Annotated in this window: 107 protein-coding genes, 1 tRNA gene, 2 pseudogenes and 1 riboswitch (2 of these 111 cut by a window edge); of the genes and pseudogenes, 53 read left to right on the top strand and 57 right to left on the bottom strand. The window is 65.8% G+C overall.

The annotated features are described in order from the left end of the window. Nucleotides 1-311 carry the 3' end of a Bug family tripartite tricarboxylate transporter substrate binding protein gene (locus tag QTH91_RS08380; RefSeq protein WP_301334476.1) on the top strand. It extends 682 nt beyond the left edge of the window, so the window shows 311 of its 993 coding nt (coding positions 683-993); its start codon lies off the left edge, out of view; its stop codon occupies nucleotides 309-311. Nucleotides 312-373: 62 nt separating this feature from the next. Here QTH91_RS08380 and QTH91_RS08375 read toward each other — a convergent pair whose 3' ends face one another. After that, nucleotides 374-1,270 (bottom strand): LysR family transcriptional regulator ArgP, encoded by an 897-nt coding sequence (locus QTH91_RS08375; RefSeq protein WP_286659524.1) that lies wholly within the window; start codon nucleotides 1,268-1,270, stop codon nucleotides 374-376. A gap of 76 nt (nucleotides 1,271-1,346) precedes the next feature. Here QTH91_RS08375 and QTH91_RS08370 point away from each other — a divergent pair, with 76 nt between their 5' ends. From QTH91_RS08370 to QTH91_RS08345, 6 genes are all read left to right on the top strand, one after another. After that, nucleotides 1,347-1,994, top strand: coding sequence for a LysE/ArgO family amino acid transporter (locus tag QTH91_RS08370; RefSeq protein WP_286659523.1), 648 nt, complete (start codon nucleotides 1,347-1,349; stop codon nucleotides 1,992-1,994). 87 nt (nucleotides 1,995-2,081) lie between these two features. Then, nucleotides 2,082-3,179 (top strand): TRAP transporter substrate-binding protein, encoded by a 1,098-nt coding sequence (locus QTH91_RS08365; protein WP_286659522.1) that lies wholly within the window; start codon nucleotides 2,082-2,084, stop codon nucleotides 3,177-3,179. 6 nt (nucleotides 3,180-3,185) lie between these two features. Continuing rightward, on the top strand, nucleotides 3,186-3,761 hold the full coding sequence (locus tag QTH91_RS08360) for a TRAP transporter small permease subunit (RefSeq protein WP_286659521.1): 576 nt from the start codon (nucleotides 3,186-3,188) through the stop codon (nucleotides 3,759-3,761). Then, on the top strand, nucleotides 3,761-5,083 hold the full coding sequence (locus QTH91_RS08355) for a TRAP transporter large permease (RefSeq protein WP_286659664.1): 1,323 nt from the start codon (nucleotides 3,761-3,763) through the stop codon (nucleotides 5,081-5,083). Before QTH91_RS08360 ends, QTH91_RS08355 begins: the two co-directional genes overlap by 1 nt. Nucleotides 5,084-5,279: 196 nt before the next feature. Further along, complete coding sequence (locus QTH91_RS08350; RefSeq protein ID WP_286659520.1) at nucleotides 5,280-7,517, top strand: NADP-dependent isocitrate dehydrogenase; 2,238 nt, start codon at nucleotides 5,280-5,282, stop codon at nucleotides 7,515-7,517. Between the two features lie 196 nt (nucleotides 7,518-7,713). Beyond that, nucleotides 7,714-10,272 (top strand): DUF6351 family protein, encoded by a 2,559-nt coding sequence (locus tag QTH91_RS08345; protein ID WP_286659519.1) that lies wholly within the window; start codon nucleotides 7,714-7,716, stop codon nucleotides 10,270-10,272. Between the two features lie 8 nt (nucleotides 10,273-10,280). Here the strand turns inward: QTH91_RS08345 and QTH91_RS08340 are convergent, their stop codons facing one another. The 3 genes from QTH91_RS08340 to QTH91_RS08330 form a co-directional block, all read right to left on the bottom strand. After that, entirely contained in the window at nucleotides 10,281-10,757 is a 477-nt protein-coding gene (locus QTH91_RS08340; protein WP_286659518.1) for a MarR family winged helix-turn-helix transcriptional regulator, read from the bottom strand. A gap of 74 nt (nucleotides 10,758-10,831) precedes the next feature. Next, nucleotides 10,832-11,800, bottom strand: a complete 969-nt coding sequence (locus QTH91_RS08335; protein ID WP_286659517.1) for a PDR/VanB family oxidoreductase — start codon at nucleotides 11,798-11,800, stop codon at nucleotides 10,832-10,834. Continuing rightward, nucleotides 11,797-12,861, bottom strand: a complete 1,065-nt coding sequence (locus tag QTH91_RS08330) for an aromatic ring-hydroxylating dioxygenase subunit alpha (RefSeq protein WP_286659516.1) — start codon at nucleotides 12,859-12,861, stop codon at nucleotides 11,797-11,799. The genes QTH91_RS08335 and QTH91_RS08330 overlap by 4 nt, the downstream gene beginning before the upstream one ends. A gap of 210 nt (nucleotides 12,862-13,071) precedes the next feature. Between QTH91_RS08330 and QTH91_RS08325 the strand changes: the two genes are divergently transcribed. Beyond that, the gene (locus QTH91_RS08325; protein WP_286659515.1) at nucleotides 13,072-13,998 is read left to right on the top strand and encodes a hypothetical protein; all 927 of its coding nucleotides are present in this window, start codon (nucleotides 13,072-13,074) and stop codon (nucleotides 13,996-13,998) included. Between the two features lie 16 nt (nucleotides 13,999-14,014). On the opposite strand, the gene QTH91_RS08320 is transcribed toward QTH91_RS08325, so the two are convergent. The 6 genes from QTH91_RS08320 to QTH91_RS08295 are packed head-to-tail and all read right to left on the bottom strand — an operon-like array spanning nucleotide 14,015 to nucleotide 19,887. Further along, on the bottom strand, nucleotides 14,015-14,794 hold the full coding sequence (locus QTH91_RS08320) for an SDR family oxidoreductase (protein WP_286659663.1): 780 nt from the start codon (nucleotides 14,792-14,794) through the stop codon (nucleotides 14,015-14,017). Continuing rightward, complete coding sequence (locus QTH91_RS08315; protein ID WP_286659514.1) at nucleotides 14,794-15,801, bottom strand: ABC transporter substrate-binding protein; 1,008 nt, start codon at nucleotides 15,799-15,801, stop codon at nucleotides 14,794-14,796. Before QTH91_RS08315 ends, QTH91_RS08320 begins: the two co-directional genes overlap by 1 nt. Nucleotides 15,802-15,814: 13 nt before the next feature. Further along, nucleotides 15,815-16,591 (bottom strand): ABC transporter permease, encoded by a 777-nt coding sequence (locus tag QTH91_RS08310; RefSeq protein ID WP_286659513.1) that lies wholly within the window; start codon nucleotides 16,589-16,591, stop codon nucleotides 15,815-15,817. Next, on the bottom strand, nucleotides 16,588-17,334 hold the full coding sequence (locus tag QTH91_RS08305; RefSeq protein WP_286659512.1) for an ABC transporter ATP-binding protein: 747 nt from the start codon (nucleotides 17,332-17,334) through the stop codon (nucleotides 16,588-16,590). The genes QTH91_RS08310 and QTH91_RS08305 overlap by 4 nt, the downstream gene beginning before the upstream one ends. Before the next feature lie 13 nt (nucleotides 17,335-17,347). Then, the gene (locus QTH91_RS08300) at nucleotides 17,348-18,814 is read right to left on the bottom strand and encodes an acyl-CoA reductase (RefSeq protein WP_286659511.1); all 1,467 of its coding nucleotides are present in this window, start codon (nucleotides 18,812-18,814) and stop codon (nucleotides 17,348-17,350) included. After that, nucleotides 18,811-19,887, bottom strand: a complete 1,077-nt coding sequence (locus QTH91_RS08295; protein ID WP_286659510.1) for a LuxE/PaaK family acyltransferase — start codon at nucleotides 19,885-19,887, stop codon at nucleotides 18,811-18,813. The genes QTH91_RS08300 and QTH91_RS08295 overlap by 4 nt, the downstream gene beginning before the upstream one ends. Nucleotides 19,888-19,956: 69 nt before the next feature. Next, nucleotides 19,957-20,051: riboswitch (TPP riboswitch) on the bottom strand. Between the two features lie 141 nt (nucleotides 20,052-20,192). On the opposite strand from QTH91_RS08295, the gene QTH91_RS08290 reads away from it, so the two are divergent. Together QTH91_RS08290 and QTH91_RS08285 are read left to right on the top strand one after the other, a co-directional pair. Beyond that, the gene (locus QTH91_RS08290) at nucleotides 20,193-20,411 is read left to right on the top strand and encodes a hypothetical protein (RefSeq protein ID WP_286659509.1); all 219 of its coding nucleotides are present in this window, start codon (nucleotides 20,193-20,195) and stop codon (nucleotides 20,409-20,411) included. A gap of 12 nt (nucleotides 20,412-20,423) precedes the next feature. Then, nucleotides 20,424-21,086, top strand: a complete 663-nt coding sequence (locus QTH91_RS08285) for a dihydrofolate reductase family protein (RefSeq protein ID WP_286659508.1) — start codon at nucleotides 20,424-20,426, stop codon at nucleotides 21,084-21,086. 16 nt (nucleotides 21,087-21,102) lie between these two features. Here QTH91_RS08285 and QTH91_RS08280 read toward each other — a convergent pair whose 3' ends face one another. Next, nucleotides 21,103-21,627, bottom strand: a complete 525-nt coding sequence (locus QTH91_RS08280; protein WP_286659507.1) for a PA2169 family four-helix-bundle protein — start codon at nucleotides 21,625-21,627, stop codon at nucleotides 21,103-21,105. A 275-nt stretch (nucleotides 21,628-21,902) separates the two neighbouring features. Between QTH91_RS08280 and QTH91_RS08275 the strand changes: the two genes are divergently transcribed. The 7 genes from QTH91_RS08275 (at nucleotide 21,903) to paoC (ending at nucleotide 28,689) form a co-directional block, all read left to right on the top strand. Then, nucleotides 21,903-22,112, top strand: a complete 210-nt coding sequence (locus tag QTH91_RS08275; RefSeq protein WP_286659506.1) for a hypothetical protein — start codon at nucleotides 21,903-21,905, stop codon at nucleotides 22,110-22,112. 117 nt (nucleotides 22,113-22,229) lie between these two features. Then, complete coding sequence (locus QTH91_RS08270; protein ID WP_286659662.1) at nucleotides 22,230-23,525, top strand: PQQ-dependent sugar dehydrogenase; 1,296 nt, start codon at nucleotides 22,230-22,232, stop codon at nucleotides 23,523-23,525. A 7-nt stretch (nucleotides 23,526-23,532) separates the two neighbouring features. Then, nucleotides 23,533-24,597 carry a DNA topoisomerase IB gene (locus QTH91_RS08265; protein ID WP_286659505.1) on the top strand — a complete coding sequence of 355 codons (1,065 nt, stop codon included), beginning with the start codon at nucleotides 23,533-23,535 and terminating at the stop codon, nucleotides 24,595-24,597. Between the two features lie 27 nt (nucleotides 24,598-24,624). Then, nucleotides 24,625-24,864: a hypothetical protein gene (locus QTH91_RS08260; protein ID WP_286659504.1), complete on the top strand. Its 240-nt coding sequence runs from the start codon at nucleotides 24,625-24,627 to the stop codon at nucleotides 24,862-24,864. Continuing rightward, entirely contained in the window at nucleotides 24,861-25,526 is a 666-nt protein-coding gene (gene paoA / locus QTH91_RS08255) for an aldehyde dehydrogenase iron-sulfur subunit PaoA (RefSeq protein WP_286659503.1), read from the top strand. The genes QTH91_RS08260 and paoA overlap by 4 nt, the downstream gene beginning before the upstream one ends. Next, entirely contained in the window at nucleotides 25,523-26,479 is a 957-nt protein-coding gene (locus QTH91_RS08250) for an FAD binding domain-containing protein (protein ID WP_286659502.1), read from the top strand. Before paoA ends, QTH91_RS08250 begins: the two co-directional genes overlap by 4 nt. After that, a complete protein-coding gene (gene paoC / locus QTH91_RS08245) occupies nucleotides 26,476-28,689 on the top strand; it encodes an aldehyde oxidoreductase molybdenum-binding subunit PaoC (RefSeq protein WP_286659501.1) in 2,214 nt (737 codons plus the stop codon). The genes QTH91_RS08250 and paoC overlap by 4 nt, the downstream gene beginning before the upstream one ends. 5 nt (nucleotides 28,690-28,694) lie before the next feature. Here paoC and QTH91_RS08240 read toward each other — a convergent pair whose 3' ends face one another. The 10 genes from QTH91_RS08240 to QTH91_RS08195 all read right to left on the bottom strand — a co-directional run bounded on the left by QTH91_RS08240 (nucleotide 28,695) and on the right by QTH91_RS08195 (nucleotide 39,087). Continuing rightward, entirely contained in the window at nucleotides 28,695-30,047 is a 1,353-nt protein-coding gene (locus QTH91_RS08240) for an MFS transporter (RefSeq protein ID WP_286659500.1), read from the bottom strand. Continuing rightward, nucleotides 30,044-30,511: a MarR family winged helix-turn-helix transcriptional regulator gene (locus tag QTH91_RS08235; protein ID WP_390368153.1), complete on the bottom strand. Its 468-nt coding sequence runs from the start codon at nucleotides 30,509-30,511 to the stop codon at nucleotides 30,044-30,046. The genes QTH91_RS08240 and QTH91_RS08235 overlap by 4 nt, the downstream gene beginning before the upstream one ends. A 70-nt stretch (nucleotides 30,512-30,581) precedes the next feature. Further along, nucleotides 30,582-31,772: a Gfo/Idh/MocA family protein gene (locus QTH91_RS08230; RefSeq protein WP_286659499.1), complete on the bottom strand. Its 1,191-nt coding sequence runs from the start codon at nucleotides 31,770-31,772 to the stop codon at nucleotides 30,582-30,584. Next, a complete protein-coding gene (locus QTH91_RS08225; protein ID WP_286659498.1) occupies nucleotides 31,769-32,797 on the bottom strand; it encodes a sugar phosphate isomerase/epimerase family protein in 1,029 nt (342 codons plus the stop codon). Before QTH91_RS08225 ends, QTH91_RS08230 begins: the two co-directional genes overlap by 4 nt. A gap of 178 nt (nucleotides 32,798-32,975) precedes the next feature. Further along, on the bottom strand, nucleotides 32,976-33,941 hold the full coding sequence (locus QTH91_RS08220; RefSeq protein WP_390368149.1) for a substrate-binding domain-containing protein: 966 nt from the start codon (nucleotides 33,939-33,941) through the stop codon (nucleotides 32,976-32,978). Between the two features lie 106 nt (nucleotides 33,942-34,047). Beyond that, the gene (locus tag QTH91_RS08215) at nucleotides 34,048-35,079 is read right to left on the bottom strand and encodes an ABC transporter permease (RefSeq protein WP_286659497.1); all 1,032 of its coding nucleotides are present in this window, start codon (nucleotides 35,077-35,079) and stop codon (nucleotides 34,048-34,050) included. Continuing rightward, nucleotides 35,060-36,592, bottom strand: coding sequence for a sugar ABC transporter ATP-binding protein (locus QTH91_RS08210; protein WP_286659496.1), 1,533 nt, complete (start codon nucleotides 36,590-36,592; stop codon nucleotides 35,060-35,062). Before QTH91_RS08210 ends, QTH91_RS08215 begins: the two co-directional genes overlap by 20 nt. Next, entirely contained in the window at nucleotides 36,589-37,785 is a 1,197-nt protein-coding gene (locus QTH91_RS08205; RefSeq protein WP_286659495.1) for an ROK family protein, read from the bottom strand. The genes QTH91_RS08210 and QTH91_RS08205 overlap by 4 nt, the downstream gene beginning before the upstream one ends. 117 nt (nucleotides 37,786-37,902) lie before the next feature. Further along, entirely contained in the window at nucleotides 37,903-38,475 is a 573-nt protein-coding gene (locus QTH91_RS08200) for an META domain-containing protein (protein WP_286659494.1), read from the bottom strand. A gap of 72 nt (nucleotides 38,476-38,547) precedes the next feature. After that, nucleotides 38,548-39,087 carry a DUF4334 domain-containing protein gene (locus QTH91_RS08195; RefSeq protein ID WP_286659493.1) on the bottom strand — a complete coding sequence of 180 codons (540 nt, stop codon included), beginning with the start codon at nucleotides 39,085-39,087 and terminating at the stop codon, nucleotides 38,548-38,550. A gap of 230 nt (nucleotides 39,088-39,317) precedes the next feature. On the opposite strand from QTH91_RS08195, the gene QTH91_RS08190 reads away from it, so the two are divergent. Next, nucleotides 39,318-39,557 carry a hypothetical protein gene (locus QTH91_RS08190; RefSeq protein ID WP_286659492.1) on the top strand — a complete coding sequence of 80 codons (240 nt, stop codon included), beginning with the start codon at nucleotides 39,318-39,320 and terminating at the stop codon, nucleotides 39,555-39,557. 10 nt (nucleotides 39,558-39,567) lie between these two features. Here the strand turns inward: QTH91_RS08190 and QTH91_RS08185 are convergent, their stop codons facing one another. Next, nucleotides 39,568-39,990, bottom strand: a complete 423-nt coding sequence (locus tag QTH91_RS08185) for a universal stress protein (protein WP_286659491.1) — start codon at nucleotides 39,988-39,990, stop codon at nucleotides 39,568-39,570. A 166-nt stretch (nucleotides 39,991-40,156) separates the two neighbouring features. Here QTH91_RS08185 and QTH91_RS08180 point away from each other — a divergent pair, with 166 nt between their 5' ends. Continuing rightward, on the top strand, nucleotides 40,157-42,610 hold the full coding sequence (locus QTH91_RS08180) for a bifunctional acetate--CoA ligase family protein/GNAT family N-acetyltransferase (RefSeq protein WP_286659490.1): 2,454 nt from the start codon (nucleotides 40,157-40,159) through the stop codon (nucleotides 42,608-42,610). A gap of 4 nt (nucleotides 42,611-42,614) precedes the next feature. Here the strand turns inward: QTH91_RS08180 and QTH91_RS08175 are convergent, their stop codons facing one another. Beyond that, nucleotides 42,615-44,489, bottom strand: a complete 1,875-nt coding sequence (locus tag QTH91_RS08175) for a glycoside hydrolase family 15 protein (protein ID WP_286659489.1) — start codon at nucleotides 44,487-44,489, stop codon at nucleotides 42,615-42,617. Between the two features lie 231 nt (nucleotides 44,490-44,720). Here QTH91_RS08175 and QTH91_RS08170 point away from each other — a divergent pair, with 231 nt between their 5' ends. Next, entirely contained in the window at nucleotides 44,721-45,641 is a 921-nt protein-coding gene (locus QTH91_RS08170) for a mechanosensitive ion channel family protein (RefSeq protein WP_286659488.1), read from the top strand. A gap of 54 nt (nucleotides 45,642-45,695) precedes the next feature. Here the strand turns inward: QTH91_RS08170 and QTH91_RS08165 are convergent, their stop codons facing one another. After that, on the bottom strand, nucleotides 45,696-46,616 hold the full coding sequence (locus tag QTH91_RS08165) for a LysR family transcriptional regulator (protein WP_286659487.1): 921 nt from the start codon (nucleotides 46,614-46,616) through the stop codon (nucleotides 45,696-45,698). Between the two features lie 128 nt (nucleotides 46,617-46,744). On the opposite strand from QTH91_RS08165, the gene QTH91_RS08160 reads away from it, so the two are divergent. After that, nucleotides 46,745-46,870 (top strand): hypothetical protein, encoded by a 126-nt coding sequence (locus QTH91_RS08160; RefSeq protein WP_286659486.1) that lies wholly within the window; start codon nucleotides 46,745-46,747, stop codon nucleotides 46,868-46,870. A 7-nt stretch (nucleotides 46,871-46,877) separates the two neighbouring features. On the opposite strand, the gene QTH91_RS08155 is transcribed toward QTH91_RS08160, so the two are convergent. The 4 genes from QTH91_RS08155 to QTH91_RS08140 all read right to left on the bottom strand — a co-directional run bounded on the left by QTH91_RS08155 (nucleotide 46,878) and on the right by QTH91_RS08140 (nucleotide 50,962). Continuing rightward, nucleotides 46,878-47,684 (bottom strand): hypothetical protein, encoded by an 807-nt coding sequence (locus QTH91_RS08155; protein ID WP_286659485.1) that lies wholly within the window; start codon nucleotides 47,682-47,684, stop codon nucleotides 46,878-46,880. Nucleotides 47,685-47,884: 200 nt separating this feature from the next. Next, a complete protein-coding gene (locus QTH91_RS08150; protein WP_286659484.1) occupies nucleotides 47,885-48,871 on the bottom strand; it encodes a Bug family tripartite tricarboxylate transporter substrate binding protein in 987 nt (328 codons plus the stop codon). A 92-nt stretch (nucleotides 48,872-48,963) separates the two neighbouring features. Next, complete coding sequence (locus QTH91_RS08145) at nucleotides 48,964-49,965, bottom strand: Bug family tripartite tricarboxylate transporter substrate binding protein (RefSeq protein ID WP_286659483.1); 1,002 nt, start codon at nucleotides 49,963-49,965, stop codon at nucleotides 48,964-48,966. Nucleotides 49,966-49,981: 16 nt separating this feature from the next. Further along, complete coding sequence (locus QTH91_RS08140) at nucleotides 49,982-50,962, bottom strand: Bug family tripartite tricarboxylate transporter substrate binding protein (protein ID WP_286659482.1); 981 nt, start codon at nucleotides 50,960-50,962, stop codon at nucleotides 49,982-49,984. Between the two features lie 234 nt (nucleotides 50,963-51,196). Here QTH91_RS08140 and QTH91_RS08135 point away from each other — a divergent pair, with 234 nt between their 5' ends. Together QTH91_RS08135 and QTH91_RS08130 are read left to right on the top strand one after the other, a co-directional pair. Next, nucleotides 51,197-52,399, top strand: a complete 1,203-nt coding sequence (locus QTH91_RS08135) for a LysR family transcriptional regulator (RefSeq protein WP_286659481.1) — start codon at nucleotides 51,197-51,199, stop codon at nucleotides 52,397-52,399. 188 nt (nucleotides 52,400-52,587) lie between these two features. Next, nucleotides 52,588-53,154, top strand: coding sequence for a BPSL1445 family SYLF domain-containing lipoprotein (locus tag QTH91_RS08130; protein WP_286659480.1), 567 nt, complete (start codon nucleotides 52,588-52,590; stop codon nucleotides 53,152-53,154). A gap of 106 nt (nucleotides 53,155-53,260) precedes the next feature. Here QTH91_RS08130 and QTH91_RS08125 read toward each other — a convergent pair whose 3' ends face one another. Then, nucleotides 53,261-53,656, bottom strand: a complete 396-nt coding sequence (locus QTH91_RS08125) for a cytochrome C (RefSeq protein ID WP_286659479.1) — start codon at nucleotides 53,654-53,656, stop codon at nucleotides 53,261-53,263. 263 nt (nucleotides 53,657-53,919) lie between these two features. Then, entirely contained in the window at nucleotides 53,920-55,047 is a 1,128-nt protein-coding gene (locus QTH91_RS08120; protein WP_286659478.1) for an FAD-dependent oxidoreductase, read from the bottom strand. Nucleotides 55,048-55,170: 123 nt separating this feature from the next. On the opposite strand from QTH91_RS08120, the gene QTH91_RS08115 reads away from it, so the two are divergent. From QTH91_RS08115 to QTH91_RS08105, 3 genes are all read left to right on the top strand, one after another. Beyond that, the gene (locus QTH91_RS08115; protein ID WP_286659477.1) at nucleotides 55,171-55,833 is read left to right on the top strand and encodes a TetR/AcrR family transcriptional regulator; all 663 of its coding nucleotides are present in this window, start codon (nucleotides 55,171-55,173) and stop codon (nucleotides 55,831-55,833) included. Nucleotides 55,834-56,393: 560 nt separating this feature from the next. After that, nucleotides 56,394-58,349, top strand: a complete 1,956-nt coding sequence (locus QTH91_RS08110) for an esterase/lipase family protein (protein ID WP_286659476.1) — start codon at nucleotides 56,394-56,396, stop codon at nucleotides 58,347-58,349. A 102-nt stretch (nucleotides 58,350-58,451) separates the two neighbouring features. Next, nucleotides 58,452-60,374: a CocE/NonD family hydrolase gene (locus QTH91_RS08105; protein ID WP_286659475.1), complete on the top strand. Its 1,923-nt coding sequence runs from the start codon at nucleotides 58,452-58,454 to the stop codon at nucleotides 60,372-60,374. 37 nt (nucleotides 60,375-60,411) lie between these two features. Here the strand turns inward: QTH91_RS08105 and QTH91_RS08100 are convergent, their stop codons facing one another. The 3 genes from QTH91_RS08100 to QTH91_RS08090 are packed head-to-tail and all read right to left on the bottom strand — an operon-like array spanning nucleotide 60,412 to nucleotide 63,569. Beyond that, nucleotides 60,412-61,569 carry a zinc-binding dehydrogenase gene (locus tag QTH91_RS08100; protein WP_286659474.1) on the bottom strand — a complete coding sequence of 386 codons (1,158 nt, stop codon included), beginning with the start codon at nucleotides 61,567-61,569 and terminating at the stop codon, nucleotides 60,412-60,414. Further along, nucleotides 61,566-62,192: a hypothetical protein gene (locus QTH91_RS08095; RefSeq protein WP_286659473.1), complete on the bottom strand. Its 627-nt coding sequence runs from the start codon at nucleotides 62,190-62,192 to the stop codon at nucleotides 61,566-61,568. Before QTH91_RS08095 ends, QTH91_RS08100 begins: the two co-directional genes overlap by 4 nt. A gap of 39 nt (nucleotides 62,193-62,231) precedes the next feature. Next, nucleotides 62,232-63,569 (bottom strand): MFS transporter, encoded by a 1,338-nt coding sequence (locus QTH91_RS08090; protein WP_286659472.1) that lies wholly within the window; start codon nucleotides 63,567-63,569, stop codon nucleotides 62,232-62,234. A 141-nt stretch (nucleotides 63,570-63,710) separates the two neighbouring features. Between QTH91_RS08090 and QTH91_RS08085 the strand changes: the two genes are divergently transcribed. Continuing rightward, nucleotides 63,711-64,721 carry an AraC family transcriptional regulator gene (locus QTH91_RS08085; protein ID WP_286659471.1) on the top strand — a complete coding sequence of 337 codons (1,011 nt, stop codon included), beginning with the start codon at nucleotides 63,711-63,713 and terminating at the stop codon, nucleotides 64,719-64,721. A 71-nt stretch (nucleotides 64,722-64,792) separates the two neighbouring features. On the opposite strand, the gene QTH91_RS08080 is transcribed toward QTH91_RS08085, so the two are convergent. From QTH91_RS08080 to QTH91_RS08030, 11 genes are all read right to left on the bottom strand, one after another. After that, entirely contained in the window at nucleotides 64,793-65,632 is an 840-nt protein-coding gene (locus tag QTH91_RS08080) for a fumarylacetoacetate hydrolase family protein (RefSeq protein ID WP_286659470.1), read from the bottom strand. 21 nt (nucleotides 65,633-65,653) lie between these two features. Further along, nucleotides 65,654-66,355, bottom strand: coding sequence for a glutathione S-transferase family protein (locus QTH91_RS08075; RefSeq protein WP_286659469.1), 702 nt, complete (start codon nucleotides 66,353-66,355; stop codon nucleotides 65,654-65,656). Continuing rightward, nucleotides 66,352-67,323, bottom strand: coding sequence for a tripartite tricarboxylate transporter substrate binding protein (locus QTH91_RS08070; RefSeq protein WP_286659468.1), 972 nt, complete (start codon nucleotides 67,321-67,323; stop codon nucleotides 66,352-66,354). Before QTH91_RS08070 ends, QTH91_RS08075 begins: the two co-directional genes overlap by 4 nt. A 22-nt stretch (nucleotides 67,324-67,345) precedes the next feature. Continuing rightward, nucleotides 67,346-67,678, bottom strand: a complete 333-nt coding sequence (locus tag QTH91_RS08065; protein WP_286659467.1) for a YciI family protein — start codon at nucleotides 67,676-67,678, stop codon at nucleotides 67,346-67,348. Nucleotides 67,679-67,697: 19 nt separating this feature from the next. Then, nucleotides 67,698-68,126 (bottom strand): nuclear transport factor 2 family protein, encoded by a 429-nt coding sequence (locus QTH91_RS08060; protein WP_286659466.1) that lies wholly within the window; start codon nucleotides 68,124-68,126, stop codon nucleotides 67,698-67,700. Then, entirely contained in the window at nucleotides 68,123-68,677 is a 555-nt protein-coding gene (locus QTH91_RS08055) for an NADPH-dependent FMN reductase (RefSeq protein WP_286659465.1), read from the bottom strand. The genes QTH91_RS08060 and QTH91_RS08055 overlap by 4 nt, the downstream gene beginning before the upstream one ends. 12 nt (nucleotides 68,678-68,689) lie before the next feature. Further along, nucleotides 68,690-69,439, bottom strand: a complete 750-nt coding sequence (locus QTH91_RS08050) for an ABC transporter ATP-binding protein (protein ID WP_286659464.1) — start codon at nucleotides 69,437-69,439, stop codon at nucleotides 68,690-68,692. Then, nucleotides 69,432-71,249 carry a branched-chain amino acid ABC transporter ATP-binding protein/permease gene (locus tag QTH91_RS08045; RefSeq protein WP_286659463.1) on the bottom strand — a complete coding sequence of 606 codons (1,818 nt, stop codon included), beginning with the start codon at nucleotides 71,247-71,249 and terminating at the stop codon, nucleotides 69,432-69,434. The genes QTH91_RS08050 and QTH91_RS08045 overlap by 8 nt, the downstream gene beginning before the upstream one ends. Before the next feature lie 2 nt (nucleotides 71,250-71,251). Further along, entirely contained in the window at nucleotides 71,252-72,109 is an 858-nt protein-coding gene (locus QTH91_RS08040; RefSeq protein WP_286659462.1) for a branched-chain amino acid ABC transporter permease, read from the bottom strand. 28 nt (nucleotides 72,110-72,137) lie between these two features. After that, on the bottom strand, nucleotides 72,138-73,340 hold the full coding sequence (locus tag QTH91_RS08035; RefSeq protein ID WP_286659461.1) for an amino acid ABC transporter substrate-binding protein: 1,203 nt from the start codon (nucleotides 73,338-73,340) through the stop codon (nucleotides 72,138-72,140). Nucleotides 73,341-73,406: 66 nt separating this feature from the next. After that, a complete protein-coding gene (locus tag QTH91_RS08030; RefSeq protein WP_286659460.1) occupies nucleotides 73,407-73,988 on the bottom strand; it encodes a VOC family protein in 582 nt (193 codons plus the stop codon). Nucleotides 73,989-74,068: 80 nt separating this feature from the next. Here QTH91_RS08030 and QTH91_RS08025 point away from each other — a divergent pair, with 80 nt between their 5' ends. From QTH91_RS08025 to QTH91_RS07935, 19 genes are all read left to right on the top strand, one after another. Next, a complete protein-coding gene (locus tag QTH91_RS08025) occupies nucleotides 74,069-74,884 on the top strand; it encodes a GntR family transcriptional regulator (RefSeq protein ID WP_286659459.1) in 816 nt (271 codons plus the stop codon). Nucleotides 74,885-75,190: 306 nt separating this feature from the next. After that, nucleotides 75,191-76,012 carry a glutathione S-transferase family protein gene (locus tag QTH91_RS08020; protein ID WP_286659458.1) on the top strand — a complete coding sequence of 274 codons (822 nt, stop codon included), beginning with the start codon at nucleotides 75,191-75,193 and terminating at the stop codon, nucleotides 76,010-76,012. Next, the gene (locus QTH91_RS08015; RefSeq protein ID WP_286659457.1) at nucleotides 76,009-77,253 is read left to right on the top strand and encodes an acyl-CoA dehydrogenase family protein; all 1,245 of its coding nucleotides are present in this window, start codon (nucleotides 76,009-76,011) and stop codon (nucleotides 77,251-77,253) included. The genes QTH91_RS08020 and QTH91_RS08015 overlap by 4 nt, the downstream gene beginning before the upstream one ends. Nucleotides 77,254-77,276: 23 nt before the next feature. After that, the gene (locus QTH91_RS08010) at nucleotides 77,277-78,191 is read left to right on the top strand and encodes a VOC family protein (RefSeq protein ID WP_286659456.1); all 915 of its coding nucleotides are present in this window, start codon (nucleotides 77,277-77,279) and stop codon (nucleotides 78,189-78,191) included. Then, a complete protein-coding gene (locus QTH91_RS08005; RefSeq protein WP_286659455.1) occupies nucleotides 78,188-78,790 on the top strand; it encodes a flavin reductase family protein in 603 nt (200 codons plus the stop codon). The genes QTH91_RS08010 and QTH91_RS08005 overlap by 4 nt, the downstream gene beginning before the upstream one ends. 41 nt (nucleotides 78,791-78,831) lie before the next feature. Continuing rightward, complete coding sequence (locus QTH91_RS08000; protein ID WP_286659454.1) at nucleotides 78,832-80,094, top strand: MFS transporter; 1,263 nt, start codon at nucleotides 78,832-78,834, stop codon at nucleotides 80,092-80,094. Nucleotides 80,095-80,127: 33 nt separating this feature from the next. Continuing rightward, on the top strand, nucleotides 80,128-80,997 hold the full coding sequence (locus tag QTH91_RS07995) for a fumarylacetoacetate hydrolase family protein (RefSeq protein ID WP_286659453.1): 870 nt from the start codon (nucleotides 80,128-80,130) through the stop codon (nucleotides 80,995-80,997). Nucleotides 80,998-81,034: 37 nt separating this feature from the next. Continuing rightward, nucleotides 81,035-81,607 (top strand): MarR family winged helix-turn-helix transcriptional regulator, encoded by a 573-nt coding sequence (locus QTH91_RS07990; protein WP_286659452.1) that lies wholly within the window; start codon nucleotides 81,035-81,037, stop codon nucleotides 81,605-81,607. 7 nt (nucleotides 81,608-81,614) lie between these two features. Beyond that, nucleotides 81,615-82,319 carry a class II aldolase/adducin family protein gene (locus tag QTH91_RS07985; protein WP_286659451.1) on the top strand — a complete coding sequence of 235 codons (705 nt, stop codon included), beginning with the start codon at nucleotides 81,615-81,617 and terminating at the stop codon, nucleotides 82,317-82,319. 234 nt (nucleotides 82,320-82,553) lie between these two features. Beyond that, nucleotides 82,554-83,750, top strand: a complete 1,197-nt coding sequence (locus QTH91_RS07980) for an ABC transporter substrate-binding protein (RefSeq protein WP_286659450.1) — start codon at nucleotides 82,554-82,556, stop codon at nucleotides 83,748-83,750. A 33-nt stretch (nucleotides 83,751-83,783) separates the two neighbouring features. After that, on the top strand, nucleotides 83,784-85,280 hold the full coding sequence (locus QTH91_RS07975; protein WP_286659449.1) for an aldehyde dehydrogenase family protein: 1,497 nt from the start codon (nucleotides 83,784-83,786) through the stop codon (nucleotides 85,278-85,280). Then, nucleotides 85,277-86,422 (top strand): iron-containing alcohol dehydrogenase, encoded by a 1,146-nt coding sequence (locus QTH91_RS07970; RefSeq protein ID WP_286659448.1) that lies wholly within the window; start codon nucleotides 85,277-85,279, stop codon nucleotides 86,420-86,422. The genes QTH91_RS07975 and QTH91_RS07970 overlap by 4 nt, the downstream gene beginning before the upstream one ends. After that, the gene (locus QTH91_RS07965) at nucleotides 86,419-87,339 is read left to right on the top strand and encodes a branched-chain amino acid ABC transporter permease (protein ID WP_286659447.1); all 921 of its coding nucleotides are present in this window, start codon (nucleotides 86,419-86,421) and stop codon (nucleotides 87,337-87,339) included. Before QTH91_RS07970 ends, QTH91_RS07965 begins: the two co-directional genes overlap by 4 nt. Beyond that, nucleotides 87,332-88,384 (top strand): branched-chain amino acid ABC transporter permease, encoded by a 1,053-nt coding sequence (locus QTH91_RS07960; RefSeq protein ID WP_286659446.1) that lies wholly within the window; start codon nucleotides 87,332-87,334, stop codon nucleotides 88,382-88,384. Before QTH91_RS07965 ends, QTH91_RS07960 begins: the two co-directional genes overlap by 8 nt. After that, complete coding sequence (locus QTH91_RS07955) at nucleotides 88,381-89,145, top strand: ABC transporter ATP-binding protein (protein ID WP_286659445.1); 765 nt, start codon at nucleotides 88,381-88,383, stop codon at nucleotides 89,143-89,145. The genes QTH91_RS07960 and QTH91_RS07955 overlap by 4 nt, the downstream gene beginning before the upstream one ends. Continuing rightward, entirely contained in the window at nucleotides 89,142-89,849 is a 708-nt protein-coding gene (locus tag QTH91_RS07950) for an ABC transporter ATP-binding protein (RefSeq protein ID WP_286659444.1), read from the top strand. Before QTH91_RS07955 ends, QTH91_RS07950 begins: the two co-directional genes overlap by 4 nt. 93 nt (nucleotides 89,850-89,942) lie before the next feature. Beyond that, a complete protein-coding gene (locus QTH91_RS07945) occupies nucleotides 89,943-90,275 on the top strand; it encodes a hypothetical protein (RefSeq protein WP_286659443.1) in 333 nt (110 codons plus the stop codon). After that, on the top strand, nucleotides 90,272-91,111 hold the full coding sequence (locus tag QTH91_RS07940; RefSeq protein WP_286659442.1) for a fumarylacetoacetate hydrolase family protein: 840 nt from the start codon (nucleotides 90,272-90,274) through the stop codon (nucleotides 91,109-91,111). The genes QTH91_RS07945 and QTH91_RS07940 overlap by 4 nt, the downstream gene beginning before the upstream one ends. Before the next feature lie 36 nt (nucleotides 91,112-91,147). Continuing rightward, on the top strand, nucleotides 91,148-91,735 hold the full coding sequence (locus tag QTH91_RS07935) for a VOC family protein (protein WP_286659441.1): 588 nt from the start codon (nucleotides 91,148-91,150) through the stop codon (nucleotides 91,733-91,735). Between the two features lie 73 nt (nucleotides 91,736-91,808). On the opposite strand, the gene QTH91_RS07930 is transcribed toward QTH91_RS07935, so the two are convergent. The 8 genes from QTH91_RS07930 to QTH91_RS07895 form a co-directional block, all read right to left on the bottom strand. Then, complete coding sequence (locus QTH91_RS07930; protein ID WP_286659440.1) at nucleotides 91,809-93,056, bottom strand: porin; 1,248 nt, start codon at nucleotides 93,054-93,056, stop codon at nucleotides 91,809-91,811. Nucleotides 93,057-93,198: 142 nt separating this feature from the next. Further along, nucleotides 93,199-94,092 carry an alpha/beta hydrolase gene (locus QTH91_RS07925; protein ID WP_286659439.1) on the bottom strand — a complete coding sequence of 298 codons (894 nt, stop codon included), beginning with the start codon at nucleotides 94,090-94,092 and terminating at the stop codon, nucleotides 93,199-93,201. A 38-nt stretch (nucleotides 94,093-94,130) separates the two neighbouring features. After that, nucleotides 94,131-95,621, bottom strand: coding sequence for an amidohydrolase family protein (locus tag QTH91_RS07920; protein WP_286659438.1), 1,491 nt, complete (start codon nucleotides 95,619-95,621; stop codon nucleotides 94,131-94,133). Then, nucleotides 95,618-96,541: an alpha/beta fold hydrolase gene (locus tag QTH91_RS07915; RefSeq protein WP_286659437.1), complete on the bottom strand. Its 924-nt coding sequence runs from the start codon at nucleotides 96,539-96,541 to the stop codon at nucleotides 95,618-95,620. The genes QTH91_RS07920 and QTH91_RS07915 overlap by 4 nt, the downstream gene beginning before the upstream one ends. A 131-nt stretch (nucleotides 96,542-96,672) precedes the next feature. Continuing rightward, entirely contained in the window at nucleotides 96,673-97,656 is a 984-nt protein-coding gene (locus tag QTH91_RS07910) for a tripartite tricarboxylate transporter substrate binding protein (RefSeq protein WP_286659436.1), read from the bottom strand. Continuing rightward, nucleotides 97,653-98,690: an amidohydrolase family protein gene (locus QTH91_RS07905; RefSeq protein ID WP_286659435.1), complete on the bottom strand. Its 1,038-nt coding sequence runs from the start codon at nucleotides 98,688-98,690 to the stop codon at nucleotides 97,653-97,655. Before QTH91_RS07905 ends, QTH91_RS07910 begins: the two co-directional genes overlap by 4 nt. Further along, the gene (locus QTH91_RS07900; protein ID WP_286659434.1) at nucleotides 98,687-99,676 is read right to left on the bottom strand and encodes a VOC family protein; all 990 of its coding nucleotides are present in this window, start codon (nucleotides 99,674-99,676) and stop codon (nucleotides 98,687-98,689) included. The genes QTH91_RS07905 and QTH91_RS07900 overlap by 4 nt, the downstream gene beginning before the upstream one ends. Further along, entirely contained in the window at nucleotides 99,673-101,316 is a 1,644-nt protein-coding gene (locus QTH91_RS07895) for an FAD-dependent monooxygenase (RefSeq protein ID WP_286659433.1), read from the bottom strand. Before QTH91_RS07895 ends, QTH91_RS07900 begins: the two co-directional genes overlap by 4 nt. A gap of 224 nt (nucleotides 101,317-101,540) precedes the next feature. Here QTH91_RS07895 and QTH91_RS07890 point away from each other — a divergent pair, with 224 nt between their 5' ends. Then, entirely contained in the window at nucleotides 101,541-102,434 is an 894-nt protein-coding gene (locus QTH91_RS07890; protein ID WP_286659432.1) for a LysR family transcriptional regulator, read from the top strand. 178 nt (nucleotides 102,435-102,612) lie between these two features. On the opposite strand, the pseudogene QTH91_RS23145 reads toward QTH91_RS07890, so the two are convergent. Both QTH91_RS23145 and QTH91_RS07885 read right to left on the bottom strand, forming a co-directional pair. Further along, nucleotides 102,613-102,783 (bottom strand): annotated as a pseudogene (locus QTH91_RS23145) (IS3 family transposase); the annotation flags it as partial. Between the two features lie 71 nt (nucleotides 102,784-102,854). Beyond that, nucleotides 102,855-103,937, bottom strand: coding sequence for a LacI family DNA-binding transcriptional regulator (locus tag QTH91_RS07885; protein WP_286659431.1), 1,083 nt, complete (start codon nucleotides 103,935-103,937; stop codon nucleotides 102,855-102,857). Nucleotides 103,938-104,144: 207 nt separating this feature from the next. Between QTH91_RS07885 and QTH91_RS07880 the strand changes: the two genes are divergently transcribed. From QTH91_RS07880 to QTH91_RS07855, 6 genes and pseudogenes are all read left to right on the top strand, one after another. Further along, nucleotides 104,145-105,560, top strand: coding sequence for an ABC transporter substrate-binding protein (locus QTH91_RS07880; protein ID WP_286659430.1), 1,416 nt, complete (start codon nucleotides 104,145-104,147; stop codon nucleotides 105,558-105,560). Between the two features lie 17 nt (nucleotides 105,561-105,577). Further along, the gene (locus QTH91_RS07875; protein WP_286659429.1) at nucleotides 105,578-106,504 is read left to right on the top strand and encodes a carbohydrate ABC transporter permease; all 927 of its coding nucleotides are present in this window, start codon (nucleotides 105,578-105,580) and stop codon (nucleotides 106,502-106,504) included. Then, nucleotides 106,501-107,352, top strand: a complete 852-nt coding sequence (locus QTH91_RS07870) for a carbohydrate ABC transporter permease (protein ID WP_286659428.1) — start codon at nucleotides 106,501-106,503, stop codon at nucleotides 107,350-107,352. The genes QTH91_RS07875 and QTH91_RS07870 overlap by 4 nt, the downstream gene beginning before the upstream one ends. 20 nt (nucleotides 107,353-107,372) lie before the next feature. Then, a complete protein-coding gene (locus tag QTH91_RS07865; protein WP_286659427.1) occupies nucleotides 107,373-108,404 on the top strand; it encodes an ABC transporter ATP-binding protein in 1,032 nt (343 codons plus the stop codon). A gap of 56 nt (nucleotides 108,405-108,460) precedes the next feature. Then, entirely contained in the window at nucleotides 108,461-110,104 is a 1,644-nt protein-coding gene (locus tag QTH91_RS07860) for an arylsulfatase (protein ID WP_286659426.1), read from the top strand. A gap of 48 nt (nucleotides 110,105-110,152) precedes the next feature. After that, a pseudogene (locus QTH91_RS07855) lies at nucleotides 110,153-110,400 on the top strand (IS3 family transposase); the annotation flags it as partial. 44 nt (nucleotides 110,401-110,444) lie between these two features. Here the strand turns inward: QTH91_RS07855 and QTH91_RS07850 are convergent. The 3 genes from QTH91_RS07850 to ybgF form a co-directional block, all read right to left on the bottom strand. After that, nucleotides 110,445-110,520 (bottom strand) — tRNA-Lys (locus tag QTH91_RS07850). A gap of 44 nt (nucleotides 110,521-110,564) precedes the next feature. Beyond that, on the bottom strand, nucleotides 110,565-111,428 hold the full coding sequence (locus tag QTH91_RS07845) for a tRNA threonylcarbamoyladenosine dehydratase (protein ID WP_286659425.1): 864 nt from the start codon (nucleotides 111,426-111,428) through the stop codon (nucleotides 110,565-110,567). 66 nt (nucleotides 111,429-111,494) lie between these two features. Next, nucleotides 111,495-111,501, bottom strand: the 3' portion of a protein-coding gene (ybgF, locus tag QTH91_RS07840; RefSeq protein ID WP_286659424.1) for a tol-pal system protein YbgF. It continues 725 nt past the right edge of the window; the window shows 7 of its 732 coding nt (coding positions 726-732); its start codon lies beyond the right edge, outside the window; it ends in the stop codon at nucleotides 111,495-111,497.

Raw genomic sequence — 111,501 nt, 5'->3', positions numbered from 1 at the left:
TCGGCGTGATGGGCAAGGAGCGCGTCAAATCGCTGCCTGATGTGCCCACCTTCGCGGAACAGGGCCTTCCGGGCGTCGATGTCGCGGGATGGTTCGCCGCCATCGGCCCCAAGGGAATGCCACCGGAAAAGGTCAAGCAGATGCACGACGCCCTGGTCGCGGCATTCAATGATCCGGAGGTCAAGGCCGGCTTTGCCAAACGCGACGATGCCCTGATCCTGAGTTCGCCTGAAGACGCCGCGCAGTTCCTGAAATCGGAACAGGAGCGCTATGCACGCCTGGTGCAGAAGGCCAACGTCACGCTGGAATAGGCGGACGGACCTTGCGATCGCAAGGAACCTGGGTCGCTCCCAAGCCTTAGGGCCGTTGCCGGTCAAGGCTTCAACAACGCCCTGTTGGCCGCGGCCACCAGCCGAACCGTCAGCGCATCGAGGACGACCGACGCGGCCCGCGCCTGCTGCCAATACAGCGGCACATCGAGCACCGCGCCCGGTACCAACTCGACCAGCGACCCATCGGCCAGGTGCGGCGCGATGAGCGCCTGCGGATGCAGCGCCCAGCCCATGCCGGCGACGGTCGCAGCAACGAAGGCATGGGCGGAGGGCAGAAAGTGGCGCGGAAGTTCGACGCTGCGATGGCACAGGCGCCGCGCCCATTGCAGCTGCAATTCGTCCTTGGCGTTGAAGGCCAGGCTCGGCGCGCGGGACAGCGTCCCGGCACCGACGCCGTCGGCAAAGTGATCGATTAGGAAAGCCGGGCTTGCAGCCGCGACATAGCGCATCGATCCAAGTGCAAGGCTGTTGCAGCCCGGCGGCGGCCGCGCCGCACTGGTCACTGCAGCCAGCACGGTGCCGCTGCGAAGCCACTCGCTCGTGTGATCCTGGTCATCGACCGAGATTTCCAAAAGCACTGGATTCTGGGTGGCGAATTCCGCCACGGCGGGCGCCAGCCAGGTGGCGAGGCTGTCGGCATTCACGGCCACCGGCAACGGCACCCGCGCGATGCCCTGCGGCGCCAGCGCCGGGACGGCGCCCTCCAGCTCTTGCTCCAGCAGGCGCACGTGGTCGACGTGCTGGCAAAGTCGCCTGCCTGTCTCGGTAGCGCGGCATGGTTGATCGCGCACGACCAGGGCGCATCCCATGCGCTCTTCCAGCAGGCGGATGCGCTGCGAGATGGCAGAAGGCGTGACGTGCAGGACGCGGGCGGCGCGGTCGAAACTGCCCTCGCGTACCACAGCGGCCAAGGCTGCAAGGGCCGAATAATCGAGCATCGGCTGATTAGAACGCCTTAATACGCTTTAGCAAAGATAGTTTTGCTTCAGACTCGGAAGCTGGCAAGCTGAGCCCATGTCTGGTTCATCGATTCTTTCTCTCGCCCCCGCCGCGTTCGTCCAGGGCCTGTTGCTCAGCTTCGGCCTCATCGTCGCCATCGGCGCGCAGAACGCGTTCGTCCTTCGCCAAGGCCTGCGACGCGAGCACGTGGGCAGCGTGGTCCTGTTCTGCGCCTTGGCCGATGGCGCCCTGATCGCCGCGGGCGTGCTGGGCATGGCCCAGGTGCTGGGGCAGCGGCCGGGGTTGGCCCAGGCTCTGGCGCTCGTCGGCGCACTGTTCCTGGCCGCCTATGCATTCCAGGCGCTGCGCAGGGCGCGCCGGCCGCAGGCGCTACAGGCTGGGGCCGGCGCCGTGAGCGCGGGCAAGGCGGTGGTGCTGGCGCAGGCGGCGGCGTTCACGCTGCTCAACCCCCATGTGTATCTCGACACTGTGCTGCTCGTCGGCAGCATCGGCGCGCAGCAGCCGGCGGGCTTGCAGGCCTGGTTCATCGCAGGAGCGAGCATGGCCAGTCTGACGTGGTTCGCGGCGTTGGGCTTCGGAGCGCGGTGGCTCCAGCCCCTGTTCGCCAATCCGAAGGCATGGCAAGTGCTCGATGGTCTGATCGGCCTGACGATGGCCGTGCTGTCGGTATCGCTGGTGCATCACGCCTTCGCGGGCACCTGACATTGGCACGCCCCTTGCGACTGTGAAGGGATGTCCGCCCGGCCATGTTGGCCTCGGCGCGCCATCCACCTTCCAGGAGTTGTTTGCATGACCACGTCCCGCCGTTCGCTGCTCAAGGGTGTCTCTCTGGCCGGCGTCGCCGGCGCCGCACTTGCCGCGCCCGCCCTCGCCCAGGCCCAGCAGTCCTTCACCTGGAAGATGACGAGCGCATACGGCAAGGGCTCGCCCTTCTACATGGATGGACCCGGCAGCGCGACCGACCTGGCCAAGCGCATCGAGGCGATGTCCGGCGGGCGCCTGAAGATCCAGGTGTTCGGCGCCGGCGAACTGATTCCCGCGCTCGAAGGCTTCGATGCGGTGCGCGCCGGCACGGTCGAGATGAACCATGCCAACAGCTACTTTTGGACCGGCAAGACCTTCGCCGCCCAGTACTTCTGCGCGGTGCCCTTCGGCCTGAACTTCCAGGGCATCAACGGCTGGCTCTACGACGGCGGCGGCCAGGAACTGTGGAACGAGGTCTATGCGCCCTTCGGCATGGTCGCCATGCCTTGCGGCAATACCGGCGTGCAAATGACGGGCTGGTTCAAGAAGGAGATCAAGTCGGTCGACGACCTCAAGGGCCTGAAGATGCGCATCCCCGGGCTGGCCGGCCGCGTCTATGCCGCGCTGGGCGTGGACGTGAAGCTGCTGCCCGGCGGCGAGATCTTCCCCGCTCTGGAGCGCGGCGTGATCGATGCCGCCGAGTTCGTCGGCCCCTTCCTCGACAGAAAGCTGGGCCTGCAGAAGGCGGCCAAGTACTACTACACCACCGGCTGGCACGAAAGCGCGACCGTGTCCGAACTGCTGATCAACAAGGCCGCCTGGGACAAGCTGCCCAAGGACCTGCAGGCCGTGGTCTCGAACGCCGCGGCGGCCTGCAACGTCATCAGCGAAGCCTGGTGCCAGCGCAACAACGCCGAAGCAATGGACGACCTGGTCCGCAACCAGGGCGTGATCGCCAGGCCCTTGCCCGACGACGTGGTCAAGAAGCTGCGCGAAGCCACCGCCACCGTGCTTGCCGAAGCCGTCGCGAAGGACGCGCTGACCAAGAAGGTGCACGACTCGTACATGGCCTACCAGAAGAAGTACGCCGCCTGGGCCCGCTACAGCGAAGGCCCCTATCTCGACAAGATCCTGGACGTCTGACCCGCCATGGCCAGTGCATCTCCCGCCGGCGCATCGGGTGCCGGCAAGGCGGCGGCTGCGCGCCGCGTGGTCGGCGCTATCGACAAAGTGGTCGACCGAATCGGCCGCGCGGCCGCATGGCTGACGCTCGCCATCGCGTTGCTGATGGCGGTGGACGTCCTGCTTCGCTACGGCTTCAGCATCGGCTCGGTGTGGGCGCAGGAGCTTGAATGGCATCTGCTGTCGCCGCTGGTGCTGCTGGGCATGACCTATGCGCTGCAAAAGGGTGACCACGTGCGCGTCGACGTGTTCTACGCGCGCTATTCCCCGAGGACGCAGGCAGCGGTCGACCTCGTCGCCGCGCTGCTGGCGATTGCCTTCGCCTTCTTCGTCGTGCGCTACTCGATCGCGTACGTTGGCCAGTCGTACGCGATCAACGAGGTCTCGGCCGATCCAGGCGGACTGACGCATCGCTGGCTGCTGAAGGCGCTGATCCCGGTGGGCTTCGCGCTGTTCGCGGTGCAGGCCTTTGCGCAGGCCATCGATGCCCTGCTGCGCCTGGGCGGCGCCACGGCGCCCCAACACCCGGCGGGCCAGGCGTGATGTCGCCCGAGTGGTTGGCAATCGGCCTGCTGGTCGGATTCTTCGCGCTGCTGATGATCGGCATTCCGGTGGGCATCACGCTGGCGGCCAGTGGCTTCATCTTCGGCTTCCTGGGATTTGGCGAGTCGCTCTTCCACCTGCTGCCCGCACGCATCTTCGGCGTGGTGGGCAACTACCAGTGGCTGGCCATTCCGCTGTTCGTCTTCATGGGCGTGATGCTGGAGAAATCGCGCCTGGCCGAGGACCTGCTCGACGTCATCGGCCACCTCGCCGGCGGCCTTCGCGGCGGCATGGCGCTGGGCATCATCGGCGTGGGTGTGCTGATGGGCGCCACCACCGGCATCGTGGGCGCCACCGTCATCACGCTGGGCCTGCTCACGCTGCCGACACTGCTGCGCCGGGGCTACGACCCGGCCATTGCCTGCGGCGCGATCTGCGCGTCGGGCACGCTGGGGCAGATCGTCCCACCCAGCCTGGTATTGATCCTGCTGTCCGACATCATGCAGTTGTCGGTGGGTACGTTGTTCGCTGCCGCCGTCATGCCCTCACTGCTGCTGGCGGGGCTTTATGCCGCGTGGATCGTCCTCATGGGCATGCTGCGCCCTGACTCGATGCCGCCGGTGCCGCTGCAGGAGCGCAACGCCGTGTCGCGCCGAGAGCTTTGGCTGCGCGTGCTCAAGGTGGCCCTGCCCCCGGTGGCACTGGTGATGGCGGTGCTCGGCTCGATCATCGGCGGCGTGGCCGCACCGACCGAAGCCGCGTCGATGGGCGCGCTGGGCTCTTTGCTGGTGGTTGCGCTGGCCCGGCGCCTGTCGATCGGCATCCTGCGCGAAGTGATGCGCTCCACCACGCGCATCTCGGCCATGGTGCTGTTCATCCTGATCTGCTCGCAGGTCTTCAGCCTGGCTTTTCGTGGCCTGCAGGGCGAGCGGCTCATCGAGGACTTGTTCGAACTGCTGCCCGGCGGAATCAACGCCGACATCTGGTTCCTGATGGCGCTGATCTTCGTGCTCGGCTTCTTCCTGGAATGGATCGAGATCAGCTACATCGCCGTGCCGCTGTTCCTGCCGATCTTTGCCGCCGCCAACGTCGACCCGGTGTGGCTGGCGATGCTCATCACGATCAACCTGCAGAGCTCGTTTCTCACGCCGCCGTTCGGCTGGGCGTTGTTCTTCCTGCGCGGCGTGGCGCCGCCGCAGATCACGACGCGCCATATCTATCTTGGCGTGATTCCTTTCGTCGCCCTGCAACTGATCGCGATTGGGCTGGTGTTCGCGGTGCCCGCCATCGCGACATGGCTGCCCAAGACGATCGGCTGGTAGCACCGACGAACTTTTGCTTTTGAATCAACAGCTTAGGCGCAATGAGCACCCCGGCGACGAATGCCGCGCGAGGCGCCGCGCGCAGGGTCTTCTGGGGAAGCTGCCTACAACTTGCTAGAGTTCATGTCTTGTCTGCAATTTCGTTTTGCAATGTGCAATGCGAAGTCACGTTGAATACAAACCTGAGCACGCTGCTATGACCGCCGGAAACTCCCAAATCATCTACACCCTTACCGACGAAGCACCCCGCCTGGCCACGGCCTCGCTGCTGCCCATCGTCCAGGCCTTCACGGCACCGGCAGGCATCTCGGTGACCACGAGCGACATCTCGGTCGCCGGCCGGATCCTGGGTCAGTTCCCGGAAGCGTTGACCGAAGAACAGCGCGTGCCCGACAACCTTTCGGAGCTGGGCAAGCTCACGCTCAAGCCCGAAGCCAACATCATCAAGCTGCCCAACATCAGCGCCTCGGTGGCTCAGCTCAAGTCGGCCATCAAGGAACTGCAGGACAAGGGCTACAAGATCCCCGACTTCCCCGAGAACCCGAAGACGGACGAGGAAAAGGAAATCCGCGCTCGCTACAACAAGTGCACCGGCAGCGCCGTGAACCCCGTGCTGCGCGAAGGCAACTCGGACCGCCGCGCGCCCAAGGCGGTGAAGGAGTTCGCCCGCAAGAACCCGCACAGCATGGCCGAGTGGAGCCAGGCATCGCGCTCGCACGTCTCGCACATGCACCACGGCGACTTCTATCACGGCGAGAAGTCGATGACGCTGGACAAGGCGCGCAACGTGAAGATGGAACTGCTGACCAAGAGCGGCAAGGCCATCGTCCTGAAGCCGAAGGTGGCCCTGCTCGATCGCGAAGTCATCGATTCGATGTTCATGAGCCGCAAGGCCCTGCTCGAGTTCTACGAGCGCGAGATCCAGGACGCGCACAAGACCGGCGTGATGTTCTCCCTGCACGTCAAGGCGACCATGATGAAGGTGTCGCACCCCATCGTGTTCGGCCACTGCGTCAAGATCTTCTACCGCGAAGCCTTCGAGAAGCACGCCAAGGTGTTCGAAGAGCTGGGCGTGAACGTCAACAACGGCATGGTCGACCTCTACAACAAGATCGCCGCCCTGCCCCAGAGCACCCAGGACGAGATCAAGCGCGACCTGCATGCCTGCCATGAGCACCGCCCCGAGCTGGCCATGGTCGATTCGGCCAAGGGCATCACCAACTTCCATTCGCCCAACGACGTGATCGTCGATGCGTCGATGCCCGCCATGATCCGCAACGGCGGCAAGATGTATGGCGCCGACGGCCGCCTGAAGGACGTCAAGGCCGTCATGCCCGAAAGCACCTTCGCCCGCATCTACCAGGAGATGATCAACTTCTGCAAGTGGCACGGCGCCTTCGACCCCAAGACGATGGGCACCGTGCCCAACGTCGGCCTGATGGCCCAGCAGGCCGAGGAATACGGCTCGCACGACAAGACCTTCGAGATCCCCGAAGACGGCGTGGCCAACATCACCGACCTGGACACCGGCGAAGTGCTGCTCAGCCAGGACGTGGAGAAGGGCGACATCTGGCGCATGTGCCAGGTCAAGGACGCCGCGATCCGCGACTGGGTCAAGCTGGCCGTCACGCGCGCTCGCAACTCGGGCATGCCGGTGGTCTTCTGGCTCGACGCCTATCGCCCGCACGAGGCGCAGCTCATCACCAAGGTGCGCATGTACCTGCACGAGCACGACACCACCGGCCTGGACATCCAGATCATGAGCCAGGTGCGCGCCATGCGCTACACGCTGGAGCGCGTGATCCGCGGCCTGGACACCATCAGCGCCACCGGCAACATCCTGCGCGACTACCTCACCGACCTGTTCCCCATCATGGAGCTGGGCACCTCGGCCAAGATGCTGTCCATCGTGCCGCTGATGGCCGGCGGCGGCATGTACGAGACGGGCGCCGGCGGCTCGGCGCCCAAGCACGTGCAGCAACTGGTGGAAGAAAACCACCTGCGCTGGGATTCGCTGGGCGAGTTCCTGGCCCTGGCCGTGAGCCTGGAAGACCTGGGCATCAAGAACCACAACGCCAAGGCCAAGATCCTGGCCAAGACGCTGGATGCCGCCACCGGCAAGCTGCTGGACAACAACAAGGGCCCGTCGCCCAAGACCGGCCAGCTCGACAATCGTGGCAGCCACTTCTACCTGGCGATGTACTGGGCGCAGGCGCTGGCCGAGCAGACCGAGGACAAGGAACTGGCCGCACAGTTCAAGAAGCTGGCCGAGACGCTGGCGGCCAACGAGAAGAAGATCGTGGACGAACTGGCCGCCGTTCAGGGCAAGCCGGCGGACATCGGTGGCTACTACCTGCCGGACACGGCCAAGACCGACGCGATCATGCGTCCGAGCGCGACGCTGAATGCGGCGCTGGCGTCGGTGTCGTCTTGATCGACTGACTGCCTGACCGGCCCGCAGCGCGGGCTGGACGAACACGAGGCCCTCTCCTCCCGATTCGGGACGAGAGGGCTTTCTTCTTGTGGCTCGCGCCCCTACACTGCGCGGCTGCTGCCATTGCCATGTGTCGCCCACGCCGTTCCCGCGGTGTCGGCCGAGCAATCCCCGATCGCAACGGAAGGAGACACGCATGCAAAAGACGCCATTCATCGACCGGCGCCTGCCAGTTGCCAGCCTGCTGGCTTTTCTGCTCGCTGCCTGCGGCGGTGGCAGTGGCGGTAGCGAAGCGGCAAGCGGCGCAGCGGCCAGCAGCAAGAGCGTCGACGTCGCCGACGCCGCTGCGGCCAGCAAGGCATCTTCCGAAGAAGCCGAAAAGTCGCGTGGTGGCGGCCCCTTGCCCAAGATCATCAGCGTGTCGAACCGCGCCGATCTGCTCAGCGGGGGCGACGCGCTGATCGAGCTCGACCTCCCCAGCAACCATCGCTCGACCCATGACCTTCAGGTGATGCTGGATGGACAGGACGTCACCAGCACCTTCGTGCGCGGCAGCGACGGCCGATTGCAGGGCCTGCTGACCGGCATGGCCCCGGGCCAACACGAAGTCGTCGCACGCACTGGCAAGTCGGCCGCGTCGCGGCTCACATTGACCATGCACCCGCGAGGCGGCCCGGTGATCAGTGGCGAACAGGCGGTGCCCTTCGTGTGCGCGACCCGCGTGCCGCAGGGCGCCACGGACACCCAGCCGGCCACCATCGCAAGCGGCCTGGGCGACGCGCAGGCGGGCGATACGCAGTGCAACATGTTCACGGGCTACATGTTCTATTACAAGAGCACCACGCCCGGCTGCACCCTGGCCCTGCCCGATCCCATCAATCGGCCTGCCTACACAGACCCGAATCCGCCGGCCAGCGTGCCGCAGCCGGCCAACCCCTGCTTCAAGCCCTACTCGTTCCGGGTTCCGCCGAGCGACCTGGCCACGACCACGACCGACGACGGCCGCACCGTGCCGTACGTCGTTCGTGTGGAGCGCGGCGTGATCAATCGCGGCATCTACGACATCGCGGTGTTGTGGCGCTCCGGACCCGGCGTGCCTGGCGGCGCTCACGCAGTCTGGAACGGCAAGCTCGTCTATCACTTTGGCGCCAGCACCGGCCAGCCGCGCCGCCAGGCCCGCCCCGCCACGGCCTGGACCGACGATCGCGCCCTCTCGCGCGGCCACATGGTGGCCATGAACAGCATGTCGGATTCGCTGCAGAACTCCAACCGCGTCCTGATGAGCGAGACGGTGATGATGATGAAGGAACACATCATCGAGCACTACGGGCAGCTCTATGGACCGCTGCGCTTCACCATCGGCAACGGCTGCTCGGGCGGTTCGATCGCGGCCAACATGGTCTCCACCCTCGGCCCGGGATTGCTCGACGGCATCACCACGTCCTGCACCTATCCGGATTCAGAAACCACGGCGATGGAGGTCGCCGATTGTGTGCTGCTCGTCGAGGCCTATCAGAAGCCACAATGGCTTGCGCTGCAGGGAGGCTTGAGCCCGGCGCAGATCAACCTCAAGAAGGCGGCCATCAACGGCCATCTCGACCAGTCGGCTTGCCATGGGTGGTTCAATTCATTCGGCAGCAATGCCCAGCCCGGCAACTATTACCAACGGGTGGTGCCGCCGGCGCTCAATGCGTCCGGCACCATCGTGACATTGCCAACCCAGGTCAACAACTGCGAGTTGCCTGCCAGTCAGGTCTACGACCCTGTCACGAACCCCGACGGCCCCCGTTGTGACGCATGGTCCTGGGCGCGATCCATCTGGGGGACCGTGCCGGGCACCCAGTACCCACGCGACACCCGCGACAACGTCGGCGTGCAATACGGACTGGGCGCATTGCTGGCCGGCCGCATCAGTGGCGAGGAATTCGTGACGCTCAACGAGATCGTCGGCGGAACCGACCGGGACAACCAGTTGCGACCCGAACGCAGCCAGGCCGATCCGGAGGCGCTGACCACTGCCTACAGGGCCGGCATCGTGCTGGACGGCGAGCCGCTGTCTCGCGTGGCGATCATCGACATGCGCGGCTGGGACGATTCGGTGACCGAACTGCCGCCGGGGCTGGCGCTGCTGGGCGTCCCACCGGCCAATCTCCAAGGTGTTGCGCTGTTCGGCATCCATCACCAATGGCGCAGCTTTGCCGTACGCGACCGGCTCGACCGGGATTCCGGCGGCCACGCCAATCAAGCGATGTGGCGCTTCGGGCGCAATGGGTTCGTGCCATCGGCCGCGATGTCTACCGACGCATTCCTCCAGATGGACCAGTGGCTGACCAACCTGGCAAGCGACGGATCGAACCGCCCTCTGGAACAGAAGGTGCGGCGCAGCCGGCCGGATCAGACCGTCGACTACTGCCTGCCCAGCGACGACGCCACGCAGTCGACGAAGGTCACTGACGAACAGGTGTGCAATGCCGACCGCTACCTGGCGCCGCATGCCTCTCCACGGCAAGTGGCGGGCGGGCCCCGCAGCGAAGATGTGCTCAAGTGCAGGCTTCGCCCGCTGCGGCCTTGGGACTACGCCGGCCTGCTCAGCCCAGACCAGTTGAACAGGCTGCAAGCCGTGTTCCCGGATGGCGTGTGCGACTGGCGGCGCCCGGGTGTGGCCCAGCACGCTTCACGTGCGCCCTTGACCTTTGCGAATGGCCCTGGCGGACAGCCACTGGGCGAAGCGCCACGGTCCGAACGTGCGCATTGAAGCGCTTGCTAGCTGGCTGACCGCAGCGGCGCCCTGCTGCGCTCGTTGTTCACGGTGACGAACTTGCGCAGCAGCGCCAGAAACTGTGCCTGCTCCTGCGCGTCCAGGCCGTCGAGCAGGATGTGCTGCATCTGCGCCATGGTGGGCACCATGCCGGCCAGAAGTTCTTCGCCCGCTGCAGACAGCCGCAGTTCGCGCTGGCCGCGTGCCAGCACCTGCCGGGTGATCCAGCCCTTGGCCTCCAGCCGCGCGGCGATGTCGGCGGCCGTGGAGGTATCGAGGCCTGCCTGCTGCGCCAGGCGCACCTGGTCGATGCCAGGGCTGCTTTCGAGCGTGCGCATCACCGCGTACTGCACCGGCGTCACTTCCCGGCCCATGGTTTCATGGAACACCGACACGGCGATCTGATGCGCCCGCCGGATCAGGTGGCCGGGCTGGTCGTTGATGTCGATCGTGACGGTGTCGGCGGGCAGCGTAGAAGACATGGTGGCGAGGCCAGGAAGGGTGAATGGGTGGCGGGCCGGGCGAGTCTACCGACCCGCCAGACGGCCTGCGCCCCTTAGAGATCGAGCACCAGCATCGGCGTGCGCGAGCGCGAGCAGCACGGCGTGAACTGATCGTTGGCTGCCTGCTCTTCGGGCGTCAGGTACAAGTCCTTGTGGTCCGGCTCGCCGGCCAGCACGCGCGTCAGGCAAGTGCCGCAGACGCCCTGCTCGCAGGACGTGGCCACTTCGATGCCGGCGGCCGCCAGCGCCTGGACCACTGTCTGCTCCTTGGCGACCGGGATCACGCGGCCCGAACTGGCCAGCTTGACCTCGAACGCGCCGTCCGCATCGGACTTGGCGATCTCGGCCGAGAAGAACTCGTAGTGCAGCTGCGACTCGGGCCAGCCGGCGGCACGGGCCGCGCCCAGCACGGCGTCCATGAAGCCCTTGGGGCCGCAGACATACAGATGCACGCCCGGCTGCACCGTGCCCACCACCTGCTCCAGCTGCAGCTTCTGCACCGCGTCGCCATCGTCGAAGTGGAACTGCACCTGCTCCGCGAAGGCCGACGCACGGATGCGCTCGGCAAAGGCAGTGCGTTCGCGCGAGCGGGTGCAGTAGTGCATCTCGAACTGCTCGCCGGCCAAGGCCAGGCGCTCGGCCATGCACAGGATGGGCGTCACGCCGATTCCGCCGGCGAGCAGCACGCTGCGTGTTGCGCCTTTTTCCAGGGGAAAGTGGTTCTTCGGCGCGCTGATGCGCAGTTCGGTGCCTTCGGCCACCGTGTCGTGCATGGCTTGCGAGCCGCCGCGCGACGCCGGGTCGCGCAGCACGCCGATCAGGTAGCGGTGGCTTTCGCGCGGGTCGTTGCACAGCGAATATTGGCGCGTGACGCCGTTGGGCAGATGCACGTCGATGTGCGAGCCTGCCGAGAACGCCGGCAGCGGATGGCCATCGACGCGCACCAGCTCAAAGCTGCAGATGTCCTGCGCCTCGGCCTGCTTGCGCGCCACGCGCACCGTCAGTTCGGCAGCGGCGCTCATGCCGTCTGCCCCGCGGGTTCTGCCGACTCGGTTGGGGCGCGCTCGGCTTCGATCAGCCGGTCGAGCACGCGGCGCGATTGCACGCCACCCGCGTCGATGTTGAGCTTGAGCAACTGGCGCTGCGGATGGGCCGTGATGTTGCGCTGCTGCTGCTCCAGCATCTCCAGGTCTTCGCTGAAGATCTTGTGCTGGCCTTCGCGGATCGAGGCCGTCAGGGCCTTGTCATGCGGCTGGAAGTTGCGCGCCATGCCCCAGAAATACCAGTGCGAGGTCTCGGTCTCCGGCGTGATGAAGTCCACCACGATGCTCGACACCTTGTGCGCGGGGTCGGCGTTGTATCCGCCCTTGCCGGCATGCGCCACGCCCACTTCGATCAGCACGTGGCTGGGCGGGGTGAAGCGGCAGATCTGCCAGCGGTCCACCGGCACGTCGTCGGCCAGGTGGTTGCCGCGCAGCGCCATGCGCCAGAACGGCGGTGCCTGCACGTTGTCCATGAAGCGGCTGGTAACGACCTGCTCGCCCTCGGTCTTGGTGCTCACCGGTGCCTCGTCGATCTCCTTCTGGCCGATGCTCGTGGCGTGCACGTAAGTCTCGTGCGTCAGATCCATCAGGTTGTCGATCATCAGGCGGTAGTCGCACTGGATGTGGAACAGGCCGCCGCCATAGGCCCACTCGGGGCTCTCTGCCCACTCCAGGTGATGCAGCTTGGCGGCATCGGCTTGCGCCGGATCGCCCGGCCAGACCCAGATGAAGCCGTAGCGCTCGATCACCGGAAACGAGCGGATGGCCGGAAAGCCGCGCACGCGCTGTCCGGGCATGGACACCGTCTTGCCGTCGCAACCCATTTCCAGGCCGTGGTAGCCACAGACCAGCTTGCCCTCGATCACCTTGCCCAGCGACAGCGGCGCACCTCGATGCGGGCAGAAGTTCTCCAGCGCGGTGGCCTTGCCCTCTTGCGCGCGGTAGAGAACCATGTTTTCGCCGCAGATCATGCGGCCCAGGGGCTTGTCGTCGATCTCGCTGGCGGTGCACGCCACGTACCAGGTGTTTTTCGGGAACATGCGGTCTCCTTGCGTTGGCTGGGGTCGGTCCACAGAGGCAGATGTAGCACGATCAGTGTGCTGAATGATGACGATCAGTGTACTGATTCAATCCGGAGAAGCCAAGGTTCGAATCTTGGTAGTTACCCTGATCCCCATCGGCAGCCGCCCGGAAATCGCGTCGAAACGAACAAAAGGCAGGGCCTCGAAGTGTCTGGGGGACAATGCTTCATGAGCGCTCGCAAATCCCCCTCCTCTCCCGCCCTGACTTCCAAGGCGCTTTTCCACGGCGTCGACCATCTGGTCGTTCGCGTCAACGCCGCACGCCCGCTGTTCGAGGTCTTCTCCGCCACGCTCGGCCTGCCCGTCACCTGGCCGCTGGAACAGGCCAGCTTTGCCACCTTCGGCTGGATCGGTCTGGGCAACGCCAACCTCGAGATCTGGGCCGACGCCAAGAACGCCGACCTGCCCGAACATTGCCCCCTGCCGCTGATCCACGGCATTGCACTTGCGCCTCAGCGCATGAAGAGCGCGATCGCCGCCCTGGAAGAAAAGGGCGTGCCAATGAAGCCGCCGCGCGTCTATCGCTCGCGCAACGACGAAGGCACGCTGCAGACCAACTTCACCAACGTCGTCCTTCCTGGCGTCTCCGGACCGACCTGCGAGGTCTTCCTGTGCGCCTGGGACCGCGACGCGGCCATCGTGCCCTGGCAGGCCGGCACTTCGACGACACGTCGCCGCGAGACCGAACGAGCGGCACTGGAAGCCGTCAACGGCGGATTGCTGGGCGTGACCGGTCTGCGCCGCATCACCATCGCCACCCCCGACCACCCGACACTGGCCGGCGAGTGGCACAAGATCCGCGGCAGCTACAAGCAACCGACGCAACTGGTGCCCGATGTGGACGTCGACGTAGTGGTCGGCGAGCAGCACGTCGTGTCGTCGATCGACCTGGAAGTACGCGACCTGGCCGCCGCCCGCGACTTCCTGGCCGACAAGGGCCTGCTTGCCGAGCGCACCGACGACACCGTGATGCTCTCGCCCGAGGCGACCGGCGGCCTGGCCATTCGCCTCGTCGCGCCCACGCCCGCCGAAGACAAGCCGGCTGCCAAGCCTGCCGCGAAGCCGGGCGCCAAGAAGTCCGCCAAGAAGTACTGAGGCCGAGCCGGGCGGCTCAGCGCATCACCAGGCCCCCATCGACGAACAGCACCTGCCCCGTCATGAACCGGCTCCAGTCCGAAGCCAGGAAAAGAACGGGGCCCGCCACATCTTCCGGGCGCGCAATGCGGCGCAGCGGCGTGACGGCCGCGATGGACTCGCGAAAGTCCTCGCGCGTCGCCCCGCTGGCCTGCGTCGGATACACCAGGCCCGGCGCCACGCAATTCACTCGCACACCCTGAGGCCCCAATTCCGCCGCCAGGTTGCGGCTGAAGCCCACCAGCGCCGACTTGGCGGTCGTGTAGTCGTGGTACGGCACCACCGGCCGCTCGACCAGGTCGCTCACGATGTTGACGATGCTCGCGCCGCCGCCAGGACGCAGGTGCGGCAACACCGCCCGGCATACGTGAAAGGCACCGCCCACCGCGCCGTCGAACTGCGTCCGATAGTCCGCGAACGACGTCTGCGCAAAGTGCCTGCGCTGCTGCGGATCGAAGGCGTAGGGCCTGAAGGCGTTGTTGACTACCACGTCGATCGCGCCAGCCTCGCGCACGACCGCCGCCACCATGCCTTGGACCTCGGACTCGGCGCCGACGTCGGCCTTCAACGCCCACGCATCGCCGCCCGCCGACTGGCACTGCGCCACCACCTCGGCAGCGGCGGCGTCGTTGCTCAGATGATTGATGGCCACCGTCGCGCCTTCGGCCGCGAACGCCCGCGCGATGGCCGCGCCGATGCCACGGCTTGCACCGGTGACCAGCACCACCTTGCCCGCGAACTTGCCGGACGTGTTCATCACGCGGAAGGCGGCAGCAGGTCGTTCGCGACCACGTCCGACATGCGCAGCGGCTGGCTGATCAGCCCCAGTTCACGATAGGCATCGGCCGCCTTCTGCAGCGTGCCCACATCCAGCGTGCCCAGGCCATGCTTCTCAGTGAGCGGTGACACGGCCGATGCGTTGCGCAGCCGGATGATCTCGAGATTGGTAGCGCGGTCGGTGCCGTCGATGGCGACCTTCATCGCCAGTCCGGCTGCCTCGTCCGGGTTGGCAATCATCCAGGCAGCGCTGTCGCGGTACGCCTTCAGGAAGCGCCGCAGCAGCGGCTTGTTGTCCTGGTAGAACTTGTCGCGCACCACGAACAGATCGCTCGACACGTTCAGATGGTCGCGCACCGCCATCACGTCGACCTCGCCGATGCCCTTGCGACGGCCGACCAGCAAGCCGGTGTCGGTGGCGGCGGTGGCATCCACCTGCCCTTGCATGAGCGGCGCGAAGTTCAGCAGGCCGGTGACGACGATGGTGACGTCCGACTCCTTCAGCCCGGCCTGGTTCAGCAGCACCAGCAGGTTCTGGCGCGTGCCGCTCGAAAGGCTGTACACGCCGATCCTCTTGCCCTTGAGGTCGGACGGTCGCTTGATGCTGGCGCTCTTGAGCGACACCACGTTGAACACGTTCTGCGGATAGATGTCGTAGATCGCACGCAGCTTCTCGCCCTTGTCCAGCGCGGCGAAGAGCGCACCCGGGTCGGTGAAGGCGACGTCGGCCTGGCCGCTCAGCACGTTGCGCAGCGCGTCGCCGCCGCCGGCGCCCGGCACGTAGGCCAGGTCCACGCCGGCCGCCTTGAAGAAGCCCTTGTCGGGCTCCACCAGCAGGTTGGTGATCTCGGTGATCGGCTTGCTCCAGCCGGCAACGGTGATCTTTCCGGCAACCTCGGCGGCCTGCGCACGGCGCAGTACCGCCGGAGCGGCCATGAGCGCGGCAGACGCGAGCAGCGCGCGGCGACGCAAGGTGAAGTGGTCCATGGTGTCGATGTCCTCAGGGTTGGTGAAACTCGTCCGTATAGGGGCGCAGCAGCAGCCGCTCCAGCGCCAGCGTGGCTTGATAGAGCGTCAGGCCCAGCACGGCAATGACGAACAGCACCGCGAACATCAACGCGGTGTCCATCATGGATTGCGTGGCGATGATGAGCGCGCCCAGCCCTCGGCTGCCGCCGATGAACTCGCCCACCACCGCACCGACAAGGGCCAGCACCACGGCCACGCGCAAACCCGCCAGGATGCCCGGCAGGCCCGCAGGCAGCTTGAGCCTGAGCAGCGTCTGCAGCCGTGTTGCGCCCAACATGCGGAACAGCTCCAGCCGTTGCGCGTCGACCTGCCGTACTGCGGTCAGCGTGCTCTCCATCAGCGGAAAGAAGCAGATCAGCGCGGTGATGACCACGGTCGACGTCATGCCGAACCCGAACCACACGATGAACAGCGGCGCCAGCGCGAGCTTGGGAACGACCTGGCTCACCACCAAGTACGGCTTGACCACGCGATCGAGCCAGGGCGACTCGGCCAGCAGCAGTCCGGCCACGAAGCCAAGCGCGCATCCGGCTGCGAGGCCCAGCATCAGCTCGGTCGCCGTGACGACGATGTGCGGCCACAGGTAGCCGGAAACGAGGCCGGACCACAGGCTTCGGGCCACGCTCGAAGGTGCCGGCAATACCAACGCCGACAGGCCCCAATGGCGCGAAGCCCATTCCCAGCCGCCCAGCAGCATGGCGAGAAGACACAAGGCGGCCAGCGAGCCGGAACGTGCCGAGGCCTTCATGCCGCGACCTCGTCCATCGCGCCCAGCACCTGTGCGCAGTAGCGGTTGAATTCGGCGCCGTATCGCAAGGCCTGGGTGCGCTGCGCGCCCAGGTCGACCGACAGGTCCTGCACGATGCGCCCCTCGCGCATCTGCGCCACCCTGTCGCCGAGGTAGACCGCTTCGGCGATGTCGTGCGTGACGAACATGACCGTGGTGCGCCGAGCCCGGCACATGCGCAGCAGGTCGTCCTGCAACTCGCCCCGCGTGATGGCATCGAGCGCCGCGAAAGGCTCGTCGAGCAGCAGCAGCGCCGGCTCGAGCATCAAGGCGCGGGCCAGGGCCACGCGGCTTTGCTGCCCGCCAGACAAGTGCCTTGGATAGCGCTGGGCATGGCCTTGCAGGCCCAGTTGACCCAGCAGCATCTGCGCGCGTTCGATGTCCTGTGCGCCCGCCCGACGCTGCAGGGTCACGGGCAGCAGCACGTTGTCGATCACGCGCTGCCATTCGAGCAGGTTGGGCTGCTGGAACACGAAGCCCAGTTGCGGCCCGGGGGCCTTCACCTCCCTGCCCCGCAGGAGAATCCGCCCCGATTGCGGACGCAGCAGCCCCGCCGCCAGCTTGAGCAAGGTGGTCTTGCCGCATCCGCTGCGGCCCACCAGGCAATGCACTTCGCCCTCGCCCACGCGCCAGCTCACGCCCCGAACCACGGTGTCGAAGCCCGGATAGGTGAAGCTGACGCCATCGATGTCGAGAAAACTCATGGGTTGGGCGACTTCAATCGGCATAAGGCGCGAAGTCGTCGGCCGAGTGTTCTGCCGACGCCTCGATCTCCGTCATGCGCATCAGGTCCAAAAGGCTGAAGCGGCCGTCGTGGTGCCAGCCGGCCTGCGGCGTGGTCATCGAACCGATGGCGCTGATGCGCGTCACGCCCACGGCGCCCAGTTGCTCGGCCAGGCGGAACAGTTCGGCCGGCGCGGCGGCGACACCGGCGGTCTGCAGGAATCGCGCATGCGGTGCCAGTTGCGGCATCACCTCATCGAAGTGCTCCACCGCGATCACCTGCACATGCCGTTGCAAGGCGGTGGGTGCAAGCGGCTGCATGCGCTCGAAGTGGGCCACGCCCCAATCGGCGGCGCCATCGGCGATCAGGCTGACCGAATCGCCCGCCTCGCCCATGGCCTGCCATTCGACGGCCTGCCGCCAGCGAGCCATGGCGGCCGAGTCTTCGAGCAAGAGCGTGCGTCGCGGATAGCGGCAATGCAGGTTGGCCAGTTCGGCAGCAAGGTAGTCGGCAAACTGCCGCGGCGATACCGCGCCGCCGCGCTCCACGTAGAACACATGCGGCGAATAGCAGCCCTGCTGGTCGTAGCGCGCCACGTCCCACGCCGCGAGGCGCGCCTGGCGTGGGCCATGCAGTGCGTCGAGTGCCGACGCGGCCACCAGGCCCACGCCCAGCTTGTGCCCGTGCGGCAGAAAGCGCGTGCTGGCCGGCAGGCGCCGGCGCAGGGCATCGAGCGCCTCGTTGCCGCCATAAGCCATCACGGTGTCGGCCTTGGCGAAGAGCGTCGAAGCGGCCTCGTCGCCTGCGCCCCGCCACCAGACGACGGCCAGGCATTCCGCCCAGGGCGGATGTACCTCGGCGAGCAATTGCGCGAACCAACCCGCAAAGAGCGGCTCCGCGCTCGGCACCTTGCCGACGCTGCCCGCCTTGGCCAGGAGCCCGCAGACGAGGCTCCACAAGGGCAACGCCGGCACATTGCCGGCCCATGAATGCACCAGCAGATCGGGCCCGAAGGCGCGAACCGCGCCGCCCTTGGGTGTGGGCTGGAACTCGTCGAGCACCTTGGGATTGGCGAAGTCCTCGGCGACGAAGCGCTTGAGCTGCGGCGCGCGGAATGTCTTCAGGTAGCCCGTAAGCCCTTTGCGGATCATGTCAGCATCGAAGCCGCTGACGATGGGCAGCAGCCGCTCGGCCTGGATGCGGAAGGGATCGTCGCGATCGAGCAGCCGCGCGACGGCGCGATCGATCACCGCAATGATGTCGGACACAGTCATCGTCTTCAGGTGACGTGCGCTGGCCTGGCGGACGCGCTCGGCCAAGGCCTGCATCTGCGCCGCATCGAGCGTCGGCACGTCGACTTCGAGCCGGTCGCCGCCAGCCTCGAACGCAAGCCGCTCCCAGCGCACATCGGCATCGAGCAAGCCGGGAAGATGCCCCGCCCGCGCATGAAGCAGCGTCATGCCGCGCTCGCCTGCAGGAACTCTTCCACCGCGAGCGAGCAGCCCTTGGCCTGCGTGCCTTGCGCACGGCCCAGCAGGAGAAAGCCACCCTCGACCTCGACGCCCACGTCTTCCGTGAGGATGGTGGTGACCGAATTGAAGTTCGCCAGGTCGCAGTGAGCCAGGATGCCCCGCTCTCCGCGGGCGACCTCGCGCCCGCTCACGGGCTCGACCAGGCGCGATCGGATCCAGTGCGGGCCCGACTTGACGGAGGGCAGCACGGCATTGCCGTCGTCATAGAACTGCGTGCTCAGCTCCGTCATGCCGTACATGTTGATGCAGTGCTCGCGGCCGATGCCGAGCAGGCGGCTCATCTGCGCGTAGAACGCGTCGAGCGGAAGATCGCGCGACTGGCCCTTGTAGCCGCCCGTGTCGAGGATGCGGCTGCCGGCGGGCAATCGGAACGCGCGGCCTTGTGCCTCGAGCGCGTCGAACAGATGCACGAAGCCATAGCTCGCACCCAGCAGCGCGCAGGGCTGGCCTGTTTGCTCGGCCGCATCGAGCATGGCGCACAAGCCCTCCACGTCGATGCCCTGCTGGCCCATGAAATACCGGCTGTCGGGCGTGCCGAACTGCCGCATCGCCAGCGCAAGGTAGTGCGCGAGCGACGAGTTGGGCATCGCGATCTCGGTCGGGAACAGGATGCCCATCGGCAGCCGATCGGCGCCGCGCATGAAGCGCGCGGCGAAGTTGCGCGTCATCGACGCGTCGTACACCGACAGCGTCGGATGAAAGTGGCGACCACGCATTTCCGCACGCGTGGTGCCGCTGGTCATGAAGACGCGTTCGTCAGGCGTTGGCGGCGCGCAACGAAGTTCGAGCGCCTTGAACGCGTCGATCGGCACGGCCGGAATGTCGCGCCACGAACGCACGTTGCGTAACGTTATGCCGCGTCGTTGGCAGAAGGTCCGGAAAGGGGCATTGTTCGAATGCTGGTCGGCAAACAGCTTGAGTGCCAGGGCATCGAACTCATCGTCGCTGCAAACGTCCTTCGCCATGAAGGCGAGGATGTCGTCGACCGGGGCTGTGTACATTGCGCTTTCCTTCGGAGCCAGGCATATGGAATGCTCCGAAGGCCACCCGACACGCGGCATGGCGCCGCGACATCGGGTGATAGCTCTTCTTCCGCCGGTACGAACCGGTTCAAGTTCACGGGTGTAGATCTCAGCACGTCATACGTGCACCCCGGAGCGGGCGTGATGTTACTCTGAAGTTGGACAACACTGTCGAACTTCGTCCTTCGACGAGTCGCAACATCTCGCATCCCGCTCGCTTTCGAGGGTTTGCCAACTAGTACGTTTTAGCTACGATCACTTTCACTATTTGGAGATTGGCGGACATGAATATCTATCCCACGCGATCGCAAGCCGAAGGTGTAGCCCGCGCGTTCAGCAAGAGCGCCTCATGCACAGTCGTTCTGTACAGGACGCCTGACGACAAGTTCGTGACCGCCCGGCCATCCGAAGAAGTCAAGGGCCAGATCGACACCGTTTACCGCGATGGGTATGTGGTGCCCACGCTGCTCGCATCGCCCAACACGACTCGCGGCACGCTCTGACCGCACGACGCCATGTCACGCGTTCGTGTTGAAAGCTTCACCATCTCGCTCGACGGCTATGGCGCCGGGCCGGATCAGGATCTTGAGCATCCCCTGGGCGTCGGAGGAACCGACCTTCATCAATGGCTGCTGCCCACGCGCACCTTTCAGAAGTCGCTTTTCGGCAGGGATGGCGGCACGACCGGCATCGACGACGAATTCGCGGCGCGAGGGTTTCGCAACGTCGGCGCATGGATCCTGGGCCGCAACATGTTCGGCCCGATCCGTGGGCCTTGGCCCGATCTGGACTGGAAGGGCTGGTGGGGCGACAGCCCGCCCTACCACGTGCCCGTGTTCGTGCTGACCCACCATGCGCGGCCATCCATCGAGATGGACGGCGGCACGACTTTCCACTTCGTCACGGGTGGCATTCACGAAGCGCTGGAGCGCGCAAAAAAAGCCGCCGACGGCAGGGATGTGCGCATCGGCGGCGGCGCTGCCACCATCCAGCAATATCTGCGCGAAGGCCTCATCGATGAGCTGCACATTGCCGTTTCACCGGTGGTGCTCGGCGATGGAGAGCGGCTCTTCGAAGGCGTCGACCTTCGCACCCTGGGCTACGAATGCATCGAAACCAGGGCCACGGAAAAGGCGACGCACATGGTGCTGCGTCGCCGTGATGCTCCTCAAGCCTGAAGCCTGAAGGCGCGCATCAGTTGGCCGCGCGCGCGGCGTTGCGCAGGTCGCGAATCTGGTCGTGGTTGCGTTGCGCGCCTTCGGCCTGTTGCTGAATGACTGCGCGAACGTCGGCTGGCAGCTCTTGCTTCAGCGCCTTGCGGTAGCGCGCAACCGCGGCATCTTCACCGCGCTCGCACTCTTCCAGCATCGACAGAGCGCTGTCGGCGCCCACCGCCCCCTTCACGTGCACCCAGCCGCGGTGCATCGCACCCTGCGCCGTGCCACCGTCGGCAGGCTCGCCACCGTAGGCGCTCACCAGGCGTACCAACTCTTCGCCGGCGCTCTTGCAAGCAGCGGCCCGCGATCTGAACAGTTGCTCGACCTGCGGATTGCCTTCGACTTCCTCGGCGCACGTCGCGAAGCCGTATTCGCCGTCGCGGCAGTTTTCAAGCAGGTCGTTCAAGACCTTCACCACCTCGTCGTTGGAAACGACGTCGGTGGCGGCAGCAAAGCCCGCGGTTGTCGAGGCGGCTACGGGTTGTCGTTGGTCCATGTTCATTGAGTGCTCCTATTGAAAGTGGTCCTTGCTGCGCAACAAGTCGTTGCCAGCTGGTGAGTGCAGGTTAGGGCTTGCCGTGTGCGGCCGGCGTCGGCTCGCGCACGTTCATCGCGTAGGCGGCGAGCACCCGCCCTCCTACATGGCTGCGAACATCAACGGCGCCATCAAGACGCCTACACGGCTGGCCTACAGCCGTTGTTGCCGACGGATGACAGCGATGCGTCCACGTTGAATCGCCTAATGGCGCGAAGTCAACTGTCACTGCCGCCATCACCATGAACAGACAAACCTCGCCGCGCGGGTCGGTCGATCCGCTCGACAACGACACACAGCCCGAGCTGCAAAAGCGAGGTGCTCACCAACCTCGCGCGCGTCGGCCCGAACCGAACGCGCCGGTGCACAACTATGAAGAAGGCGCATCGATCGGCCGCTCCGCCGATTCGAAGGCTGGCGGCGCTGCTGGCCAGTTGACGCCCAAGGACTGACACCCAACCCACACCATGAATCCATCGATGCCTGCAATCCAGCACCAGCGCGAGTCGCTCCATTCGCCTGCGCCTCGCCGCGCCACAGGAACGCGCCCAAGGCTTCTGGCCTTGTCGATGGCGGTGTTGCTGACCGGCACCCTCGCGGGTTGCATGGAAAGCGCACGGCTGCCGCTGGAAGCCGGCATCGGCACGACCCCGGACCTGCCGCCGCCCGACAAGAGCATGATTCCCACCGTCAACGTGGCCAAGGCCGTCGGGTGGGATCGCAACAAGCCCAAGACCGCTGGGGGCCTGCAGGTGCAGGCGTTCGCGGAAGGGCTCGATCACCCGCGCTGGCTGCTCGTGCTTCCCAATGGCGATGTGCTCGTTGCCGAATCCAATGCCCCCGCCAAGAAAGAGAGCGGCGGCATTCGCGCATGGGTGATGGGCGTGGTGATGAAGCGCGCCGGTGCCCGAACGCCCAGCGCGGATCGCATCACGCTGCTGCGCGATGCCGATGGCGACGGCCGGGCCGAGCTCAAGACGCCCTTCATCCAGGGGCTGACTTCTCCATTCGGCATGGCCTTGGTGGGCACCGAGCTGTTCGTCGCCAACACCGATGCCGTGATGCGATTTCCGTACTCCGAAGGTCAGACCAGCATCGACGTACCCGGCCAGCGGCTTGCCGAACTGCCCGCAGGCGATATCAACCATCACTGGACCAAGTCGCTCATCGCGAGCGCCGACGGCACCAAGCTTTACGCGACGGTGGGCTCCAACAGCAACGTGGCTGAAAACGGCCTGGAAGCCGAGCAAGGCCGTGCCGCGATCTGGGAGATCGACCTGCCGTCCGGCGAAAAGCGCCTCTTCGCCACTGGCTTGCGCAATCCGAACGGCATGGCTTGGGAGCCGCGCGGCGGCGTGCTGTGGACGGTGGTGAACGAACGCGACGAGATCGGCAGCGACCTGGTGCCCGACTACCTCACCTCTGTGCGCAGAGACGGCTTCTACGGCTGGCCCTACAGCTACTACGGCACCCATGTGGACGAGCGCGTCAAGCCGCCGCGCCCCGACCTCGTGGCCAAGGCGCGCGTGCCCGACTACGCGCTGGGCGCCCACACTGCTTCGCTTGGTCTCGCGTGGTCCGACGGCATGAAGGGATGGCCCATGCAGTTCGGCACGGGCATGTTCATCGGCCAGCACGGCTCCTGGAACCGACGCCCGGCGAGTGGCTACAAGGTGATCTTCGTGCCATTCGAGACCGGTCAGCCCAAAGGCCTGCCGATCGACGTGCTCACCGGCTTCCTGAACGACGACGGGGAAGCCCAGGGGCGGCCGGTTGGCGTCGCGCTGGATGGCAAGGGCGCCCTGCTCGTGGCCGACGACGTCGGCAATGCGGTGTGGCGCGTGAGTGCCGGATCCGCCCAGTGAGTCCACCATGAGCGGAATGCCCCCGCCCCTGCCCCAAGGCAAGACGCTTCGCGAAACCTTGCGCCGGGTGAGCGACGACGAGCCGGGCTTGCGCCGCGCGCGTCGCGGTCGCCGCTTCGTCTATCTCGATCCACGCGGACGCACGATCCGCAGCGAATCGGTGCTTGCGCGCATCCGCGCCCTGGCGATCCCGCCCGCCTATGCGGACGTTTGGGTCTGTGCCAGCGCTGACGGTCACATCCAGGCCACCGGCCGCGATGCTCGCGGACGCAAGCAATACCGCTATCACCCGCTGTGGCAGGCCGAACGCAGCCGACACAAGTTCGATGCGCTGATCGAGTTCGGCCACCTGCTGCCGCGACTGCGCCGCAAGGTCCAGCACATTCTGTGCACGGGCGAAGAACCCACGCGCGAGCGCGTGACTGCCGCGCTGGTGCGGCTGATCGACAGCACGGGCATGCGCATCGGCAACATCGCCTACGCCCGCGACAACGGCAGCTACGGCGTGAGCACCCTGCGTTGCTCGCATGCGCGCATCACCGATTCGTCGATCCATTTCGACTTCGTCGGCAAGAGCGGCGTGCGCCATGTGCTCGAAGTCAAAGACGCCTGCCTGGCGCGCCTGGTGCGCCGGTGCGCGGCGCTGCCGGGCCACGCGCTGTTCCAGTACCTGTGCGAACCGGAGGGCCGGCGGCGGCGCATCAATGCCAACGACATCAACGATTGGCTCTGCACCCAGGCCGGCGGGCCGGACATCACCGCCAAGGTGTTCCGCACCTGGCGGGCGAGCGTGCTCGCGCTCGAGCTGCTGCTGGACAACAAGGGCCCTGCGCGGCGCGACGTCGTGCGCGCCGTGGCGGCGCAAATGGGCAACACGCCCGCCGTCTGCCGCAAGTCGTACATCGCGCCCGCCGTCATGGCTTTGATCGAAGCCCGTGTGGACAAGGCCGAACTGCAGGCCGAGCCCTGGGCGGCCCAACCGCCGCAGTGCCGCGGCTTGCGCCTGGCCGAACGACAACTGTTGGGCTTGCTCGAGTGCAAGGCCGGCAATTCGAAATCCGCCGCGCATTGATGCGGCGCCATCACAAGGAAAAGCGCCATGCCCACGGAACTGCTCCCACCCAACCCGCTGCCGCCCATGCCGGGCTCGGATGATCCCGGTATCGAGCTGCCGGATCCAAGCACGCCGCCTTTGCCGGAACCCGAACCGCCGGACATCGAAGACCCGACTCCGACGCCACCACCCATGCGCGAGCCGCCCGGTACCGCACCGCCGCCGGCTCAAGTGAGCGCGATGTATTCCGTTGCCGGCAAGCCCACCCCAAAGGAGGCCCGATGAACTGTCCATTTCCACCGATGCCGCTTTCGCGCCGCGATCTGCTCATTGCAGGCGGCGCCTCGGCTGCCGCGGCCGCATCCTGGGGCGCAACCGATGCCACCGCCAAGGCCCCTTCGGCCGACACGCCGGTGTCGCCGCCTTCCAGTGCCGTCAAGCTCAACGTGAACGGCCAGGCGCACACCCTGACGCTGGACAACCGCACCACGTTGCTCGATGCGCTGCGCGAGCATCTTCATCTGACCGGCACCAAGAAGGGTTGCGACCATGGCCAATGCGGCGCCTGCACCGTGTTGGTGGACAACCGACGCATCAATGCCTGCCTGACGCTGGCCGTCATGCACGACGGGGCCGAGGTGAAGACCATCGAAGGCTTGGGAACGCCCGATCGCCTGCATCCGATGCAGGCCGCCTTCGTCAAGCACGACGGGTTCCAGTGCGGCTATTGCACGCCCGGCCAGGTCTGTTCGGCCGTCGGCGTGCTCGACGAGATGCGCAAGGGCATCCCAAGCCACGTCACGGCCGATCTGAACACCCAGCCGTTGATGAGTCTGGACGAACTGCGCGAACGCATGAGCGGCAACATCTGCCGCTGCGGCGCCTACTCCAACATCGAAGATGCCATCGCCGAAGTCGGCGGCATCGGGCGCGGGGAACGATCATGAAAGCCTTCACGTACGAACGGGTGAAGACACCCCAGGCGGCCGCCGCCGCGGTGATGCGCCAACCAGACGCCAAGTTCATTGCCGGCGGCACCAACCTGCTGGACCTGATGAAGCTGCAGATTGAAGAGCCCACGCATCTCGTCGACGTCAACGGACTCGGGCTCGATCGCGTGGAGCCGAACGGCGATGGCGGCCTGCGCATCGGCGCTTTGGTGCGCAACACCGATCTGGCCGCCGACCCGACCGTCCGGCGCGACTACGGCGTGCTGTCTCGCGCGCTGCTGGCGGGTGCTTCGGGCCAGTTGCGCAACAAGGCGACCACGGCAGGCAACCTGCTGCAGCGCACGCGTTGCCCTTACTTCTACGACACCAACATGCCGTGCAACAAGCGCAAGCCGGGAAGCGGCTGCGCAGCCATTGGCGGCGTTTCGCGCCAGTTGGCGGTGATCGGCGGCAGCGAAGCGTGCATTGCCACGCATCCGAGCGACATGGCGGTGGCGATGCGGGTGCTCGATGCCACGGTCGAGACCGTCAAGGCCGACGGCTCGCGAAGGCAGATCCCGATTGCCGACTTCTACCGACTGCCGCAACAGACGCCGCACATCGAAACCGCCATCGAGCAAGGTGAGCTCATCACCGCGGTGACGCTGCCGCGCCCCATTGGCGGAAAGCACATCTACCGGAAGGTGCGCGACCGCGCCTCGTACGCATTCGCCCTGGTGTCGGTGGCGGCGGTGGTACAGCCCGACGGCAGCGGCCGGGTGGCACTCGGCGGCGTGGCACCACAGCCTTGGCGCGTCGAGGCGGCCGAGGCCGAACTGGCGCGCGGCAGCAAGCCCGCCGCGCAGGCCCTGTTCGCCGGCGCCAAGCCGACGCACGACAACGCCTTCAAACTGACCCTGGCCGAACGCACGATTGCAGCCGCATGGGCGCAAGCCAAGGAGCGCACATGAAATTCGACCAACCGGCGCAAGCCAATCCGATCGACCGCATGCAGGTTGTCGGTCGCCCCATCGACCGCATCGACGGACCCCGCAAGGTGAGCGGCACGGCGCCCTATGCCTTCGAAAGGCATGACATCGCGGCGGACCCCGCCTACGGCTGGGTGATCGGCGCGGGCATTGCCCGTGGCCGCATCGCTTCGATGGACATCAGCGCGGCGCGCGCCGCCCCGGGCGTGCTGGCCATCGTCACCGCCGACAACGCAGGCGCGCTGGACAAGGGAAAGCGCAACACCGCCAAGCTGCTCGGCGGGCCGCAGATCGACCACTATCACCAGGCCATCGCCGTGGTCGTGGCCCAGACCTTCGAACAGGCGCGTGCGGCCGCGCAACTGGTGCAGGTGCGCTATGCGCCCGGCGGCGGCGACTTCGACCTGGAGCGCCAGCGCGACCAGGCCAAGGTGCCCAAGGACGACGGCATGGGTAGCCCCGGCGCCACGCAGGTGGGCAACTTTGACGCGGCCTTCGAGCAGGCCGCCGTGAAGGTCGACGCCAACTATTCCACGCCCGACCAATCTCACTCGATGATGGAGCCGCATGCCACGCTGGCCATGTGGAAAGGCGACCAGCTGACGGTGTGGACGTCCAACCAGATGATCGACTGGGGCGCCGAAGACCTGGCGAAGACGCTGGGCCTTCGCAAGGAACAGGTGCGCGTGGTGTCACCCTTCATCGGCGGCGGCTTTGGCGGCAAGCTCTTCCTGCGCGCCGATGTGCTGATGGCCGCCCTCGGCGCACGCGCGTCGGGCCGGCCGGTCAAGGTGGCCTTGCAGCGCCCGCTCATCCCCAACAACACCACGCACCGGCCAGCCACCATCCAGCGCGTGCGCATCGGCGCAAAGCGCGACGGCACCATTACGGCGATCGCCCACGACAGCTGGTCGGGCGACCAGCCCGGCGGCGGCCCTGAAACGGCCGTCAACCAGACCCGCCTGCTGTACGCCGGAGAGAACCGGCACACCGCCTTGCACCTGGCCGAACTGCACCTGCCCGAAGGCAACGCGATGCGTGCCCCTGGCGAAGCACCCGGCATGATGGCGCTGGAAATCGCGATGGACGAACTGGCCGAAAAGCTGGGCATCGATCCCATCGAAGTGCGCCGCATCAACGACACGCAGGTGGACCCTGAAAAGCCTTCGCGGCGGTTCTCGCAGCGCCAGTTGGTGGAATGCATGCGCCTGGGCGCCGAACGCTTCGGCTGGCAAGGTCGAAGCCCGGTGCCGGGAATCCGCCGCGAAGGCCGTTGGCTGATCGGCATGGGGATGGCCGCGGCATTCCGCAACAGCCTGACCATGAAGTCGGCGGCGCGCGTGAAGCTGGAGAAGAGCGGCCGCGTCGTGGTCGAGACCGACATGACCGACATCGGCACCGGCAGCTACACGATCCTGGCGCAAACGGCGGCCGAAATGATGGCCGTCGGTGTCGATCAGGTTTCCGTGCGCCTGGGGGATTCGTCCCTGCCCGTTTCCTGCGGATCGGGCGGCCAATGGGGTGCCAACAACTCGACGGCGGGCGTGTACGCGGCCTGCGTGGCGCTGCGCCGCGCGGTGGCCGGCAAGCTCGGCCTGAACGCCGAAGACGCTGTCTTCGCACAAGGCAAGGTCGGCAACCCCGGCGGAACCATGGTCGCGCTGACGCAGGCGACGAGCGACGGCGAACTGGTGGGCGAAGACGCCATCGAATACGGCGATCTGGCCAAGACCTTCCAGCAGTCCACCTTCGGTGCGCACTTTGTCGAAGTCGGCGTGGACATGCACACGGCAGAGATCCGCGTTCGGCGCATGCTCGCCGTGTGCGCCGCAGGCCGCATCCTCAACCCGAAGACGGCGCGCAGCCAGGTCATCGGTGCGATGACGATGGGCGTAGGCGCGGCGCTGATGGAGGAACTTGCCGTCGACAAGCGCTACGGCTTCTTCGTCAATCACGACCTGGCCGGCTACGAAGTGCCGGTGCATGCGGACATCCCGCACCAGGACGTGATCTTTCTGGACGAGACTGACCCGACCTCCTCGCCCATGAAAGCCAAAGGCGTGGGCGAGCTGGGCATCTGCGGCGTCGGAGCCGCGGTAGCCAACGCCGTCTACAACGCCACCGGTGTGCGCGTGCGCGACTATCCCGTCACGCTCGACAAGCTGCTGACCCGGATGCCCGACGCGGCCTGAGCTTTTCAGCCCGCCGTCGCGGCCGTCTTCGGCGAGGATTCGGGCGTGGCCAGCGGCTCCACCACCTCGGCGCGCTGCGGCTGCGCCCCGGCGGCGCCTTCCACCACAGGCTGCAGCGCGTAGCGCAGGCGAAAGCCTTCGCGCCACAAGCGCAGCCCCCGGTGCCGGACCAGATAGCGCAGGCCGATCAGGGCCGAAGCAATGCCGGAGGCGGCGGCCACGCCCATCGCCCAGCGCGGACCGAAGGTGTCGGCCACCCAGCCGACGATGGGCGCGCCGATGGGCGTGCTGCCAAGCAGCGTCGCCAACAGGATCGCGATGACGCGGCCACGCAGCGCCGGCTCGGTCGACAACTGCACCAGGCTGTTGGTGGACGTGGTGAGCGTCTGCGCCGCCACGCCGGTGACGATGAGTGCCAGCCCGAAACCGATCACGTTGGGCATCAGCGCCGCCGCCAGGCTGCCCAGGCCGAACACCATGCTGCCCAATACCAGCAGACCCAGGCGGGGCCGCGCCCGGCGCGCTGCCATCAGGGCGCCGGTGACCGAGCCGATCGCCATCGTCGATGACAGCAGGCCGTACTGGCCTGCCCCACCATGGAATGCACCGACCGACATGGTGGAGATGAAGATCGGGAAGTTCAGGCCGAAGGTGGCCACCAGGAACAGCATGGCCAGCACAGCCCGCAGGTCAGGCCGGTTCCAGACGTAGCGGAAGCCTTCGAGCAGGCTGCCCTTGCCTCGCCCACCCTTGCCGTCGCGCGCAAAAAGTTCGTTCTTGCGAAGGCAGGCCAGTCCGATCAGCACCGCGACGTACGTGGCGGCGTTGATGATGAAGGCCTCGCCCGGCCCGGTGGACGCGATGACCACGCCGGCCACCGCCGGCCCCACCATGCGCGCTGCGTTGAACGACGTGGAATTGAGCGCGACCGCGTTGGACAGGTCTTTCTCCGACACCAGCTCCGCCACGAAGGTCTGACGCGCGGGCGCATCGAAGGCGGACACGATGCCCAGAAGGAGCGCGAACACATACACATGCCACAACTGCGCCAGGCCGCTGACCGTCAGCAAGCCCAGCCCCAGGGCCAGCAAGCCCATCGAAGCCTGCGTGGCGATGAGCAGCTTGCGCCGGTCGAGCCGGTCGGCGGCCAGGCCGGTGAGCGGCAGCAGCACCAGCTGCGGCCCGAATTGCAGCGCCATGACGATGCCGACGGCCGTGGCGTTGTGATCGGTCAGGTGCGTGAGCACCAGCCAGTCCTGCGCGGTGCGCTGCATCCACGTGCCGATGTTCGACACCGCCGCCCCTGCCGCCCACAGGCGGTAGTTGCGCACGCGAAGCGACCTGAACGTGCTGCTCATGCGCGCGGCTCCAGCAGGCGCTGCAACAGCGCGACCGCCGTGGCGAGCTGCTTCTGCTCGGCGGCGGAGTAGCGCGCCTCGATGGCATGCTGCAGCCAGTCCTCGCGCGCGGCTCGCACCTGCCGCAAGACCTTGCGCGTCTGTGGCGTCAGCGACAGCAACGTGCGGCGCCCGTCGGCCGGATCGGGCTCGCCCTTGATCCAGCCGCCTTCGATGAGCGAGGCCACCGTGGCCCCCATCGACTGCGACCGGACGCCCTCGGCCTGAGCCAGCTCGGTCACCGAGGCGCCGTCATGACGCTCCAGGCGCAGCAGCACGGCGCGCTGGGATTCCGACCATTCGGCGGCCGACGCTTCCTGGCGCAGCCGGCGACGCAGTTGCGACGCGAGCATGCGCAGATCGACGGCCAGTGCGTGAGCAGCGGAGTCTTTGGCGAGCGTGGTATCGGTGTGGACGGTGGACAAGATGAAGCGCGGGTTTTGGAAGGACAACTACGAAGTCTAGCTTCCTATCCAATTCCGCGCTGGCGAAGGGCTATTGGCGCAAAGGCCACCACTTCTGCTCGCTGCGCGAAGACGCCACGGCCGCCTCGATGAAGCGCACGCCCCGCGCGCCGTCGCTCACGTCGGCATAGCCGCGCTCTGCGCCGGCCACGCGCTGCGCGGGGTCGGCCTGGATCGCATCGGCCACCGCCACGTAGATGTTGGCGAAGGCTTCGATGAAAGCCTCCGGGTGGCCGCTGGGCAGCCGGGTCGCGCGGCGCGATGCCTCGGCCAGCCAGGGCGAGCCGCGCGTGAGCAACTGGCGAGGCCCTTCGCGCGGCAGGAATTCCAGTTCGTTCGGCGATTCCTGCCGCCAGCTGATCGAGCCTTCGCTGCCGTACACGCGCAGGCGCAGGTCGTTCTCGCAGCCGGTCGCCACCTGCGAGCACATGAGCACGCCCCGCGCCCCACCCGAAAAACGCAGCAGCATGCTGGCGTCGTCATCGAGGCGGCGGCCAGGAATGAAAGTGTGCAGATCGGCGCTGATGGCCTCGATGTCCAGCCCCGTGACGGTCGTCGCCAGGTTCTCGGCGTGCGAGCCGATGTCGCCCATCGCGCCGGCGATGCCGCTGCGTGCCGGGTCGGTGCGCCAGTCGGCCTGCTTGTTGCCCTCGGACTCGGCGCGCGTGGCGAGCCAGCCCTGGTGGTATTCGACGACGACGCGGCGGATCTCGCCCAGTTGGCCCGCGCGCACCATCTCGCGCGCCTGGATCACCATCGGGTAGCCGATGTAGTTGTAGGTCACGGCAAACACGATGCCGCGCTCGCGCGCGATGCGCTCCAGTTCGGCCGCCTGGGCGCTGGTGTGGACCAGCGGCTTGTCGCACACGACGTGGAAGCCGCTTTCTGCAAAGGCCTTGGCCACTTCGTAGTGCACATGGTTGGGCGTGACGATGACGACCAGTTCGACCCGTTCATCCGCCGGCAGGCACAGCTCGTGCGCCAGCAAGGCTTGCCAGCTCCCGTGGGTGCGGTGCGCCGCCAGACCCAGGGCGCGGCCCGATTCCAGCGCCCGATCGGGCTGCGATGACAGCGCGCCGGCCACCAGTTCGAAGCGACCATCCAGCGCCATCGCATGCCGGTGCACCGCGCCGATGAAGGCACCCTGCCCGCCCCCGACCATCGCGGCGCGCAGGCGGCGCGGCCCGGTCGATGGCTGGCCGGCGGAGGTTGCGCCGATCATCCCGCCATCCCTCCCTTGGGCTGCGCCGCGCGGTCGAACACCGCATCGAACGCACCCGCTGCGGCCGGAAAGTCCAGCCGCTTGCAGAAGGCCGCGCTCTCCGTCGCGCCATGCACGCGGTCCATGCGGCTGTCTTCCCATTCGACGCTCAACGGGCCGGCATAGCCGATGTCGTTGAAGGCGACGATGAGCGACTCGAAGTCGATCATGCCGCGGCCCACGCTTCTGAAGTCCCAGTTGCGGCGGGCATCGCCGAACGCGGTGTGGCCGCCGAACACGCCCACGGTGCCATCGCCCTTGCCCCACCACACGTCCTTCATGTGGACGTTGTAGATGCGGCTGGCGAAGCGGCGCACGAAGCCGACGTAGTCCACGCCCTGGTAGCCCAGATGGCTGGGGTCGAAGTTGAAGCCGAAGCGCCTGTGCCCTTGCACCGCATCGATCGCGCGCTGCGCGGAAGCAGCATCGAAGGCAATCTCGGTCGGGTGCACTTCCAGGGCGAAGTTGACGTCTTCCTTCTCGAAGACATCGAGGATCGGTTGCCAGCGCCTTGCAAAGTCCGCGAAGCCACGGTCGATGTATTCCTGCGACGTGGGCGGAAAGGCATACAGCGCGTGCCAGATCGAAGAGCCGGTGAAGCCGGTGACCGTCTTCACGCCGAACAGCGCCGCGGCGCGGGCCGTGTCCTGCATTTCCCGCGCGGCTCGATGGCGCACGCCTTCGGGATCGCCGTCGCCCCAGATCCGGTCCGGCAGGATCGACTGGTGGCGCTCGTCGATCAGGTCGCACACCGCCTGGCCCACGAGGTGGTTACCGATGGCCAGGCATTGAAGGCCGCTCGCTTCGAGCACCGCGCGCTGCTTCTTTACGTAGCCCGGCGAGCGCAGCGCCTCCTGCACGTCGAAGTGGTCGCCCCAGCACGCCAGTTCCAACCCGTCGTACCCCATGCCACGCGCCAGTGGCGCCAGCTCGGCAAGCGGCAGATCCGCCCACTGCCCCGTAAACAAAGTGACTGGTCGAGCCATCATCAACTCCAAGTCGAACTAGAAAACACCCTTGCGATGCACCCGAGACACCGCCCCGGCAAGCGAAGCGAAGCCCCTTCGCGAACACCGCGGAACCGGCTTTGCCGGCCCGCAGGTGTCGCCCCATCGAGGGGGTCAGGCGTACCTGCGATGCAGGGTAGCCTGGGGGTGGCTCGCCTTAGAACGGCGAATCAGGGAAGTAGAAGTCCTTCGCGTTCTGCTTGGTGATGAGCACCGACGGAATGATGGTCTTCTCGGGCAGCTTCTGGCCCTTCAAGCGTGCCTCGGCCGTCAGCTTGATCGCGTCGTAGATGAACTTGGGCGAGTACGACACGTTGGCCTGGATCAGCGGATTGCTGCCGTCCATCAGCGTCTTGACCATCTCCTTCATGCCGGCGCCGCCGAACACGATCTTGATGTCGGTGCGCTTGGCCTGCTCGATGGCCTTGAGCACGCCCACGGCCATGTCGTCGTCGGCGGCCCACACCGCGTCGATTTCCTTGAAGCGGGTCAGGTAGTCCTGCATCACCTTGAAGGCGTCGTCGCGGTTCCAGTTGCCGTGCTTGGCGTCGAGCAGCTTCATGTCCGGATGCTGCTTGAGCACGGCATTGAAGGCATCCATGCGTTCGTTGTCGATGGTGGTGGGAATGCCGCGCAGCGCGACGATGTTGCCCTTGCCATTCAGTGCCTTGACCAGGTACTCGGCCGGGATGCGGCCGAACGCCGTGTTGTCACCCGAGACATACGCATCCTGCGCACTCGGATCGGTCAGGCCGCGGTCGACCACCGTCACGTACACGCCCTTCTGCTTGACCCGCGCCACGGGCTGCGTCAACGCCGCCGATTCGAACGGGAACACCACCAGCGTGTCGATCTTGTTGGCCGTGACCAGATCCTGCAGCTGGTTGGCCTGCTCCGACGCATTGGCGGCCGTCTTGACGGTCACCTTCATGCCCGGATGGGCCTTTTCCAGGTCCTTCTTGGCCTGGTTCGCCCAGAAGACGATGCCGGCCGTGAAGGCATGCGTCGCCGCCGGGATGGCCACGCCCACATTGGGCGCCTTCTGCTGGGCGGCAGCGCCGCCGCTGCCGACGACGGCCATGGCCGCCACGGCCAGGCCGATCAGGTGGTTGCGAAACTTCATCTCTGTCTCCTTATGGTTTGGGATCGATCGAGGGAACAATGAAACCGTGCTGCCGATCGTGGCGGCCCGGGACGGAAACCTTTGAACAAGTGCAGGCGCCAAGCCGCTATCTGCGTTTCTTCCTCTGTGTAAAAGCCACGGCGATGATCACGAAGCCCTGCACCGCCGCATTCAGATAGACGCTGATCACGTTGGTGAGATTGAGGATGTTTCCGATGACGGAAAGCAGGATGGCACCGACCACCGTGCCACCCACGCTGCCGGCGCCGCCGCGCAGGGCCGTGCCGCCCACGATCACCGCGGCGATCGCCTCCAGTTCCCACAGCAGGCCGGTGGTGGGCGAAGCCGATCCGAGGCGCGGCACATAAAGCAACGTGGCCACGCCCACGCACAGCCCGAGCAGCACGTAGGTCAGCACCTTGACGCGGTCGACCTCCACGGCCGCATAGCGGGCCACCTGCTCGTTGGAACCGATGGCCTTCACGTACCGGCCGAAAGCCGTGCGATCGAGCAGCAGCATGCCGGCGATGGCCACCACGGCGAACACCCAGACCGGCACGGGTATGCCGAGGAAGCTGGCGTAATAGACCGGCGCGTAGGTGTCGGCCAGCGTGTTGCCCAGCGTGATGGCGCCGCCATCCGCGAAGTACGTCAGGTAGGCGCGGAAGATCCCCAGCGTGCCAAGCGTGACGATGAACGGCTCGATGCCGCCTCGGGTGATGAGCAAGCCATGCGCAAGGCCGAACAGGCTGCCCAACAGCAGCGCGAACACCATGCCCAGGAGCACGCAGGCCATCGGCGACAGGCCCGAGCCGGCCAGCCAGTTCATCAGCAGGATCATGCAGCCGGCGATCAGCGCGGCCATCGAACCGACCGACAGGTCGATGCCGCCCGAGATGATCACGAAGCACATGCCCACCGCGATGATGCCGATGAAGGCGGTGCGCGTGAGCACGTTCATCGCGTTGTCGATGCTCGCGAAGTCCGGGTTGAGCGCCCAGCCGGCGATGCACACGGCCAGCAGGCCGATGACGGGCCCGAGGGCGTGCAGGCGGTCGCGCCAGGCGGCACGCGGCGCGCCCGCCCGTTGTGCGGCGCCATCGGCGGCGTTGCCGGGATCAGTGGGTGCCTGTGGCATGGGCGATCAGTTCCTCTTCGGTCAGGCCCTCGTTGGGCAACACGGTTTGCAGGTGGCCGGCGCGCATCACCGCGACGCGGTGCGCCAGGCCGATCAGTTCCATCAGTTCGGACGAGACGACGATCACGCCCTTGCCCTCCTCGGCCAGGCGGCGAATGAGCAGGTAGATCTCGCGCTTGGCGCCGATGTCCACGCCGCGCGTCGGCTCGTCCAGGATCACGATGCGCGGCCGTGGCTGCAGCACCTTGGCCAGCGCCAGCTTCTGCTGGTTGCCGCCCGACAGCGACGACGCGCGCACGTCCAGCGCGCCGGTGCGGATGCCGTATTCGGCCACCGCGTCTCGCAGCGCCGCCTGCTCGCGGGCGCGGTCGAGCCAGGGCGAGGCATAGCGGCCCAGGTCCATCAATGTGAGGTTTTCAGCCAGCCCGAAGTCGACATGCAGGCCCTTGCCCTTGCGGTCCTCGCTCAGGTAGACGAGACCTTGCCGCGCGGCCTGGCCGGGGCTGGAAATGCGCACGGGCCGCCCCCCGATCTCGATGACCTGCGCGCTCGCGGCACGCAGGCCGAGCAGTCCTTCGAAGAGCTCCGTGCGACCCGCACCGACCAGGCCGGCAAAGCCGAGGATCTCGCCGGGCCGCAGGTCGAAGCCCACGTCCTGCGCCCATCCCGGCACCGTCAGGCCGCGCACGCGCAAGAGCGGCGCCGCATCGTCCGCGGGCGCGGGGGTGCGCGGCGGATACAGGTCGGACAGCTCGCGCCCCACCATCAACTGCGCCATCTGCAGGCGCGTCAACGCGTCGGTGGCCTCACGCGCCACGAAGCGGCCATCGCGCATCACCACGACTTCGTCGCAGATGTGCTCCACCTCGTCGAGCTTGTGCGAGATGTAGACGATGGTCACGCCCTCGCCTTGCAGCCGGCGCATGAGCGCGAACAGGCGCTGCGTCTCGCCCGGCGTGAGCGTGGCGGTGGGCTCGTCCATGATCAGGATGCGTGCGCGCTTGGACAGGGCCTTGGCGATCTCCACCAACTGCTTCTCGGCAACGATCAGCTGGCGCACCGGCGTGTCGGGATGCCTGGCCAGCCCCACCTCGGCGAGCACCTGCGCGGCGCTTTGCCGCATGGCGTTGTCGTCGAGCAGGAAGCGGCCGCGCTTCTCGTGGCCCAGGTGGATGTTCTGCGCGACGGTCAGATCCTCGGCCAGGTTGAACTCCTGGTGGATCAGCACGATGCCTTCGTTCTCCGCGGCGCGCGGCCCGTCGAACGACACGGCGCGGCCGCCGACGGTGACGACGCCCTCGCTCGGCGCCTCGTAGCCCGACGCGATCTTCATTAGCGTGGACTTGCCCGCTCCGTTCTCGCCCAGCAGCCCGACGATGCGCCCCGGCTGCAATGCGAAGCTCACGCCGTGCAGCACCTGGACCGGGCCGAAGCGCTTGACGATGCCCTCGAAGGCGAGCGCCGGCACGGCGGCAGCGGATGCATGGGCTTGGGCTTGGGCCACGGCATTCATCGCTGCGCCTTTCTCAGGCTCTCCTGCATCGCCAGCGTGGCGGCGCCGATGATGCCGGCGCGTTCGGCCAGTGGCGAGTACTGGATCTCGAGCTGGCGCGTCGACAGTGGCAGCGAGCGTTGGTAGACGCTCTGGCGCACGGCCGCCAGGAAAGACGGACCGAAGCGCTGCACGCTGCCGCCGATGAACACGTGCGACGGGTTGTAGAAGTTCACCACCGTCGCGAGCATCTGCCCGACGAGCGCGCCGGCGCGTTGGACGATGGCGTTGGCCGTCACGTCGCCCGAATGGCTCGCCTGGGCCACATCGGCCAGGCGCAGCGTGCCTTGCGCCTGCAACGCCTTGGCAAGGATTTCGCTCTGCCCGGCCCGCCCCGCCTCTTCGGCCAGACGCGCAATGGCGCGACCGCCGGCCATCGCCTCCACGCAGCCGACGTTGCCGCAGTGGCACCGCGGGCCGTTGGGATCGACGCAGATGTGTCCCACGTCGCCGGCCGAGCCGCTCGCGCCGCGATAGACCTCGCCGTGGCACACGATGCCGCAGCCGATGCCGGTGCCCACCTTGATCACGACGAAGTTGGTCAGTTGCCGCTGCATGCGCCACAGCTCGCCCAGGGCCATCACGTTCACGTCGTTGTCCACCCACACGGGTGCGGTGAAGTCGGCGCGCAGATCGTCCCGGATCGAATACGAATCCCACTGCGGCATCAGCGGCGGATTGACGAGTTGGGCACGCTCGAAATGCACAGGCCCGGGCACGCCGATGCCGATGCCGATCACCTCGCGCGGGGTGCGGCCGCACTTGGCGAGCAGCTCGCGCATCAGCGTTCGCACACGCGACAACACCACCGCCGGGCCGTCGCGCACGTCGGCCGGCTCGCTGTGGTGGGCCAGCATCTCAAGATCGGGCGCGAGCACGCCCACTTCCAGGCCAGTGGCGCCCATGGCCACGCCGATGAGCACGCCCAGTGAATTGGACAGCCGCAGCGTCTCGGCCCGGCGGCCCCCGGTCTCGCTGCGCAGGCTGCCAGTCTCGATCAGGCCTTGCTCGAGCAGCGCCGCGACCGCCGCATTGGCCCGGCTCTTGGAAAAGGCCGCGCCATTGGCCAAGCCCATGCGCGAGATCCCGCTGGACCAGAACACATGGTCCAGCAGCGTGACTTCCTTGCTGCTCAGTTGTCTCCAGGCTTGCATCTTGTTTTGGATGCGCCCGCGGAGGTGGCTCCTCACGACTCGGCGCGAGCCGGATCGTAGGAGGTCAACTTTGATTCATCAAGGCCGATATTCGACCCAATCTGGGTCGAACTTGCTTCAGCGCACCCCGTTCCAGGTCAACAGGCCCTCGTCACCCTCGAGCGACATGTACAGGCGCCCGTTTCGGATCATGTAGCCGCGCACCAGCGGCAGGGCCGCCGCCACGCGCGGGCCCAATGGCGATACGCCGCAGGTGGTTTGACCGATCGAAATCCCCATGAAGCGCAGTGGGCCGGTGTGCCCGTCGCCCACCCTGTCGACCTGCCAGGTGGCCTGGCCGCGGTTGCAGTCGACCTGGAAGACGGCGCGCCCCTCGGGCCCGAACTGGACCGTGTAGCGCGCCGGATCGGCCGGGCGGGCCGGCGGCGCGGCGCCGTCGGTGGATTGGATTTCCATCAATTGCCAGCGGGTGCCCGTGAGGCTGTAGCTGGCGTTGCCGTCGTCGGCGGGCAAGGCCGCACCCGCAGCCCCGCCCGAGCCCGCCCCGCCGCCGCTCAACAGCGGTGCTGGCGGCATGCCGGTCGGCGCGCCGACCGCCCCGCCTTGCGGCGAAGTCCCGGCGCATGCGGACAGCAAGACCACGGCCATCCAGGGAAGGAAACGCGGCAGATCAACGGGCAAGAATCTCATGGAAACGTCTCAACAAAGTCATCAAATGTCAGGACGCGATGATGCCTTCGAACAGACCCGGGCCGAAGATGCTCAGGGGCGATCGCGCGTCAACTGGAAGAAAAATGGCTGCGCCATGTCGCGCGCATCCATCAGTCCGAGCACGCGCGCCTCGTCCACCCGTCTGAACACGTCGATGATCGGCCACTGGTCGTAGACCATGGCGGCGCTGCATTGGCCTCGGTGCACGAGCATCCGCAGCCGGGCGCGGGGCCTGGAGGTGCGCAGCAGGCCGGGAACGCCCGCGAGTGTCTGGAACACGCGCCCGGCCGCAGCCGAACGCGGCAGCGGCACACGCCCCACCAGACCCAGCCCGGCGCCCAGCAGGGCCGGGTTGATCGCCACTGGCTGACCGTTGCGCGCCTCGAAGAGCAAAGGATGCACGACCTCCGTGCTCTCGAAGTGCTTGCCCCACCAGCGGTAGGCCTCCAGCAGGCCATCCATCGGATGGCCAGTGAGCACGCCAGATCCCCGCCACCGGCCGAACATGAAGGCGCAATCGACCGGCTCCAGGCGATCGAACAAAGCCAGGGCTTCGGCGGGCGAAAGGGGCTGCGAAAGGTCGTAGGACATGGACGAAGGTCGCGCGATCGTGTCGGACGTTCGCCCGAGCATGCATCAAACACCAGCGCTTGGTTGTAGTCCATCGCCGGCCTACCCGTACGGCCAGGACGTTCCACCTAATCCGTCTGGGGATTGCAATCAGGGCCCCTGAAGTCGTTTCATCATCATCAGCAAGGAATGGCGGCGAAACCCGCCACTTGAACGACCCCGGCGCAGGGCAAAGCGCCAAGGAGAACATCATGGCCAGCTATGCATCATCCATCGCGTCCGCTACAGACAGCGCAGGTTGGGAGCTGAGATTTCCCGCCTTGTTCGCCGGACGGCGCGGCTACGCGTTTCCATGCGACGCCGAAGGCTGCGTCGACATGGATCACCTGAGCGAAACGGCGCTTCAGAACTACCTCTATGCGCGGGCCATGATGGGCCGCGAGACCGGCTGGCCGAGCGTGCTGCGCAGTTCGGCGCACGCTCACGCTTGAAAACGCGCGTTCAGCGCACGATCAGAACCGGCACCTCGCAGCCGCCCACCACCTTGGCGGCCACCGAGCCCATGACGAGCGTCTGGATCGCGTTGTGGCCATGCGATCCCATCACCACCATGTCGAACGCGCCTTCGCGCGCTGCCACCGAAATCTCGCTGCCGGGGTTGCCGACGCGATGCACGTAGTTGGCCTTCAACCCCTTGCCGTCCAGGATCTGGCGAATCGGATCGAGAACTTGCCTGGCTTCGTCGTCGTAATAGGCATGCACGGTGTCGGAATTGCTGAAGGCCGTGGCCCGCGGCGGCAGTGCGGACACCACGGTGAGCACGGTGAAATCCGGAGCGTCCCCGAAGAGCTTCGGATGGACGGTGATGTAGTCGAGCATGCGACGCGTGAATTCGCTGCCATCCACGGCGAGAAGAATTTTCACGGCTATTCCTTCCTTCAGTGACAGAACGAAGAGCTTAGCCGCAAGCGTCCGTGCCCGGACGGCGGCAATCGACCGCGTCACGACACGACCCCGGGCAACGCATCTTGCGGGCATCTGGCATGACAGGCAGCATGGGCCCATTTCGCGACCCTGGAGTTCAAGCGCCTTGACCGTCCGCCATCTGGAATCCCTCTTCACGCCCGCCTCCGTCGCCGTCTTCGGTGCTTCCGAGCGCCCCGGTAGCGTGGGCGCCACCGTCTGGAAGAACCTGCTGGCGGGCGGTTTCAAAGGTCCGGTGTGGGCGGTCAACCCCAAGCACGCCAGGCTTGGCGAGCGCGAGGTCTACGCCAACGCCGATGCGTTGCCAGCACCTCCGGATCTGGCCCTGCTGTGTTCGCCGCCCAGAACCATCGCCCCGTTGGTGGCAAGGCTGGGCGCCATGGGCACGCGCGCCGCGATCATCATGACGCCGGGCCTCACGGCCGAGCAGCGCCAAGCCGCGCTGAACGCCGCGCGCCCGCATGTGCTGCGCCTGCTCGGGCCGCGCTCGATCGGGCTGCTCAACCCCAACATCGGCCTGAACGCAACGCTGGCGCACGTCGGTGCCAAACCGGGCCAACTGGCCTTCGTCTCCCAGTCCGGCGCGCTGGTCACCGCCTTCCTGGACTGGGCGCGGGGCCGCGGGATCGGCGTGTCGTCGCTGGTGTCGCTGGGCGATCGATGCGACGTCGACTTCGGGGACGTGCTCGACTGGCTGGCCAGCGACTGGAAGACCCGCGCCATCCTGCTGTACATCGAGTCCGTGACGGCGCCGCGCAAGTTCATGTCGGCCGCGCGGGCCGCGGCACGCAACAAGCCGGTGATCGTCGTCAAGGCCGGCCGCGGCGGCGCTGGCCTTGCCGCCGTGCAAAGTCGGTCCGGCGACGGCCCGGTCGGCGACGACCTGGTCTACGACGCCGCCATTCGCCGTGCGGGCATGCTGCGCGTCGACACGCTGCAGGATCTGCTCACCGCAGCCACCACGCTGGCCCGCTTTCGTGCCAACCAAAGCAGTGTCATCACCATCATGACCAATGGCGGAGGCGCCGGTGTCGCGGCTGCGGACGCGGCCGACGCTGCCGGGGTGGCGCTGGCCACCCCCAGTGCCCGCCTGAGGCAGGCCAGCAAAGACCTGGACGCGCCTTGGCTGAGCCACAACCCGGTCGACATCGGCGGCGACGCGCCGGTTCAACGCTACGTCGACACGCTCGGCGCATTGATGGCCGACCCCGATGCGGGCGCCGTGATCCTGCTGCACGCCCCCAGCGACAACGTCAGCGCCGCCGACATCGCGCAAGCCTGCCTGCCGGCCTTGAAGACGCAGGCCATCCCGCGCGTCATGACCTGCTGGATGGGCGACGCCGCCGTCGCCCCGGCGCGCGAGACCTTCGAACGCGCCGGTGCGCCCTGCTACATCACGCCGGAAAGCGCGGTGCGCGCCTTCGCCATGTTGCAGACCTATCGGCGCAACCAGGAGGCGCTGATGGAAGTGCCCAGCGTCGGCGAGAACGCCAGCCCGGACACCGACGCCGCACGCGTCCTGATCGAGCAGGCCAACGAATGGCTCGATCAGGCGCAGGTCGCCACGCTGCTCGGCGCCTATGGCATCGCGCTCGCGCCGCCCGGAGAAAGCACGGACCCGCTGGCCCTGGCGCATCGGGCGGCACGCTCCAGGCAGATCCAAGTCGTGGCCCGCATCGATCCGCTGTTCGGCCCCGTCATCCTCTGCGGCCATGGCGGCAGCGGCGAGGAGGACATGGCCGCCGGCCTGCCACCGCTCAACCGCGTGCTGGCCCGCGAAATGGTGCAGCACACCCGCGTTGCGCGCTGGGGCGAGTTCGGCGACGGCGTGCGCCCGCCGGTGCGACTCGAAGCGCTGTACGACGTGCTGATCGCCATCTCGCAGATGCTGGCCGAGCAACCGCGCTTGGCCGAGCTCGAACTCTCGCCGCTGTGGCTGGATGACCAGGACGCACGCGTCGGTACCGCGCGCGTTCGCGTGTCGCGCACACCCGTGGCAGGTGCGGAGCGATTCGCCATCGTGCCCTACCCCACCCAATGGTCCCGCCAGCTCCAATGGCAGGGCCGCACCATCACCTTGCGCCCGATCCGTCCCGAGGACGAGCCGCAGCACGCCGCCTTCGTCGAACGCGCCAGCATGGAAGACCTGCGCCTTCGCTTCTTCTCGGCACGCAAGAGCCTGCCGCACAGCGAACTGGCACGAATGACGCAGATCGACTACGACCGCGAGATGGCCTTCATCGCGGAAGGCCTGGACGCCGACGGCCATCCCGAGACCCTCGGCGTGGGCCGCACCGTGGCCAACCCTGATCTGGTCGAAGCCGAGTTCGCCGTGCTGGTGCGTTCCGACCTCAAGGGGATGGGCATGGGCCGGCTTCTGCTGAGTGAACTGATCACGCACGCGCGTGCGCGTGGCTACGAGCGGCTCTACGGCATCGTGCTGCGCGAGAACCAGGGCATGCTGGGCCTGGCCAGGTCGCTGGGTTTCGTGGCGGAGCGGCACGAAGACGACGAGCCCGACACGCAGCGCATGGTGCTGCACCTCAAGCCTGCGCCATAAGGCGCTATGGGCTGGAACCGGCCTTCCGGGCGGCGGGCCGCGCCGGACGACGCCCGCGCGCCGCAGTCGCCGCGGCGGGACGTTCGCCTTTGCGGCTCGTCTGCGCCATGCGTTCGCGCGACAGCCCCAGCACACGCACGGTATTGACCAGCGCCATGTGGCTGAACGCCTGCGGAAAGTTGCCCAGCATGTGGCCGGTGTCGGGATCGATCTCTTCCGACAACAAGCCCACGTCGTTGCAAAGCGCGAGCACTTTCTTGAACAGTGCCTGCGCCTCCTTGCGGCGGCCCACCAGGGCCAGTCCATCGACCAGCCAGAAGCTGCAGGGCACGAAGCCGCCCTCGCCCGGCGGCAGGTTGTCGACGCCGGTGCGTGTCTGGTAGCGCCACACGAGCGCGCCACGGCTGAGCTCCCGCCGCACCGCCTCCACGGTGCCTTGCACGCGCGGGTCCTCGGCCGGCAGGAAGCCCAATTGGGGAATGAGCAGCAGGCTGGCATCGAGCGCGGTGCCTCCCAGGCATTGCACGAAGCTGTTGCGCCGGCGATTGAAGCCTTCCTTGCAGACGCGCGCGTGGATCTCGGCACAAAGCTCGCGCCAGCGGTCGACCGGTCCGTCCAGGCCGAACTGCTCGACCGACTTGATGGCGCGGTCGAACGCGACCCACGCCATGATCTTCGAATGCGTGAACTGGCGCCTGGGGCCGCGGATCTCCCAGATGCCTTCGTCGGGCTCCTCCCAGCGGCGCTCCAGGTAGTCGAGCAGGGTCCGCTGGATGCTCCAGGCGTGCGGCTGCGGTGGCACGCCGGCATGGCGCGCCAGATGCAGGGTGTCCATCAGTTCGCCGTAGATGTCGAGTTGGAGCTGGCGTGCCGCCGCGTTGCCGACGCGCACCGGGGCCGCGCCGTTGTAGCCCGGCAGCCAGTCGAGCTCGTACTCGTCGACGCGCCGCTCGCCCGTCACGCTGTAGAGCGTCTGCAAGTCGCCGGGGCGCCCAGCGATCGCGCGCAGCAGCCACTCGCGCCAGGCCTCCGCCTCTTCGGTGTGGCCCGCCAACAGCAATGCGTTGAGCGTGAAGGTCGCATCGCGCAACCAGCAGTAGCGATAGTCCCAGTTGCGCACGCCCCCGGGCTGTTCGGGCAGCGACGTGGTGGCCGCGGCCACGATGCCGCCGGTGGGCAGGTAGGTCAGCGCCTTGAGCGTGAGGAGCGAGCGCACGACGGCCTCCCTGTGCGGGCCACGGTGGCTGCATCGCCTGGACCAGTCGCGCCAGAACTTCTCGGTGCTTGCAAGCAGCGCTTCGGGGTCCTGCGGCTGCGGCAGGGGCAGATGCGAAGCGCAATGCGCCAGGTTGAGCGGAATGCGCTCGCCCCGGGTGACTTCGAACTCGGAGCGCGTGCGCATGTGCCTGCCCGTCAAGGGCAATGGCGTTTGCAGCAGCAGCGAATCGGGCCCGGCCGTCGCCAGCAAGCCGCCTTCGGTGCGTCGTACCCAAGGCACGATCGATCCGTAGTCCAGGCGCATCACCAGTTCCATCTGCATCGGAACACGGCCGCGAACGCCGATGATCATGCGCAGCAAATCCGAGCGCCCGTTGCGGATGGGCATGCAGTCGACAACGCGAACCACGCCGCTGTCGGTTTCGAACTCGGTCTCCAGGATCAGCGTGCCGGGGCGATAGCGGCGCTTGACGCCGAGGATGGGGACAGCCGGAGCCACCAGCCATCGGCCGTGCTCAGGGCCGCCGAGAAGCGCGGCGAAGCACGCTGGGGAATCGAAACGAGGCAGACACAGCCAGTCGATGGAGCCATTGCGGCCCACCAGCGCGGCGGTGTGGCAGTCGCCGATGACGGCATAGTCTTCGATGGGTTGCGAAGGCACTGGCTCAGGATAGCAGCGGTGCGGGCAGGGAATCGCAAAACGCGGCGATGTCCCACATGCGCCGTCGATGGCATCATTGACCTTCTGGCCAACCGCTTCCCCGAGCCATGCGCTTGCGGGACGGGACGGAACCTTTTCAATCTGCGCTGCTTCCAAGCGCACTTCGAGCGCACCCGGGTGCGGGCCTTCCAGGCCCCTCCCGAACTGCGCCGACCTATCCACAGACACAGCATGAACCTGATCAACGACATCGACTGGGACCGCTGGGGCGCCCCTGCCCTCACGGCACTTCGCATCTTCCTCATCCTCGTTCTGGCCTGGCTGGCGATGCGCCTGCTCTACCGCATGGTGCGGCTGGTGCGTGAAAGGGCCGAGCGGCACATGGGTGCCACCGAGGCCAGCCGCGCCGCCACGCTGGCGCGCGTCGTCAAATACATCATCGCGGTGGTGATCGGTGCGGTGGCCTTCATGCTCGTGCTGGGGCAGATCGGCATCTCCCTGGCCCCGATCCTGGGAGCCGCCGGTGTCGTTGGCCTGGCCATCGGCTTTGGGGCGCAAAGCCTGGTCAAGGACTACTTCACCGGCTTCTTCATCCTCCTCGAAGACCAGATCCGCACCGGCGACGTCGTCAAGGTCGCGGGCATTGCCGGCGGCGTCGAAGACATCACGCTGCGCCATGTGCGCCTGCGCGACTACGAAGGCACGGTGCACTACATCCCCAACAACCTCATCACCACCGTGTCGAACATGACGCGCCACTTCAGCAATGCCGTGCTGGAAGTCGGCGTGGGCTACCGCGAGAACGTGGATGAGGTCATGGCCGTCATGCACGAGGTGGCCCGGCAGATGCGCGAGGACACCGCCTGGAAGGACATCATCCTGGACGACCTGGAGATGGCCGGCCTGGAGCGCCTGGACCAGAGCGCCGTCGTCATTCGCGCACGCCTGCGCACCGTGGCTTCGCAGCAATGGGGCGTGCGACGCGAATACCTGCGCCGCATGAAGGCGGCCTTCAATGCCAAGGACATCGAGCTGCCTTTCCCGCACGTGACCGTGTACGCCGGCGTCGACAAGGATGGCGCCGCGCCGGCACTGCCGCTGAACGTGATGCGTCCCCCTCGCAAGGCGGTCGAGGACGAAGCGCAAGCCTGATCGCGCGGCCCGGGTCGCGCCCAGGCTTCCCAGGCGCCACAGCCGCCTCAGGCCTCAGGCGCCCGCGATGCGCGCCAAAGCATCGGGCGCTGCCGCCGAGAACACCACGTTCAGCAGACCGAGCACGGCGGGCGAGCGCACCGGCCCGACCGGCCACACGCATTGCAGAATCGACGTCACGCGGGCGCCGCTCAACGGCCGAAACACCACGCCGGCCATGCCCGACTGGGCCAGCGGAGCCGGCACGATGGCAACGCCCATCCCTTGCGACACCACCGCCACGACCGACAGCCAGTGGCGCAGCTCGTGCCGGACCTTGGGATCGAACCCGGCTTCGGCGCACGCGTCGATGATCCGCGCGTGGTAGTCCGGCGATACCTGCCGGGAGAAGAGCACGAACGGATCGTCGCGCAGGCGTTCGAGCGACAAGCGCTTGGACGACGCGGCCGGATGCCCGGCAGGCAGGCAGGCAACGAACGGCGCCTCGTGCACCGTGACGGCCTGCAGCACGCTCGGCACTCGGCGAGCCAGGACGAAGCCCACGTCGAGCTCGCCTCGCCCCATCGCATCGAGCTGCTCTTGCGAATTGAGCTCGACCAGCGCGACCTCGATGCCCGGATGCGCCTCCTGAAAGAGCGCGAGCCATTGCGGCAGGCCCGCGAACAGCAACGAGCCGACGAAGCCGACACGCAAACGCCCCCGCGCGCCCTGGCCCACATGCCGCGCAGTGAGCACGGCTTCCGCGGCCGCGGCCAGTAGCGCCCGCGCCTGCGGCACCAGCGCCTCGCCGGCCGCCGTGATCTGCACGCCCCGGCTCGAGCGGTCGATCAGCCGGACACCGACCGTGTCCTCCAGCTGCCGGATCGCCACCGACAGCGGCGGCTGCGTCATTGCGAGTTTGGCAGCAGCTCTTCCGAAGTGGCCTTCATCGGCCACGGCCAGAAAACAGCGCAGATGCCTCAGGTCGAACGCCATACGAATATCGAATTGAAAGTACCAATCTTCGAATTGGACTCGAATTCATGGCCCCCAGATACTGAGGCACACCCGGGGTCCACGACGCGTGTCTCAAGGGCCTGCAGTCGCCGGCCAGCCAGAAGGTCATGGAACAGCTCAACCAGCAGTCGGGCCACAAGGACCCGAAGGCCTACAAGGACTACGCGCTGAAGACCTTCGGCATCGAGAAGGAACGCGTGGCGCGCCTGCGCGATCGAGGGCTCCTGCAATAGGCAGCACTCAACTGCCGTCGATCAGCGACTTGTGGATGACGTAGTGCTCATAGCCGTTGACCGACACGAGCCAATCGTCGCCCTGCTTGGACGCCTTGACCGATCCGCCGCCCCCGGCCTTCACGCGGCTGCCTGAAAACGTGAGCGTGCGCCTGGCACCCCCGGGCGGCGTGATGTCGAGCGTCGCCGCGCCGGCTTCGCCGCGCTTGACGCCGTAGTCGCACAGCACCGAGCCGGCGGGTGCGCCGCCCATCGAGCACGGCAACTGCCCGGTGGCGTCATAGTCGGAGGCCGCGTCCTTTTCCGTGGCCTCTTCCGGCTCGACACTCGTCAACGAAACAATGAGCTTGTAGTTGGACGAGACACCCTGACGCCCCGCAGCCCGGTTCAGGTAGACGCGGATCACATAGTTGCCGTCGTCCGGCAGTTCGCCCGTCCATGCTCTTTGGCCCGTCAATTCGCCGACGAAGATGGCTTCTCCGCTGCTGCCCGGCGGAAGCACATTGAAGGAGGTGGACGATGACGTCGTCGCCAGCGACACCGTCATGATCTGCCCCGCCTTGGCCGCGAGCACATAGTCGCGCGTCTCGATGCTGCGCCCTCTGAGCGTGCCGACGACCGAAGTGCCGCTGCTTCCCTTCTTGAACACCAGTTGGCTGGAGGGAATGACGGATTGCGCATGGGCCTGCGACGGCGGCAGCGTCGCCCCGATGCAGCAAGCCAAGACCCAGGCTGCAGCGCATCCCGCGGCGCGCCACAAGCGGATCGATCGGAGGAAATCGGAATGCGGATTGACCGCCGACTGCGAATTCATCGCGCGCTCCTTCGGGTGTATGGCCCTTCGTGCGAAAAGCCTCGATGGCGCCAGGCGTGGATCACGCGCAGGCGCATGTTCGCACTCTAACTGCCGATCGAATGCCATGTGCATCGGCCAGCAAAAAAGCCCGCTGCCGATGAAGCAGCGGGCTGTCAGCGCGGGCCGCGGCGCATTGCGCTGCGGCCGTTGAGGCGCGATCAGTCGGCTTGAATGCCCGCGTCCTTGATCACCTTTGTCCACTTGGCGATCTCGGCGCGGTTGAAGGCGTCGAACTGCGCGGCCGAGCCGGTGTCGACGATGGCGCCACGCGTGGCCAGCTTGTCCTGCACATCCTTGCGGGCCAGCGTCTTCTGAAGTTCGCCGTTCAGGCGCGCCACCACATCCGCCGGCAGGCCCTTCGGACCGATCAGGCCCCACCACACGGTGGCGTCCAGCTTGGGCCAACCGAGCGAGGCGGTGGTCGGCAGGTCGGGCAGCGTGTCGGTGGGCTTGCTGCCGTAGACAGCCAACGCGCGCAGCTTGCCGGCCTGGATGTGTGCGATGACCTCGAGGGGGTTGATCGACATGAAGGAGATGCGCCCGCCGATCAGGTCGGTGATGGCGGGGCTGCCGCCTTTGTAGGGCACGTGGATGGCCTTGACACCCGTCTCCTGCTTCATCAGTTCGCTCGCAAGATGGCCGGAGCTGCCGTTGCCGGCCGAGCCGTAAGACAGTTCATCGGGGTGGGCCTTGCCGTACTCGACCAATTCTTTGAACGTCTTGAACTTGGAGGTGGCCGGCACCACGACGACCAGCGGTGCGTAGCCAATCTTGCCGACCAGCGTGAAGTCGCTGGCGGGGTCGAAGCTCAGGTTCTTGAACAACGCGCCATTGCTGGTCAGCGAGGGCGATGCCGTCAGCAGCGTGTAGCCGTCGGCAGGCGCCTTGGCCACCGCTGCCATGCCGATGTTCGTCGAGGCGCCCGGCTTGTTGTCGACGATGATGGTCTGGCCCAGCGCTGTGCCCAGTTCCTGCGTGACGATGCGGGTCACGATGTCGACGCCACCGCCGGGCGCATAGGGCACGACCACGGTGATCGGCTTGGAGGGATATGCATCGGCTAGCGCGTTCAGCGGAAAAGCGGAGCCGGCGAAAGCAGCGGCGGCGATCAACGTGGCTGCGCGGCGGCGGGTGAAGTTGGACATGGAATCTCCTGTTCTTGAATGGTGATGTGGCACCTTGCCAGCCATGTCGCTCGAACGAGCGACATGGCATTGCTCGAGTCTGATTTTGAAAGTCATTCGACTTTCACGTTCGCCGCCTTCACCACCTGCCGCCAGCGATCGATCTCCTGAGCGATCAGCTGGCCGAAGGCCTGGGGTGACATCGGCGCCGCGAGCGCGCCCTCTGCACTCAGCCGGTTCTGGACTTCGGGCGACTGCAGCGCGCGATTCACCTCGGCATTGAGCTGCGTGACGATGGCGACGGGCGTGCCGGCGGGTGCCACCAGGCCGTACCACTGGTCGGCCTCGAATCCCTTGGTGCCGGGCACGCCGCTCTCGGCGACGGTGGGCACGTCGGGCAACTGCGGCAGGCGCTGCAGGCTCGACACCGCCAGCGCACGCATCTTGCCGGCGCGGATGTGCTGCAGCAGCGCCGGCGCACCGGTAAACAGCACCTGGACCTGGCCTGCGAGCAGGTCGGTGACCGAAGGCGCCGTACCGCGGTATGGCACATGCATGAGCGATGCGCCCGTCTTGAGCTTGAGGTACTCCGTGCTGATGTGCGCCGCGCTGCCGTTGCCGCCGGAGCCATAGGCCAGCTTTTCGGGCTGCGCCTTCGACAGCGCCACCAGTTCTGCCAGATTGCGGGCCGGCACGGAAGGATGCACCACCAGCACGTTGGGCACGCGCGCCACCATCGCCACGGGGGCGAAGCTTTTGACCGGGTCATAGCCCAATCTGGGATAGAGCGACGGATTGACCGCCAGCGTGCCGGTATGGCCCATCAACAGCATGTAGCCGTCGGCCGGCGAACGCGCCACCTTCTCCGAACCGACCGAGCCGCCGGCGCCGGGCACGTTCTCGATGACGGCGGCCTGTCCGTTCCAGCCTTGCGACAAGGCCTGGCCGATCGCGCGTGCCAGAAGGTCGCTCGAACCACCGGGCGTGAAGGGCGCGACGATGTGCACCGGTCGCGAGGGGTAGGACGACTGAGCCCACGCACGCCCGGCTGACCCGACGACCGCGCCGGCCCCGGCTGCGATCAACGCCTGCCGGCGCGTTGGCATCCAGTTCATGTGTGTGACCTTCCGTTCAGTCCAGCGAAACCTTGGCCTGCTTGATCACTTCCGCATAGCGCGCCGATTCAGTCTGCACCAGTTGTTGGAACTGAGTGCGCGAGATCGGATAGGGCTCGTAGCCGAAGGCGTCGAACTTCGCCTTGAAGTCTGGTTCCGAGAGCGCCTTCTCGATGTCGCGGTTGAGCTTTTCGGCCACGGCCGCAGGCAGGCCGGGCGGTGCAGCGACAGTCGTCCAACCGGTGACCTCGAAGCCAGCCGGCCCACCCGACTCTGCCACCGTCGGCACATCGGGGAATGCCGGGTGGCGTTTGGGCGCGGCAACCGCGACATAGCGCAGCCGGCCCGACTGCAACAGCGCGCGTGTGCTGCCCAACGTGCCCAGCGCGAAGGACAGCTCCTGAGTGGCCACGCCGGTGTAAAGCTGCGTCGTCTCCTTGTAGATGACGTGCGTCATCTTGGTACCCGTCACCGACTCGAACAGCGCCGAGCCCAGGTGCACCGGATTGCCCACCGACCAAGAGCCATAGTTGAGTTCGCCCGGGTGCGCCTTGGCGTCCTGCACGATCTGGCCGACGCTTTTGTACTTGCTGTCGGTCGCCACCGTGAAGAAGAAGTTGGTGCGAAACAGGGGCGCAATCTGCGCGAAGTCCTTGGCTGGGTCGTAGGGCAGCTTCTTGAACAAGTGCGGATAGGCCACCAGGTGCACGTTGTCGAGCTGGATCAAGTCGTATCCGTCCTTGGCTCCGCGCTTGAAGGCATCGATCGCAATGAAGCCGTTCCCGCCCGGTCGGTTCTCGACCGTCACAGGCTGTCCCCACGCACGGCTGAGCTTGTCGGCCAGCAGGCGAACCACGCCCTCGGGGCCGCTGGCCACAGGGAACGGCGTGATGATGCGCACCGGCTTGCTCGGGAACTCCTGCGCTTTCGCAGCGGGCGCGGCAATCACGGAAATGGCGGCGGCGGCGATCGCCGCAAAGGTGGTGAATCTAAACATGGCTTGCTCGTTGTCTCCGGGGAATTGGGGGCAGCTCCGATACCTGTCTGCACCACCCACAGTCTGGCGGCACGCACAGGATGCGGCTGTGCGTTCTAATTGCCGTGCGTTCTAATTTATTTATCGATCGGTCGCCATCTGGCTGATATTGGGGACAACTGAAAGCACTCGGAAATGCGCCCAGGTCCGAAAAAACTTATCGAATCGGCGCGCGACGCCCGCGCCGTGCCGAATATGAATCTGCGCCACCTGCAGGCCTTCGCTGCCGTCGCCGCCGCCGGCAGCGTGACGCAGGCGGCGGAGCACCTGTTTCGTGTCGCTTCCGCCGTGACTCGGGCACTGGCCGAACTGGAGGACTCGCTTGGCGTTCGCCTGTTCGAACGCAAGGCGCGCGGCATGATGCTGACCGTCTATGGCAACGCCGTGTTGATCCGTGCACAGCGCGTATCCCTTGAACTCGCCGCTGCCTGCAACGACCTGCCCGTGGGAGCCGGCGGGCGGCGGATGCTGGATGCGCGAACCCTGCAAGCCGCCGTCTTCAGCGCACGGCGCCTCGCACTGTTCGCTGGCTTGGCCGAGCATCACCACATGCCGACGGTGGCACAACGCTTCGGAGTGACGCAGCCGGCCTTGAGCGCCTTGGTGCGCGATCTGGAATCGCGCACGGGCTGCGCGCTGTTCAGCCGCTCCGCGCAAGGCATTCAGCCCACTCGCGCGGGTGCACTCCTGGCCTTTCGCTTTCGAAGGGCGCTCGCCGAACTGCGCGCCGTCAATTCGGATCTCGCTGCCATTCGTGGCGTTGTCCAGGGCAGCGTGGTGGTGGGGGCGCTGCCGCTGTCGCGCACGCGCGTCCTGCCCCTTGCCATCGCGACCCTGTTGCACAAGCATCCGCAGGTGCATGTCAGCACCGTCGAAAGCCCTTACGAGGCACTGGCCGCGGCGCTGCGCAGCGGCGATGTGGACTTCATCATCGGCGCCCTGCGCCCGGCCGAGCAGGTGCGTGACCTGGTCCAGGAGCCCCTGTTCGAAGACAGCATTGCGCTGGTGGCCCGCGCCGGGCATCCGCTGGCCCGGCGTCGGCGTATCACCTTCGCCGACCTTCACCGCGCGCGGTGGGTACTATCTCGGCGCGGGGCGCCGGCACGCGATCTTTTCGAACGCTCCTTCGAACATCGGGGCCAGATTGCACCGGAGCCCGCAGTGGAAACAGGCGACCTGGCGCTGCTGCGCGGCCTGCTGCAGGACACCGACATGCTCACAGCGATCTCGGCGCATCAGCTTCACTACGAGATCGAGGCGGGCACTTTGGTGGTGCTGAGCTTCGCGCTGGAGGCGACGCAGCGGACCATCGGCATCGCGCAGCGCGAAGGCGTGCTGGCGTCACCTTGCACGTCGGCCTTGCTGAACGAGATCCGCGCAGGCGTGGCGGCACTCTGATCGACTGCCAGCGCCCAGGCCCATGCGAGGTTGACGAATACACGCCACTTCTCTTTGATCTGCATCAAGCTCCGGCGGCTCTCGACACGATGCAATGGCCCTGCCCATTCAAAGTGGAGACAGGACATGACCGACAAGCTCCAAGGTCTGAAAACCTGAGTTCCGCAATCATCCACAGGAGAAGTGCCATGAAGAAGCGTACGTTCCTTGCGTCCGGCCTCGCAGCCGCATTCGCCACGGCCTGCACCACCACGTCGTCGTCCAGCGGTGCCGACAGCGCCGCCAAACGAAGCAGCATCGACGCATCCGTCGACAGCGCCTTGTCGAAGCTTTACGCGCAAGTGCCGGGTTCGCGCGACATGACGTCCAAGGCCAAGGGTGTGCTCGTCTTTCCCAGCGTGGTTTCTGCCGGGCTGGGTATCGGCGGCTCGTACGGCCAGGGCGCGATGCGCGTGAGCGGCCGGACCGACGGCTACTACAGCACCACGGCGGCATCGGTTGGTCTGCTGGCCGGCGCAGACTCGAAGGCGGTCTACATCCTGTTCATGACGCAGGACGCCCTGGACAAGTTCCGCGCAAGCCGGGGCTGGACAGCCGGCGCGGACGCATCGGTCACCATGCTTAAGTCCGGCGCGTCGGCGGGGCTCGACACGCAGACGGCGCAACAGACCATCGTCGGCTATGCGCTGAGCAACGCAGGCCTCATGGCCAATCTCAGTCTCGACGGGACCAAGGTCAACCGCCTCGACCTTTGAGCCACCCTGGCCCCTCTGACCTGACCTGAGCTGGCCTGCACGCAGAGCAAGGCGCTGGCTCAGGTGCGCAGCGCGCCAACCGCTTTAGAAGCCAGGCGGCGCCTGCTCAGCGGTCGGCCTCCGCGCCCTTTCGCGACGCACGCGGCGCGGTGACCGGCACGACCGTCACCTCGGTGGGCGGCCAGAAGTCGTAGTAGCGCGTGTTGAGATGCCGCGTGACGTTCTGGATGTCTTCCTCGCTCCAGTTCAACCGCGCGACCGCCTGCCAGCGCCGCACCTGCGCATTCAGGCTCTGCCAGTCCGTCGCCAGTCGCCCGTCGCGCCAATGCACCTGTTCGGTGTGACACTCGATGCAGTGCTGGCTGTAGAGCATGTAGCCACGCGCCTGCGCGCAAGCTGCGCCGCCGGCCAGCATCAGCACCGCAAATGCGCAGACAGCGCCGGCTCGCCCGCTCCGGGCAATGCGCCGGCGGTGGCGGATCTCATGGGTGGGTGATGACATGCGGGACTCCAGGGCGGGCACAGCCGATTCGCATGCATCGTGGACCTGTCCCGCCCCGCCCTTCTTGCGCTGTGTCAAACAGGAGCTTGGCGGCCGCCACCACGGCGACCAAGAAGAGGCCTGTCGAGGCGAGCCACCCGGCGCGCACCGTCGAGCGCAGTGGTTCGCGCGCGACTCGCCGGTACAGCGTCATGGCTGTTGTGGCACCAGAGAGCACCGTCAGAAGGAAGCCGCCCGCGCCCGCGGCAACGCGTTGCACCGACCTACGCGACGCTCGCCTTGCTGAAAAACTCTTGCATCGCCTGGGCGGCGCCGGGACCAAACAGCACCTTCAGCATCTCTTCGGCTTCTGTGCGCGCAGCCTCGTTACGCCCGAACATCTCAATCTCGTAGGCTTGCAGCCCAGACTCCAGACTTGCCGGATTCTGGGCGATGGCCTCGCCCAGCCGAGCCCCGTCGAACAGCGCCAAATTGGCGCCATCCCCCGACGGCGCCATGAGGTGCGCGGCGTCTCCGACGAGCGTCACGCCCGGGGTGGCTGCCCATCGCGTATTCCGGGGCAGCTCATAGATGGGTCGATGGATGGGCGGCTGCTCTGAATCTGTGACGAGCCCCACCAGCTCAGGCGCCCAATCCTCAAAGTCTTTGGCCACCAGCCGCTTCGCCTCCGCACTTGCGAAGTCCAGGGCAGCGAACCAGCCCGCCGACTTGGTGAGTGCGGTGTAGGCGTGCAAGACCGCATCAGGTTCGCGGTGAGCCATGATGGCCTTGCCCTCATCGGGTGCAATCAGCATGCCCTGACCAACCGCCTTTGCGAGCAGCGGATGCTTCTCGTCGCACTCGCGAACGAACGTCTCGACGTACGACATGCCAGAGTACACCGGCTGGGCCGCGGTCAGCAGAGGGCGGACTTTCGACCAGGCCCCGTCCGCTCCGATGAGCAGGTCCACCTCGACCTTCTGCCCATTGGTGAAGTTCAGGGCATGCCTACCCGCTCCAAGCGGTACGGCATTGGCGAGCCTATGACCCCACAGGACGGCGTTGTGAGGAAGCGAATCCAACAGCATTTGGCGCAAGGCGCCTCGTTGGACCTCGGGCCTTCCGCCCGCGTCGTTTGCGGCTTTCTCCACCAGAACCGTGCCGTGCTGGTCGAGCACGCGTGTGCAGTCCGCACCCCAGCAGATGAGTTTCTCGAATTCGCTGGTAAGGCCTGCGGTTCGCAATGCCGCCTGCCCTGTGGCCTCGTGGATGTCGAGCATCCCCCCTTGCGACCGCGCGGTCGCCGAACTCTCCGCCTCGTAGATGGTTGCCTGAATGCCGTGGACGTGGAGCACGCGGGCGAGGAGCAAACCGCCGAGGCCTGCACCGATGATTGCAATGGATTTCGTCATGTCGTGGAACTTTTATAGTTGATTGGAACAATGTTCTATTCGTGTATCATGGAACATTGTTCCAACTATGTCAAGGGCCGAACAATGGACTCATCGGTGGTTCGAAAGCGGCGCGCTGACGCCTTGTCCCGCACGCGCATCGTCGAAGCGGCAATCGTCCTGTTGGACAGCGCGGGCGAACGCGCCCTCACCTTCAGGGCTCTGGCTGCGCATCTCGACACGGGCTTGGGGGCCATTTACTACCACCTGACTGACAAGGCGGACTTGGTCGCGGCCGCTTGCGACACCATCGTTGCGCAGGTCCTGTCAGACCTCGCTTCATCGGCTGAACCGAAGGAGAGAGTTCGGCAACTTGGTCTGGCGCTGTATGACGCCATGGACCAGCACCCCTGGCTCGGCTCGACGCTGCCCCGCGTCCGGGGCCTGTCCGTCGTACGCATCCTCGAGCCGATTGGTCAGAGCCTTGTCCAACTCAAAGTACCGCTGCCGCAACAGTGGTCGACCGCCTCTGCATTGCTGCACTACATACTGGGCGTTGGCGGCCAAACCGCCGCGAGCTCGCAGGTAGCCCAGCTTGGTAACACTGACCGCGAGTCCTACCTCGAAGCCGCGGCGAACGAATGGGCCGCTTTGGACCCCGTGGCGTTCGCCTTCGTTCGAAGCGTTGCTGACCAGTTGTTGCGACACAGCGACCGCCAAGACTTCCTGGCGGGACTTGACCTCATCTTGGCGGGCACACGAATGCTGACGGGCGAATCCAACACGCGTTCCAAGCGGAAGGCGTAGCTACGGATCGGCTGCTCTCGCCAAGGGTTGCGGGATACCTGCCCGGCAAACGCGCAGCGCGTTGATCGGGCACTGCTGCCGGGGAGGTGTCGCACAAGCCTCGAGGCACGGAACCGCGTTGCACGGCGCAGCGGTCGCTAAAGGCCGTGGCGCGATGGCGATGGTGGTGAGAGCACGGCCGTCGAGCAGGCGTGCCTGTCCACATAGGCGCAGCATGGTCGTCCTTTGCATTTGCGATGACGACGCATACGCCCTTATAGAAGGCCTGTGACTCATCCCCGGCCCTCGCATCGTCCTTGGTTCTGGCGCTCATTCAAAGCCTCGGCGACGCCATGGCCGCGCGCGGTCGCCTGCGTCCCTTGGGCCTTGTGGTCGATAGCCACCGCTTCAGGCTATCTGCCCGGCTATCTCCGACGCATCAGGGGGCTGGCCGCTTCTGGCGAGTTGGCCGAAATCACCGCAGGCGGGCGCATCACCGAGCGCGCCCGGGCAGCCGGCAACAATCCGGATTTCTCGACGGCTATCCGCCGCGGCATGCCAGGCGCCAATGAGGTGGCGCCTTGACGAACAGGTACGCGCGACGCGCGGAAGTTTCCAGCCGGATCCTGCTCGTCGCGCTGTTGGTCTGGCAGGCAACTTTCCTGTCTGGCTGCGCCGTCGTGAGCGCCACCACCACCTCGCCCTCGCGCTATCTTGCCGAGCGGCGTGCCGATGTCCTCACCACTGGCCGGCTGAGCAACACAGCGCGCGAGGCGCTTCGCATCGTGGGCATCGAGAATTGTCGCGAGGCCCCTGCGGCTTGCCGCGACCGCCTTGGCGAAGCCACGGGGCTGACGCAGGAACAGCGCCTGTCGGCACTGTCCGAATTGTGGCTGGAAGCCGCGCTGGCAGCGGACAAGGAATTCGGCAGATGGCCGACCGCCAGTGCGCGGGACCCTGTGCTCGACGCGTGGATCGAATGCGCCCGCCACGCATGGGCCTATCTGTTCTTCACAGAGCGCCAACCTGCCCAGCGCGCCTTCGAAGAACAGCAGATGCAGGTGCGCGACTACTACAACTATGCGGTCCAGCGCACAGTCGAGCGTCTGTTCCTGTATCACGCGAAGGAAGCGGCCGCATCGAACGGTGCGCCGCGAATGGTTTCGCAATGGCAATTGAGCATCGATGCGGGCCCACTTGTGCAGAAGGAACAGGGTGCACCGCAGCACCTGTTCGCAGCTTCGGCATTGCGGTTCGACGGCCTGCGCAACACCTACCGGCGTGGCGGCCTCGGAGCCACGCTGGTTGCCGAGTTGGCCCCGCCAGTTGCGCAAACGAAGGACGTGCCCTTCCTGCAAAGCCGCTATCCCGTCGGAACGGCCGTGCTGAGCTTCGAAGGCCGCAGCCTGTCGGAAGTGCTGACGACGCATTCGATAGAGCTGCGCCTGTACGATCCTTACCGCACGGCGCAAGTCAAACTGGCGGGCCAAGAAGTGCCCCTGGCCGCCAACTTCACGGCGGGCTATGGACTCTGGCTTGCGCGTTCGGGCTTCTCTACTCAGGCACTGCGAAGCCTGTTCGGCATGAACGAGGGCATCGTGCGTCCGCGCATCCACCTGATGCAGCCCTACGATCCCGACCGGGGGGTGGTGATCCTGCTGCACGGCTTTGCCAGCAGCCCCGAGGCTTGGGTGAATGTCGCCAACGAAGTGATGGGCGACGAAGTCTTGCGTCAGAACTATCAGATCTGGCAGGTCTACTACCCTACCAATGCGCCGGTCCTACTCAACCTCTACATGATCCGAGAGGCCATCCTGCAGACGCTGAGCCGCTTCGACCCGCGCGGCGACGCCCTCGGCTCTCACGATGTGGTGCTGGTAGGTCATAGCCTGGGTGGCGTGCTCGCGCGCTTGCTTGTGTCCGATTCAGGCGAGGCGGTCTGGCAGGCGCTACCCGACCATCTGGGTGACTACCGCGACAAGAACGAGGCGCTGCGGACCGGCCTGGGAAAGTATGTCGAGTTCAGCGCCTTGCCGCAGGTCGAGCGCGCGGTCTTCATCGCCGCACCCCATCGCGGCACTCCCTTTGCCGTTGGCGCCCTTGCGACCATCATCTCGGACCTGATTGCCTTTCCGAAGGCGCTGCAAGACCAGATCTCAGGCGTTCGCGATGCGCTCGTACAGGCGGAGCCGTTCAAGGAGGGCGAGGCGTTGCCCCCGGTACCCAACAGCATCGATACGCTCTCTGACAAGGATCCTGTCGTGCGCGTTCTGGCGCAGTTGCCGATCGACGCGCGCGTGCGCTATCACTCCATCATCGCGCGTGAGAACACCGAGGGCGCATTGGCCGAATCCATGGATGGCGTCGTTCCCTACGCAAGCTCGCATCTCGATGGCGCCGACTCCGAACTCATCGTCGTGTCGCGGCACAGCGTGCAAGAGAATCCGAAGGCCATTCTGGAAGTACGCCGCATCCTGCATCTGGACCTGCAGGCACGGCCCACCCCATCCCGGCAGCGCAGCTCGGCCCCGCGTTGATTGAAACAGCGATTCACCTATCATCGACATTCCGGCATCAACGCATGCGCCACCGTTTGAGCGCCGCTGTGCAGGAATGAATGCGCCGGGTTTCAACAGTGCGTGTTTCTCTTCCACGCACCTAACATTGGTGGTGATGTACTTGATCATGTGGCTGACTGCAAATCGGGCGGCTTTACATGTACCGACAGCCGCTGTCCACCACTGGATCGTGTCACCCGGACTGCGCCGCGGTGGGCGAACGTCAGTGCTGTCCGTCCAACACCAGCGGAGGATGAAAGTATGAGCAAAGTCGACAAGATCTACGTCCAGTCCGGGCCACTTCCCGAAGGACGCACCGGCGTACTCACTGCATTCAAACCCGGGAGTCGCGTCCTGAAGGTCGGCTTTCAGATCGCGCCTGCGTTCAGGCCCATTCCGGTGGACATCCTGTTCGAAAAGGACGTGCCTCTAAGACTTCGTGACGGCGTGACGATTCACATCGACATCTTTCGGCCAGTCGGTTCGGAGAAGGTGCCAGTCATCGTGGCCTACAGCCCTTACGGCAAGGGGCAAGGCACCTCGCCAAGCGTCATGGGCGTCTTCGGTCTTGTCGGCCTGAACAATAGCGTCGTCTCCGGCCTCGCGAAATTCGAGGCGCCCGATCCTGCCTTCTGGGTGGCCCAGGGCTACGCCATCTGCAACCCCGACATCCGCGGCGTGATCGATTCAGAAGGCGACTCCGTCATCTGGGATCGCCAGGACGGCCGCGACGGCCACGACATCGTCGATTGGCTGGCCGGGCAGAGTTGGTGCAGCGGCAAGGTGGGCATGAGCGGCACGTCCTATCTGGCAGTCTCGCAATGGTTTACCGCAGCCGAGCAACCTGCGCACCTGGCGGCGATCAATCCGTGGGAGGGCGTCAGCGATGTCTATCGCGACCTCGTCATGCGTGGCGGCATGCCGGACGTCGGCTTCGCCCGGCAATTGCAGGAGGGCAGCTTCTTCGGCAACAACCGGAAGGAAGACCTTCTGGCGGAGGTGCAGCAATATCCGCTCATGAACGAGTTGTGGGCGAACAAGATCCCCGACTTCGACCGAATCACGGTACCCGCCTATGTGGTGGCAAGCTACTCGAACACGCTGCACACCGCAGGCACCTTCCGCGCTTGGCGACGTATCGCTTCGAAAGACAAGTGGCTGCGTATCCACAATGGGCAGGAATGGCCGGACTACTACGACGAGGACAACCGGGCCGACCTCCTTCGCTTCTTCGACCGCTATCTCAAAGGCAAGCCCAACGATTGGGAGCAGACGCCACGCGTTCGCTACAGCGTGCTCGACCTCGAAGGCGGCGATCGCATCGCGCTGGGCGCTGACCGATTTCCGCCGGCGGATGTCAACGCGACGAAGCTGTACCTCGACGCTCGCTCGCGCAGCTTGACACTGGACGCGCCAGCGACGGAGGCTTGCGCCGCGTACACGGTGGCGTCCAACCCCGACGCGGTGTCGTTCATCATCCGCTTCGACGAAGAAACGGTGATGGTCGGCTACCCGAAGGCGCATTTGTGGGTCGAAGCTCGGGGTGCCGATGACATGGACCTGTTCGTCTTGATACAGAAGCTGGACAAGTCCGGCACGCCACTTCAGGCATTCACGGTGCCCAACCAGAGTGCGATGGCGCATGACCTGACCGACCACGGCGCCACGATCCTTCGATACAAGGGGTCCGATGGCAGGCTGCGCGTCTCCGCACGCCAACTGGACGAAAAGCTGTCGACCGATGAGCTACCAGCACACAGTTTCGATCGAATCGACAAGCTCGCGCCCGGTCAGATCGTCGATGTCGAAATTGATCTCATGCCGATCGGGCTCGTGTTCTATCCCGGCGAACAACTGCGCTTCATCATCAGCTCTCGCAATCTGCTCGGGACACTGATGCCCGCCATCGATGAATACGTGGGAGCCAACAGCGGCCAGCACGTCATTCATACAGGAGGCGAGCATGCCTCCTACCTTCAGTTGCCGATTCAGCGTCGGAGCTAGTTCATCTCATCGCTGTGGCGGCGGTCCCACCCGCGGCTCACAACATTGCCATGCTCTGCGGATCGATCAGCACCTTGGCGTGCGCATCTGGCACCGCCAGCGCGTCGAAGGCTGCGGCAACACCCTGCAGCCCCACCGTGCCGGTGACCAGCGGCGACGCGTCGATCTTCCCGTCGGCCAGCATGTGCAGCGTGTTGCGGAACTCCAGCGGGTCGTAGCCGACGACGAAGCGCAGGTCGATCTCCTTGTTGATCGCCATCACCGGGCGGAACTGGTCGGGCTTCATGCACACGCCGGCCACGACGATGCGCGATTTGAGCGGCACGTCGGCCATGATCCGGTCGATGATGCCGGGCACACCGACGCACTCGAAGACGATGGGTCGCTTGGGCGCCGTGAGGCCCAGCCTGTTCAGCGCGTCGAAGGTCATGTGCCAGGGCAGCGGCAGCTTGCGCAGGCCCTTCATCGCGCGCAGGCCGCCCGCCGCGTAGTCGGCAATCGATGTGGTGTAACCGCGCCCGTCCAACTTGTCGTAGGGCGAGTCGACCGCAGGGTTGACGACCGTCGTCGCGCCGCATGCGGTGGCCAGCGCGCGCCGTGCCGGCGAGAAGTCGCTGGCGACGATGGTTTCGATGCCCTTGGCCTTGAGCATGCAGATGATCGCCAGGCCCACCGGCCCGCAGCCGATGACGACCGCCGCGTCTTTCTTCGTGATGTCGGAGCGGTTGACTGCGTGGTGCCCGATGGCCATGGGCTCGGTGAGCACCGCCACGTCGGGCGGCAGGCCGTTGGGTACCGGGATCATCAGCGCTTCTTCGATCAGCACGCGCTCGGCGTATGCGCCCGGCGCTGATGCCGAGAGGCCGATGGCATGCATCCCGTTGGGCCGACGCACCAGCGGCAGCGCCACCACCGGCGAGCCGGTGCGGTGCTTGCTCGATGTGCCGGGCCCGCGCTCTGCGATGGTGCCGCAGAACTCGTGGCCGAACACCACCGGCTCATGCTGCCGCGCAAAGCCGTCGTAGCCGGCTTCGGCCAGCACGTCGGCCTGCGCATCGGCATGGTGGCGCGTGTGCAGGTCGGATCCGCAGATGCCGCATCGGCTGACGTTCAGCACCAGCTGGCCTTCGCCCGGCTCGGGCTCGGGCAGGTCGACGACTTGGAGCGCCGTGTCCCGGCAGACGACGGCCTTCATCGGGGCAGCAGGCTGTCGTCGAAGGGCGGCAGCGGCTTGATGTAGGGGTCCAGCAGCTTGCGGCTTTGCGCGGCGGTCAGCACGTCGGCCGGGTCGAGCTTGTAGAGGGCCGCCTGCGCAGTGTCGAATTCCCAAACGTCCTCGCCGAGCAGTCGGCATTGGTCGTCGTAGGGCCACAGCATCATGATCTGCGACTTCTTGAGGTACATGGCTGTGGGATCCACGTCCAGCCCCTCGGCCGCCAGCTCGCTGCCCAGCGTTTGCTGGTAGCCGATGCCGCGGCCCACCACCATGTGGTCGCCCACCGCTACCTGTTCGTCTTCGACGTAGAAGATGCACTGGTTGGTCGCCGTCCAGTGGCCGTAGAGCATGCCTACCTGTTCCTTGCCTTCCAGCGTGAAGGGTGCGCGACCGGCGAGGTTGAAGCGGTAGAAGGGCTTGTCCACGGTGAGCTCGGGCGCGAGGATTTCCTGCCAGCGCCCGGCCGATTCCAGGTAGCGATGCCGCAGGTACGCTTGCAGCAGGTAGCGGTGCCGCGGGTTGGTGGTCTGGGCGAGCACCTTTTCGACGGCCACGTTCTGCCGGGTGATGTCCAGGCGGCTCATGTCGATTTCGGAGGCCATGGGGTTTTCCCTTTTTCTGTTCGTGAGGTGGATGAGTGGTCAAGCAGCGCTTGCCCGCGATGGCGTGTCGCCCATGCGGGACGAGCCCAACCCGGCAGCGCGCCGCATATCGGACTCGACATGGCGCGCCGCAGCGAACCAGGTGGCGCAGGCGATGAAACCGAAGAGGCCAGTCACCGCCAGGCCGATAGCCAGCCCCTGGTAGCCGCCGGCAACGCGGTCGGAGATCGCACCGACGAGCAGCGGACCCCATGCGCCGCCCAGCAGGAAAAGCGACACCATCGCCGCGCCCCATGAGAGGCCCTTGAGACTCGGCGGCACCACGTCCTGGCTGGTGGCGGCAACGGCCGGCAGCGCCATGCCAACGAAGATGCTGTGCAGCGGCATCATGGCGGCGCAGAACATCATGAGCGGCTTGTTGTTCAGGTCCAGGCCGGCCAGGAGCACGAGGAACATGAACACCGCCGCGATGGCGATGCTCACCGCCGCCAGCCGCATGCGCCCGCCGGGCACGCGCTCGTGCCAGCGGTCGGCCAGCACGCCACCGAGGATCGGCCCGGCCAGCCCGAAGATGGTGACCACGCCCATCACCAGGCCAGCCTTGTCTTCCTTGATGTCGTAGGCGCGCATGAGCAGCGACGGGAACCAGGTGCCCACCGAAATCTGTAGCACCGCATACATGCCAAGGCCCAGGTACATCCAGCGCAGCGTCGGCACCGTCAGCAGCAATCGCAGGTTGGCAAAGAGGCCGGTGCGCTCCTGCGCGGCGCCGGCGCTGCGCTCCAGCCGGTAGTCCTGCATGAAGAAGGCGAGCACGCCCAGCACGAGCCCGGGCACCGCGAACACCACGAAGGGCGTGCGCCACCCGCCGTGGTGCGCCGACAGATAGCCGCCGACCACCACGCCCAGGATCACGCCCACGGTGATGAAGACGTTGAAGATTCCCAGCTTGCGCGCGCGCTGCGACGCCGGATACGACGCCGACACCAGCGCCGTGCCGCCGGGCGCGTAGCCCGCCTCGCCGATGCCCACGCCCAGGCGCGCCAGCACCAGCGCCATGAAGCCGCCGGCCAGGCCGGTGACCAGTGTCATGGTGCTCCACGCCAGCGCCATGATGCCGATCATCTTCTTGCGACTCCACGCATCCACCAGGTGCGCAACCGGTAGCGTGCACACGATGATGCCGAGGAAGTATGCGGTGTTGATGGCGCCGACCTGCGAGTCGTTCAGGCCGAGCGCGAGCTTCATCGGCTGCAGCACCACCGCCATCACCTGCCAGTCGGCATAGGCGACCGCGTTGAGCAGCGAGCAGATGATCAGCACATAGGTGGCGCGCGGGCCGCCGATCCTGAAATCCTTGCTTTCCTGGATGTTCATGGCGTTGTTGTCTCGTGTGTTCTTGCAGATGTGGCGTACGGGTTCGCAGGGGCCAGCCGGTTCTGGTGCCGGTGCAAGATGGTCGCGCAGGCGCCAGCGACGGGATTGACGCGGCACGACAAATATTTGACATTTCACGACATGTCGGACAGTGTTCGCGCCGCCAGCCTGCGAGGCTTCGATGAATTGGTGCGGAGCCTCGGCGGCGACCCGCTGGCGCTGCTGCGTAGCCAGCGCCTGCCTGCGGCGGCTCTGGTCGACGAAGAGTTGCTACTGCCCGCGCACAATCTGACGCGCCTGCTGCAGGCCAGTGCCCGCGTGCTTGGCTGCGCCGACTTCGGGCTCCGCCTGGCGCAGGCGCAGGACATCGGCATCCTCGGGCCCGTCGCCGTCGCCATCCAGAATGCGCCGACGCTCGGCGAGGCGATGCGGATCGCTTCGCGCTACCTGTATGTACACAACCAGGGCCTGGCCATCACGCTGGTGCCCGACGGCCGCGCCGTCGCCGGCCTGGCCGAGCTGCGCTACGAGATGCCCGCTATCTATCTGCCGGCGTCGCACCAGTCCTTCGAGCTGATGCTGTGCGGCGGACATCGTTTCTTGGCCGCGCTGGGCGGCGATCACTATCGGCTGGAGGCGGTGCACCTGCCCCATGCGCCGCTGGCGACGCCGGCCGCGTACCGCCGCGCTTTCGGCCTCATGCCGCACTTCAACCAGCCCACCGCATCGCTGGTGGTGCCTCGGCGCTTGTTCGACGCGCCCTTGCGCCAGGCCAACCCGACGCTGCGAAACTTGGCGACCCACTATCTCGAAAGCAACTTCATCGCGCCGCGGCAAAGCCTGCTCGCACGCGTGCGGCTAGCCTTGACGCGCACGCTCGGCACCTCGCAGTGCGGGCTGGAAGGCGTGGCCGCCGTTCTGGCCATGCACCCGCGCACGCTACAGCGACAGCTGAGCGCAGAAGGCGTGCGCTTTTCCGAAGTGCACGACGCGGTGCTGCGCGAAGCCGCGCTGCGCTACTTGGCCGGCACCATGCCGCTGGCGCAGGTCAGCGCGCAGCTGGGCCTGTCGGAACAGTCGGCGTTGACGCGCTCGTGCAAACGGTGGTTTGGCGAGACGCCGCTGGCGGTGCGGCGGCGCACCTCAGGGTAGACAGCAATACGGGAACTTCGGCCAGCGCTGCGGAGCCGCATAAAGCGTTCGAGCATCTGGTCGGTCGGCGTTCAGACCACCTTCTGCCGCTGCGTGCCCAGCGGCCCCGCCGACAGCGTCATCACGTCACCGCGGCGCAGGAACACCGGCGTGGGCTTGATGCCCAGGCCAACGCCCTCAGGTGTGCCTGTGATCACCACGTCTCCAGGCAGGAGCGTCATGAACTGGCTGAGGTACGACACAACCTGCGCGACGGGAAATATCATGTCAGCGGTGTTGCTACGCTGGCGCACTTCACCGTTCACCTTGAGTTCCAGCGGAATGGTCTGCGGATCTGGCAGTTCGTCGCTTGTGACAAGCCAGGGGCCTACGGGGCCGAAGCCGTCGAAGCTCTTGCCCTTGCCCCACTGGCCGCCACGCTTGATCTGCCAATCGCGTTCCGACACGTCGTTGGCCAAGCAATAGCCCGCCACGTGCGAAAGCGCGTCCTTCTCGGAGACATTGCTCGCCAGGGTGCCAATGACAAAACCCAGTTCGATTTCCCAGTCGCCTGCTTCGGAGCCCGGCGGCAGGAGCACGTCGTCATCCGGGCCGGCCAGCGAAGTCAGCGCCTTGGTGAAGACCACGGGTTCCTTCGGAATTTCCAGTCCGGCTTCCTGCGCATGCTTGCGGTAGTTCAGGCCGATGGCGACGAACTGGCGCACGCCGGCCACCGGCACACCCAGCCGCGCGCCGGCAGGCACCGAGGGCATCTTGTTCAGATCGATGGCGGCCAGCGCGTCGAGCTTTGCCGGACTCAACCATTCCGGAGTGAAGTCCGGAACCAAGAGAGAAAGGTCGCGCGCTTGGCCGCTCGCATCCAATGCACCGGGCCTTTCGGCTCCGGCAGGGCCATAACGTAGGAGTTTCATAGGGGTATGGTTGAAGTGGATCTAGATCTTCGGGACGGCAAGTGCGCTCGGCAACGTGCGCCGGCGTGCCAGCTCGGCTGCCGACTCGACTTCGATCTCCAGCATGCGTCGAAAAGCCGGCAGCTCTGAAAGTCGGGCGGCCAGTCCCGCGATTGTTGGGAATGGCTTGAAGTCGAATCCGGTGGAAGCCGCGACGGACACGGCCCAGTTCAGGTACACGTCCAATAGCGACCAGTCGTCGAGCCACCAGCCGGTCTGCGCGATGCGCTCTTCCGCAACGCCGAAGGATTTGACAGCCAGAGCCTGCGACTTTCGCCGTACGCCTTCGGGATCGCCGTCGGTGATTCGCAAAGGGTTCGCCAGCCCGCGCACAATCGGATGCAGCGTGCCGCCGCACAGGGACAAGCCTGCCTGGCGACGCCCGACGTCGAGCGGAGAAGCATCGCGAGGAAAGAGGCCGGCCTGCGGACGCAGTTCGTGGATGTAGGTCTGGATCGCCGCGTTCTCCGTCAGTACGGCACCGTCGATGATCAGCGCCGGGACCTTGCCGAGCGGAGAGATCGCCGAGTACGCAACGCCGGACTGCTCGCTCGTCTTCAGGTCGACCAGCCGCAGCTCGTAGTCCAGCCCCGCGTGCTCAAGCGCGAAAACGCAAACCTGCGAGCAGGCTCCTGGGAAATGGTGAAGCACCAGTTGCGGCGCTCCGGCTTCCGGCGCGCTCATTCGATCCGTCCAATCTTGCGGATCGTTTCCCTGGATTGTTCGATCTCGGTGAGCCAGTAGCGCTGGAACTCTGCTCCATCCAGGAACGCGTTCGTGCCCCCCACCTTGCCGAAACTCTCGACAAACTCCGGATCTCTCGTTGCCGCACGCAACGCAGCTCTCAGCCGCTGCACGACCTCGGGCGGCGTCTGTGCGGGCGCGAACGCGCCAATCCAGCTTGTGTAGTCCACGCGCACACCGATCTCGCTCAAGGACTGCGGCACGGGCGGCTTGGTCCATCGCTCCTCGCCAAAGGAAGCAAGGTATTTCAGCTTGCCCGCTTCCACGTGGGGAAGAACCAGCGACCGACTGAACACCGCGAAATCCACCTGGCCGCCCAGAAGCGCGGCAATCATGGGTGCGCCGCCGGTATAGGGAATGTGGTTGAAGCGCACACCGGCGGCATCGGCCAGCATGACCGCCGGCAGGTGGCTGGGCCCATAGTTGCCGCTGGACGCATAGGTGATCTGTCCTGGCTTCGCCTTGGCCGCGGCGATCAATTCGGCGGCGCTCTGGTAGGGGCTATCGGTGCGCACGACCAGGCCGGTGGCGTCCGACGTCACGCGCGCCACGGGCGTCAGTTGATCAAGCGTGAAGATCGGTGCCTGACGGTTGACGATCGCCTGCTCCGGCAGGCTGGCCAGCGTCGAGAAGGTGAACAGCACGGTGTAGCCATCGGGCTTGCTCTGGGCGACCGCCGCCGACCCGATGGCCCCCCCTGCGCCAGCACGATTGGAGATGACGACCGGCTGACCCAGACTGCGCTGCAGCGATGGCTGCAGCGCGCGCAACGCGGTGTCGGCCACACCGCCTGGCGGGAATGGCACGACCACCGTCACAGGACGGGACGGATAGACGTCCTGCGCCCAAGCCGAGGACACCCATGCAAACAAGAGCGCAGCCGCGGCGAAACGACGAAATTGAAGCATCTGCAAGGCCTCGTGGAGAAGATCAGCGCGCGAATGCGGTGAGGTTGGACATGTCGCTCGGGGGCGCACCGGTTCGCTGCGGCCATACGTTCAGGAAGGGCCGCACAGTGACGGTCTCATAGACGCCCTGCTGCGTGAACGGCTCGTCCGCCAGCCATGCGTCCAATGCGGCACGGTCTTCGAAGTCGACGATCAACAGACTACCGATCATCGCGATGCCATCGTCCGCAAACAGAGGGCCCGCCGCGGCAAGACGATCGGCTATCTTGGCGACGTGCTCGCGATGCACCGCGCGCAGCGCCAAGCGCCGCTCGATGCCACCGGGCTTGTCCATACAGTAAAGGGTGAAAAGCATGTGTGTCTCCGGTTAGGGGTCAGGCGCGAATGGCCATGCAGATGCGCCGCTCCTGTATCAGCCAGGCGCCATTGGCGCGGGTGAAGCGGTCGTGGTACTCCACGACCGATGGCGGGCCAAGCGCGACCGCCGCACCTTCGCCGGCCCTGCCCTGGAAGAAGAGCACGCAGCAAAAGCCGCTGGCGTCGTCCGGCCCTTCAAACCGCACGCGGATGTTGGTGCACAGATGTCGGGTCGTCACATCGGTCGCGCGTGCATCCAGAAAGCTGCGCAGTGCTTGCCTGCCGGAAAACACAGTGCCCATGCGGTCAAGAACGCCGTCAATGGGGAACAGCTCGAGCACCTCGTCGTAGCGCCGGGCATCCAGGTGGTTGGCGAAGTCGACGCACAGTCGTGCACAGGCCGCTTCGTCCTCGATGCGCGATGGCATCACGTCCCTGGTGTTCATGCCCCTACCAGCTTGTGCACGAACACCGCGAAGCGCTCCATGTAGGTGGCCAGAAATTTGCGCGTGGCGTCATCCGCGAAATCGCCCTGCGCGTCGATCATCTCCGGCTTGAAGGAAAGATAGGCTTCACCGCCGAGCACCGAGGCCCCCAGAATCCCAAGAATCTGGCGCAGATGCTGCTGGCCCACCGCAGTGCCGATTGCACCCGGAGAAGTACCTGACATGGCCGCCGGCTTATCGCGCCAGACGTTGCGGTCCATTGGCTTGGACCCCCAATCGATGGCGTTCTTCAACACCGCCGGCAGGGACCGGTTGAACTCCGGCATGACGAACAGGAAGGCTTCGGCCTCGGCGCACTGGGCGGTAAAGCGGTTGACCGCCTCCGGCCGGTTGGCCTCCAAGTCGCCGTTGTACATCGGCAGCTCGTCCAGCGACACGAAACGGAAACGCAGTGAAGGCGGAGCCACGCGTGTGATCGCATTGGCCAGTTTGCGGTTGATGGAATCGCGGCGCAGGCTGCCGACGAGGACAGCAACGTCGTATGTACTCACAGGTTCACTCCTTCATTGGTTGGTTTTGCGGCTGAGCGAGGGGTGCGCGTCCTCGGTCTCCAGCCCAAGATAGGCGCGTCGCAACTCGGAACGGGCCATCAGTTCCTGTGGCGCACCGACAGCAACAATGCGCCCCTCCTCGAGCACCGCTGCCCGCTGGGCGACCTCCAGTGCCATCGACACGTTCTGCTCCACCAGCAGTACCGCAATGCCTTGCGAATGAATGGCGCGAATGGCACGGAACATGTCCAGCACGACGGTTGGCGCAAGCCCGAGCGAGGGTTCGTCGAGCAGCAACAGCCGCGGCTGGGCCATCAGTGCCCTTCCGATAGCCACCATCTGCTGCTGGCCGCCAGACAGCGTGCCAGCAGGCTGAGCGAGCTTGTCGCGGACCGCGGGAAAGAGCGCGCAAACCTTCTCCAGGGATTCGCTTCGGGCTTGGCGCGCACCGCGACGGTAGCTGCCCAATTCCAGGTTCTCGCGCACGCTCATGCCAGCGAACAGCTTGCGACCCTCGGGAACCAGGGCAATGCCGCGCTCGCAATAGCGGTGCGCAGGCAGGTCGCGCATCTCCTCGCCGTGGAAAAGCACCGAGCCCGCCGATGGTGGATGCACGCCCGCAATGGCGTTGATCAGCGTGGTCTTGCCCGCGCTGTTGGGACCGACCACAACCAGCAGTTCGCCTCGCGCCATGCTCAGCGACAGGTCCCAGATGGCGACCGCGTGGCCGTAGTTCACACGCACCGATTCAAGCTCAAGCATGGGCCACCTCCGCCATCCGCGGCAGCGGCGCCTGGCTGGCCGATGCGTCCTCCGCTTGCGTGCCCAGGTAGGCGGCAACGACCTCGGGCCGCTGCATCACTTCTTGCGGCGCGCCTTCGGCGAGCACCTGGCCCTGCTCGAACACGACGATGCGATCACATAAGGCCATCACGGCGCGCATCACGTGCTCGACGAACACGATTGTGGCGCCCTGGTCGCGGATGCGGCGGATCAGGGCCACCGCGTCATCGATCTCCGAAGGCGTGAGCCCCGACAGCACCTCGTCAAGCATCAGCACCTGCGGCCTGGACGCCAAGGCGCGGGCAAACTCGAGGAACTTGCGCTGATGTAGGTTCAGGTCATCGGGCAGCGCATGCGCCTTGTCCTTGAGCCCGGTGAATTCGAGCCATTGCCAGGCGGCATCCTCCGCTGCGCGGCGATCAAGTCCGGCCGCGCCGAACATCGCCGGCAGCCCCACGTTCTGCAGAACCGTCAGATGGGAAAAGGGACGAGGAATCTGATAGGTGCGCGCGATACCACTGCGCGCCACGCGATGCGCGGGAACATGGCTGATGCGGACCCCGGCGAAGTCGATGCTGCCGGAGGTGACGGCGAAATGGCCACTCACGACATTGATGAAGGTTGACTTTCCCGATCCATTGGGACCAAGCAGGCCGAGGATTTCGCCGCGCCTGATCTCCACGTCCACGCCGCGTAGCGCCTGCACGCCGCGAAAATGCTTGCGCACTCCCGTGGCACGCAAGATCACGGGGCGTGCATCGGCAGCCACCGGCGCCGCAGCAGGAACCGCCGTCGCCATCGCGGCCGGCGCGTCGGAAGCCGGCGACGAGCGCTGCGCCAGCGCCTTCTTGCGCGACGCACTCCACCATTTCATGGCCTGGCCGACGATGCCCTCGGGCATGAAGAGGATCACGACGATCAGGATCAGCCCGGTGAGGCCCTTGCCGACAACTGCCGCCTCGCCGCCGGTGAAGGCAAACAGCAGCAATGTGATCGCCGTGGCGCCGACCACCGGACCGGCCCAATGGCGCGATCCGCCGAGCACCGCCATCAGCACCACGGTGAGCGGCATCGTGATGGTGAACGTGTCGCCTGCCGTCACATAGGAAACAAAGAGCGCGTGAATCCCGCCAACCACGCCGGCCAGCCCGCACGAGAGCGCGAAAGTGCCGAGCTTGTAGCGGAAGGTGGGCACGCCCATGACCTCGGCCACGTCTTCATCGTCGTGAATGGCCAGCAGCCCGATGCCCAGGCGAGCGTGATAGATCGCTGCCGCGGCGATCACGCTCAACGCGGCTGCGCCAAGCGCGAGCAGGTAGAAGGTGCCTTGCGCCGTGGGGCCGAGCGCAGGCAGCGCCACAGCATTGAGATAGACGCCCTGCCCGCCATCGACCGGCGAGTTGAGGATCACCGTGGCCACCACGAAGGTGGTTGCAAGCGTGAGCAGCGCGAACAGTTCGGCCCGCACGGCGTGAACGCGGAAGGCGGCCAACCCGATGAGCGCCCCCACCCCGGCAGCCATGGCCGCCGCGGCCGGCAGCGTCCAGAGGAAGGGCCAGTCGAACTTGGAGGTCAGCGTCGCGGACGTGTACATGCCGATGCCGAAGAACGCGCCGTGTCCGAACGAGAAATAGCCCGAGTAGCCCGACAGCAGGTTCCACGAACTCGCCAGCGCCACCCAGTGCAGGATCAGATACAGCATCGACTCGAAGAACGGCGGCAGACCCAGCCAGGGCACGGTGGCCAGCAGCGCCGCCGCGCCGAGCAGCGCAATGGTGGAACGTCGCATGCTCATATCCTTCCCGGACGCACCAACAGCACCGCCATGAGCAATGCGAACGAAACCAGCGGCGCCCACGAGGGCGACGCCACTGCCATGGTCAGCGCCTCGGTGACCCCGATCAGAACGCCGGCAAGCAAGGGGCCCAAGGGCCGCCCCAACCCGCCGAGCATCACGCACGCGAAGATCACGCCGATCCAGGTGTAGATCTGCGAAGGCGCGAGCGTGTAGCCCAGGGCGATGCAGACACCGGCAATGCCGGCCAGGGCCGCGTTGAAGCCGGAAAGCAGCAGCGCCATGGCCTGTTGATTGACGCCGAACGCTGCCGCGATCGACGCATCTTCGGCGGAGGCGCGCAAGGCCTTGCCGATGTCCGTGCGCTGCAGCACGAACCAGGTGCCCAACGCGATCGCAACGCTGGCCCCCAGCGTCATCATCTCCGGGGCGGGCAGATAGACCTGGCCCAGGCGCAGCTTGTATTCCGAATAGTGGGATTCAAGCCGGCGGTAGTCGGCGCTCCACACCCATTGCAGCAAGGCCTCGACCATCACCGTCATGCCAAAGGTGACCAGCATCGAATTGAACGAGCTGACCCGAAATCGGCTGAGCAGCAAATGAACCGTTGCGCCGATGGCGAAGAACAGCGGCACGATCAGCAGCAGCGTCAGCAACGGGTCGGCGCTGTAAGTCGTCGACAGCTGGTAGGTCAGGTATGCACCCAGGAACGCGAGCGCGAAATGCGCCAGGTTGATCTGCCGAAGCATGCCCCACGACAGGCTCAGCCCCAGGCCGAGCAAGCCGTAGAGCGCGCCGGCGAACAGGCCCGACAGGATCGACTGCGCAAGCAGCGTCCAGCTTGGAAGCGTCATTGGATTCGCGGCCTTCGCTATCGTCGGCTCAGCGAAGCCGCGCCCCCGGCGCAGCCCACTCCTTCGGGTGGACAACCAGCCATTTGCCGTCCTGCACCTGCTTGACGCGGCTCAGGTCATCACCGTAGTTGTTGGGCCCGTTGAAGCGCAGCTTGCCCTGGATGGTGTCGACCTGATTGGCGCGCAACCAGGTGGCGATGGCCTTGTCGTCCAGACTCTTTGTGGCACTCACCGCGGCATCGATGATCTGCCAGGCGGAGTACGAAGCCGCAGCCTGTACCTCGACGGTGTTCGATGGCAGGTTGGCCTGCGTGGCTCGCTCGCGGAAGACCTGCGTGAAATGGGCCGCCACCGGATTGTTCGTGAAGGGCGGATGGTCCTCGAAGATGGTGAGCGACAGCGCGTTGTTCGCCTCCGGCGCCTTCAGCATCGGCCCGGGCGCGGGCGCATACCAGAAGCTGCTGCGCGGCGCATAGTCGATCTTCTTGAGCGCATCGAGGATCTGGTTGGCCTCCAGGCCCAGTGCGCCGCCCCAGATCAGATCGGGGTCTGCGTCCTTGATGCGTGCGGCAATCGGACCGAAATCACGATTGCCGAAATCCCATTCGAGGAACAGCACCTCGCGTATGCCGCGCTGCTTCGCAACCTCGCGCACACCCATCGAGATGAAGTGCACCGACGGGAACTTGCTGGTCACCACCGCAAGTGTCTTGGGCGCCTTGTTACCCGCCGCCAGTGCGTCGAACACGATGGCCGGCACCGTCTTTTGGGGCTCAGGCCCGAGTGCCCAGCTGTAAAACTGCTGGTCGTACTTGGCCAGGGGCGGCACGCCGAACGTGTGATGCACCAGCGTCTTGCCATAGCGCTGCGCCACGCCCATGGCAGACAGGATGGCGCTGGTGCCGTAGGGGCCGATCAGCAGGTCCACCTTGTCGGACGTGACCAGTTGCTCATAAAGGGTGCGCGTGAGGTCCGGCTTGGACTGGTCGTCCTTCAGCACCCATTCCACGGGCCTTCCCAACAGGCCACCGCGCTTGTTGAGTTCATCGATGTAGATCTCGCCGGTGAGCTTGTGCACCATGCCGACCGATGACAGGGGCCCAGTCAGCGCCAGTGAGCCGCCGATGCGCACAGGCGTGCCGGTCGGCTGCGCAAAGGCCCGCGAGCCCCACCATGTCGTTGCGCCCAGGGCGCCCAGCGCAGCCGCAAAGGATCGGCGGTCGATGGTCATTCAGTCGTCTCCTCGTATCGCTGTTGAAGGAATTTGCTGCCGAACACGGATCCCTGAGTGGCCTGCTCAACTCATCAAGGAGCCGCGAATCTCGGACACCGGCAGGTGCTCGGTGCGCCGCAGCAGCGTCGACTCGCTTTCGCCGGCCTTGAGGCGCGCCGTCATGACTTCTGGGTCGAATTCGACGCCGATGGGGTTGGTCTCGAAGTGAGGCCCGTACATGAACGCGTTGGCGTCGTCGTTGGAGCCATAGGCGTCAGCCTGAAACTCCATCTGGTTGCCGTCGGGGTCCGCGTAGTAAAGCGATACGGTGATGCCGTGGTGGATGCACCAATACGGGATCACGCCTGCAGCCTTCAGCTCCGCGTACTTGTCCATCAGCTCGGTGAGCGAGCGGTAGCCATAGGCCACATGGTCCATTCCGGGTTGTCCGCGCGGCGCACGCGCATCGGACTCGCCCTTCACGATGCCCAGGTTCAGCAGCGCCACGCGGTGGTGCTCGTCGTCGTAGGTGACGAAGGCGATCACCGGGTTCTGGTACTGCACCTTTCCGCCAAAGACCCTGACATACCAGTCCAGCATTTCCTGGAACTGATACGTGCGGTAGACGACATGGGCGAACGACTTGGGCCTGATGGACGTGGCCATAATTACCTCACTTCTATCGATAAGTGGTCGCTGTTTGTGCTTGTGTCTCTGTTTTATCGATAATATTCGGGCCATACGCTTTGGCGCTCGGTACTAACCCTTCTGTCGCGATCAATGCTCGAGAAGCCGCGCACCTAGAATCGGCCGCAGCCAATGCAAATGACATGAGCCGAAATCCCTCATCGATCAGCGAAGACACGCAAGGCTCGACGCTCGCCAGCATGGTGTTCGAGCGACTGCGAGAGGACATCCTGGAAGGCCAGTGGCCGCCGGGCGAAAAACTGCGCATCGAGACCCTGCAGGAGCACTACCAGGTTGGCGCCAGCCCAATCCGCGAAGCGCTCAACCGCCTGACGTCGGTCCGGCTGGTCGAGCTGGTTGACCGCCGGGGCTTTCGAGTAGCCACCTTGTCCGACGCCGATCTCCTGGAGTTGATCCACGCGCGCAAGCTGCTCAATGAATTGGTCGTGCGGGAGTCGCTCCTGCACGCGGACGATGCGTGGGAAGAAGCCGTCGTATTCGCCTACCACCGCATGTGGCGCTGCCCCATGACCACTGAGTCGGGCCAGACCAACCGCGAGTGGGAACTTCTTCACCGGAAGTTCCACGCCGCTGTCATTGCGGCATGCCCTTCGAAGTGGCTGCTCGATTTTCACGAGCAGTTGTTCGATTGCGCCGACCGGCATCGCCGCCGCAATGTCCGGCAACTGGACGCGGAATTCACTCGCATGGAGCACCGCGAGATCATGGAAGCCGCCGTCAGCCGCGACGTCCCCCTCACGATCAAGCTACTCAACGACTCCATCGATACCCTGGTCACGCAAAGGGAGCAGGAAGCCGGTGGTACGGCGCGCGCCCGCCCTGAGCCAGCGCGCTCAAGTGCCCGCGAACTCTGATTCGACGGCGGCCTCGTCGAAGTCCGCGAACTGAGCGGCACCGCGCCCCACCGCAAGAACAACGGGCGGTTCGCAACCGCTGCTTCGCAGTCAATCCGCCGTTCGAAATCTCCCGCCAGGAAGTGCACTGCGCACCGCCCAGTGTTGGCGCCCCATGCCTCCAGCCAGCACCATCACAAGGGTTTCCACGGGTTCTGATGCGCGTCATGACGGTTGCTTAAACAACCTTTTGATGTTGCAATTCACCGCCTCACAACTGCAGTCATCGCACAGTCGCGAAGACGCAAACAGTCAAGGAGACGGCCAATGGTGGAGCTGCATCACTTCTGGAGTTCCGTGTGCTCGGTGCGCGTGCGCATGGCGCTCGAGGAAAAGAAAGTCGAATGGACCAGCCGCTACGTCGACCTGTTCAGGTTCGAGCAGCTACAGCCCGACTACCTCGCCCTGAACCCAGACGGCGTGGTTCCCACGCTGGTGCACAACGGCGTGCCGGTGCGCGAATCGCTGGTGATCAACGAGTACATCGACGAAGCGTTCGACGGCCCCGCACTCGTGCCCGCCGACGCCCTTGCCCGTGCCCGCATGCGCGAATTCATCAGGATGTGCGACGACAGCTTCACGCCCATCGTGAAGCTCACGCTCGTGAAGTACATCCTGCCGAAGCTGCGCCTGCGCTGGAGCGAAGACATTCTGCGGGCGCATGTCGACAAGCGGCCGTCTCGCTTCCTGAACGACATGCACGGCCGTGCGCTGCGTGGCGAGATCGACGAGCAGGAACTGGCGAAATGCGCACAGGAAATCCAGGTTCTGCTCGACAAGGTCGAGGCCGTGCTTGCATCGCCAGACTTCGCTCCCGAAGGTGACGGGCGTCGATGGATCGTCGGAACCTTCTCGCTCGCGGACATCTGCTTGGCGCCCTACATGTACCGGCTGTACGCCCTCGGCGCAGGACGGTACTGGTCGCAGTCGACGCGCCCCAACGTCGCTCGCTGGTACGACCAGCTGGCGCAACGCCCCGCCTTCAAAGTCGCTGTCGAGTGGCCCGATGAGTCGGGCGGCGGCTACGAGGAAGTCGGCCTGAAATCGCATGCGCTTGCCGCCACCCCTCATCGCACGGAGACCCCATGAACACTGAAGTAGCCACCCTTGAGCGCCCCAGCCGCGCCACTTTTCCTGCCCGCGCCGAGCGGCCCGAGTTCAACGAGCTGCTGGAGCGCGCGCGCAAGCTCTCTCCGCTTGTGCGCGGGCGTGCGCAGCAGACCGAGCGCGAGCGCCGCGTGAGCGCGGAAGTGACGGCCCTGATCAAGGACGCCGGCCTCTATCGCGCCGTGCAGCCACGCCGCTTCGGCGGCCATGAACTCAGCTTGGAAGAACTGCGCCAACTCGCATTCGAAGTTGGCCGCGGCTGCACTTCCACGGGTTGGTGCTACGGCCTGAGCGCCGCCAACTCATGGACCCTGGGCATGTTTCCGCTCGAAGCTCAGGAAGACGTTTGGGGCCAAGACCCTGACACGCTGCTGGCCGCATGCATCGCGCCTACTGGAAAGGCCACGCGCGCCGACGGCGGCTATCGCTTGCAAGGACGATGGAGCTTCGCAAGCAACTGCGACAACGCTTCGTGGCTCGCGCTGGGCAGCCTGGTCGACGAGGGTGACGGCAAGCCGCCACGTCCCATGTACCTGCTGTTGCCGCGCTCCGACTACCAGATCATCGACACCTGGCACACCGTCGGCCTGGCCGGCACCGGCAGCAAGGACATCGCCGTCGAAGAGGCCGTTTTCGTGCCCGCGCATCGCAGCGTGAGCTTTGCCGACGTGTTGGAACAGCAGGCGCCCGGCGCGCTGGTCAACGATGGTGCGCTATTTCGCATCCCCTTCCTCAGCGGCTTTCCCCCGTTGCTGGCCAACCCGGCAATCGCTGCGCTGCAGGGCGCGCTGGACGAATTCGTCGAGAGCGTCGCCACCCGGGCTACGCGCGGCGCGTTTGCCGGCGGAGGTTCCACGATTGCGCAATTCGGCCATGTGCAGACAGCCGTGGCAGAAGCCGAAGCCGCGGTGGATGCCGCGCAGTTGATCCTTCAGCGCGACCTGCGCGCGGCAACCGAGTTCAGCGCCGCACGCGAGAAGATCTCCAAGGAACAGCGCATCGAGTTCCGCCGCGGCCATGCCTACGCGGTGAAATTGTGCGTGCAAGCCGTCAACGGCTTGTACGACGTTGTGGGCGGAACGGGCATCCACCTGGACAGCGGCATCCAGCGCGCCTGGCGCGACGTCAATGCCGTAGCGCACCACATCAGCGTCAACTGGAACGCCGTCTCCACCATGGTGGGCCAGTTGCGCCTGGGTCTGCCGCCGCGCGGCCAGTTCTGAGCGCGCAATCAGGAGCAACGAACATGATCCGATTCCGCAAGTTCGGCCGCGTCGAGTTGAATGTCACAGATCTTGCGCGCGCTCGCCGCTTCTACGAGGAGGTCGTTGGCCTGCAGTTTGTAGCCATCGGCGCGGACGGCGAACTGCTTCTGCGTTGCGACCACGATCATCACAACGTGGTGCTGCACGAAGCGGCGAGCGCCGGCCTTCGCGTCGCAGGCTTTGCGCTGGAAGATGAAGCGCAGTTCGCCCCCCTGCGTGCGCGCCTCGAGCAAGCAGGTCTCCAAGTGCAGGACGTGTCGCCTTCACTTTGCGCCCGCCACATGCAGCAGCGCGCGGTGCGCGTTTACGAACCGCTGGTGGGCGCCGTCATCGAGTTCTATCTTCCACTCGCAGACGCAGCCCGTCCTTTCCTGCCCAGCGTGGCGCGCATCCAGCGTCTGGGCCATGTCGTGTTCAACACGCCGAAGCCCAAGGAAGCGATTGCCTTCTGGCGCGACGTGCTGAACTTTCGCGTGTCCGACGCCGTCGGCGAGATGGTCACTTTCATGCGCGTGTGGCCCAACCCGTGGCATCACGGCATCGGCATCGCCAAGTCGACCAGCCACAGCCTGCACCACGTGAACTACATGGTTTCGGAAATCGACGACATCGGCCGCGCGCTTTCCCGGTTGCGCAAGGCGCAGTCGCCGGTGGTGTTCGGGCCAGGGCGTCATCCGGCCTCGGAAAGCGTGTTCCTCTATTTCCTCGATCCGGACCGGCTCACCATGGAGTACAGCTTCGGCATGGAGGCCTTCCCCGAGGAGCATGCGCGCGAGGCGCGCGAACTGCCGCTCCGCCCGGAGTGGCTGGACGCTTGGGGCTCCGAGCGCGACCCCCGCTGCTTCACCGGCGCCGGGCCAAACAGCACGCCCGACCTTGTCTCGGAGGGCGCATGAGCACACCCGAACTCACTGGGCGCGAGATGCTCGAGGCCGAGCTGGCATGGTGGACCGCCGCGAACGATTCCTTCGATGCGGCCGTGGCGGCTGCCGCGCGGCCCGCGCCGGGTGACGCCGCCATCGACCCGCGCGAGCTGCGCACGGCGCTAGGGCGCTTCGCTACCGGCGTATGCGTGGTCACCACCCGCACGGCCGGCGGCCAGGCCGCCGGGCTGACGGTGAATTCCTTCACCTCGGTGTCGCTGGACCCGCCGCTCGTCGCGTGGTGCCTGGGCCGCATGGCGCCGAGCTTGCGCGCATTCGAACAAGCCGAGCATTTCGCCGTGCACGTCATGGCCCATCACCAGCATGCGCTGGCCATGCACTTCGCGCGCCCGGCGGAAGACAAGTTCGCCGCCTTTCGCGACGAGTTCGAGCCAGGCCTGGGCAATGTGCCGGTGATCCGCGATCCGCTGGCGCGCTTCGAATGCCGCAAGGCATCGATGGTCGATGGCGGCGACCACGTCATCTTCATCGGCCGGGTCGAGCGCTTCGCCCATGCGGAGCGCGAACCCTTGCTTTTCCATGCCGGGCGCTTTCTCGGACACGGCGCCTAGTTCCTGCCAGCCTTCAATCAACAAGACGTGAGGAGACAAGCATGAAAGTCTTTCGCAACCCATGGTGGATCGTGTTCGGGTCGGTGCTCGGCCTGATCGTCGGAAACGTCACGATCCTTCAGTTCTCTACCTCGGTCCTGATGAAGCCCATCATGGCCGAGTTCGGCTGGCCGAGAACCATCCCGTCGGCGGCCGTGGGCATCGGCACACTCTGCGCGGCCATCGCCACGCCTTTCGTTGGGCGCCTGATCGACCGGCACGGCATCAAGCGCGTGACGCTGGCGGCGATCGCGTTGTTCGCGGTGGCCACTGCTGCCATGGCGCTCGCGCCAGCCGCGGCGCTGGTGTTCTGCGCCATGTTCTGCGTGGTCGGCCTGTTCAGCGCGGGCCAGGCCCCCCTGCCCTATGCAAAGTCGATCGCCGCCGCCTTCGACCATCGCCGCGGCATCGCGCTGGGCGTAGCCATGACCGGCGTCGGCCTGGGCGCCGCGCTGGTGCCCAAGCTCTCGCAGGTGTACCTGGAACACTTCGGCTGGCGCGGCGCCTTCCTCGCCCTGGGCATCACCGTGTTCGCCATCGCTTTCCCTGCGGTCGGCTTGTTCTTGCGCGAGCCGAACGTGCGCGGCACCGTCGGCACCGGCGCCCACGCGGCCGCGCTGCTTCCAGGGTTGGATGCGCACACGGTCGTGCGCAGCCGCAGCTTCTGGATCCTCGCGGTGGTGTTCACCTGCATCCCGGTGGTGGCCAACGGCATCATCTTCCACCTGGTGGCGCTGCTGACCGACCGCGGTATTCCGGCCGAGCGCGCGGTGGCGGTGTTCGGCGCGATTGGGCCATCGCTCATCGTGGGGCGTCTGCTGTGCGGCTGGTTCCTCGACCGCTTTCACGGGCCCTACGTGGCCGTCGCCTTCATCGCGATGCCGGCGCTGGGCGTGCTCGTACTGCTCTCCAGCTCCGACATCGCGGTGACCGCCACCGGCGCGGTTCTCGTCGGGCTCGGCCTTGGAGCGGAAGTGGACCTGATCGGCTACCTGCAAAGCCGCTACTTCGGCCTTCGCGCCTTCGGGCAGGTGTACGGCTACCTGTTCGCCATTTTCACCGTGGGCGCGGCAATCGGCCCCTTTGCCATGGGCGCGACCTTTGACGTCTTCGGCTCGTACCGGCCCACGCTGATGGCTTTCTTCGTCGTCCTGGTGGGCGCGGCGATTGCCATGCTGCAGATGCCGCGGGCCTATCCATATCCGGCCGCGGGCGTTGGCTCGACTCCGGCGAGACGAGCTGGTGCCGACCCGGTGGCGCATTGACTCTTTATTTTCTTCTTCACAGAACAGCGATCCATGAAACTCGTCACCTTTCGCCACGACGGCCGCACTTCCATCGGCAAGATCGTGGAAGACACCATTGTCGACTTGCCCCGTGCAGATGCGCAGCTGCCTTCCACCATGCTCGAACTACTGCAAGGCGGGGCCGAAGCCATGGAGCGTGCGCGCGCCTCCAAGGTGACCGCCGGCAACGCGGTGCCACTCGCGGCTGCGCGCCTCTTGGCGCCGGTGCCAAACCCGTCGAAGTTCCTCGCCATCGGCATGAACTATCGCAAACACGTTGCCGAGGCGGCCAAGGTGGGCGTGCACACGCCGCCCACGCAGGTTTGGTTCAACAAACAGGTGTCGTGCATCAATGGTCCCGACGGCGACGTTCACCTTCCGCGCGTCTCCGAGCAACTGGACTACGAGGTGGAACTGTGTGTGGTGATCGGCCAGCGCTGCCGCCACGTGCAGCCACAGGATGCGGCTTCGGTCATCGCCGGCTACATGGTGGGCAACGACGTCTCGGTGCGCGATTGGCAGTTGCGCAGCCAGACCATGACGATCGGCAAGTCCTTCGACACCACTGGCCCCACTGGGCCATGGATCGTGACCCCGGACGAAGTCCCTACCCCGGCAGCGCTGCGCCTGCGCCTGTGGGTGAATGGAGAACTGCGCCAGGACGACGTGGCCGGCAACATGATCCATGACATCGCTGCGCAGATCGCGCATCTTTCGGCCGCTTTCACCCTGGAGCCGGGCGACCTGCTGGCCACGGGCACGCCCTCCGGCGTTGGCGTGGCGATGGACCCGCCAAGCTTCCTGAAGGCCGGCGACGTGATGCGCGCGCAAATCGATGGCATCGGCACCCTGGAGAACCGGGTCGTCGCCGAACCTTGCTGACCTAGACTTGGAGTCCTCCGCCAAGAAGCCACCTTCCATGTCCCAGCGCACGCCTGCCACCAAAGGTCGCTACGACCTCGAAAACTCCATCGGCTACCTGCTCAACCGGGCGGCGGCACTCATCGCGGCGCGCTTCGATGATGACTTGAAGCAAGGCGGCGTCAGCCTGCAGGCATGGCGCATTCTGGCCGCGCTGAGCCAGTCGGAGCCGCAGTCGCTGAGCGAGTTGGCCAACCACACGGGCTCCGAGCTTTCGTACCTTTCACGGTCCGTCGTGCAGTTGGAGAAGCAAGGCTTGGTCGAGCGAAGCCAATCAATGCTGGACAAACGCGCTTCGCAATTGGTGCGCACGCCTACGGGACGAGCGCTCGTTGACGAGTTGGCCCCTAAGGCGCGTCATGTCGAACGGCTGAGCCTGAAGGACATCTCCGCAGAAGACCTGCACGTGACATTGCGCACCCTGCGCGAGGTCTGCCACAACCTGATTCCGCATCCGGATGCGCCGTCTGCCGTCAACCGCAAGCTCACCATCGCGCGGCGCGTGAAGCAGAACGCGTTGGCGCAAGGCGAAGAACCCACGCCCCGGCGCCGAAGCGCCACCAAGAACTGATTACTCCATGATTGACGACCTGGCGATCCGGCAGCGCGAAGTGCGCCTTCTCGCACGCGCCTGCGATCGCGCAGGGCTCACCACCGCCTACGGCCACTGCAGCGTCAGGCTTGACGCCGCTTCCTTTCTTGTCTGCGCGCCCAAGCCGATGGGGCTGATCACGCCCTCCGACGAAGGCAGCGTGGTACGACTGGATGCACCGCTGCCCGATGGTGTGCTGGGCGAAGTGCGCATGCATCGCGAGGTGTATCGCCTGCGGCCCGATGCCAACGCCATCGTGCGCTTCATCTCCCCCAGCATCCTGGCCCTCGCGGCACTGGGGCGCACGCCACGGCCGCGCCACGGCTTCGGCGCCTATTTCTCGGCGCAAGTACCCTTTTGGCCAGACCCGAACCTGGTGCGCAACGATGCTGCGGCTGAAGGTGTCGCGCGCACCATGGGCATGAGCCCGGGCATCGTCGTTTCGGTCAACGGCGCTGTGGTGGCGGGCGCAGATGCCGCGCAGGCGCTCACGCTGGCCATCTTCCTGGAGGATGCGGCGCGCATCGAGCTGGCGGTGCTGCAGGCCGGTTGCGGCGATCAGCCGGCGCTCACCGAAGAGCAATGCGCGGCGCGGGCCACCTGGGCAGGGCGCGTCGCGGAACGCCAGTGGGACTACTGGACTGCGCAGGATGCCGAGCGGACTGCGGTTCATGGGGTCGCCGGTACCTGATGGCAAGGTGCACAGCCCATTCTTCGCGAGGCTGAGGCCACGCCCGAACACGCCAGCTCGAATGCAGGCCTGACCGCCGCCGCGGGCGATACCCACCTACTATCGCTCCCACCATTTCCGCATCTTTTGCGCAAAGGTCGTCACTCCTACGCTTGCGACCGATTTCATGCTGGCTTCGACCTCATGCAATCGGCACGCACAAGACCGGGCATCGCCCCGAAGACAAGGAGACTCATGTTGTTGCAACTGCTGCGAAAACCGCTGGCCGGCATCGCGCTCGGACTGGTGGGCACCGCCCTTTCCTTCCACTCGCTGGCACAGCCCGCAAGCCAGGCACCGATCCGCATCGGCTACCTAACGACGCTTTCTGGCCCCATCGGCCCGCTCGGCCAGGACATGTACGACGGCTTCATGCTGGGTGTGGAACAGGCCGGCCAGAAACTTGGCGGCGTACCGGTTGAAATCATCAAGCAGGATGATCAGTTCAAGCCCGAGGTGGCCAACCAGATCGTCCAGAAGCTCATCGAGAAGGACAAGGTGGCCATCATCACCGGCGTGGCCGGCTCCAACGTCATGATGGCAGTGCAACGCGTGATCGCCGAAAAGGAGGTCTTCCTGATCGGTGCCAACGCAGGCCCCTCCGAGCTTGCCGGTGCGCAGTGCTCGCCCTACCGCTTCATCGCTTCGTGGCAGAACGACGGCTGGGCCGAGGCCGCGGGCCAGTACGCCAACGACAAGGGCTACAAGCGCATGCTGCTGGTGGCGTCGAACTACCAGGCTGGAAAGGATGCCGTGGCGGGCTTCAAGCGCTTCTACAAGGGCCAGGTGATCGACGAGATCTATCCAGGTGTGACTCAGCCGGATTTTTCGGCTGAGCTCACGCAGATCGGCGCCGATAAGCCCGACGCGGTGTTTGCCTTCGTGCCCAGCGGCGGCGTCAACTTCATCCGGCAGTACCAGCAGGCCGGGCTGCTCAAGTCGGTGCCACTGGTGACCGTGGGCATGGCTGACGGGACGACGCTGCCAGCCTTGAAGGAATCGGCGTTGGGCATCCAGTCCGTGCACTTCTGGGGCCCGGACATCGACAACCCGGTGAGCCACCAATTCGCCGATGCCTTCGAGAAGCGCTACGGGCGCATTCCCTCCAACTTCGCCGCCCAGGGCTACGACTCGGCATTGCTGCTCGACACCGCCATCAGCCGTGTGAAGGGCAACGTGGAGCACAAGAAGGCATTCATGTCCGCACTCAAGCAGGGCAGCGACAAATCGGTGCGTGGACGCCTGCGCTTTGGCAATAACAACTTTCCGATCAACGACTGGTACGCCTTCGAGGTGGCCAAGGACAGAAAGGGCCGCGTCAGCCTGAAAACCGTGGCCACGCCGTTGAAGAACTACCAGGACGCTTATCACGCCAAGTGCGCCATGCAGTAGGCGCTGCCCTCTTCTCCCATTGTTCGCATTGCCATGAACCAGACCACGACCACCGCCCCCGCCTCCGCCGCCTACGAACCCCGCGCATACCGCCAACTGATCGCGGGCCAGTGGGTCGAGGCCGAGGCCGGCCGCACCTTCGACGACTTCAATCCCTATAGCAGCGAGCTCTTCGCGCGCATTCCGGCGGCCAGTGCGGCCGATACGCAGCGTGCCATCGACGCGGCCGACGAAGCATTTCCCGCATGGGCTGCGATGGGGGCACGTGCGCGGCAGGCCATCTTCCTGGCTGCCGCCACGGTGCTTGAGCGCCGCGCCGACGAGGTGGTGTTGCTGTTGGCGCTTGAAACCGGCTGCGCCGCGCCGTTCGCCCGCTTCCAGATCCAATGGGCCGCGGGCTTGCTGCGCCAGGCGGCCGGCTATCCCTACCTGCCCGGCGGTGAAATCGTGGCGTCCGACACGCCTGGCGTGTTTGCGATGGCAGTGCGCAGGCCGTTGGGTGTGGTGGCGGGAATCTCGCCATGGAATGGATCCCTCGCCTTGGGATTCCGCACCGTGGTCGCGCCGCTGGCGGCCGGCAACACGGTGGTACTCAAGCCTTCGGAAGACGCGCCGGTGTGTGCGGGCCTGCTGATGGGCGAGGTGTTCCACGAGGCAGGCCTTCCGCCGGGCGTGCTCAACGTCGTCACACACGCACCGGGCGAGGTCGGCCCCGTGGCCGATCGGCTCTTCGACAGCCCCAAGGTCCGCGCCTACAACTTCACCGGCTCGTCCGCTACGGGTGCTCAACTGGCCGCACGCGCTGGCGCCAAGCTCAAACGCATCGCACTTGAGCTCGGCGGCTACAACCCGATGCTCGTGCTGGCCGACGCCGATCTTGCCTATGCCGTGGACACGGCCGTGTTCGCGGCCTTTTTCCACCAGGGCCAGATCTGCATGAACACCCGCAAGATCCTGGTGCACCGTTCGCTGTACGCGGCGTTTCTCGACCGCTTCGTCGAGCGAACATCGCCCCTGCGCGCCGGCGACCCCGCCGACCCGGCAACACGCTTGGGACCGCTCATCAACGACCGGGCGCTGGCTCGCGTGCAGCAGGGTATCGACGACGCAGTGGCGCGCGGTGCCCGGAGACTCACGGGCAACGCCCCCCGCGGCCGATGTGTCGACCCCACGGTGCTGGTCGACGTGCCTCCCGACGCGCCCATCCATTGCGAGGAATTGTTTGGCCCGGTGGTACTGGTCGAACCCTTCGACGACGAACAAGAGGCGCTCGCCCGTGCCAACGCCACACCCTACGGCCTGTCGGCATCGGTCATGACGACCGACGTCTGGCACGGCGTACAACTAGGGGCACAGGTGCAGGCAGGCATGGTCAACGTCAACGGCCCGACCATGGGTGGTGAGCCGCAAATTCCATTCGGTGGGGTCAAGGACAGCGGCTGGGCGCGCTTTGGCCGCTGGGCCATCGACATGTTCAGCGACCTGAACCTCGTGACCGTCAGCCAGGCCAAGCGCCAGTACCCGCTGTGAATGCTTCCACGAATGCCCTGCACCTGCCGCGCACGTTGTTCGGCGCCGGCGTGCTGGGCAACCTTGCGGCCGAGCTTGCCGCGCTCGGCGTACGCAGGCCGCTGGTGGTGAGCGACCGCGGACTGACCACCGCTGGCATTGCACAGCGGGTGCAGGCAGCCTGCGACGTGGGCGCGCGGGCAGTGCTGTTCGACGCAGTCACCGAGAACCCGCTCTTCGCCGACGCTGACGCCGGCGCTGCCTGCTACCGGCAACACGGCTGCGACGCCGTCGTCGCGGTGGGTGGCGGCTCGGTCATCGATACCGCCAAGGTGATCGCGCTGCTCGCCACCAACGCTGGTTGCACGGCCGACTACGTCGGGGTGCCGAATGCCGCGCACAGTGCCGCCGCGCCATTGATCGCCGTGCCAACCACCGCCGGCACGGGAAGCGAGGCTTCTCCTTCAGCAGGCCTGCATCCCGATGTCACCACACCATCGCTGGGCATGAACTCGCGCCACTTGGTGCCTCGGATGGCACTACTCGACCCCGACTTGACCGTCAGCCTTCCGCCGCGCCTGACCGCGGCCACGGGCATCGATGCCCTCTCGCACTGCATCGAGGGGTACTTGTCCGAGCGCGATCAACCATTGGGCAAGGCCATGGCGCTCCACGGCATCGAGCGCGTGGTGCGCCACCTGCGGCAGGCCGTCGAGCATTGCGACGACGTTACGGCACGCGGCCAGATGCTGCTCGCGGCGCTCGCGGGTGGCATCTCGATCGGCATGGGGCTTGGTCCTGCTCACTCCATGGCGCTGACCTGCAGTGACCAGGGCTTTCACCATGGCGTGCTCAGCGGCATCGGCCTGGTCGCCACCCTTGACGCCACCGCCGCGCACGTGCCTGGCCGCATGGCAGCCGTCAACGCCGCCTTCGGCCTGCCGGCTGCGGCTTCGCTGGCACAAGGCATCGCCACGCTGATGCGCGACCTGGGGCTTCCGACGACTCTGGCCGAACTGGGCTACGCGGCGCCGAATGTGCAGGCGCTGGCAGACGCCGCGGCACGCAGCCACTTCAACCTGAGCGCACCTTACCGGCCCAGCGCAGAGGACTACGCGAAGTTCTTTCGCCGTTCACTGCGTCAGGAGCACGCATCGACATGAACACAACCCTCTTTCTTGCGCAGGCACTCAACGGCTTGCAACTGGGCGTGCTGCTGTTCCTGCTCTCGGCCGGACTCACGCTGGTCCTGGGCATCATGCATTTCGTCAACCTGGCGCATGGCTCGCTGTTCATGACGGGGGCGTACTTCGCGGCGACGGCCTACTCGGCCACGCAGTCCTTCACGCTGGCGGCCCTCGCGGCCATCGGCGGCACGCTGGCGGTGGGCGTGCTGGTGGAACGCGCGGTGCTCGCGCGCCTGTATCAGCGCGATCACCTCTACCAGGTGCTGGGCACGTTCGGGCTGATCCTCATCTTCAACGAACTGGCGCGCTTCTTCTGGGGCCAGGCGCCCGTCTTCATGGACGTGCCGCCGGCGCTGGCCGGCACGATCCAGATCGGCTCGCTGGTTTATCCGGCGTACCGCTTCGCCATCATCGTGGTGGGCTTGCTGGTGGGGGTGGCGCTCTATGCGGTGATCCACCGCACCCGCGCCGGCATGCTGATCCGCGCTGGCGCCTCGGATCCGCAGATGCTCTCGGCACTGGGCGTGAACAACGCACTGGTGAGCGCGCTGGTGTTCGCAGTCGGTGCGGCGCTCGCGGGCCTAGCCGGGCTCATGGCCGGCCCGCTCCTGACGGTGCAACCGGGCATGGGCGAGCCGATCCTCATCCTCGCGCTGGTGGTGCTTATCACTGGCGGCATCGGCTCGATCCGCGGCGCGTTCTACGGCGCGCTGATCGTCGGCGTGGTCGACACGATCGGTCGGGCCTTCCTCCCAGGCCTGCTCCGCGAGGTGGTCGAACGCTCGTTCGCACAGAACGCCGGGCCTGCCCTGGCCTCGATGCTCATCTACCTTCTCATGGCCGCGGTGCTCGCACTGCGACCGACAGGACTCTTTCCGGTCAAGCATGGCTAAGCACATCACCCTGACCGCGCCCGGCCCGAGCCTGGCGCCACCCGCCACCGGCACCGTCGTGCGCCGTGCGCCCGGCCTTCGCGCGATCCTTGCCACCGTGCTTCTTGCCGGACTGGCGGGCGTGCCGCTGCTTTCGCTCGCCACCGGCGAGTCGTACACGATGACGCTCGTGTCGCGCATGATGATCTTCGCCCTCGCAGCGCTCGGTCTCAACCTGATCGTCGGCTTCGGCGGCATGGTCAGCTTTGGCCATGCGCTGTACATCGGCGTGGGTGCCTACGCCGTGGGCATCCTGTCCTTCCACGGCATCACCAACGGCTGGATACACCTGGCCGTCGCGCTTGGCGCGGGCGCGGCGCTGGCCACGTTGATCGGCCTGGTGTGCCTGCGCGTGAGCGGCATCGGGTTCATCATGATCACGCTGGCCTTCGCGCAGATGATGTACTTTGCCGCCGTGGGCCTGAAGCAGTACGGCGGCGACGACGGCTATGCATTGCCCATGCGCAGCGACTTCGGCTTGCTCGACCTGGGCAACGATGTGGTGCTCTACTACGTCATCCTCGCGGTGCTGTGCGCGACGCTGCTCGCATTTCACCGTCTCATCCACGCGCGCCTGGGCATGGTGCTGCGCGGCTGCAAGACCAACGAGCGCCGCATGCGGGCGCTGGGTTTCCAGACCTTGCGCGCCCGATTGGCGACCTACGTGATCTCTGCGCTGGTGTGCGTGCTGGCCGGCATGCTGCTAGCCAACCTGGCTCGTTTCGTCTCGCCCTCGTACATGCAATGGTCGGTGTCGGGGGAATTGATCCTCATGATCGTGCTGGGCGGAGCGGGAAGCCTGATGGGCCCGGTCGTGGGCGCGGTCGCCTGGTTGTCGATGGAAGAAGTTCTTTCCTCCGGCGCCTGGGGCTTGCCCGAGGGGCTGAGGTCACTGGTTTCCACCCACTGGCTGGGCGTCCTGGGCTTGGTGGTGGTGTTGGCCACCCTCTCGCTCAAGCAGGGCCTGTACGGTTGGCTGCAGCAGCGTGAGGAGAAGCAACCATGAAGCCATCCAGCTCCCTGCTGCAGGTGCGTGGGCTGGCCAAGCGCTTCGGCGGCCTGCGCGTGACCGACGGCTTCGACCTCGATGTCGCGCCTGGCGAGGTGCACGCCATCATCGGCCCGAACGGCGCCGGCAAGACCACGCTGATCAACCAGCTCTCGGGCGAACTGCGTCCCGACGCTGGCAGCATCGTCCTTGACGGCGAAGACATGGTGCACGCCTCCATCCAGCGCCGGGTGGCACTGGGCATGGCGCGCAGCTACCAGATCACTTCGGTGTTTCCGGACTTCACTGCGCTCGAGAACGTGATGCTTGCCGTGCAAAGCGCCAGCGGCCGCAGCTTTGGCATCTTCAAGCCAGTTCGCGACGACGCCTCGCTCGTCGAGCCGGCACACGCGCTGCTGGTGCGAGTGGGCTTGGCCCCCGTGGCCACGCAACGCGTCGCATCGATGGCCCACGGGGCTCGTCGACAACTGGAACTGGCGATGACCCTGGCGCTCAAGCCCAGGCTCATGTTGCTGGACGAACCGATGGCCGGCATGAGCCAGAAGGAGTCGGCCGAGATGGTCGAGTTGCTGCGCTCGCTGCGCGGCCAGCATGCCATGGTCTTGGTGGAGCACGACATGGACGCGGTGTTTGCCCTGGCCGACCGCATCACGGTGCTGGTGTACGGCCGCCCGATCGCCAGCGGCACGCCGGGGCAGATCCGCAATGACCCCGAAGTGCGCCGCGCCTACCTGGGCGACGAGGAGGAAGTGCTTTGAAGCTATTGGAAGTACGTGCGCTGGAGAGTGCCTACGGCGCCAGCCAGGTGCTGTTCGGCATGGATTTCGACGTCGAGGCCGGTGAGGTGGTCACGCTGCTGGGCCGCAACGGCATGGGCAAGTCCACCACCATCAAGACCCTGACCGGACTTATGGCGCCGCGCAGCGGCGCGGTTCGACTGGGCGGCATCGACATGACGGGCCGGCCCGCGCACCAGGTGGCACGCGCGGGCGTCGGCCTCGTGCCGGAAGGTCGCCGCGTGTTTCCCAACCTGAGCGTGCGCGAGAACCTCATGGCCACCGCAGCCAACCGCGCAGGCGGCACGCAGCCCTGGACGTTGGCCCGCGTGTACGCCATGTTTCCACGTCTGGCCGATCGAGAGCGCAACCTGGCGTGCAACCTTTCGGGGGGCGAGCAGCAGATGCTGGCAATCGGCCGTGCGCTGATGACCAACCCGCGCCTGCTGATCCTCGACGAGGCCACGGAAGGCCTTGCTCCGCTCGTGCGCGGAGAAATCTGGCAATGCCTGGGCGAACTCAAGGCGAGCGGCCTGGCCCTGGTGGTGATCGACAAGAACATCGGTCCGCTACTGCGGCTTGCGGATCGGCACTTCATCGTCGCCAAGGGGCGCGTGGAATGGAGCGGCACTTCGGCTCAATTGAAGGCGCAACCCGAACTGCTGCACACCTACGTCGGGGTCTGACGACCGATACCCAAAGCGCATCGGCCGTGCGCAATTCGCATCTTTTCCTATCGCTGGCGCAAATACACCATGTCTGCTTCCAAGGAGACATCAATGTATTTGCGTTCCGCCTACTGGATCGGCGCGCCCAAGCCGGGTGCCGACCGCCAGTTTCACGACCTGATCGAAAGCGAACTGCTGCCTGCCATGCGTGCCATGCCTGGCGTGCGAGCGGTGCGCGGCCTGTGGCCCGTCAGGCTCGAAGACTCGCCGCCCGGCATCGCGCTGCAAGTTCTGGTCGAGTTTGCCGGTCTTGAAGATGCGCAGCGAATGCTGGCGAGCGATGAGCGAAAGGCCTTGCGCCCGCGCGTGCTGGCAGCCGTCGAACTCTTCAACGGCCACCTTAGCCACATCGAATTTCAAACCCTAGGTGAAAGAACATCATGAAACTGCTCCGACACGGTCCCATGGGCCAAGAAAAGCCTGGCGTACTGGACGCGCAGGGCCAAGTACGCGACCTCTCTTTGCTGGTGAGCGATTGGACCCCCGAGTGGTTGGCGCCAGAACGCCTTGCCGCACTGCGTGCGATCGACCTCACGCAAATGCCCACCGTGGCACCCGGCACGCGGCTGGGTGTTCCGGTCGCAGGCATCCGCCAGTTCGTCGCCATTGGACTGAACTACCGCAAGCACGCCCAGGAAGCGGGGCTTGAGATTCCCAAGGAGCCAGTGGTGTTCACGAAGGCCCTGACATCGCTGGCGGGCCCAGACGACGAAGTGAAACTTCCGCCCGGCTCCGAAGCCGGCGACTGGGAGATCGAGCTCGGCTTCGTGATCGGCACCACGGCACGCAGCGTGGCCGTGGCGGACGCGCTGTCGCACGTGGCCGGCTACTGCCTGGCCAACGACGTCTCCGAGCGCGACTGGCAGATCAAGCGAGGTGGCCAATGGGGCAAGGGCAAGAGCTTTGATGGTTTCGGCCCCATCGGACCGTGGCTGGTGACCACCGATGAACTGCCCGACCCGCAGGGCATTCCTCTGGAACTGAGCGTCAACGGCGAAGTGCGTCAGCGCAGCAACACCTCCGACATGATCTTCCCCGTGGCCGAGATCGTTGCGCACCTGAGCCAGTTCATGACCCTCCTGCCGGGAGACGTGGTGATCACGGGCACGCCTGAAGGCGTTGGCCTGGGCATCAAGCCTACGCCGGTGTTCCTGCGCCGAGGCGACGTCATGACCCTGAGCGCGGGCCCGCTGGGCACACAGCGCCAGCAGGTCGTCTAGGCGCTCCCCACCATTGGCACGACGAGGAGACAAGCCATGCAAGAAGAAGCCATTCGGCCCAAGACGTTTGCGCACATCGTGTATCGCACCTATCAGTTCGACACCATGCTCGCCTGGTACGTGAAGGTGTTCAACGCCAAGGTGCAATACCAGAACCCGGTGATCGCCTTCGTGACCTACGACGACGAGCACCATCGGGTGGCGCTGCTCAACCTGTCGATCATCAAGGGCGAATCGAGTGCGCGCGCCCCGCGCGGCCAACCCGGCATGGACCATGTGGCTTATGGCTACCGCAGTCTGACCGAGCTGATGCACAAGTACGTCGAGCTGAAGGGCAAGGCCATCACGCCCTACTGGTGCATCCACCACGGCATCACGGTGTCGCTGTACTACGCCGATCCCGACGGCAATCAGATGGAGTTCCAGGCCGACTGCTTCGCCAGCAACGACGACGCCAACACGTTCATGTACGGGCCCAACTTCGAGGTCAATCCCATCGGCGTGGAGTTCGATCCGGAAGACATGTTGCGACGTCTTCAGGCTGGCGAAACCGAGGCCGACCTTTTGCCGCGCCGCGAGCAACTTCCCGTCTCGGGAATCCGCGGCTCGCTCCTGGGCGATTGAGCGCGGCGACGCGGGCTGGGCTTGCCCGCGTCAAGCAGGTCCGACACAAGGCCGCCCTTCCCTTGGCATTGCCTCAGAACGTGTGGGCCACACCCAGTTCGTAGCCGGTGGCCGAGCGCGGCGCATAGCCTGTGGCCGCAGAGAACGCCCCAGTCGGCTGCGGCGGAACGCCCATCACGTTGGCGTTGTTCTGGCCTTCGTCGATGCGGATATAGCTGCCGGTTGCGTAGAGCAAGGTTCGCTTTGACAGGTGATAAGTCATTCCGAGAGACAGCTTCTTGGCGACCGTATCCTGTTGATTCGGGGAAAGGCCAGGTGCGTCGGTGCGGTATTTGACGTAACCGTAGCTTCCCTTGAGGCGAGCCGCGCCGATCGGGACAGTGGCCCCAAGCATCGCGCCGTCATAGTCGGCGCTGCTCTGCGCGGCCGCGCCCGGCAGTGCGAACCGGGAGTCGTTGGTGGCGCGAGAGAGTTCGCCCGCAAGCTTGACGAAGCCCAGGTCGTAGGTGGTCGTCAGGTTGGTGGTGGAGATCTTCGTGTCGGTGATCGGCACGGCGTACGGAGGCGCGGCATCGAGCGCGGTGCTGACGGCGTAGCTCACCGCCACATCCAGCGCCTTGTTCGCATAGCCGACGCGTCCGCCGTAGAACTGACCCCGCTTCGAAGGCGTGTCGGGCACCGCCGTGTTCTTCACGTTCTCCGGGAAGTTCATGGCGAGATGTCCATAGAAGCCACCCAGCGAATTCGGCGTGAAGTAGCTGACCATGTTGTTGACGAAGATGTAGTTCGCCGGCCCGCCATTGGGCCCCGCCAGCAAGCCACCGCCGGGCAGCGCGGTGAAGATCGCAAGGCGGGCATTGACCATGCCGATCAGGTTGGCACCGACGCCACTATTGAGGAATGGATCGGTGACGGTGTCCGCCCAGAAGGTGGGTGACAAGTCGCGGCCCAGTCTAAATTCGCCGAAGGGTCCGGCCAGGCTCACCGTCGTACGACGCGCATAGAGCGGCTGACCGCCGTCGTCGACGTTCAGCGACTGCTCGATCCAGAAGCCAGCCGAGTAACCGCCGCCCAGGTCTTCCGTGCCCCTGAAGCCCCAGCGACTCGGCACCCAGTTGCCGCTGGTCATCGCCGTTTGCTTGAGCGAGGTTGAAGGCGGCCTTGCAGGTGTGACGGCACCGACGTTGTCACTCTTGAGGTTGTAGCGGCTGATGCCGACATCGACAATGCCGAACACCGTGACCGACGATTGCGCGGAAGCGGCGTTCGCAAGGGCCAGCAGCGTCAGCGACGCGGCGATCACTTTCTTTCTCATCTTCATGGGCTTGTCTCTTGGGTCTTGTGGTTTCAGGAAAAGGAAAACTGGGCCCGCATGCGGACGCGGACGCACCCGCCCCGCGCCCCTGAGGCGCGGGTGATGGCTGAACGGGTGCTCTGCGCCGGCGCGGCGCACGGGGAAGGCGCTAGCGCGGTGGCGCTTGCGCCGCGCACTGCAGCGCGAAGGCCAGTTGCTGCAATTGCAGCGAGCGACCGACGTGGTGGAAGTCCATGCAGTGGCCGGTGCCGGCCACCATGGCGGCGTCCACGCGCGCTGCGGCGCTTAGCGCATGGGCGAAGTCATCGACCTGGCGCCGGCCGCAGATCCACAGGTGGTCAATTTCGGCTTGGCGGTAGTGCACAGGCACGGTGATCCGGCCCAGCACCGACGGTGCACGCGCGCTCCATGTGCTGACGATGTCCACCAGTTCCGCTCTGGGGGCTCCCGTACCGGCCACCTTGGTCGACAACGCCGGCATGCCGGGGTCGAAGCTGCCTTCGGGGCCGAACATGAAGCCGGCCTTGGCCTCGGCCGGGATCTCGACGATGGGCAGGTCGGGCAGCGCTTCCCACATCGGCTGATGCTCGGGTGGCGTGAGCATGCCAACGCCCGAAACGGCCAAGCCGATCAGCGGCAAGCCGCGCGGATCACTGGCGATCGTGGCGGCGATGGCACCGCCGATCGAGTGGCCGATCAGCACCATGCCGCAGGTGCCCTCGCCAAAGTGCGTCCAGGCGTCGTGCAGCGCATGGGTCAACGCCGTCGCTTGCCCGCCGATCGTGCCCTCGGCACCGGGCAGCATAGCGCTGTCGACGTAGCCGGGGCGGTCCGGCGCCACGATCGGAATGCCGTTCGCCTCGGCGCGGTCCAGCAGAGAAGCACCCGGCACATCAAAGTAGGCCGAGGTGTAGGTGCCGCCGTGAATGGCGACGACCAGCGGCGTCTTGGGCTGCAATGGCGCAGCAGGCTTTCGAAAGCGCCCCGACAGTCCGCCGAAGAGCGACGTATTCCGCGTGGCATCGGGCAGGTTGGTATTCATGCGTCTCGTCTCCGTGTTGTTGTTTCAGTGGTCTTCGATCAGGGCAGCGCTGTCGCCTGCAGTCGATGTAGCGCAGGGGCATCGTAGTAGTGGCCTGAGCGCACCACGCCAGCAATGCGATGCAGGTTGGCCACGCTGCCCAGCGGGTTGTCGTCCAGCAGCACCAGGTCGGCGGTGCGGCCAGCTTCCACCGAGCCCAAGTGAGCCTCGCGCCCAAGAAAACGCGCACCGTTGATCGTGGCACTTTGCAGCACCTGCAGCGGCGTGAGGCCAGCGGCTTCGAGCAAGTCGAACTCCTGATGCAGCGAGAAACCGGGCACGACCCAGATCGAGCCGCCGGCGTCGCTGCCCGCCAGCAGCGGAACGCCCGAATCCTGCAGCAGCTTCACGAAGCGCAACTGAAGTGCGAAGAAGCGCCGATACGTGTCTCGATCTACTTGCGAGATGCGCTGGCCGAACTGCGCGCTCAGTTCGCGCCACATCTGCTGCACGGGCACAGGCATGAAGCGCAGGTTGGCATCGCCACGGTATGCGGGATCATCCGCAAGCTCCATGGTTCGCAGGCGGATCAGCGTCGGCGCCTGCCAAGCACCGTCCTTGATCAGCTCGCGGGCCAGTTCGCCGCAGCGCGTGGCATCAAAGCTGTCGATCACGCGGCGCATGTTTGCAAACTGATGCGGCTTCACGTTCATGGCCGGGTTCGCGATCATGCGCGCTATCGCCGCCTGCGCCTGCGGTGTCGAAGGCGGGCCAATCTGCGGCGGCTCAACGTGGGCATGCGCCATGCCATCGCGAATCGCAGGCTCTTCACTCGAGCAGCCCAACAACATCACCTCCATGGGGCCGAGGTGTTCGATCGACCGCATGACGCGAGCCGCCTGGCGCACATCCACATCCATGTTCATGTGGCCGACGTACGGCAAGCCCTGGGCTTGGGCCTCGGCACCAGCGGCGTAGAAATTGGCGCTGCTCAGCCCCACCGTCTTGATGAAGTCGGCGCCGTCGGCTTTCTGTTTTTTCACCTGACCACGTGCGGCATCCGGGGTCGGCGCCAACGCATCGGTCAGGATGGTGCCCGGCATGGCCAGCAGAGCTGGGCTGTCGTCGAACTCCAGCTTCTTCTCTTGACGAGCGCGCAGCAGTTCTGGCGATCCGGACATTTGTCGATAGCCCGTGATGCCATTGGAGAGCATCAGCTTGAGCGAAGGTCTCGGGTCGGGCGCGTTGAGCGGGTGCGCGTGCATGTCGAGATAGCCCGGCACGACGAATCGGCCAGCACCGTCCACGCGAACGATGTCGCTCCCACGTGCGATGCTGGCGGCCGAAGCGATGCGCGCGATCTTTCCGCCTTCGATGAGCAGACTCATTCCGGGCGACAGGTTGCCGGTCTTGACATCCACGACGGTCACACGTTCAAGCACCCATGCGCTCGGGCCGCTCGATGCTGCTGCCGTTGAAATGGCCGGCGCCACACACAACGCAACGCCGAGCCGGCAGACCCATGGGGAGGAGAAAATCAACTTCATCATCTGGCGGTGGGCTTGGAAGTGGGACGAGCATCGCTCTCTCGCATGAAAGCGTCGAGCGCATCGTTGAACTTGTCTGAGACCAACTGTGGGAAGTGATGTGGCGTCGCGATGTCGAGGCGTCGTCCACCGCCCACATCAGCAACGGTGTCACACACGATGTCGAACGCACGGCTCCACCCCGCCGACACCACCAACATCGGCACGCCGGCGGCGCGCAAGGTTTCGAGTTGCCGCCGAAGCGTCTTCCCGGACGGCAGCCGAAGCCGCTTGATGGCATCACCCATGCGTTCGAGTTCTGCAGGGCTTGAGCCGCCGCGAACCTCGGGCGGAATGTTTACCAGGCGGATAAAGCCCTCGATGCGCGCAATGGGCGATGTGCTGAAAACCAACGTGCTCACCATGCGCAACCCAAAGCGCAACACCTCCAGCCGATTCATGGCCAGCGCAGCCATGGCCGGCTCAATCAGCGTCAGCGATCGAACGCGGGACGGATCGCGCATCGCTGCATCCAGCGCCACACAGCCGCCGTAGGAATGGCCCACCAGGTGAGCGCCTTCTCCCGGAAGCAGTTGCGCCACAAGTTCACCGTCCAGCGTGGCATCGTCCGGCCGCCCTGGGTCAGGACTGCGCCCATGCCCCGGACGATCGGGCACGAGCAGTTGCCAGCCACGCTGGGCGAGGCCCTGCTGCCTTGAAAAGTGACTATCGCCGCCCAGCGCGCTGCCTTGTGCACTGCCGTGTACCAACACGACGCAAGGGCCATCGGTTCCCCAGCGCACCAGATGCATCGGTGCTGCCGTCGTCGATTGCGGGTCGTCGCGCTTCACGTCTTGACCTGCATGCGGCGAAGCACCGCCAAAGGTGGACTTGTTGTCATTGTCTGTCTCCTTCTCCATGTTCTCTAGATCCTTCGCCGGCATGCTATGAGGCGGTATTCGTCACAAGAAGATGCAAAATATCGAAGCGCGATCAACGATCGGCATCGCGACAGGCAATACCAATGCAAAAGGCCGCCCGAAGGCGGCCTTTGCAATGCGTGTGCCGTGCAGCGTTAGTCGGCAGTGATGCCGGTAGAGTCGACCAGCGCTTTCCAGCGCTTCATGTCGGCGCGGATCAACGCATCGAGCTGCGCGGGCGAACCGGTGCGCGTCTGCAGCCCGAGTGGCGCCAACTCGGCCTTGACCTCATCGCTGTTCATGACTTCCACAAAGTCCTTGTTCAGGCGCGCGACCAGAGCGGGCGGCGTCTTCGCCGGCGCCAGTACGGCGTACCAGGCATCGATGACGTCCATACCCTTGTCGCCCTGCTCACGGAAGGTTGGCACGTCCGGCAGCAGGCTGCTGCGCTGCTCGCCGGTAACGGCCAACAGGCGGACCTTGCCCGCCTGCGCGTAGGACCGCACCGAAGGCACGGAGGCGAACATCAGGTCGACGTGCCCGCCCATGAGGTCAGTCAAAGCGCCTGAAATTCCTTTGTAGGGCACATGGAGGAACGACACGCCCTGGTTGGCCTTGAAGAGTTCCATCGCCAGGTGGTGCGGTGTGCCATTGCCGGGCGTGCCGTAGTTCAGCTTGCCGGGGTTGGCCTTTCCATAGGCAATCAGCGAGCGCAGATCCTTGACCGGTACGGCCGGGTTGACCGCCAGCGTGAAGTTCGCTTGTGCGAGTTCGGCCACCGGCGCGAAGTCACGCAACGGATCGTAGGGCAGGCTCTTGTAGATCGCCGGCGTGATGGTGTGGGTGTTGATGGCCATCAGCAACGTGTAGCCGTCGCCGGCGGCCTTGGCGACCTGACTCGTGCCCAGGTTGCCGCTGGCACCCGGACGGTTTTCAACCACCACAGGCTGGCCCCAGCGCGCCGAAAGCTTGGGGCCGACGATGCGCGCGATCGTGTCGCTGCCGCTGCTGGGCGTGAACGGCACGATCAGCGTGACCGCACGCGAAGGGAATGGTGCGTCTTGCGCCAGCACCGCGGGCGCGGCGGCAACGACAGCGCAGCCAAGCGCGAGGCTGCGAAAAATGCGGGGGGTGTTCATCGGGGGCTCCTGACTGATGCGGGCTCGAGCTTGAGCAGCCGCTCGGCGTTCTTGTGCGCGACCTTGGCGCGGTCGCTTTCGGCGATGGGCAATTGCGAGAACCAGCGCACCGCCTCGGCATTGGATTCGAATGGATAGTCAACCGAAAAGAGAATGTTGTCCCATCCGACGATACTGGCCGTGCACATCAACTCGGGAGTCGAGAAGACACCCGATGTGGTCACGGCGAAATGCTCGATGAACGTGTTTCGCACCGACTTTTTCAGATGCGGCGCCTTCGGCGAGAGCCGTCCGTCGGCCCGCCACAAGGCAAAGGGGAGCAACTCGCCCATGTGCCCGATGACCATGCGCAGACGCGGAAATCGATCGAACACGCCCGACAAGATGAGCCGCAGCACGTGCGTGGCCGTCTCGACCGCATAGCCCCACGCCGCGAATCCCAGTTGCGGGTAGTCCTTGTAGTAGGCATCGAACACTTGCGGATGCGGATTGGACGGGTGCAGGTAGATGGGGACGTCCAGCGCTTGCGCTGCTTCGAAGATGGGCCAGAAGCGCTCGTCGTCCAAGTAGGCGCCGCGTGTATGTCCGTTGATCATGGCGCCCTTGAAACCCAGTCGCTGCACGGTCCGCTCCAGTTCGGCCACTGCAGCCTGCGGCGCACCGGTGGACAAGGTGGCAAAGGCAGCGAACCGCTTCGGGTGCCGGGCCACGGCTTCAGCCAGGTAGTCGTTGGCAGCGCTTGCCAAGGCCGCCGCCTGAGCGGCGTCCTCGATCTCCTGCGCACCGGGCTTGGTGTGCGAAAGCACCTGCAGGTCGATGCCCGCACGATCCATCTCGACGATGCGCATGTCGCCCACCTCGTCCAGGCCCGGCACACGGGAAGGTGCGAGCAGTGCGCGGTCGGTGGCGTCGTAGGTGGCCAGCAGTCCGTCGTAGATGAAGTGCTCTTCCAGTGCGATCAGGCGCACGGGCGGCGGCACGTAGACCTTTGTCAGTTGCGGACCGGCTGCGCTCGGTGTTGTTGGGTCGCTCATGTTGCCTCCTTGGCGCGCTGTGCTTTCGTCGTGGCCGCGGGCAGCGGCTGTTCGTGGTTGATGATGAAGTCCTCAGGCACCGGCGGCCCCCAGACGTAAAGCGAGTCTTCCGGCGGATGGTCGGACGCCGGCCACTCCACGTCGTGCGCGATGTAGTCGATGTCGAAGGAGAACTCGGCAAAGCTCCCCCAAGGATCGCGCACATAGTGAAAGTAGTTGGAGCCCAGCACATGCCGCCCCAGTCCCCAGCCGCGGTCGTAGCCGGCAGCACGCATCTGCTCGGCGCCGCTCCCGACGTCGTCGATGCTGCCCACGTCCCAGCTCGAATGGTGCAGCCCTGGCGCGTGCGACTTGGCAAAGGCCACCAGGTGGTGGTCGCTGCCGTGCGCCCCGTGCAAGAAGGCGATGATGTCTTGCGAGCGATCCGACAGCCTCAGGCCGAGGATCTCGCTGCAAAAGCGCGTCATGCGCGGAACGTCAGGGCTGAAGAACAGCACATGTGACAAGGCGCGCGGCCGCACCTGTCGCACCTGGCTGCGCGCCGGTGCAGCGCCCTGCCCGACCGCCACCCTCAATCGAGATGCTGGGCGACTCTTGGCGCCAGGTGAAACCTTGGGCGCCACGATCAATTGCAGCGGCGTGCCATCAGGGTTGCGCAGCCAAAGTCCCTTGCCATCCGACAACGGGTGTGGCGCGCATCCAAGACCATGGCGATCGATGCGGTCGCGAAATGCTTCCTCATCCTCGGCGTGGATACCGAAGCTGACGAACTCCAATCGCTTGGATGCGCCTCCCGCATGCACCGAGGCCCAGCAATGCGGATGCCCATCGGTGTAGAGATCCAGTCTCTCGCCAACCTGGCGCGGCGCAAGACCGAAGGCCTCATAGAAGTGCCGCGCCTGGGCAAGATCTGGAACGGAAAACACGAAGCGATGCACCGAGTGCACGCCAATGGCGCCCGTGCGGCGAATGGATTCTTCCTTCATGCGGATACCTCCGGCGTCGGCGTGCGACCACTGATTCGCTGCAACAGCGATTGCCCATCGGAAGGCCACGCATCGCCGCGCCAGGCAACGTGCTGATCGGGCCGTACGAGCGTGTAGCGTGCGGGGTAGAGGCTGGCCATGGCGCCTTCCTGCGGTTGCAGCACCGTGAGCGGGAGCGCGCAGGCGACTGCGTCGGCACGGGCAGCATCGAGCGCCTGTGCGTCGGCGTCCGGGCCGGCTACCAGTGAGAAGCCGCTGCCGAAGTGGTCGTACAGCGAGCTTCCGTCGTGCCGCCAGGCATGTGGCGCCAGGCTGCCAGGACGCGAACTGGGCACGTAGTTGATGAAGTCCGTCGGCGGTGCCGGGGTGCCGTCGGACACGATCACCGGCGAAGCTTCGTAGCGGTAGCCCAACACCACGCCCAGCGTCATGAATTCGCGCATCTTGCTCTGGCCGATGCGCTCGCCGATCTCGCGGCGCACCGCTTCACCACGTTCGCCTTCGTCCTCCAAACCTTCGGCCGCCAGTTGATTGCCCAGGATCGCGTGGTTGGCCTCGGCCTCGCCCATCACCCATTCGTGCACGGGGCGGCGTTCGGCCTCGTAGCTATCGAGCAATGCCGGACCGCCCCAACCCTGGAGCACGGCTGCCAGCTTCCAGCCCAAGTCGACACCATCCGCGACTCCCATATTCATGCCATAGCCGCCGAAAGGCGGATGCAGGTGGCACGCGTCGCCCGCCAGGAAGACCCGTTGGTCGCGATAGCGGTTGGCGATCAGGCGGCTGGCCACCCACTCGTCGCTGCTGAGCACCTCGTAGGGAAGGTCGATGCCCGTGGCGCGGCGGATCAACGCAGGCGCGTCCAGGTCCGCCAGCCGCACGCCTTCCTGCACGCGCGTCGGCATGAAGAACCAGGTGTCGCCGCGGTCCATCGGGCCGATCAGACTGGGCATGTCACCATTGACTTGCCAGTACATGATGGCCGGTCCGTGCGGATGGGCCTGTGCCAGGCCGGGGGCTCGAAAGACGATGTTGTAGTTGCGCGAAAGGCCGTACTTGCCTTCCATCTGAACGCCGATCAGTTCGCGCACCGTGCTGCGCGCGCCGTCAGCGCCCACCAGGTATTCGGCGTCCACGCTGAAGTCGCTTCCGCTCGTTCTGTCGTGAAGTTGCGCGCGCACGCCTTGGCCATCCTGCTCCAATGCGCGTAGTTCGCAGTTGAAGCGCAGTTCAACGCCTGGCAGCGACTGCGCATGCGCGCGCATCACCTCTTCCACCGTGTACTGCGGAACCCATTGCGCGTGCTCGGAATACAGCGGGTTGCGGCCGGGCGCGCAGTACATCGCGTTCTCGAAGCGCGCCAGTTCCTTGCCGACCAAGCGTGTGACGAAGACGACATTGGACGGATAGTGGACGCCCAAAGGCGAAGCCGCACGCAACCGATCGGCAATGCCCCATCGGCGCAGATGCTCACGGGTGCGCACGTTGGTCGTCTTGGCGCGCGGCGCATAGCCGACCCGGTCGTTGCGTTCGATCAAGAGGCAGGGCACGCCGCGATGGCCCAATTCGATCGCCAAGGCCAGGCCCACGGGCCCGGCGCCGACGATCAGCACCTGACGGCGTGCTGTCGGTTCGATCATGGATGTCTCTCTCGCTTTTTTTCCTGAATGGGTCGCATCCTAGGAAGCGCCGGCTGATCGCCAAAGATGCCGAAATTGCGCCATCGATGCCTGCAACGCATCGCCGAAAAAGCGCGTGATCCAAGACCTGGGAAAACCCCGGGACGGGTTTGCCCCGTCGTCCGAGCGATTCAAATCTCGAACAATTTGCCCAATTTTGCAAATGAAATGAATCACGATCGACCATGAAACTCAACACCGTGCGCGACTTCCTGGCTGTGGCCGAACGCGGCAGCATGCGTGCCGCCGCGCGGCAGCTAAGCCTGGCACAGCCCGCCATGACGCGCAGCATTCAAGAGCTGGAAAAGGAGTTGGGGGTAGAACTCTTCGAGCGGCGTGCGCGCGGCGTGGCCCTCACGCCCATGGGCGAAGTGTTCCTGCGGCGCGCCCAGGCATTGCGCGCTGAGATGCGTCGAGCGCAAGAAGAGATGGACCAGCTCAAAGGTGAACGCCATGGGCACCTGCGCATCTGCCTGTCGAGCGGAGCGCACATGGCCCTGCTGCCCAACGCACTGCGGCCGTTTCGCCAGCGCTTTCCAAACGTGGCGCTTGAATTCATTGACGCCGTGCTGCCTCGCGTGGAACGTGACTTGACCGACGGCACGCTGGACGTCTACATCGGCCCTTCGTATGACGAAGTACAAGGTGAACTGATTTCAGAGCGCCTGTTCGACAACGAACGGATCGTGCTCGCACGCAAGGGTCACCCGCTTGCCGGCGCCCGTTCGCTGGCCGAACTGGTGGACGCGGAATGGGTGACGACTTCGGTTACCCATCGTGCCGAAGACGAGATCGTTCCGCTGTTCACCGAGCGCGGCCTGGCGCCGCCCAAGATCGTGGTGCAGGGCCATTCCGCACTGACCTTCTTCTTCATGATTGCGTACTCGGACCTACTCATGATGCTGCCCGTTCAGTGGGAGCGTTCGCCGCCGTTTGCCGGCTTGCTCACGCGCATCGACATCGGAGAACGCTTGCTGGCGCCACCGATTTCGATCGTGCGCCGTGCTGCACTGCCACTGACTCCTGCGGGGGAGTACTTCTGCGACATGGTGCGGCGGGCCGCTCTGCACCGCGTGTGAGTTACGGCGAATCAGGCACCACCTACAGCTGCTGATTTGACGTCCAAGTTGATTGAGCGGATGGCGGTATGAATCGCCCGAGATTCGCGGAGGCTGTTTGGCTTGAGTCAGAGTAGAGCCCGTTGATGGTCTCGGCCAAGGCGTTGTCATAGCTGTCGCCGTTGCTGCCCTCTGACGGCTCCTCAGAATACTTGGGCTGCGAACGAGCATAGTCCTTTGGAAGATCGAGTCGACGCTCGTACTCCCGTTACCAACCCTCGAGCGCGTTTTTGGTCGGGTACCCCAATTGACGAATGGTCGCCCTGATGCGTTTGCCGACCGCTTGAACCCTGTCTTCGTATGAATATATGAACTACCTCCTGGCAGTCCAAGTTTTCGCCCACACCCCCCGATTGGGTCGGGCCAACGCAATCGTGCGTGCTACGGTTGGTATTTGCGCTTCGGGTTAGGAGGCGCTGTGCTGCCCCGATGCACGATTTCGATCGGGAAGGACTGGAACAACTCGCAAGGCCGGTCTTCCAGCCTGGCGATGATCTGCGCTGCGGCCGCATCGCCGATCTCGACGATTGGGGTGCGAATGCTGGTCAGCCCCGGCGATTGCGTTGCACCCAGGTCGGTATTGTCGACACCGGTGATCGAAATGTCCTCGGGAATGCGCACGCCAGCAGCGCGGCAGGCGAGCATCGCGCCAACGGCGAACACGTCATTGGTGGCGACCAAAGCGGTCGGGGGCTCAGGTTGATCGAGGATGCGCGTCATCGCCTCTTGCGCCGATTGCAGTGAGATCGGTGCGTACTGAACGCAGCCTTCGTCGAGCTTCAGGCCGGCTTCGACCAAGGCTGCACGCAACCCTGCCCCGCGCGCGCGGGCCCGGTCGTTGCCGGCCACGGGCGCGCTGAGCAAACCGAAGCGACGGTGTCCGAGCTCGATCAGGTGGCGCGCCATGGCGTGCGTAGCCGCCTCGTTGTCGAAGCCGACACTGGGGTGGCGACACATCGGATCGACGCCCCAGGTCAGCACATAGGGGCGTCCGTAGTCCTCAAGCAGCGCAAACAGCGTAGGGTCATGGTCGAGGCCGACAAAGACAAAGGCGTCCACGCCGTGCTGTGCCAGTTGCGAGGCCACGCGCAGTTCGGCGCCGGGGTCGTAGTGCGTCTCGGCAAGGACCAGTGAATAGCCACGCGCATCGAGGCGCTGCTGCAGCGCACTCGTGGTGCGCGCATATAGCGCGTAGTCGAACGAAGGCACCACCGCACCCACCATCTTGCTACGCTGGCTGCGCAGCGAGCGCGCTGCGCCATGCGGCATGTAGCGCAACTTGGCGACGGCGTCGAGCACGCGCTGGCGCGTGACGGGGTCGACGCTCTCGGGGTTGTTCAGGGCGCGCGAGACGGTAGCGGTGGAGACACCGGCCAGTTGCGCCACGTCCTTGGCGCCGGTTCGTGGACGGCCCTCGCGCGAGTTGGCAGCCTCGGGCGCTGGAGTGGATTCCGGAGGATGCATGCAGCGATTCTAGGTGGGTTTCTCGCCTGCAATCGATTTCAACTACGACCGTGCATTCCGGGGGAAAACACCACCTCTTAATTGCTGACAAGCCTGAACATGGCTGCTAAATTGCTTGTGCAATCGATTACATCGTCGCTGCATTCAGCGGTCGCGGCAGCACTTCGGTGCACGCCTTCCATTTCCCAAAGAGACTGGAGACACACCTTGCGCCAACCACCCGCTTCACCCGACATTGCCCAACCCGGCCGCCGCTTGGCCATACAGAAGGCCGCTGTCCTGAGCGCGGCCGCCGTCGCTTCGCCGTGGCTGCTCAGCCCGGCACGCGCACAGGGGGCCGACCTCGCGCCCTACCAGGCCGCCAAGATCAACTGGCGCCAGGCCGAGGGCGAGTCGATCACCGTGGCCGTGATCCCTGCCAGCTACTTCAACAACCTCGAAACGCTCGTGCCGCAGTTCGAGGCGCTCACCGGCATCAAGGTGCGCATCGAGAAAGTGCCGCCCGGTCAGATCCGGCAGAAGGCCACGCTGGATCTTTCGGCCAAGACCGGCACCTACGCCACGCATGCTGCGGATCCCATGTACTACCCGCTGTACGTGGCCAACAAGTGGGTGGCGCCGCTGGACCAGTTCCTGAACGACAAGACGCTGACCGATCCCGACTGGTTCAAGTACGACGACATTCTCAAGGCGTGGCGCGAAGCCGATTCGGTGGATGGCAAGCCCTACGGCATTCCCTACGACGGCGAGGTGACGGTGCAGGTCTATCGCAAGGACTTGTACGAGGCCAAAGGCCTCAAGCCGGCAAGCACCTTGGATGAATTGGTCGCCAATGCGAAGGCACTGAACGACCCCGCCAACAGGATGTACGGCCTGGCGCTGCGCGGCTTTGCCGGCGCCGGGCAGAACATGTATGTCTACCCTTCGCTGCTGCACGGCTTTGGCGGAAAGTGGTTCAAGGGCAAGGCCATCGACGTGAATTCGCCCGAGGCCGTGGCCGCACTGCAGTGGTACGTGGAGACGCTCACGCAGTACGCCCCGCCAGCAGTTCGCAACTGGAACTGGCCCGACATTGCCGACGCGTTCTCCCAGGGCACTCTGGGCTGCTACATCGACGCGCATTCGTCCGCAGCCGTCATCACCAACCCCGAGAAGTCCAAGGTGGTCGGCAAGATCGCCTATGCGCGCTGGCCCAAGGGGCCCAAGGACAAGTGCGTCAGCTCGATCTGGAACTGGGGCTTCCCCATCAATGCCGCTCTGGGCGACAAGGCAAAGAAGGCCACGTGGCTCTTCATCAGTTGGGCGGCGTCGGCCGAGACACAGGCGCGAACGTCCTGGAAGTTCAACGGGCCCGCACAGCGCTCGGGCATCAATCGCACGTCGCTCTGGCGCTCCAAGGAATTCGCAGACGCCATGAAGGGCGCCGGCGACAACTTCATCAACGCTGCGCTGGAGTCGCTCGAACAGGACACCGACGTCGAATGGCGCCCGCGCGTGCCGCAGTGGCCTGCCATCGGCGAGACCATGGCGACCGGCATCCAGGCGGCGCTGGTCGGACAGAAGAAGCCCAAGGAGGCGCTCGACGAGGCGCAAGCCCGCATCGCCGAAATCATGAAGGGCTGAACTCAGTGCAGACGGCCATGGCTCCCCTGCCCGCGACCGCCTCGCCAACTCGGGCAGGCACCAGCGCGCGCACGCTGGCCGTGCAGGAGCGGAGATTCGCGCTGTCCTTGCTCGCGCCGGCGCTTGTGCTTCTCCTGCTGGTGACCACAGTGCCGCTGGTCTACCTCGCATGGAACAGCACGCAGCGCATCAATCTCGGCATGCCGTGGATGTCGGGTTTCGCCGGCCTGGACAACTATGCGCGCATGGGCAGCGACCCGCGCTTCTGGAATTCGCTGTGGCTCACGCTGGTCTACACGGCCAGCACGGTGGTGCTTCAGGTGCTGATCGGCTTGTCGCTGGCCCTCCTGGTCCTGCAGATTCCGAAGGGACAGGGTGTGCTGCGCATCGGCGCGATCCTGCCGATCGTGCTGGCACCTGTGGTGGTGGGCCTGTTCTGGCGCACCCTCGTCCTGGCGCCCGATTTCGGCCTGGTGGATGTCGCAACCCGCGCGCTCGGGTTGGGCAGCCACAACTGGCTGGGCGACCCGCAACTGGCGCTGATTGCCACCATCGCCATCCACACGTGGCAATGGACACCCTTTGCCTTCCTGGTGTTGCTGGCTACGCTCTCGACATTGCCGGCCGACATCTACGAAGCGGCTCGACTGGATCGAGCCGGCCCCTGGCAGCGCTTCTTCTACATCACGCTGCCGCTGATCCGGCCGGCGGTGGTCATGGTGCTGATCATGCGCATGATGACCGCGCTTTCGGCATTTGCCGCGATCTATGCTGCCACCGGTGGCGGCCCAGGGTCGGCAACAGAGATCCTCAACCTCTATGCCTACCGCACGTCGTTCACCGAGTTGAACATCGGCTACGGTTCCTCCCTGGCGATGGTGCTGCTGGGCATCACGCTGGCGGTGTCGTACTTCATGTTCCGGCTGAGAAAGGGCCGCTCATGAATACGCGCGAAAGCCGGGACGCGCTTCGACGTGCCGCGCTGTGGGTGGTGGCGCTGTTGTTGCTCGCGGTATGGGCGTTTCCGGTGCTTTGGGGGCTGCTCACCTCGTTCAAGACCGAGCGCGACGTGCTGGCCTACCCGCCCAAGGTGTTCTTCACGCCCACGCTGGACAACTATCGGGAGGTGCTGTTCGGCGCGTCCTCGATCGTCGCCAACCTGTGGTCGAGCATGGTGCTCTCGGCCTGGACCACGATCCTGACGATGCTGTTCGCGGTACCTGCGGCCTATGCGCTGGCGCGCCTGCGCTTTCCGGGCAAGCGCGCTTCAGGCTTCTATGTCCTGGCCACGCAGATGCTCCCGCCGGTCGGCCTGATCATCCCGTTCTACCTGGTGCTCCAGAAGGTGGGCGGCCTCGACAGCTACAGCGGCCTCACCGCGATCTACCTGACCTTCTCGCTGCCGTTCGCGGTCTGGCTGATGGTGTCGTACTTCGAGGACATTCCCTTCGAGATGGAAGAGGCCGCCCTGCTCGACAGGGCCGGGCGCCTGCGCACGTTGTGGTATGTGATCCTGCCGCAGGTGCGCGGGGGCATCGCGGTGACGACCATCTTCGTCTTTCTCAATGCCTGGAACGAATTCCTCTTCGCCGTGGTGCTGGGAGGCAACCAGGTGCGGCCAGTGACGGTCGCCATGTACAACTTCATTTCGCTGGAGCAGACCCAGTGGGCGCGCCTTGCGGCGGCGGCCATGCTGGCCATGGCGCCGGTGATCCTGATCGGGCTGTTCGCGCAGCGTCACATCGTCAAGGGGCTCACGTTGGGCGCCGTCAAGGGAGGGGGTCGTCGATGAGCCGTCAAGGAAGCGTCCGCATGAAGGGCGTCGTCAAGAAGCATGGCAGCTTCACTGCCTTGCATGGCATGGACCTGAACATCGAGCCTGGCGAGTTCTTCGCGCTGCTCGGCCCGTCCGGCTCGGGCAAGACCACCACGCTGCGGATCCTGGCGGGCCTGGAAGAAGTCAACGCCGGCAATGTCTGGCTCGACGATGTCGACGTCACCCATCAGCAACCCGGCGAGCGCGACGTGGCCATGGTGTTTCAGAGCTACGCGCTGTACCCGCATATGACAGTTGGCCAGAACATCGGCTTTCCGTTGAAGATGATCGGCATGCCCGCGTCTCAGATCGAGGTGGCGGTCAAGGAATCTGCCGCAAAGGTCGACATCGGACACCTGCTCGATCGACGGCCCGGCCAGCTCTCCGGCGGCCAGCAGCAGCGCTGCGCGCTCGCGCGCGCCATCGTGCGCAAGCCCAGGCTGTTCCTGCTGGACGAGCCGCTGTCCAACCTGGACGCGAAGCTGCGCGTGGAGACGCGGCTCGAGTTGCGGCGCTTGCAGCGCTCGCTGGGCGTCACCGCTGTCTACGTCACGCACGACCAGGAAGAAGCGATGACGGTGGCTGACCGCGTGGCCGTGTTCATGGAAGGCCGTCTCATGCAGATCGGCACGCCCAAGGAGATCTTCCTGCGTCCCGCGACCGTGGCCGTGGCCGGCTTCATCGGCACGCCGCCGATGAATCTGCTGGATGCACATCTGTCAGGCTCGCAGGTTTCGGTCGGCAATGCCGTATTGCCGGTCGCCGGTGGCGTCACTGGCGAACGCGACATCACGCTGGGGGTACGTCCGGGCGACCTGCGGCTGGCCGACCACGGCATCGGGGCGCAGGTTGAGTACGTGGAGGATCTGGGCGACAGCTTGGTCGTCAACCTGCGTATCGGCGACCGGCGCGTCAAGCTGAAGAAGGATCCCAGCGGGCCGGCACTGGCCGAAGGCCAGCCGGTTCACCTGAGCTTCGCGCCCGATACGGCGCACCTGTTCGACCGCGCGAGCGGCGAGCGGATCTGACTATCGTCGGCCGCCGCTTCCCTCGCCCATTCAGCCATTCCTTTCGCGAGCCACTCATGAGCACCTCCGCCAAGAAGCCCAACGTCCTGCTGATCCTGAACGACGACATGGGCTATTCCGACATCGGCTGCTACGGCGGCGAAGTCATGACACCCAACCTCGACCGCCTGGCCGAGCATGGCCTGCGCTTCTCGCAGTTCTACAACACGGCGCGGTGCAGTCCCTCGCGCGCATCGCTGCTCACCGGATTGCATCCGCACCAGACCGGCATCGGCATCCTGACCTACGACTTCGGGCCGGAAGGCTACGCCGGCAACCTCAATCGCCGCTGCGTGACGATTCCGGAAGCACTGAAGGCCAGTGGTTACCGCTCCTACATGAGTGGCAAGTGGCATGTGGCCAGCAACCTGACCGAGCCGACAGACGCCTGGCCGATGCAGCGTGGCTTCGACGAGTTCTTCGGCACCATCATCGGAGCCGGCAGCTTCTACGATCCGAACACACTCACGCGCGGCAATACAAACGTCGAGCATGAGGCTTCGGCGGACGAGAGCTGGTTCTACACCGACGCAATCAGCGACGAGGCCGCGCAATTCGTGCGCCAGCACGCCAGCGAGCATCCCGACAAGCCGTTCTTCCAATACGTGGCGTACACCGCGCCGCACTGGCCGCTGCACGCGCATGACGAGGACATCGCCAAGTACAAGGGCCGGTTCGACGCGGGCTGGGACGAACTGCGCACCGCACGCCTGGCCCGGCTGGTCGAATCGGGAATCCTGAAGGACATCTGGCCACTGACGGATCGCGACGAGACCCAACCCCCCTGGACCGAGGCGGATCACAAGGCGTGGCTGTTGCGTTGCATGGAGGTGTATGCGGCTCAGATTGACCGGATGGACCAGGGCATCGGCCGCATCCTCAAGGCACTGGAGGAAACCGATCAGTTGGACAACACCCTCGTCATCTTCCTGGCCGACAACGGCGCCTGCGCCGAGGACATTCCGGAGCATGTGACCGTGGACGAACTGGTCCACAAGCTTCGCATCGCCAAGTCGCACACCCGCAAGGGAGAGCCAGTGCACTTCGGCAACAACCCGCAACTGATGCCCGGGCCGGAGAACACCTACCAAAGCTACGGCACCGCATGGGCCAACCTCTCGAACGCTCCGTTTCGGCTCTACAAGCACTGGATCCACGAAGGGGGCATCTCAACGCCGCTGATCATGCACTGGCCGAAGGGCATTGCCCACCGAGGTGAAGTTCGGCACTCGCCGGGCTATCTGCCGGACATCATGGCCACCATCCTGGACATCACCGCGACCCACTATCCCGAGCACGCCGATGGCCAGCCGATAGACCCGCTCGAAGGCCACAGCCTTCAGCCTGCCTTTGCAGGCGATGCAATGGATCGCCCGCCCATGTTCTGGGAACACGAGGGCAATGCCGCGGTGCGCATCGGACAGTGGAAGCTGGTGCGCAAGTTCCCCGGCGAGTGGGAGCTCTACGACATGGAAGCCGATCGTACCGAACTCAACAACCTGGCCGCACAGCACACAGAGCGCGTTGCGGACATGAAGGCCCGGTACGAGGCATGGGCGAAGCGCTGTGGCGTGATACCGCGCGAGAAGATCCTGGAATTGATGCGCCAGCAGAAGTCACCGCCGGCATTCTGGGAGGAAGATGTGGCAAAGGAGCAGTGAATCGCCCCCAAGCTTCGAGGCGGCTCAACACTCTGAGAGGATTGAGCCATTAGCAAGTCGAACAAGTTCTTGCCCGAGGTACGTGAGCGCGCGGTGAGGATGATGCAGGAGCACCGGGGGAATACCCGTCGCTGTGGGCGGCCATCGAGTCCATTGCGCCGAAGATTGGATGCGTTCCGCAGACCTACCTTGTACGAATGGGTCAAGCGTGCCCCCAGGTCGACACTGGCGTGCGTGAAGGCATTACGAGCAGCGAGGTCCTGCGGATGAAGGGGCTGGAAGAGCGCCCACATGAAAAAAGCCTGCTAGCGTTGCGCTAGCAGGCTTTCTTTGTGGTTACTGGTAGGACGTACAAGATTCGAACTTGTGACCAACGGATTAAAAGTCCGCTGCTCTACCAACTGAGCTAACGTCCCACACTTTTGCTCTTTTACCGCGTCATGCGCAGCAAAGCCAAAGATTATAACGTGCTTGCACGTGCGATTCGATCGATCACCCAACCTGCTGCACATTGACCGAAGGTGGCGGTGACCGCCACCACAGAGCCATAGCCGTGGCAGTTGAGCGTGCCGTCGCCACCCGCGTCAACGGCGCACGAGGCATCGGGCGGTGCTACGGCCTCACGACTGAAAACACAGTCCACACCCATCTTCTTGCCTTCGCGCGGCGCGTCAAATTGTTTGCGCAGCCGCTGGCGCACCTGTGCAAGCAGCGGGTCGTGCGTGACTTGCGACAGGTCTTCGATGTCCACCTTGTGCGCGAGTCGCTTGCCGCCCGCCGCGCCGACCGTCACGAACTCTGAGCGATTGGCCGAGTCCGCGGTCTTTTGCTCTCGCGACCATTGAGCCAGCGCAAGCTTGGCCTTGACCTGGTCGCAACAGTCGATCACGGCACTGACGTGGCCTTGGTTGGCCTGTGCCTTGGCAAGAAGCTCGAGCCAGTTGCCCGGCTCTACGAAATCATCGATGGCCAACACGCTGCAAGCGGGATTGATCTGCGAGATCCGCTCGCGCATGGCCAGCACCTTGGCCTGTCCCACCGTGCTATCGAGCGCGTGAATCTGCCGGTTGATGTTGGACTCGGAGACGTGATCCAGGTCGATGAGCGTCAGTCGCCCGACGCCACTGCGCGCCAGGGCTTCGGCCGTCCACGAACCAACACCGCCGATGCCCACGATCAACACATGCGCGGCCCTGACCTGCGCGGCGCCCTGCACGCCATAGAGGCGATCAAGCCCTGAGAAGCGCCGCTCCAGGTCGGGCGCCAGCGAAAGCGCCGCTTGCTGGAGCGAAGCGGCGTCTGGTTGTTTCGCTTGCGCGGTCATGGGGGCCATCGGTTGAATGCGTCGGGCGCGCGCCGAGCCGAACGGTCGGCGCGGGCACGTCGCTCTTTACTTC

Source organism: Variovorax dokdonensis (genome assembly GCF_030316895.1).
GTDB lineage: Bacteria > Pseudomonadota > Gammaproteobacteria > Burkholderiales > Burkholderiaceae_C > Variovorax > Variovorax dokdonensis.
This window is presented reverse-complemented; position numbering and strand designations above follow the sequence as displayed.

Excerpts from the sequence above, each read along its gene's own strand:
- QTH91_RS07905 (WP_286659435.1), bottom strand. The coding sequence starts at position 98,690 with ATGAGCGACCCAACAACACCGAGCGCAGCCGGTCCGCAACTGACAAAG.
- QTH91_RS08160 (WP_286659486.1), top strand. The coding sequence starts at position 46,745 with ATGGAACAGCTCAACCAGCAGTCGGGCCACAAGGACCCGAAGGCCTAC.
- QTH91_RS07885 (WP_286659431.1), bottom strand. The coding sequence starts at position 103,937 with ATGCATCCTCCGGAATCCACTCCAGCGCCCGAGGCTGCCAACTCGCGC.
- QTH91_RS08315 (WP_286659514.1), bottom strand. The coding sequence starts at position 15,801 with ATGGACCACTTCACCTTGCGTCGCCGCGCGCTGCTCGCGTCTGCCGCG.
- QTH91_RS07900 (WP_286659434.1), bottom strand. The coding sequence starts at position 99,676 with ATGAAGGAAGAATCCATTCGCCGCACGGGCGCCATTGGCGTGCACTCG.
- QTH91_RS08305 (WP_286659512.1), bottom strand. The coding sequence starts at position 17,334 with ATGAGTTTTCTCGACATCGATGGCGTCAGCTTCACCTATCCGGGCTTC.
- QTH91_RS07960 (WP_286659446.1), top strand. The coding sequence starts at position 87,332 with ATGGCTAAGCACATCACCCTGACCGCGCCCGGCCCGAGCCTGGCGCCA.
- QTH91_RS08120 (WP_286659478.1), bottom strand. The coding sequence starts at position 55,047 with ATGACGAAATCCATTGCAATCATCGGTGCAGGCCTCGGCGGTTTGCTC.
- QTH91_RS08005 (WP_286659455.1), top strand. The coding sequence starts at position 78,188 with ATGAGCACACCCGAACTCACTGGGCGCGAGATGCTCGAGGCCGAGCTG.
- QTH91_RS07955 (WP_286659445.1), top strand. The coding sequence starts at position 88,381 with ATGAAGCCATCCAGCTCCCTGCTGCAGGTGCGTGGGCTGGCCAAGCGC.
- QTH91_RS08145 (WP_286659483.1), bottom strand. The coding sequence starts at position 49,965 with ATGAACTGGATGCCAACGCGCCGGCAGGCGTTGATCGCAGCCGGGGCC.
- QTH91_RS08375 (WP_286659524.1), bottom strand. The coding sequence starts at position 1,270 with ATGCTCGATTATTCGGCCCTTGCAGCCTTGGCCGCTGTGGTACGCGAG.
- QTH91_RS08100 (WP_286659474.1), bottom strand. The coding sequence starts at position 61,569 with ATGAAGGCCGTCGTCTGCCGGGACACGGCGCTCCAAGTCGTCGACCTG.
- QTH91_RS08020 (WP_286659458.1), top strand. The coding sequence starts at position 75,191 with ATGGTGGAGCTGCATCACTTCTGGAGTTCCGTGTGCTCGGTGCGCGTG.
- QTH91_RS08130 (WP_286659480.1), top strand. The coding sequence starts at position 52,588 with ATGAAGAAGCGTACGTTCCTTGCGTCCGGCCTCGCAGCCGCATTCGCC.
- paoC (WP_286659501.1), top strand. The coding sequence starts at position 26,476 with ATGAAATTCGACCAACCGGCGCAAGCCAATCCGATCGACCGCATGCAG.
- QTH91_RS08095 (WP_286659473.1), bottom strand. The coding sequence starts at position 62,192 with ATGGCCTCCGAAATCGACATGAGCCGCCTGGACATCACCCGGCAGAAC.
- QTH91_RS07865 (WP_286659427.1), top strand. The coding sequence starts at position 107,373 with ATGAAGGGCGTCGTCAAGAAGCATGGCAGCTTCACTGCCTTGCATGGC.
- QTH91_RS07935 (WP_286659441.1), top strand. The coding sequence starts at position 91,148 with ATGCAAGAAGAAGCCATTCGGCCCAAGACGTTTGCGCACATCGTGTAT.
- QTH91_RS08075 (WP_286659469.1), bottom strand. The coding sequence starts at position 66,355 with ATGAGCGCGCCGGAAGCCGGAGCGCCGCAACTGGTGCTTCACCATTTC.
- QTH91_RS08300 (WP_286659511.1), bottom strand. The coding sequence starts at position 18,814 with ATGACGCTGCTTCATGCGCGGGCGGGGCATCTTCCCGGCTTGCTCGAT.
- QTH91_RS07945 (WP_286659443.1), top strand. The coding sequence starts at position 89,943 with ATGTATTTGCGTTCCGCCTACTGGATCGGCGCGCCCAAGCCGGGTGCC.
- QTH91_RS07860 (WP_286659426.1), top strand. The coding sequence starts at position 108,461 with ATGAGCACCTCCGCCAAGAAGCCCAACGTCCTGCTGATCCTGAACGAC.
- QTH91_RS08060 (WP_286659466.1), bottom strand. The coding sequence starts at position 68,126 with ATGAACACCAGGGACGTGATGCCATCGCGCATCGAGGACGAAGCGGCC.
- QTH91_RS08030 (WP_286659460.1), bottom strand. The coding sequence starts at position 73,988 with ATGGCCACGTCCATCAGGCCCAAGTCGTTCGCCCATGTCGTCTACCGC.
- QTH91_RS08355 (WP_286659664.1), top strand. The coding sequence starts at position 3,761 with ATGTCGCCCGAGTGGTTGGCAATCGGCCTGCTGGTCGGATTCTTCGCG.
- QTH91_RS08210 (WP_286659496.1), bottom strand. The coding sequence starts at position 36,592 with ATGAATGCCGTGGCCCAAGCCCAAGCCCATGCATCCGCTGCCGCCGTG.
- QTH91_RS08240 (WP_286659500.1), bottom strand. The coding sequence starts at position 30,047 with ATGAGCAGCACGTTCAGGTCGCTTCGCGTGCGCAACTACCGCCTGTGG.
- QTH91_RS07890 (WP_286659432.1), top strand. The coding sequence starts at position 101,541 with ATGAAACTCAACACCGTGCGCGACTTCCTGGCTGTGGCCGAACGCGGC.
- QTH91_RS08370 (WP_286659523.1), top strand. The coding sequence starts at position 1,347 with ATGTCTGGTTCATCGATTCTTTCTCTCGCCCCCGCCGCGTTCGTCCAG.
- QTH91_RS07895 (WP_286659433.1), bottom strand. The coding sequence starts at position 101,316 with ATGATCGAACCGACAGCACGCCGTCAGGTGCTGATCGTCGGCGCCGGG.
- QTH91_RS07910 (WP_286659436.1), bottom strand. The coding sequence starts at position 97,656 with ATGAACACCCCCCGCATTTTTCGCAGCCTCGCGCTTGGCTGCGCTGTC.
- paoA (WP_286659503.1), top strand. The coding sequence starts at position 24,861 with ATGAACTGTCCATTTCCACCGATGCCGCTTTCGCGCCGCGATCTGCTC.
- QTH91_RS08250 (WP_286659502.1), top strand. The coding sequence starts at position 25,523 with ATGAAAGCCTTCACGTACGAACGGGTGAAGACACCCCAGGCGGCCGCC.
- QTH91_RS08265 (WP_286659505.1), top strand. The coding sequence starts at position 23,533 with ATGAGCGGAATGCCCCCGCCCCTGCCCCAAGGCAAGACGCTTCGCGAA.
- QTH91_RS08165 (WP_286659487.1), bottom strand. The coding sequence starts at position 46,616 with ATGGCGTTCGACCTGAGGCATCTGCGCTGTTTTCTGGCCGTGGCCGAT.
- QTH91_RS08310 (WP_286659513.1), bottom strand. The coding sequence starts at position 16,591 with ATGAAGGCCTCGGCACGTTCCGGCTCGCTGGCCGCCTTGTGTCTTCTC.
- QTH91_RS08285 (WP_286659508.1), top strand. The coding sequence starts at position 20,424 with ATGTCACGCGTTCGTGTTGAAAGCTTCACCATCTCGCTCGACGGCTAT.
- QTH91_RS08215 (WP_286659497.1), bottom strand. The coding sequence starts at position 35,079 with ATGCCACAGGCACCCACTGATCCCGGCAACGCCGCCGATGGCGCCGCA.
- QTH91_RS07925 (WP_286659439.1), bottom strand. The coding sequence starts at position 94,092 with ATGAATACCAACCTGCCCGATGCCACGCGGAATACGTCGCTCTTCGGC.
- QTH91_RS08065 (WP_286659467.1), bottom strand. The coding sequence starts at position 67,678 with ATGCTTTTCACCCTTTACTGTATGGACAAGCCCGGTGGCATCGAGCGG.
- QTH91_RS08080 (WP_286659470.1), bottom strand. The coding sequence starts at position 65,632 with ATGAAACTCCTACGTTATGGCCCTGCCGGAGCCGAAAGGCCCGGTGCA.
- QTH91_RS08125 (WP_286659479.1), bottom strand. The coding sequence starts at position 53,656 with ATGTCATCACCCACCCATGAGATCCGCCACCGCCGGCGCATTGCCCGG.
- QTH91_RS08155 (WP_286659485.1), bottom strand. The coding sequence starts at position 47,684 with ATGAATTCGCAGTCGGCGGTCAATCCGCATTCCGATTTCCTCCGATCG.
- QTH91_RS07915 (WP_286659437.1), bottom strand. The coding sequence starts at position 96,541 with ATGCCGGCGAAGGATCTAGAGAACATGGAGAAGGAGACAGACAATGAC.
- QTH91_RS08335 (WP_286659517.1), bottom strand. The coding sequence starts at position 11,800 with ATGAGCGCCGCTGCCGAACTGACGGTGCGCGTGGCGCGCAAGCAGGCC.
- QTH91_RS08010 (WP_286659456.1), top strand. The coding sequence starts at position 77,277 with ATGATCCGATTCCGCAAGTTCGGCCGCGTCGAGTTGAATGTCACAGAT.
- QTH91_RS07985 (WP_286659451.1), top strand. The coding sequence starts at position 81,615 with ATGATTGACGACCTGGCGATCCGGCAGCGCGAAGTGCGCCTTCTCGCA.
- QTH91_RS08220 (WP_390368149.1), bottom strand. The coding sequence starts at position 33,941 with ATGAAGTTTCGCAACCACCTGATCGGCCTGGCCGTGGCGGCCATGGCC.
- QTH91_RS08000 (WP_286659454.1), top strand. The coding sequence starts at position 78,832 with ATGAAAGTCTTTCGCAACCCATGGTGGATCGTGTTCGGGTCGGTGCTC.
- QTH91_RS08330 (WP_286659516.1), bottom strand. The coding sequence starts at position 12,861 with ATGTTCCCGAAAAACACCTGGTACGTGGCGTGCACCGCCAGCGAGATC.
- QTH91_RS08275 (WP_286659506.1), top strand. The coding sequence starts at position 21,903 with ATGAACAGACAAACCTCGCCGCGCGGGTCGGTCGATCCGCTCGACAAC.
- QTH91_RS08140 (WP_286659482.1), bottom strand. The coding sequence starts at position 50,962 with ATGTTTAGATTCACCACCTTTGCGGCGATCGCCGCCGCCGCCATTTCC.
- QTH91_RS08365 (WP_286659522.1), top strand. The coding sequence starts at position 2,082 with ATGACCACGTCCCGCCGTTCGCTGCTCAAGGGTGTCTCTCTGGCCGGC.
- QTH91_RS08260 (WP_286659504.1), top strand. The coding sequence starts at position 24,625 with ATGCCCACGGAACTGCTCCCACCCAACCCGCTGCCGCCCATGCCGGGC.
- QTH91_RS08040 (WP_286659462.1), bottom strand. The coding sequence starts at position 72,109 with ATGACGCTTCCAAGCTGGACGCTGCTTGCGCAGTCGATCCTGTCGGGC.
- QTH91_RS08195 (WP_286659493.1), bottom strand. The coding sequence starts at position 39,087 with ATGTCCTACGACCTTTCGCAGCCCCTTTCGCCCGCCGAAGCCCTGGCT.
- QTH91_RS08320 (WP_286659663.1), bottom strand. The coding sequence starts at position 14,794 with ATGAACACGTCCGGCAAGTTCGCGGGCAAGGTGGTGCTGGTCACCGGT.
- QTH91_RS07990 (WP_286659452.1), top strand. The coding sequence starts at position 81,035 with ATGTCCCAGCGCACGCCTGCCACCAAAGGTCGCTACGACCTCGAAAAC.
- QTH91_RS08290 (WP_286659509.1), top strand. The coding sequence starts at position 20,193 with ATGAATATCTATCCCACGCGATCGCAAGCCGAAGGTGTAGCCCGCGCG.
- QTH91_RS08200 (WP_286659494.1), bottom strand. The coding sequence starts at position 38,475 with ATGAGATTCTTGCCCGTTGATCTGCCGCGTTTCCTTCCCTGGATGGCC.
- QTH91_RS07975 (WP_286659449.1), top strand. The coding sequence starts at position 83,784 with ATGAACCAGACCACGACCACCGCCCCCGCCTCCGCCGCCTACGAACCC.
- QTH91_RS08035 (WP_286659461.1), bottom strand. The coding sequence starts at position 73,340 with ATGACCATCGACCGCCGATCCTTTGCGGCTGCGCTGGGCGCCCTGGGC.
- QTH91_RS07995 (WP_286659453.1), top strand. The coding sequence starts at position 80,128 with ATGAAACTCGTCACCTTTCGCCACGACGGCCGCACTTCCATCGGCAAG.
- QTH91_RS08070 (WP_286659468.1), bottom strand. The coding sequence starts at position 67,323 with ATGCTTCAATTTCGTCGTTTCGCCGCGGCTGCGCTCTTGTTTGCATGG.
- QTH91_RS07875 (WP_286659429.1), top strand. The coding sequence starts at position 105,578 with ATGGCTCCCCTGCCCGCGACCGCCTCGCCAACTCGGGCAGGCACCAGC.
- QTH91_RS07845 (WP_286659425.1), bottom strand. The coding sequence starts at position 111,428 with ATGACCGCGCAAGCGAAACAACCAGACGCCGCTTCGCTCCAGCAAGCG.
- QTH91_RS08350 (WP_286659520.1), top strand. The coding sequence starts at position 5,280 with ATGACCGCCGGAAACTCCCAAATCATCTACACCCTTACCGACGAAGCA.
- QTH91_RS08230 (WP_286659499.1), bottom strand. The coding sequence starts at position 31,772 with ATGATCGGCGCAACCTCCGCCGGCCAGCCATCGACCGGGCCGCGCCGC.
- QTH91_RS08045 (WP_286659463.1), bottom strand. The coding sequence starts at position 71,249 with ATGCGACGTTCCACCATTGCGCTGCTCGGCGCGGCGGCGCTGCTGGCC.
- QTH91_RS08015 (WP_286659457.1), top strand. The coding sequence starts at position 76,009 with ATGAACACTGAAGTAGCCACCCTTGAGCGCCCCAGCCGCGCCACTTTT.
- QTH91_RS07870 (WP_286659428.1), top strand. The coding sequence starts at position 106,501 with ATGAATACGCGCGAAAGCCGGGACGCGCTTCGACGTGCCGCGCTGTGG.
- QTH91_RS08280 (WP_286659507.1), bottom strand. The coding sequence starts at position 21,627 with ATGAACATGGACCAACGACAACCCGTAGCCGCCTCGACAACCGCGGGC.
- QTH91_RS08150 (WP_286659484.1), bottom strand. The coding sequence starts at position 48,871 with ATGTCCAACTTCACCCGCCGCCGCGCAGCCACGTTGATCGCCGCCGCT.
- QTH91_RS07965 (WP_286659447.1), top strand. The coding sequence starts at position 86,419 with ATGAACACAACCCTCTTTCTTGCGCAGGCACTCAACGGCTTGCAACTG.
- QTH91_RS07920 (WP_286659438.1), bottom strand. The coding sequence starts at position 95,621 with ATGATGAAGTTGATTTTCTCCTCCCCATGGGTCTGCCGGCTCGGCGTT.
- QTH91_RS07940 (WP_286659442.1), top strand. The coding sequence starts at position 90,272 with ATGAAACTGCTCCGACACGGTCCCATGGGCCAAGAAAAGCCTGGCGTA.
- QTH91_RS08190 (WP_286659492.1), top strand. The coding sequence starts at position 39,318 with ATGGCCAGCTATGCATCATCCATCGCGTCCGCTACAGACAGCGCAGGT.
- QTH91_RS08340 (WP_286659518.1), bottom strand. The coding sequence starts at position 10,757 with ATGTCTTCTACGCTGCCCGCCGACACCGTCACGATCGACATCAACGAC.
- QTH91_RS08360 (WP_286659521.1), top strand. The coding sequence starts at position 3,186 with ATGGCCAGTGCATCTCCCGCCGGCGCATCGGGTGCCGGCAAGGCGGCG.
- QTH91_RS08270 (WP_286659662.1), top strand. The coding sequence starts at position 22,230 with ATGGCGGTGTTGCTGACCGGCACCCTCGCGGGTTGCATGGAAAGCGCA.
- QTH91_RS08090 (WP_286659472.1), bottom strand. The coding sequence starts at position 63,569 with ATGAACATCCAGGAAAGCAAGGATTTCAGGATCGGCGGCCCGCGCGCC.
- QTH91_RS08225 (WP_286659498.1), bottom strand. The coding sequence starts at position 32,797 with ATGGCTCGACCAGTCACTTTGTTTACGGGGCAGTGGGCGGATCTGCCG.
- QTH91_RS08205 (WP_286659495.1), bottom strand. The coding sequence starts at position 37,785 with ATGCAAGCCTGGAGACAACTGAGCAGCAAGGAAGTCACGCTGCTGGAC.
- QTH91_RS08325 (WP_286659515.1), top strand. The coding sequence starts at position 13,072 with ATGAGCGCTCGCAAATCCCCCTCCTCTCCCGCCCTGACTTCCAAGGCG.
- QTH91_RS08135 (WP_286659481.1), top strand. The coding sequence starts at position 51,197 with ATGAATCTGCGCCACCTGCAGGCCTTCGCTGCCGTCGCCGCCGCCGGC.
- QTH91_RS08170 (WP_286659488.1), top strand. The coding sequence starts at position 44,721 with ATGAACCTGATCAACGACATCGACTGGGACCGCTGGGGCGCCCCTGCC.
- QTH91_RS07930 (WP_286659440.1), bottom strand. The coding sequence starts at position 93,056 with ATGAAGATGAGAAAGAAAGTGATCGCCGCGTCGCTGACGCTGCTGGCC.
- QTH91_RS08050 (WP_286659464.1), bottom strand. The coding sequence starts at position 69,439 with ATGCTTGAGCTTGAATCGGTGCGTGTGAACTACGGCCACGCGGTCGCC.
- QTH91_RS08345 (WP_286659519.1), top strand. The coding sequence starts at position 7,714 with ATGCAAAAGACGCCATTCATCGACCGGCGCCTGCCAGTTGCCAGCCTG.
- QTH91_RS08085 (WP_286659471.1), top strand. The coding sequence starts at position 63,711 with ATGTCGGACAGTGTTCGCGCCGCCAGCCTGCGAGGCTTCGATGAATTG.
- QTH91_RS08295 (WP_286659510.1), bottom strand. The coding sequence starts at position 19,887 with ATGTACACAGCCCCGGTCGACGACATCCTCGCCTTCATGGCGAAGGAC.
- QTH91_RS07980 (WP_286659450.1), top strand. The coding sequence starts at position 82,554 with ATGTTGTTGCAACTGCTGCGAAAACCGCTGGCCGGCATCGCGCTCGGA.